An 88,405-nucleotide genomic window follows, 5' to 3' on the forward strand; every position below is an offset into this window, starting at 1 on the left:
GTTTACGCACCGCGACAAAACCCAAAGGGTTTTGCGCTTAACGCGGGGTGGAGCAGCCCGGTAGCTCGTCAGGCTCATAACCTGAAGGCCGCAGGTTCAAATCCTGCCCCCGCAACCAAATTCCCCAAACTCCCGAAGCAATCGCTCCGGGAGTTTTTTTGTTGTCGAGGGATATTGTACCGTTCCCAACCAGCCCTCGTCCTCCACGAGTGACCTTGCCCCCAAGTTTTATCCAGTTTTGAGTTCGCTCCAGCGGTTTTTGGTTGCTGTATTCGGGGCGGTAGCGGCGGGTTGCGGTGCAGAGCCATTCCGGCTGCGCAGCACCGCATCACGTCGCGGGCTAATTGTCTGAGCGAACTCGGCAGGTGTCATCCAGCCGAGTCCAGAGTGTGGTCGATGATCGTTGTAATCGCTGCGCCAGTTTGAAAGCGCTGATCGAGCATGGGTCAGTGACGAGAAGAGAGTTTCATTCAGGAACTCATCTCGCAGCCGCCCATTGAAGCTTTCGATGAAGGCATTCTGAATCGGTTTGCCCGGTGCGATGTGGTCCGATCCGTCCATTGCAGGATCGCGTTGCTGGTGAACTCGCTGCCATTGTCGCTGACGATCATCTTCGGCTTGCCGCGTTCTTCGATGATCCGATCCAGCTCACGGGCAACCCGCAGCCCGGAAAGGGACGTATCGGAGACGAGGCCCAGGCATTCCCTGGTGCAATCATCAACGACCCTCAGCACCCGGAACCTGCGACCATCGGTGAGTTGATCCGACACGAAGTCCAGTGACCAGCGATCATTGGTGTTAAGCGGGATCAGCATCGGTGCTCGTGTGCCTATCGCTCGCTTGCGACCGCCGCGCTTGCGCACCGTCAGCTTCTCTTCCCGATAGAGCCGGAAGAGCCACTTGTGGTTCACAACGTGACCCTCGCGCCTGAGCAGAACATGAATGCGTCGATAGCCGAAGCGGCGGCGTTCATGCGCCAACGCCTTCATCCGCTCGCGAAGATCGTGGTCATCGCTGCGCCTGGCTTCGTAACGGATCGTCATCCGGCAAAAGCCGATGGCTTTACACGCCCGCCGTTCGCTCATCTGGTGGCGATCCATCAGATGAGCGACAGCTTTCCGCCTTGCTGCGGGCGTCACCACTTCTTTCCCAAAAGGTCTTTCAAGGCGGCATTGTCGAGCATCGCATCTGCCAGGAGCCGTTTCAGCTTCGTGTTCTCGTCTTCCAGCGCCTTCAGACGCTTGGCTTCGGATACGTCCATGCCGCCGAATTTGGCCTTCCATTTATAGATGCTGGCATCGTTGACGCCGTGCTTGCGGCAAAGCTCCGAGACCGACGTGCCAGTCTCGTGCTCCTTCAGAATGCCGATGATCTGTTCGTCTGTGAAACGGTTGCGCTTCATTCCCTGGTCCTCTCAATGGGCCAGAGTTTACTTCAAAATGGATTATTTCAACGGGGCAAGGTCACCCTCGACCTCTTCCCGCCGCCCCTTCCGATATCGATATTGGGTATGAATCTATTCTGGCATCCCAGGATTCGAATGGATCCGGCACACTATCTGCAGGGTGCGACACCGGCGGCGCATAGCGTGGCCGAGAACCGCAGGCACGGGAAACTTGAAAAATCCTACGCCTGGTTAATTCACATAAGCATGATTTTAAGGCACTTGCTCAATCAGCAACCACCTAAGCGCATGAAAAAGCGTGCATCTTTCGAAAAACTCCCTATAAAAATATCAGTTGACATATTACAGAAGATACCGGAGGCTCGTTGTGATTATCGAGATAGGGTTCTGATGAAAATTCTTGTCCTCAATCCGAATAGTTCGGCGAAGGTGACCGAGGCAATCGCGGCGAGCATCGCGCCGTTGCAGGCGGTGACGAAGCACACGATCGTATGCGATCGCCTACCCGATGCGCCGATCGGCATCGAGACCGATGAGGATGTGGCGCTTGTCGCGCCTATGGTCGTCGACGCGATCGCTGCAAGCGATGCGGATGCCTTCGTCGTAGCCTGCTTTTCCGATCCCGGTGTTGCTGCGTCGCGATCGGCGACGAACCGACCGGTGGTTGGCATCGCAGAGGCTGCATATTATGCCGCGCTGCAGCTTGCGCCGCGCTTCGGTGTCGTCTCGCTCGGGGCTTCTTCGGTTGCTCGCCATGCGGCCCATATCGAACGGCTGGGCCTGACGGCCCGTCTCGCAGCGGACAGGGCTGTCAACATGTCCGTGGCGGAAGCGAACGACCTGAACCTGGCCGGCACATCGGTCGCGCGCACCGCCAAGGTCATGGCGGAAACGGACGGCGCCGGTGTCGTGATCCTCGGCTGTGCCGGCATGGGCGGTCATCGTCCCGTGCTGCAGCAGGAGTTGGGCGTGCCGGTCGTCGATCCCGTTCAGGCGGCCGTTGCGGCCGCGATCAACGCGCTCGATCTCCAATATTTTGCTAAGGGTTGATCCGATGGAGCTTGTCGTCAAGGGTCGCGTTGTGGTGCCGGATGGCACCCTGGAAAACGGTTGGGTAGCAATCTCCGGCGGTCGCATAGCCGCTGTCGGCACGGGCGAAGCGCCTGCAGCCGCGCGCGTCGACGACCGTGGGAATGCGCTCATCCTCCCCGGTGCGGTGGATGGCCAAACCCATGCGACAAGCTACAAGGGCCTCCCCGGCATCGCCGACACGACGCGGTCGGCGATCGCAGGAGGGGTCACCACGCTGGTCGACATGCCTTATGACAACCCGGAGCCGCTTGATCGGCCGGAGCGTCTGGATGCCAAGGTCGCAGCGATCGCAGCGCATTCTCATGCCGACATGGCGCTTTATGGAACGGCGACCCGTGAGACGGGCACGGCCAACCTGGCGGCGCTGATAGAAGGCGGCGTGGTCGCCTTCAAAATCTCGTCGTTCGAGAGCAATCCCGTGCGGTTCCCGCGGATCGCCGAGGACCTCACGCTCGACCTGATGGAGTCGCTGGCTTCGACGCACATTCCGCTCGGGCTGCACAATGAGGATCAGGAGATTGTCATGGCCCGCATCGCACAGGCGAAGGCGGCTGGCCGCAACGGGATCGTCGCGCATGCGCAAGCACGGCCGGAGGCGGCCGAGCTGGCGGCGACCGGCCAGTTCCTGGCTCTCGGCCTTGCAAGCGGCGCGCATGTCCATCCGGTCCATCTGACGACGGAAGCGGGCTTTCGCCTGACCGGAGCGGTCGCCGGACTTGGTGCGGCGGCGACAGGCGAGCTTTGCGTCCATTATCTCTGGCTGGATGCCGCGCGCGACGGCGATCGGCTCGGAGCGCGGATGAAGGTGAACCCGCCCATCCGTTCGGCTGCGATCGATGGCCTGTGGCAGTCGATTTCCGACGACCTCGTGGCATTCGTTTCCTCCGATCATTCGAGCTGGCCGATCGACAACAAGCTGACCGGCTCGATCTTCGATGCAGGTGCAGGCGTTCCTGGCCTCGAGACGCTCTTCCCGGCGTTCTTCACGGCTGCCGAAGCGCGTGGCTTCGACGCTGCGCGCCTCAGTGCCGAATATCTGGCTGAGCGTCCCGCCCGCTTCTTCGGCATCGACGACCGCAAGGGCGCGATCGTCGTCGGCCGCGATGCCGACCTGGTCGCACTCGAACAGGGTTCGTTCGTCTGGGACGAGACGGCCTCTCATGACGGCCTGAACTGGAGCCCCTTCCACGGCGACACCTTCACGGTCCGCGTGGCGGCAAGCTGGCTGCGCGGGCAGCTCGTCTGGGACGGCAAGGGCATTCTCAACAGCCCCGGCAGCGGACAATTCGTACCGCGCGCCACCGCCGGCTGGTATGCGACCGAAAAGGACTGACGATGGCACGTCTTGACGAAAAGGTGCGCGGCGTCTTCGTGATCTCGGTCACGCCGTTCCAGGATGACGGATCGCTCGATCTGGATAGCCTCGACCGCGTGACGGACTTCTATCTGGAGGCAGGTGCCGATGGTCTGACCGTTCTCGGGATGATGGGCGAGGCGCCAAAGCTGACGGGCATCGAGTCCCGACAAGTCATCCAGCGCGTCATCGCACGGGCGCAGGGCAAGCCGGTCGTGGTCGGCGTCTCGTCGCCCGGTCTTGCGGCTCTCGCCGAAGTCAGCCACGAGGCGATGGCACAAGGTGCTGCCGGCGTGATGATCGCGCCCCCGATGAGCCTGCGCACGGACGCGCAGATCCTGAATTACTACCGCCAGGCCTGTGGCTTCCTGGGCAGGGACGTGCCGGTCGTGCTTCAGGACTTCCCGCTGGCGACGACAGTGCAGATCAGCGACGAACTGCTCGGGCGCCTGATCGACGACCTTCCGCAGATCGTCATGCTCAAGCACGAGGACTGGCCGGGCCTGTCGAAAATCTCCAAGCTTCGCGATGCAGAAAAGAAGGGTCGTCGGCGCATTTCCGTGCTTTGCGGCAATGGTGGCGTTTTCCTCCCCGAAGAGGTCGCGCGCGGCGCCGATGGCGCCATGACCGGCTTCGGTTTCCCGGAAATGCTGGTGCAGGTTACTGATCTGGCGGGCCGCGGCGAGATGGATCGTGCCCAGGATCTCTTCGATGCCTACCTGCCGCTCGTCCGTTACGAGCAGCAGCCCGGCGTCGGGCTTGCGGTTCGCAAATACGTGCTGGCCAAGCGTGGCGCCATAGCCTCGGCCGCGCAACGCCAGCCCGGCGCGCAGCTGGATGCGCTGGCGCAGGCCGAAGTGGAGCGGCTGCTTCGCCGCCAGGAGAAACGCCTCGCAGAGCTGGCCTGATGGATTACGGATTTACCGGACGCAAGCCGCCGGTTCCTGGTGCAAGCTGCGGCTTTGGTGCGGCGCGTAATACGTGGAAATAAATCAGTAAGTAAAATCGAACCAACAAAAAGGGGAATGACATGATGAAAAAAACACTGTGCCTTGCTTTCCTTGCCATGACGGCGACCTCCGCGCTGGCGGAACCGACCCTCACCAAGGGAAAGATCTCGTTTGCCGCAGATTTCGCCGCGGCTCCGAACCAGTTCATCCGTACCGATGGCCAGAAGGACGGCCTCAACGTGGATATGTGCGGTGAGATCGGAAAACGCCTCGGGCAGGAAGTCGAATGGACCAACCTTGCGTTTCCCGGCCTGGTCCCCGGCCTCCAGGCAAAGCGCTTTGACAGCCTCTGCACCGCGATCTTCATCAACCCGGACCGCCTGAAGATCATGAACATGATTGCCTACGTCCAGTGGGGTGAAGGCATGATGGTGCCGAAGGGTAATCCGGGCGGTATTTCGTGCGAAGGCAAGATCGGCATGCCGGCCAGCTACAATGCCTGCTTTGATGGCCTGGCCGGCAAGGTCGTCTCGGTCGCAGCCGGCGGTACGACCAACAAGAACCTGCAGGCGCAGAGCGACCGCATGGTCGCCGCCGGAAAGAAGGCGATCGACATCCGCGCCTTCGATTCCAACTCGGAAGCCATTCAGGCGGCCGTGACCAAGCAGGTCGATGCGGCCTACCTGAACGACCCGCAGGCAGCCTATTACATCTCCACCAGCAAGGCGCCGTTCGAAATGGCGTTCACCGGCAACGCGGCCAACCGCCTTGCGATCACGACGCTGAAGGACAATACCGATCTGGCGAACATGATCGTCAAGGCGCTCGAAGCGATGCGCGCGGACGGCACCTATAACAAGATCGTCGAGAAGTGGGGCGTGGCTCCGGTCGATGCCTTCGTCCTCAACCCGCAGTGATCTGATAGAGGTTGACGATGCAGTTCTCGGTCGAGACATTCCTGCATTATCTGGCCCAGCCACGGTTCGCCACCGTGGCTGGCGTCACCCTGCTGGTCGCGATCGCAGCGCAGGCGATCGGAACCGTCATCGGGTTGATCCTGGCGTTGTGCGCCCTGTCGCGGCACAGGGCCTTGCGGATACTCTCCGGGACCTGGGTCTGGCTTTGGCGCGGCACGCCGCCGCTGGTCCAGCTTTTCCTTCTCTATTTCGGCTTACCCCAGCTCGGCATTCGGCTCGGGGTGCTGGAGGCGGGGCTGATCGGCCTCGGCTGCTACTCCGGCGCCTACATGTCCGAGATCATACGCGGCGCATTGCAGAGCGTGCCGCCCGACCAGATGCAGGCCGCCCGGGCAATGGGCATGAGCTGGCTCGGCGCCATGCTGCACGTGATCCTGCCGCAATCGGTGCGGTTGATCCTGCCGCCGTTCGGCAACGAATTTTCCTCGATGATGCGCACCACATCGCTTCTTTCGGTCATTTCCTTCAGCGAGCTTCTGCGCGTTACGCGAACCGCCATCAACGAAACCTACGCTGTCATCGAACTCTATGCGGTCGCGGCCTTCTGGTACCTGCTGATGTATTCCGCCTGGATCATCGTGCAGAGCCAGCTCGAACGCTACGCCGCAGCAGGCAGCGTCAAACGAAACATGACCAACGTCGCGACCCCGGTGGCGAAAGGTTGAGACACTCGTATTCCGGAGAAACTGAATGAAGACCGCTGTTCTGTTCGGCGTCGGCGCCATGGGCGGGCGACTGCTGCGCGTACTCGAAGCCGACTACCCTTCCGTCGACATCGTCGCGGCCGTGGATACCGATGCCGCGAAGATCGGCCGCACGCTGGCCGACGTCACGGGCTACCAGCGTTTCGGCAGCGTAAAGATTGTCGGCGATCTCGCTTCGGCGCTCGCCGGAATTTCAGGGAAGCCGGACGTGCTGGTGCATATGACGGAGTCCAAGCCTCACCTTATCAAGGAGCAACTGCTTGACGCCCTGAATGCAGGCCTCAATGTGGTGTCGGCTGCCGAATCCATGTTCTATCCCGGCCTTCGCTATGGCGAGTTTGCTGAAGCGCTGGACAGCGCGGCGCGGGCCAACGGCGTGTCGATCACCGGCACCGGCATCAATCCCGGGTTTTCCTACGATGTGCTTCCGCTGGTTCTGGCGCGCGGCACCAGCGCTGTGAAGCGCCTGACCATCCATCGCTGCATCGACGTCACCGGCACGGGGCCGGGGGATATCGAGCATGTCGGATACGGCCTGACGCCCGAGGAGTTCAACCGCCGCATCGCCAATGGCCGCGTCGAGGGTCACATGGGTGCGCCGGAATCGCTGATCCGCATCGCAGATGCCCTCAATCTGGAGATCGACGAGATCACCGAGGCATGGGATCTGGAAACGGCTGATTTCGAGGTCGACAGCGGCGATCCGACACTCGGCATCCTGCCGCCCGGCCGCGTCATCGGCATCACCCAGCGTGCCCGGGCGCTACATCAGGGCAGGGAGGTGCTCAGCACCTCGCTTGCCATGTACTACCAGCCGGAAAAGTTCAACCTCGTCGAGGAAGACCGGATCGAGATCGATGGCGCTATGCCTGTCAAAATGTCGATCAAGCCTGCCATGCAGTCGCTATTCGGCGCGGCCAACATCATGGCCAACACGATCGTGCCGCTGGCCGATGCCGAACCGGGTTTGGTGTCTCCGCTGGATCTGCCTACGGGCGGCACCGTGCGCGGCGTTTCGCGCTACGCGGTGGATCCGTCGCGCCAGACCAGGCCCGGTTACCTGCCGGTTGTGAGAAGGGTCTGATTTCGTGGGTTTCGACGCCGGCATATTCCTGGATATCCTTCAGTCGCCTCTGTTGCTGAAGGCGGCCTGGGTGACGATCTGGGTTGCCGTCGTCGCTCAGACGATTGGCACGGGCCTTGGCTTCGTTCTGGCAGGCATGCTGGCGGCGCCCAGGCTGCTGCGCTGGCCGGCACTCGGCTTCCTTTGGCTGTTCAAGGGCACACCGCTGCTCGCGCAGATCCTGTTCTTTTATTCCGCGCTGCCGCAGATGGGCGTTCCCTTGAGCCTGATCGCCACCGGCCTGCTGTCACTGGGCCTGAACGAAGGGGCTCGCATGGCCGATATCGTGCGCGGCGGCCTGATGTCCGTCTCGCGCGATCAGCGCGAGGCAGGCCTGGCGCTGGGGCTTCATCATTGGCAGATTTTCCTTAAGGTGGTGTTCCCGCAGGCGATACGGGCAATCATACCACCGCTCGGCAACAATTTCAGTTACATGATCAAGGCCACGTCGCTGCTTGCTGCCATCTCTTTCGCCGAGCTCCTGCGCGTCTCCCAGCAACTCGCCCAATCGACCACCCGCGCGCTGGAAGTCTATCTGGCCGTCGCGCTCTGGTATCTCGTCATCCTGACGATCTGGACGCTCATACAGCACCGGATCGAAAAGGCCGTCGCGCTGAAGACCTCCAGTCACGTATCCGCACCGCCGCCGATCGTTGAGCGCACCGTAGTGCGAGGCGAGCTGGGACCGGATGCGCCTTCTCGTTGCGACCCGGTGCTCGAGGCGCGCAACCTCACCCGCAGCTTCGGGCCGATCAAGGGACTGGACGATGTCTCGCTTTCCGTCGGCAGGGGCGAAGTCGTGGTGGTCCTCGGTCCATCGGGGTCGGGCAAAAGTACGTTGCTGCGCGCGCTGAACTGGATCGAGCCTGCGGATAGCGGCGATGTCCTGCTTGCGGGCGAAAGCCTGCCCTGGGCCGATGCGGCCCGTCGTATCGCCCGCCCGGAGCATATGCTGGACAAGCGTCGCCGTCGCCTCGGCATGGTGTTCCAGAGTTTTGCGCTGTTTCCCACAATGACGGCTCGGCAGAACGTGGTTTTAGGCCCTCGCAGGCTGCTCGGCATTCCGAAGACGGAGGCGCTTGCTGCCGCGGACAGACTGCTCGACAAGGTCGGGCTCAAGGACAAGCTGCACTCCTATCCCGTGGAACTGTCTGGTGGACAGCGCCAGCGCGTTGCCATTGCGCGGGCGTTGTCGATGAAGCCCGATGCCGTGCTCTTCGATGAACCGACATCCGCTCTGGACCCGGAATCCGTCGGGGGCGTCCTGGGCGTGATGGCGGATTTGGCCGGACAAGGTTTGACGATGGTGATCGTGACACACGAGATTGGATTTGCCCGGCGAATCGCCGACCGCATCGCCTATATGGAGCGCGGCCGCCTGTTGATGGATTTGCCGCGCGATCAGGCTTTTGGCGATGATGCGCCGGATTACTTCCGCGCTTTTCTGTCTCGTGAAGGATAATCAGGGATAAGCCATGTGGAATTGGCCATCGGGTAAAAACGCCGCCTTTCGATTGTGTTTTGTACATGCATATCTGCCTGAGCGATCGTCGGATTGCGGGCTGAAAGGCCGACTTACAGATAGGAGAGCCCATGGCTGAGGTAACAGCAATCAGGAAGAAGCGTCGGGTGGTGCAGCCGGCAAAGCCGGCATCGCTGATGGAACAGGTTCACGATGCGCTGCGAACCCAGATTCTGACATGCGCAATCCGTCCGGGTCAGGAACTGAACGAAGCTGAAATCGCGGAGCGCTTCAATATATCCAAGACGCCGGCCCGCGAAGCATTGGCCGCCTTGCGGCAGGAGGGACTGGTCAGATCTTTTCCGCGCCGCGGCTACCAGGTCACGCCGATCACGTTTGCCGACATGGACGAACTGTTCGACGTGCGAACCATTCTGGAAGCAGGCGCTGCCGAACTCGCCTGCACCCGGCTGACGGGGGAGCAGATAGATCGTCTGAACTCCCTTGCAGATGCCACCTATAATCAAGGCGAGCAGCTCAGCCTCGCTACGTTCATAAGGTCCAACCGTGAATTCCATCTGGCGATTGCGGAAGCGACCGGCAATGGAAGGCTCGTCCAGCTGCTGACCCATCAGATCGATGCGCTTGAACGTTTCTTCTATCTCGGCGCCCAGCTGCGAGACGTGAACAACGAGACCAGCGTCTCGCACCACCAGATCGTCGAAACCCTGGCCCGTCGTGACCAGGCGGCTGCACGGGAAATCATGATCCGTCACAACGAGCAGACCCGCCAGGGACTGTTCCAGGCGCTTGCGACAGGGCGGGGATACGATCTGATTAACCTCTAGCGCTGGGCCAAGGTCCCGCATGAACAGGAATGATGATGGAAATCGGGTCATTGTGGGAGGCGATCACGCCAGCCGCACCCAGATGCGCAAAGCTGGCGGACGCGATCACCGCTGATGTGGTGGTGGTGGGTGCGGGCTTCCTCGGCCTTTCATCCGCCCTGCATGCCGCCGAGGCGGGGCTCGAGGTGGTTCTGCTCGAGAGCCATCAACCTGGCTTCGGTGCATCCGGGCGCAATACCGGTTTCGTGGTTCCGAGCCTCAAAACATCGCTGGGGCCTGCCGAGGTCGTGGCGGCACTCGGCGCCGATCATGCGGGACGCCTGCTGAAACTCGTCGCCGAATCTGGCAAGGCGGTGTTCGACCTGATCGAGCGCCACGAGATCGACTGCGACGCCGTGCAGAACGGCTGGCTGCAGCCGGCGCATTCGCGTGCGGCGGAAGGGGTGCTTCATGGCCGTATGCCGCGGCTGCTGGACGCCGGCGTCGACGCCGAATGGCTCGATCGCGAAGCCATGCTGAAGCGGACCGGGCTGCCGTCGCTGCATGGCGGAATCCGCGTGGCTTCCGGTGGGCAGATCACGCCGCTGGCCTATGCGTACGGGCTCGCGCGTGCCGCCATATCAGCGGGAGTGCGACTGTTCGGCGATAGTCCCGTAAAGAGCATCGAACCCGATGGGCAGGGTTGGCGCGTGCGGACTGCGGCTGGCGAGGTTCGCGCCCGCCGCGTGCTCATGGCCACCAACGCGCTGATCGGCAACTTGTTGCCGGAGTTGCGTGCGTCGATCATTCCCGCTCGTGTGTTCCAGATCGCTACCCAGCCGCTGCCGCGGCCTCTTCGCGAGACACTGTTGCCTGACATGGCCCCGGTTGCCGATACACGCCGTCATACGTTCGCATTGCGCTGGTCTCCGGACGGCCGACTGGTGACCGGGGGCATGGTGCCACCGCTGCCCGGACGAATGGCATTGGCCCGTAGGCTTTTTGCAAATCGTCTTCGCCGCATGGTTCCGGATCTCCCGGAAATCAGAGTGGAACATTCATGGACCGGGATGATTGCCGGTACACCGGATTTCCTGCCGCGGATGATGCGCATCAAGCCGGGCATCGATGCGGTGATCGGCTGCAACGGCCGCGGCGTAGCGCTGACGACGGCTCTCGGACGAGAAATTGGTCCCTGGCTTGCCGGCCGGACGGCGGACGCGGACCTGACCTTGCCGCTGACCGCGCCGCGACCGATTCCCTTCAGCCGCATATCCGGACTAGGACCGCATCTCATCCTGCCGGTCTGGGAGGTCCGGGATGCTTTCGAAGCGCGGTTCCGATAGAGCCGCCACACGTCTGGAAATTCAATTTTCTGCGAACCAAGGAGTCATGACATGAGCGAAGAAGCGGTTGGCGGCAAGATCAAGTGGTCGCGCCAGGAACAGGTCGCGCTGACCTGGGTGCATCCGGGCCAGGAGTTCAGCCACCGGCTGGTCACAAAGAAGCTGCACGGCTCGTCGATTTCCTTCCACATCACCACTTACATGCCGCACTTCGACACCATGGTCGAGGGTGATGGCGTGCATGAGGTGATCCTCTATTGCCTGCATGGCTGGTCCAAGCAGATCGTTGAGGAGACCGGCGAGGAGCACATCTTCAAGCCTGGCGATGCGATGTACCTGCCCGTCAATTACCGCTACCGCCACATCATCGGCGAGGCCGGCCTCGTGATCGCCGTCTGCGCCAACCCTTCGAAAGAAGCGGGCGACATGTAATTTCCGTGCGGGCGGGGATAAACAGCCGCCCGCTACTCCAGCCGCGAGGGTTCCGGACATGACAGGCATTGCACCCAGGCATTTTGCGCCGTCTTCATTCATATGGGCCGAATTGACGCGTGCGGAGCTGGCGGCGAAGCGGGATGCCGGTGCTTTGGTCGTCGTGCCGACGGGTGCGATCGAGCAGCACGGCGACTTCCTTCCCGTGGAGACCGATACGCTGCTTTCGGCCGCGGTTGCCGAACTCGCGGCAAGCCGCGTAACCAGGGTGGAAATTGTCGTGGCGCCCGCTGTTTCCGTTGGCTTCTCGCCGCATCACCTCAGCCATCCGGGCACGATCAGCCTACGGCTGGAAACCTATCTGGCGGTTCTTTCCGATACCGCGCGATCGATCCTGGATTCTGGATTTCCGCGCGTCGTCTTCGTCAACGGTCACGGGGGCAACTCGGCGCCGTTGCGCTCGCTCTGCGCCCAGATGGTCACCGACGGATATGCGGTTGGCATGGTCGATTATTTCGCACCGGGCGAGAGGGACTGGTTGCCGCTTCTGAAAGGCGCACTGCCGCGCACCGGCCATGCCTGCGAACAGGAGGCGGCGTTGACGATGGCATTGACCTCTCCGGAAGCGAGCGAACGGGTCCGATCGGCAATCAAGGGGCTTCCGGCGCGCCTGGTGCAGCCCTGGATCGCGCCGGGCCACGCGGACGATCCGATCACCGCGTTCGGGGCAGGCTGGCCGCCGATCTTCCAGGCGGACGACTGCGGTTATTTCGGCGATCCGGCAAAGGCTACCATGGAAAACGGCGCCTTGATCCTCGAAGCGACGGTTGCGGGTCTGGCGGCATTTTTGGAAGCATTCGCCCGTACACCGTTGCGGCTGGGAATCGCTCGTGACGCCGCCTCGCCGAGGCTGGCGAGAGAAATTCGAGAGCGGACGTAAGCAAGAATGACCGTGTCAATATCGCGGCCAGACGTGGTAGTCGCTTGACAGTCGTCGCGCACGCGGTCACCATCTCATAATGGGGTTGCGATCACCCCACGAGGCGTCAGCCGAAGAATCGCGTCCATTCAACCCAAAACCAGGGAGGACGCGTTATGCCGTCATTTCTCGAAATTTCTCCTGAAAAACTCAACCGCCTTGTCGGTACGCCCGGCGCACCGCTCATCATCGATGTCCGCACGGACGAAGACTTCGCGCTCGATCCGCGGCTGGTACCGGGATCCGTCCGCCGCAAGCACGAGAATGTCACAGAATGGAGCGGAGCCGTCGACGCTGAATCTGTCGTTGTCGTCTGCCAGAGGGGTGGCAAGCTTAGCCACGGCGTCGCCGCCTATCTCAGGCACGAAGGGGTGGTGGCCGAAAGCCTGGAAGGCGGCTTCGAGGCCTGGGCCGCCGGAGGGATGGCGGTTCCGGAGGACAAGCTGCCTCCCCGCGACGACCACGGTCGAACCGTCTGGGTGACGCGCGCCCGGCCGAAGATCGACCGTATCGCCTGTCCTTGGTTGATCCGGCGTTTCATCGATCCGGACGCAGTGTTTCTTTATGTGCCGGCATCCGACGTTTCGATGGTGGGCAGCCGCTTCGGGGCGACGCCCTTCGATATCGAGGATGTATTCTGGAGCCACCGGGGCGAGCTCTGCACGTTCGACGTCATGGTCGAGGAGTTCGGGCTAACCTGTGACGCATTGCTGCGTCTTGCAACCATCGTCAGGGCGGCCGACACCGCGCGACCCGATCTTGCCCCAGAGGCGCCAGGGTTGCTGGCGGCGTCGCTCGGTCTGTCGCGGATGTATAACGATGACCTTGAGCAGCTTGAGGCTGGCATGCTTCTCTACGACGCCTTCTATCGCTGGTGCCGCGATGCTACCGAGGAGACCCATAACTGGCCTTCGGTGAAGAAGGGAGCTTAAAATGACCGAGGTCATCAGAGATGCGTCCGCGGATCGCGAGAAAAGCGAATATATCCATGGAGTCTCCTTCGGCGAGGCCTTCAAGGTTTGGGTCCGTATCGCCGCTCTCAGTTTCGGTGGACCGGCTGGACAAATCGCCGTCATGCATCGGATCATTGTCGACGAGAAGCGGTGGATCGGCGAAAGCCGCTTCCTTCATGCCCTCAACTACTGCATGCTTCTGCCCGGACCGGAAGCCCAGCAGCTCGCGATCTATATCGGCTGGCTGATGCATCGGACCGCGGGCGGACTGGTTGCAGGCATCCTGTTTGTGCTCCCCGGATTTCTGGCCATCCTTGGCCTGAGCTACATCTACGCGGCCTTCGGAAGCGTAGGCGTTGTCGCCGGACTGTTCTTTGGTCTGAAGGCGGCCGTTCTCGCGGTCGTTGTCCAAGCCGTCTTCCGGATCGGCAGCCGGGCCCTCAAGAACAATGCCATGGTGGCGATCGCTGCTGCCGCCTTCGTCTCGATCTTCTTCCTGCATGTCCCGTTTCCGTTGATCGTTCTGACTGCGGGCATCGTCGGTTATTGCGGCAGCAGGTTCGGTCTTGCGTCCTTCAAGGTCGGGGGCGGCCACAAGACGGCCGGTGGCCCCACACTTTCAGACGCCGACTCACTCCTCGGAGAGGGGACGCCGGCTCACGCGCGCTCCAACCTCTCATGGTCGCTTCGCATCTCGGCGATCCTTCTCGCACTCTGGATCATACCCATCGGCTTATTGTGGTGGGCCCTGGGTTCGAATGACGTCTTCACCCAAATCGGGTTTTTCTTCAGCCAGATGGCAGTCGTCACCTTTGGCGGGGCCTATGCGGTTCTCGCTTATGTGGCGCAAGAGGCCGTCCAGCACTATGGCTGGCTGAAGCCTGGGGAGATGCTCGATGGCCTTGGCATGGCAGAGACGACACCCGGACCGCTGATCATGGTGGTGCAGTTTGTCGGCTTCATGGGCGCCTTTCGCGATCCCGGAGCGCTCAACCCGATGATCGCGGCGACCCTCGGCGCCATCCTGACCACATGGGTCACCTTCGTTCCATGCTTCCTCTGGATATTCCTCGGCGCGCCGTTCATCGAAAAGCTGCGTGGCAACATCGCGCTTGCCGGAGCGATGTCGGCGATCACCGCGGCGGTGGTCGGGGTGATCCTCAACCTCGCCATCTGGTTTTCGTTGCATACGCTGTTCGAAGAAGTCCACGTGGTCCGTCTGGGAGCGTTTTGGCTCGACATACCGGTCCTCGGTTCGATCGTCCTTCCGGCCGCTGTCCTTTCGACCGCGGCCGCAGTTGCGATCTTTCGGTTCAGAGTCTCGGTGATTACCACGCTGCTCGCCTGCGCACTCGCTGGCATGGCGTGGACGCTCGCGACATGAGCGGAAATATCGGAGCCGTGGCATCCGAGGTCGAGTTTTTAGTTGCTTAGAGATGCGCGGCGCTTAAAGCATATGCGTATCAGACGCCGCGAAATTGGACCGCAAAACAGACCCATGACCAACAGAGATTATTATTCGAAACTCGGTGGCCTGCCGCCGCAGACCGAACTGCTTTCCAGCAAGGCTGTTTTCACGACATCCTACGCCGTTATCCCCCGAAGCGTCATGTCCGATATCGTGGCCAGCCTGCTTCCCCATTGGCAGGGAACCCGGGCATGGATCATCTCCCGCCCGATGACGGGGTTTTCGGAGACGTTCTCGCAATACATCGTGGAGGTTCAGCCCGGAGGCGGAAGCGACCGGCCGGAACCCGATACCCGCGCCGAGGCGGCGATCTTCGTCGTCGAGGGCGAGATGTCGATCGAGTTCGCCGGAAGCGATCATGCGCTGAGGGCCGGTTCCTTTGCATATATCCCGGCCGGATCGCCATGGAAGCTGCGCAATCGGGCCACGGCGCCCGTCAAGTTCCATTGGGTCCGCAAGGCCTTCCAGGCGGTCGAGGGGCTGGATGCTCCGCCGGCGGTCTTCACCCATGAAGACGAGCATCCGATTTCCTGGATGCCGGACACGGGCGACCGCTGGGGAACCACCCGTTTCCTCGATACGTCCGACGTCCGTTACGACATGYATCTCAACATCGTCACGTTGGAGCCGGGCGCGACCATCCCCTTCATGGAGACCCATGTCATGGAGCACGGCCTCTACGTGCTCGAAGGCAAGGCGGTCTATCGGCTCAATCAGGATTGGGTCGAAGTGGAGGCCGGCGACTACATGTGGCTGCGCGCCTTCTGCCCGCAGGCCTGTTATGCGGGTGGTCCGGGACGTTTCCGTTATCTGCTCTACAAGGATGTCAACCGGCACACCCAGCTCTGGTAGTCGCTGGTTTTCGTGAACGCGAGCGGCGTCCGGGCGTTGGGACGCCGCCTCAGCCGAGTTCGAGAGTGGTAATTCCGAACACGCCCGGCATACGCACCGCCGGCGCCGTACCGCGATACATCCGCGCGGTCGTGAAGCCTTTCACGAAACGATGCGCCTCCAGATAGGTGGAAAATTCCGTCTGCGAGGCGGGTACGTCGACGTGCAGCATTTCGTCGCCGATCTCCGCGGCGCAGGCGTTCAGCAGCGTTTGCGCGTCGTCAGCGGTCTGCGCAAACAATGGGCCGATCTTATAACCGTCATGGCATTTGCGGCAGACTGCATAGCCGGAGATATTGCCGTCACGGATGATGACCTTGGCAGCCCGCGGCGGCTTCAGCCAGGCGGTCAGGAAAGCATCGCGCTGTGCAGGGAAGAAAGCTTGGTCATAGCCAAGAATGGCAGGCACAAGATCATCGGTGATCGCGGCCACATCGGCATTGCGGCTCCCGGCGAGGCTGCCGCTCCAGCGAAACGTCTCGTAGGCCGGCTCGAAGCCCATGCTGCGATAGTTTGCCTGCTGTTCCGGCACGCCGTCGAGGCCGATCGTCCGACCGTCGAGATGCGCCATGCCGGCATCCCAGACCTTTCTGCCCAGACCCCTGCCGCGAAAATTCGGGTGGGCGATATAGAGGCCGATGAAGCCGAAATCGGAACCGTAGCGGACCGCGGATATGCCGGCCACCATTTCCCCATTCACAAAGCAACCGATGAAACCTTGAGGATCGGCGGCATGAAGAGCCGGCGCATCGCGGAGGCCAGGATTCCAGCCTTCGATCCGCGCCCAGTCGACGAGCTGTTCGGCCTCGGAGAAGGTGAGTACGCGAATGGTCGAGTGCGTTTTCATTTGGCGGCGAGTTTCCCGGGCTCGAAATCTTCGAGCAGGCCTTTATAGGGTTTGCGGACCGGCGAAGCATAAGCGCCTCGCTTGGCCGTCGACAAGCCCAATGTCACCAGCGCCTCGGCCTGTTTCACCGCTGCCGCGACGCCGTCGACCACAGGCACGCCGAATTCGCGGCGCAGTTCGGCCGTGAGATCGGCCATGCCGGCACAGCCGAGCACGATCGCCTCCGCCTTGTCGTCGCGCAGCGCCGTCGCGATCTCGCTGCGCAGCCGGTCGCGGGCGTTGGAATTCGGGTCCTCCAGCGAGAGGACGGGAATATCGGCGGCCCTCACCTTGCATCGGCCGGACATGCCGTAGCGATGAACAAGATGTTCGAGCGGCAGGCGCGAGCGTTCCATGGTGGTGACGATTGTAAAACGCTGGGCGATGAAGGCGGTCGTAGCAAGAGCCGCTTCGCAGATGCCGACAACAGGAATATTGGCCAGTGCCCGCGCGGCGTCGAGGCCGGTATCGTCGAAACAGGCGATGATCGCCGCATCTGCACCGGCTTTCTCAGCCTTGGCGATCTCGATCAGCAGGCCGGGCACCGCGAAGACCTCGTCATAATAGCCCTCGATCGAGACCGGGCCCATCGAAGAGGTGACGGCAAGGATTTCAGTGCCGGCATTGGCGACGCGGGTCGCGGAATCGGCGATCGTCGCCGTCATGCTGGCGGTGGTATTCGGGTTTACGACAAGGATGCGCATTCTGTTCACGACTGCAGGCGGCGGCGATTGAGGTGGATGATCAGGCCGAGCGTGCCGGCGATGACGAGGAAGGAGAACACCGTCGTGACGGTGCCAAGCGCGTAGAGCACCGGCGTCGTGACATTGGTCGTCATGCCGTAGATTTCGAGCGGCAGCGTGTTGAACGAGCCTGCCGTCATCAGCGTGCGGGCGAATTCGTCGTAGGACAGCGTGAAGCCGAACAGGCCGACGCCGATGAGGCTCGGCGCGATCATCGGCAGCACGACATGGCGGAAGGTCTGCCAGGGCGAAGCGCCGAGATCGCGCGCGGCTTCCTCGTAGGCCGGCGAAAAGCGGTTGAAGACGGCAAACATGATCAGGACGCCGAAGGGCAGCGTCCAGGTGAGATGGGCGCCGAAAGCCGAGGTATACCAGGAGGGCTGGAAACCGAGCTGCTGGAAGACCACGCCGATGCCGAGCGAGATGATGATCGACGGCACGACGAGGCTGGCGACCGCGAGATAGAACAGCGCGGTGGAGCCGATGAAGCGGCGTCGGAAGGCCAGGCCCGCCAGCAGCGAGACGACGACGGTGACGATCATCACCATGATGCCGAGCATGGCAGAGCGCCGGAACGATCCGCCGAAATCGCCGACCGCCTGCGTCTCGAACAGGTTGGCGAACCAGCGCAGCGAAACGCCGTTCAGCGGGAAGGTGAGGCCGCCGTTCGGCCCCTGGAAGGAGAGGATCAGGATCGCCGAAAGCGGGCCGTAGAGGAACAGCACGAAAATGGCGAAGAAGATGGCGAGGATGTAGAATTCGCGGCCGCGCTTGTCGCTGTGCATCTCGGAGCTCCCCTTTTCCCTAAAGTTCTTTGCGTATGTCGACGATGCGGAGAATGCCCGCGACCATCAGGAGAACGAGGACAAGCAGTACGACCGCGTTGGCGGCTGCTGCCGGGTATTGAAGCAGCGACATCTGGTTTTTCATCATCAGCGCCACCGAAGCGCTCTGGCCGCCGGACATCACCTGCACTGTCGAAAAATCAGCCATGACAAGCGTCACGACGAAGATGGTGCCGATCGCCATGCCGGGCTTGGCAAGCGGAATGATGACGTTGGTAAGGATCTGCGTGCTCGTGGCACCGGCATCGCGTGCGGCTTCGACCAGTGATTTGTCAATGCGCATCAGCGTGTTGAAGATCGGCGTCACCATGAACAGCGTGTAGAGATGCACCATGGCGAGCACCACCGCAAAATCCGAATAGAGCAGCCATTCGACCGGCTCTGGGACGATGCCCGCATTGATCAGCGTCGTGTTGACGAGGCCGTTGCGCCCGAGCACCGGGATCCACGAGATCATGCGGATGATGTTCGACGTCAGGAACGGCACGGTGCAGACGAGGAAGAGCACCATCTGCATGGCGGTGGTGCGGATGTGGAAAGCTAGGAAATAGGCGACCCAGAAACCGACGAACAGCGTGATCGCCCAGACCAGCAAGGCAAATTTCAGCGTGTTCAGATAGGTCTTCCAGGTCACCCAAGAGCCGAGCGTCTCGGCATAGTTCATCGACAGGAAATCCGGATACATCTGGGCGAAATCGTAGTCCCAGAAGCTGACGACTGTAATCATCAGGATCGGCAGCAGCAGGAAGGCGCCGAGGATCAGCGCCAACGGCGTCGCCTGGAGATAGGAGATCAGCGCCGGCGACAGACGAAAGCTCCGGGGCTTTGTGTCCTCGGCCTTGGCCGTTTCCGGCTCGGATGATGCAATCGTCGCCATGTCTTGATGTCTCCCTGGGTTTGCCCCTCATCCGCCCTGCCGGGCACCTTCTCCCCGTCGGGACGGGGAGAAGGAGACTAGTGGTAAGCCGCTCGGTCCTCTTTAGTGCCTGCTCGGGGCACGTCCCCTCTCCCCGCGAGCGGGGAGAGGGCTAGGGTGAGGGGCAACTTTGTTTACGCCGCGATGAATTCGTTCCAGCGGCGGACCATGTAGCGGTCCTCGTCCATCACCGAGTTCCAGCAGGCCACGTGGCCCATGCGTTCTTCGAAGGAGCCGCCATCGCGCACGGCGCCGGCCTTTTCCATGATCTTGCCGTCCGGAGCGACGATATCGCCCTTGGCCGGCTTGCCTTCGATCCAGTAGCCCCATTCGTCAGCGGACATGTGTGCCTTGGCGGTTTCCATCGCGGCCGAGTAGTAGCCCTGACGGTTGAGATAGGCGCCGACCCAGCCGGAGGTGTACCAGTTGATATATTCATAGGCAGCGTCGAGCTTGGCGCCCGAGAGATGGGCGGCAAGGCCCAGACCGCCGCCCCACGAGCGGTAACCTTCCTTGAGCGGCTGATATTTGCAGGCGATGCCCTTGGAACGGACGGCGGCGACAGCCGGCGACCACATGGACTGGATGACGACTTCGCCAGACGCCATCAGGTTGACGCTCTCGTCGAACGACTTCCAGAAGGCGCGGAACTGGCCGGCCTGCTTGGCCTTGATCAGGAAATCGATCGTCTTGTCGATTTCCGCCTTGGTCATGTTGCCCTTGTCGACATACTTGATGTTGCCCATGGCTTCCATGATCATCGCGGCATCCATGATGCCGATCGACGGGATGTTGAGGATCGATGCCTTGCCCTTGAACTTCGGGTCCATGATGTCGGCCCAGGTCGAGATCTCGCGGCCGACCAGGTCCGGGCGGATGCCGAGCGTGTCGGCGTTGTAGATGGTCGGAACCATCGTGAACCACTTGGTTTCTTCCTTGGCAAAGGTCTTGTCGCCGGGCTTTGCGACGTAACCCACCGTGTGCGGCGCGGTCCCTTGCGCGATCACGCTGTCCGGCTTCAGTTTGCCGTTTTTGAACAGCGGCACGATCTTGTCGTAATATTTGAGCTTGGTCGTATCCATCGGCTGGATGACGCCGGCCGGATAGACCTTCTTCAAGATCCAGTACTCGATATCGGCGATGTCGTAGGAGTTCGGCTGGGTGACGGCGCGCTGGGCGGCCGCGTCAGAGTCCGTCGCGGTCATTTCGAGCGTGATGCCGAGGTCGGCCTTGCACTTCTCGGCGATCGCATTGAGGTTCGAAACGCCGGTGCCGAACTGGCGCAGCGTGATCGGGTTCTGGGCCCAGATGGTCGGGAAGCCGGTGATGGCGCCGGAGCCGGCGGCAAGACCGGCCGCAGCGGACGCCGTCTTCAGAAGCGTGCGGCGCGAAATGCCCTTGGTTGGTTTCTTGGTCTCAGTCATTGCCTTGTTCTCCTCTGGTTGAGTTTTTTGGTGGCATCAGTTCTTGAGGCGGCCGAGGACGATGGCGTCCTCGCGGCCCCAGGAAAGCGGGATCGCTTCTCCGACCTTGACCGGATTGGCGAAAAATTCGGCGTCGGTCAGGATCGCGGTGAAATCCTCGATCCCTGCGCCGTTGACCGAGAGCTTGACCGAAGAACCGCGGTATTCGACGTTGGAGACCGAGCCGATGAAGCCGAGACCTTTTTCAGAAGGCTGGCCGATGCGGACATGGTCGGTGCGGATGGCGATGTCGGCCACGTCGGTCAGACCGGCGGCTCCATCGTCGGTGGCAAGGAAATCGCCGCCTGCAGACACCGACAGCATCAGCTTGTCGCCGGAGCTCTGCGTCACCCGGCCCGAGATGACGTTGTGGTCGCCCATGAACTTGGCGACGAATGCGGTTGCCGGTTTTTCGAACACCACGCGCGGATGGGCGGCCTGTTCGATGCGGCCGTCGTTCATCACGACGATCAGGTCGGCGAGCGCCATCGCCTCTTCCTGGCTGTGAGTCACATGCACGAAAGTGATGCCCAGCGAGGTTTGCAGCTTCTTCAGTTCCGCGCGCATGCGGATCTTCAGGAACGGGTCGAGCGCCGAAAGCGGCTCGTCGAGAAGCAGCGCTTCCGGATCGGTGATCAGCGCGCGGGCAAGCGCCACGCGCTGCTGCTGGCCGCCGGAAAGCTGGGCCGGGCGGCGGGTCGCATAGGCTTCGAGCTGCATCAGCCGCAACATGTCCATCGCCTTGGCGCGCCGCTCGTCCTTGTCGATGCCCTTCATTTTGAGGCTGAAGGCGACATTGTCGACGAGGTCGAGATGCGGAAAGAGGGCGTAGGACTGGAACATCATCGCCGTGCCGCGTTTCGCCGGCGGCAGGTCGGTGACGACGGTATTGCCGAGGCGGACGTCGCCTGAGGAGATGCTCTCGTGCCCGGCGATCATCCGGAGCGTCGAGGTCTTGCCGCAGCCGGAAGGGCCGAGCAGGCAGCAATAGGTTCCGGCGGGAATCTTCAGGCTGATCGCATGAACGGCAGTGGTTGTTCCGTAGATCTTAGAGACTGAAGCGATGTCGATTTCGGCGGCTTTGCTCATCAGGCGCTCCCTTGCGTCTGATATTGTTATGCATCAGCCATGCCAACTGGATTAAACCTCTAGAAAGACTTGCGTTTACCTGAAAGGGTCAGCGGCGGGGTTTTGCCGGTGCGCAAAAATCAGGCGATCGTTTTCGATCCCTTGGGCAAATCGTATGCAATCTTGGCATTGGATCAAAAACAAGTCGCTTGGCATCCTGTAGACACTCGGGTTACAAAGGCCATACATTGGACCGCAGCAATGAATATCAGCGAAAAGATCAATCTTACCGGTACGACGCCCGAGGATCGCTCCCCGGAAGATCGCTCCATGGCGATCCGGGAGACTTTACGCAACGCTATTATCGATCGGCGTCTTGCGCCCGGCACCAAGCTGTCGGAAAGCGAAGTCGGCTCTCTTTTCGACGTCAGCCGCACGGTTGCCCGCGCCGCGCTGCAGATGCTTGCGTTCGAAGGCCTGGTGAAGACCGAGCGTAATCGCGGCGCCTTTGTTTCCAATCCGTCTCCGGAAGAAGCGCGTCAGATTTTTGCCTCCCGCCGGTTGATCGAACCCGGCATCGTCGCAGCCGCGGTCGAGCGCATCACGCCCGAGGATATCGCGGAGTTCCGCCGTCAGCTCGACGAGGAAGAGCGGTATCTGAACGAACGTGGTCCGGCTGCGCGGCGCGCCGAGATCAAGGCCTCCGGCGATTTCCACCTGATGCTGGCTTCCGTTGCCGGCAATGTCATCCTGCAGCGTTTCATGGATGAGCTGGTTGCGCGTTCGTCGCTGGTGATCGCACTTTACGGCCGTTCCGGCGTGTCGAGCTGTGGACATGCCGAGCATAGCGCCGTTCTCGACGCCCTGGAAAAGGGCGACGGTGAACGCGCCGCCAAGCTCATGATCCACCACATCGACCATATCGAAGCCGATCTCGATCTTCAGCTGAAGCAGGGCCTCGGCCTTAAGGACGCCCTGTCGCTCGCCTAACCGCGCAAGTGTCGCAAGGCCTCGGTATAGGCGGCCAGATCCCGTTCCGGGTCGGCCGGCAGTGCGGCGGCGCGAATGACCCGGCCGCCACCTTCCTCGATGCCGACATCGATCATCAGATTGTCAGCCTTGCCATGGTTCTCGATCGACAGCCCGTCCGGGCCGCGAGGACGACCGCTGCTCTCGTCGATATCGAGCCCGGAATACCAGATCGACCGCACCCGCGTGCCATAGTCGTCGGGATGGTTGGTATAGGCCCAGACCCGTTTGCCGAGCGCGATCATGAAGCCGATTTCATAGACGGTGCCGGGGTCGGCACTGATGCCGCGAAACGGCGTGATATTGGCAAGGCAGACATCCGCGCGCCGCATCGCGCCGTCGTTGCGCTGGTAGATCGCGGCTGCCGTCAGCTGGCCTACCGGCGCCTGGTTCTCATCGCTGCCAGGACCGGTTGGCTCAAAACCGAAGCTGCGGGCAAGCCGGCGTTTTTCGCCCATCACGGTCTGGGCATCGGGCAAAAATACTTCGGGGCCGGCGAGATAGATGGTGGGCATGAAAATCCTTTGATGAATCGGTCAGCACCAATGTTCCATAACGTCCTGTCCGGCGCATTGCGAGCATGAATGCGCCGATCGACTGGCTTGAACCGCCGAAGAGGCCTGAACCCCTTCAGGAGGTAAACAGGTTCCTGAGTTGCGACGGTTGGCAGCGGAGATATTGCGGTGCGGGCTTCACCTGGGCGCCGAGTTCCGCCGCGGCATGCCAGGGCCAGCGCGGATCGTAGAGCACCGCACGGGCGATCGCGACGATATCCGCGTCGCCGGTCGAAACGATCGCTTCCGCCTGGGTCGGTTCGGTGATCAGCCCGACCGCCACAACCGGCATCTTCACGGCAGCCTTGACGGCGCGCGCCAAGGGCACCTGATAGTTCGGGCCGAGCGGGATTTTCTGTTCGATATGCAGCCCGCCGCTCGACACGTGGATCGCGTCGCAGCCCTTCTCGTCGAGCATCTGGGCAAACGCGATGGTCTGGTCGACGTCGAGGCCGCCCTCGACCCAGTCGGTCGCCGAAACGCGCACCGTCACCGCCTTGTCGGACGGGAAGGCCTGGCGAACGGCATCGAAAACTTCGAGCGGAAAACGCGCCCGGTTCTCCAGCGAGCCGCCGTATTCGTCGGTGCGCTGGTTGGAGAGCGGCGACAGGAACTGGTGCAGCAGATAGCCATGCGCCGCATGGATCTGGATCGCATCGAGCCCGATCCTCGCAGCCCGCACGGCGGAAGCCGCAAACGCATCGCGCACGCGCTTCAGCCCATCCTTGTCGAGTGCGACGGGGGGCACGTATTTCGGATTGAACGGGATCGCCGAGGCCGACTCGGTCTGCCAGCCGTTCGGGTGGTCAGGCGCGATCTGGCTGCCGCCGAACCAGGGCTTGTCGGTCGAGGCCTTGCGGCCGGCATGCGCCAGCTGCACCGAGATCGGCATGTCCGACCATTTGCGGATGCTGTCGATCGTGTGGCCCATCGCCTTCTCGGTCGCGTCGTCATAGAGCCCGACATCCGCATAGGTGATGCGGCCTTCCGGCGTGACCCCGGTCGCCTCGATCGTCAGAAGTGCTGCGCCGGAGAGCGCGAGCTGGCCGAGATGGATAAGGTGCCAGTCGGTCATGCAGCCGTCCTCGGCCGAATATTGGCACATGGGCGCGATGACGATGCGGTTCGAGAGTTCGAGATTGCGGACGCGGATCGGAGTGAAGAGAGCAGGCTGGGCCATGATTAGGTTCCTTGCGCAAGCGACGCCGGGCGGGAGGATCGGTGGCGCCGAAAAATCAATCCCGGCGTTTTGGCAAATCAACCGAACCTCATCAAGTCACGCTGACGAGAGCGGCCTACTACCAGACAACTGGATGGGTTTCGCCGGTGAGCACGTTGACGAACCCCTCCGGCGCCCGTTCCGATGGCGCCACCAGCACCCAGCGCCATGGCGAGCAGGTCAGCGTCGCAAACGACAGCCTCTCCGGAAAGCCCGGCCACCAGCGCGGCGAGAAGGTCGGCTCGTACATCCAGTCGATCGTCTCGCCGGCTTTGTAGAGAGCCTGCATTTCCGCATCCAGTTCCTCCGCCGAGCGCGCCGTCATCAGCCCGCCGACTTCGTAATGCACACGGGCGATCACCTTGCCGCCGGACACCAGCACCCAGCCGCCCTGCTGTTCGGCGAGCGCATTGGCGACCATCGCCATCGCCTCGTCGGAGGAGCCGACCACCCAGATATTGTGCTTGTCATGCCCGAGCGTCGAACCGAGCGCCGTATCCGGCGTGCGTGGCCCGGTGCCGAGCCAGAACATTTTTGACACTTTCGCCTCGCCGGAGAACCGGTCGACGATCGAGAATTTCGTGACGTTGCGGTCGTGGTCGCGCTGGACTGCGCCATTCTTGACCGGCAGTTCCATGGTGATGAATTCGTCCGACCAGTGGAAGGGCCGCAGCAGGGCGGCATTCGCCGTGGCGCGACCGGCCGGCGCCTCGATGCGGAAATCGGCAGCGGCCACCTGTCGGTCGATTTTCACCGTCTTGGTCGCCCATTCCGGCCAATCGATCTTCGGCCGCGCGCCGGTAAATATCATGCCTCCCGAAACCGGCGTGCCATCCGCCCAGACCTTGGCGATCGACAGCTTCTGCACATCGTCCAGCAGCACGATATCCGCGAAACGGCCGGGCGCGATCGACCCGACCCAGGGCGTCAGCCGCATATGCCGCGCCGGGTTGAGCGTCACGCACTGGATGGCGATTTCCGGCGAAAGGCCGTTCTCGATTGCAAGGCGGACATTGTAGTCCGTCGCGCCCATCTTCAGCGTATCGGAGGCGCTGCGGTCGTCGGTAACGAAAGCCACCTGCGACCAGTCGGCGAGGTTCTTCTCGATGAGGCCCATGATCACCTCCGGCAGCGAATGCGGCCGAAGCTCGATGAACAGCCCATGCTGCAGCTTCTGCCAGATTTCGTCCAGGAACCATCCTTCGTGATCGGAGGCAAGGCCCGCGGCGGCAAACGCGTTGATCGAGGCCAGGTCGCGCAGACCCGCGCCATGGCCCTCGACCACGCCGCGTTGCTCGAAGGTAGCGCCGATCATGCCCCAGAGCCGGTCGTAGGAGGGGTTTGAGGGATCGGAGATCGACGGCCAGTCCATGACCTCGTCGAGGCCGGCGACCATCAGGCTTTCGCTCATGAACTGTTTCTGCTCGTCGTAGCCGAAATACCCGCCGCCCCACTCATAGGCCGTCGGCGGCACGGCCGAGCCCGGCAGCGGAAAGATCTTCATCGGCGAGCCGCGGCGGCGGGCTTCCAGCCAGAATTCCAGGTTGCGGGCACCGTTGACGTTCGAGAATTCGTGGCTCGCCTCGCACGTCCAGGTGACCCCGTGCGGCATGACGAGCGCCGCTTCCCATTCCGGCGTCAGATGCGAGCTCTCGATATGCTTGTGCGCCTCGCCGAAACCGGGAACAGCAGAGAGATCAGGCTCGTGGCTATGTTCCACCACCTCGCCCGCAAAACTGCCCGCCGGTCCCACATAGGCGATCCGCCGTCCCTTGATGACGATCTCCTGGTCCTCGAGCCAGGTCCTGCTGTGGACATCGAGCAATCTGCCAACCCTCAGCAGCCGGTCGGCCGGCCGTTTGCCGAGCGCGGTCAGCACCAGGTCCTGGCGGATGCGGACCTCGTCGGCCGCGGTGATCAGCAGGTCGTCGGGGAGGGGAGCGGAAACTGTCATCGGAGGAATGCCTGTCGGTTCTGGTCGCCGGACCCTAAAGACGATGCCCGGATGTGTAAACCATCGCAAACCGTGCATCGGCGACCAATTGAGGCCCGAAATCAACCTCCAGTATGAGATGGTTCAAGCCTAAAGAAATTTGGTTCTTGACGGCCTATGCCTAATAATTGGGCTTGCGGCCGGGCCGTTCAAAAAATAGTATCCCCCCCAATTCCCGGGGGTGTCCCAGGGGAGCATCAACGCCGCTTTCGCAAAAGGACCCCGCCTCATGAAGGCCACTCGTTTCACCCAATTGGCAACCCTTGCTCTCCTGGCGACGCTCGGCGGCACAGCAACGGCAAGCGCCCAGTCGAAGACTCTCACCATTTCCTGGTGGGGCTACAACGGCGAGAAGATGACCGCCAACATCATCGACCCGTTCAAGAAGATCTGCGGCTGCGACATCGTTTTCGAAACCGGCAACAATGCCGACCGCCTCAACAAGCTGAAGCTGCGTGACGGCAAGGGCGTCGATGTCATCTACCTGACCGACAGCTTTTCGCAGCTCGGCATCGAGCAGGGCCTGTTCCAGCCGGTCGATCCGGCAAAGATCCCGAACCTCTCCGAAATCTACGAACTCGGCCGCGCGCCGCAGGGCAAATACGGCCCGGCCTATACGATCGGCCGCATCGGCCTCGTCTACGACTCGGCCAAGGTGAACCCTCCGGTCACCTCCTGGAACGATCTGTGGCGCCCGGACCTGAAGAGCTCGGTCTCGCTTCCGGGCATCACCACCACGGCCGGCCCGATGGTCGTAGTGCAGGCCGGCAAACATGCCAGTGTCGATCCTTATGCCAGCACCGACAAGGCGTTCGAAGCCGTCGAGGCCCTGAAGCCGAACGTCGTCAAGAACTACAATACCGGTTCCGAACTGGTGAATTTGATCTCGACCGGCGAAGTGCGCGTCGCAATCGGCCAGGACTTCACGCTCGCCTCCATGCAGGCGGCGGTGAAGACCATGACCTGGGCGAAGCTCAAGGAGGGCGATATCGCCACGCTGAACACCGTCAACATCCCGAAGGGTTCGACAAATGTCGAACTGGCCCACCAGTTCATCAACTTCATCCTCTCGAAGGACGTCCAGCAGAAGGAAGCCGAACAGGGCGTCGATGCGCCGATCTCCACCAAGGTCGAGCTCACCCCGGACCAGGCGAAGATCTGGACCTACGGTGCCGATCAGGTTTCCAGCCTGAGCCGTGTCGACTACGCCAAGATGAACGCCGCCAAGACCGATTGGATCGACCGCTGGAACGAGGTTTTCGGCAAGTAATCCCGGATGTCGCCTGACCGGCCACATGGTTGAAATGCAAACGGAGCGCCGCTACCAACGCGGCGCTCCTGCCTTTGAAAGAGACTGTCGATGAACAAGTTTGCCAGATGGAGTTTGACGTTGCCGGCGACGATCGCCGTCGTCCTGCTTCTGGTCATCCCCGTCGTGCTGACGATCGCCACCACGTTCGGCGAGGCGGGCGGGCCGTTCTCCACCTATGCGGCCTTCTTCAAGAGCGGTTTCCGCATGGCGGTCCTTTACCGCACCCTTCAGATCGCCCTGATCACCACGGCGATCGCGCTCGTGGTCGGTTTCATCACAGCTTACGTCATCGCCCAGATGCCGGGACGCCTGAAGAGCATCATGATCGTCGCCGCAGTCTTTCCGCTGCTGACCGGCGTCGTCGTCCGCTCTTTCGCCTGGCTGATCATCCTCGGCAAGAACGGCATCATCAACAATGTCCTGATGTCGGTCGGACTGATCAGCGAGCCCCTGTCGATGCTCTACACGCAAGGCTCGGTCATCGTCGCGATGGTCTATCTGTTCGTGCCGCTGATGATCCTGACACTGGTCGGTGTGCTCGAGGGAATTCCGCGCGACCTCATCGAGGCGGCCACCTCGCTCGGCGCCCGACCGATCCCGACCTTCCTCCAGGTCATCCTGCCGCTCGCAGCCCCCGGCCTCATCGTCGGCGCGGTGCTGGTCTTTACCGGCAGCTTCACCTCCTATGCGACACCGCAGCTTCTCGGCGGCGAAAAGCAGATGATGATGGGCACATTCCTCTACCAGCGCGCCATGGTGACCTTCGACTGGGTCGGCGCCTCGACGATCGCCGCCATCATGGTGGTCATAACTATCGGCGTCGTGCTCATGATGAGCCGCATGGCGCGCCGGCTCAACCCGATGGCGGTCTGATGGCGATGCGTATTCATCCCCTGCTCGGCGCTTTCGCCATTCTCGTCTTTTTCTTCCTGCTCGCGCCGCTGGTGATCATCGTCGGCGCGGCCCTCAGCGACACGACATTCCTCACTTTCCCGCCACAGGGACTGACGTTGCGCTGGTTCGCCAACATCTTCCAGATCGAGGCTTTTCGGCGCACGGCGATTACCAGCCTGCAAGTCGCCATCCTCGGCACCGGCCTATCGCTGCTGATCGGCATTCCGGCGGCCTATGCGCTGAACCGTTATAGGGTCGAGCTGCCGCGCTGGCTTTCGACGCTGTTCGTGCTGCCGATCCTGGTGCCGGAAATCGTCTTCGGCTTCGCGCTCCTGAAGTCGATCACGATAGGTCTCGGCCTGCCGGTGTTCGTCAGCCTCGTCGTCGGCCATGCGTTGCTGATCCTGCCCTATTCGGTGCGGGTCGTCGGCGCCAGCCTCGCCTCCTTCGATTTCTCGATCGAGGAGGCCGCGAGAAGCCTCGGCTGCCCGCCGCTCAAAACCTTCATGACCGTGGTGCTGCCGAACATCCGCGCCGGCGTCATCGCCGCCTTCATCCTGGCCTTCATCACCTCCATCAACGACGTCTCGGTCTCGGTCTTCCTGACCGGACCCGGCATTTCGACGCTGCCGATCCAGATTCTCGCGCATATGGAGCAGTTCTTCGACCCGACGATCGCTTCCGTTTCCGTGCTTCTGATGCTGGTGACCGTCGGCGTCATGGCGATCGTCGAAGCGACGCTCGGCCTCACATTCCTCACCAAGTAGGTTCCCGTGACCGTATCTCTGACCATCGAAAACCTCTCCGCCCACTACGGAACCACCCAGGTTCTGAAAGACCTGTCGATTTCCGTTGCCGCCGGTGAACTGGTGTCGCTGCTCGGCTCCAGCGGCTGCGGCAAGACGACGACGCTGCGTCTGGTAGCGGGTTTCCTGCAGCCGACCAGCGGCCGGATCAGGCTCGGCGACCGCGATCTGACGACGTTGCCGGCCCATGCCCGCGATATTGGCCTCGTGTTCCAGAACTATGCGCTTTTCCCGCACCTGACCGTGCTCGACAACGTCGCCTTCGGCCTGAAGCAGCGTGGCCTTTCCAAACCGGACCGGGCCAAGCGGGCGATGGCGATGCTGGAGCGCGTCGGTCTCGCGCCGCTCGCGGACCGCCTGCCTGCAGCGCTGTCCGGCGGCCAGAAACAGCGCGTCGCGCTCGCCCGGGCTCTCGTCATCGAGCCGCCGCTTTTGATGTTCGACGAGCCGCTCTCCAACCTCGATGCCAAGCTCAGGATCGACATGCGCGTCGAGATCCGCCAGCTCCAGCGCGCCAACGGCACCACCTCGCTCTACGTCACCCACGACCAGGAAGAAGCGTTTTCGATCTCCGACCGCGTCGCGATCATGAATGCCGGCCGTATCCTGCAGCTCGATACGCCAGAAGTGCTCTACCAGAAGCCGGCCAGCGCCTTCGTCGCCCGCTTCGTGGGCTTCGAGAACCTGATCCGCATGAAGGTCGTCGATCGCCAAGCGGCGACTGTCACGGCGGAAGCCGCCGGCGGTACGCGGCTTCATCTTTCCCAGGACCTGTTCGGCCCGATCAAGGACGATTTCATCCTGGCCTGCCGCGCCGATGGGCTTGCTGTCCGCCGCGAGGGCGAAGGCATTCCGGCGGTGCTCGGGACGCGCACCTATCTCGGTCGTGCCTATCAATACAAATGCGAAACCGCTGCCGGCGAAATCACCGCCAATGGGCCGCTTTCCGACCCGTTGGATGCCGGCGCAAGGGCGGTCCTCGCGCCGCTGCCGGAACAGTGCTGCATTCTCGATCCAGAAGACTGAGCCGTTAATAACATAAGCATGGAGCCGTTTGGGCGGGGGCGTTGACGCAGGTCAAACCTCCGGCGCCGTCCGTATGTCAGCACATCATGGTCACAATCCTTCAACCGGCAGCGCATTTGCGCTGTGAGGCCAAAGACCATGAATTACGTCTCAGAAACACTCTGGCTGGCAATCGGCACCTTCCTGGCGTTGCTCGCCGCCGCTTATACCCATGACAGCCTGTTTGCAGCCCATATGTGGGTCCTGTTCTTCGTGCTGTTGATCAGCACGGTCGTTTTGACGCGCAGGATTTCCTTCGCGCCGCGGGCGTCTGCGATAAGCCTGCCGTCAAAATCCGAATATTTCGACGAGGTGGTGAAATACGGCACCATCGCCACGGTTTTCTGGGGTGTCGTTGGTTTTCTGGTCGGCGTCGTCATCGCCCTCCAGCTTGCCTTTCCGGACCTGAACATCGAACCCTGGTTCAATTTCGGCCGCCTGCGGCCGCTGCACACATCCGGTGTCGTCTTCGCCTTCGGCGGCAATGCGCTGATCGCCACGTCCCTCTTCGTGGTCCAGCGCACCTGTCGGGCCCGCCTTTTCGGCGGCAATCTCGCCTGGTACGTATTCTGGGGTTACCAGCTCTTCATCGTCATGGCGGCGACCGGTTATCTGCTCGGCATCACGCAGGGTCGAGAGTATGCCGAACCGGAATGGTATGTGGACCTCTTCCTGACCGTCGTCTGGGTCGCTTATCTCGTCGTTTTCCTCGGCACGATCCTGAAGCGCAAGGAGCCGCATATCTATGTGGCCAACTGGTTCTATCTCGCCTTCATCGTGACGATCGCCATGCTGCATGTGGTGAATAATCTCGCCGTGCCGGTCTCCTTCCTCGGCGTGAAGAGCTATTCGGCCTTTTCGGGCGTGCAGGATGCGCTGACCCAGTGGTGGTACGGGCATAACGCTGTCGGGTTCTTCCTGACCGCAGGTTTCCTCGGCATGATGTATTATTTCGTGCCGAAGCAGGTCAATCGCCCGGTCTATTCCTACCGGCTGTCGATCATCCACTTCTGGGCGCTGATCTTCCTCTATATCTGGGCCGGCCCGCATCACCTGCATTACACCGCGCTGCCCGACTGGGCGCAGACGCTTGGCATGGTCTTCTCGATCATGCTCTGGATGCCCTCCTGGGGCGGCATGATCAACGGCCTGATGACGCTCTCGGGCGCCTGGGACAAGATCCGCACCGACCCGATCGTCCGCATGATGATCATCGCCATCGCCTTCTATGGCATGTCGACCTTCGAGGGTCCGATGATGTCGATCAAGGCCGTCAATTCGCTCAGCCATTATACGGACTGGACGATTGGCCACGTGCATTCCGGCGCACTCGGCTGGGTCGGCATGATCACCTTCGGCGCCGTTTATTATATGACGCCCAAGCTCTGGAACCGCGAGCGTCTCTATAGCCTCGACCTCGTCAACTGGCACTTCTGGCTCGCCACCCTCGGCATCGTCGTCTACGCCGCCGTCATGTGGGTCGCGGGCGTGCAGCAGGGCCTGATGTGGCGCGAATACGACAGCCAGGGTTTCCTCGTCTATTCCTTCGCGGAAACCGTTGCGGCGATGTTCCCCTACTACCTGCTGCGTGCGGTCGGCGGCGCCATGTATCTCGCTGGCGGGCTCATCATGGCCTTCAACGTCACCATGACCATCCTCGGTTACCAGCGGCAGGAGCGGGTTCGGGGCGGCGTCTCCCCCGCCGCTCTCCAGCCGGCCGAATAAGGAGGGATACCCATGTCCATTCTCGACAAACATCACTTCATCGAACGCAATGCGACCCTGCTCCTGGTCGGCTCGCTGCTCGTCGTTTCGATCGGCGGCATCGTGGAAATCGCACCGCTCTTCTATCTCGAAAACACCATCGAGAAGGTGGAAGGCATGCGGCCCTATTCGCCGCTCGAGCTGGCCGGGCGCGACATCTACATCCGCGAAGGCTGTTATGTCTGCCACAGCCAGATGATCCGCCCCTTCCGCGACGAGGTGGAGCGTTACGGTCACTACAGTCTGGCGGCCGAATCCATGTACGACCACCCGTTCCAGTGGGGATCGAAACGCACAGGGCCTGACCTTGCCCGCGTCGGCGACCGTTATTCGAACGAATGGCACGTGCAGCATCTGACCGAACCGCGCGACGTCGTTCCAGAATCGGTGATGCCGAGCTATTCCTTCCTCAAGACGACGCCGCTCAAGATCGTCGACGTTTCCATGGATCTGAAGGCGAACCGCGCCGTCGGCGTCCCCTATTCGGATGAGATGATCGCGAGCGCCAAGGCGGATCTGTCCGCCCAGGCGGATCCGAATGCCGACACGTCCGGTCTGCTTGCCCGCTATCCCAAGGCCAAGGTCGGCGATTTCGACGGCAACGCCCAGAGCCTCACCGAAATGGACGCGCTGGTCGCCTATCTGCAGATGCTCGGCACGCTGGTCGATTTCTCGACCTATGACGATGCCGCCGGCTACCGCTGAAGGGACAGGATGATGGAATTCTACACGGCCATGCGCCATTTCGCCGATAGCTGGGGCCTGCTCGCCATGACCCTGTTCTTCCTCGGCGTTCTCGTCTTCACCTTGCGCCCCGGCGGAAAAGCCTCTGCAGACGAGGCCGCGCGGATCCCTCTGAAGGAGGATTGAATATGCCAGAAAGACATACGGCGGAAAAACATATCGACGAATTGAGCGGCATCGAGACCACCGGCCACGAGTGGGACGGCATCCGCGAGCTCAACAACCCGCTGCCGCGTTGGTGGCTCTGGACCTTCTACGCCTGTATCCTGTGGGCGATCGGTTATGCGATCGCCTATCCGTCCATTCCTCTCCTCACCAATGCGACAAAAGGCCTGCTCGGATATTCGAGCCGCGCCGAGTTTGCCGCCGATCTCGATGGTGCGAAGATCGCCCAGGGCGGCATCCTGGAGAAGATCTCGACCTCTTCGCTGGAAGACATCGTCGCCGATCCGCAGCTCAACCAGTTCGCAACGGCCGGCGGCGCCGCGGCTTTCCGCGTCAACTGCACCCCGTGTCACGGCACGGGTGCGACCGGCGGACGGGGTTATCCCAACCTCAACGATGACGACTGGCTTTGGGGCGGTGATATCAACGCCCTTTACCAGACGATCGCCCATGGCATCCGTGATCCTGCCGACGGGGAGACCCGCATCTCCGAAATGCCGGCCTTTACCGACATGCTGAAGCAGGACGAGGTGCGCCAGGTCGCCGCCTACGTGGTGAGCCTTACCGGAACCCCGCGCGATCCATCGATGGTCGAGCCCGGAAAACAGCTCTTTGCCGACAATTGTGTCGCGTGCCACGGCGAAAAGGCCGAGGGCAAACGGGACCTCGGCGCGCCAAGCCTTGCCGACGCCATCTGGCTGAAGGTTCGCGGCGAAGCGGAGATTGCCAGACAGATCCAGGCCCCGAAACACGGCGTCATGCCAGCCTGGCAAGGCCGCCTCGGCGACGTGGCCGTCAAGCAGCTCACGGTCTACATTCACTCGCTCGGCGGCGGGGAATAAGAATAACCGTTGCTCCATTCGATCTGACGAACGGCCGCCTGTCTGTCATCAGCGGGCGGCCGTTTTGTCACATCGGCGCGGTTGACTTGCGTCAAGGAGTGGGCGTCGCCGAGATGAGAAAACATGGACCAAAGGAACTGGTCCCATGAATCTCTATACGTCTCCCGCGCTTGGCCCCAGCGACGCCTCCGTTGAGCGCATCGATGTCCAGCCCGTGCATTCGCCGGGCGCATCGAACAACCCGCTTTACGAGAAGCGCAAGAAGATATTTCCAAAACGCGCCGAAGGGCGCTTCCGCCGCTTCAAATGGCTGGTGATGCTGATAACCCTCGGCATTTATTACCTCACTCCCTGGATCCGCTGGGACCGCGGTCCCTTCGCACCCGATCAGGCGGTACTCGTCGATCTTGCGAGCCGCCGTTTCTATTTCTTCTTCATCGAGATTTGGCCGCAGGAATTCTTCTTCGTCGCGGGACTTCTGGTCATGGCCGGTTTCGGCCTTTTCCTGGTGACGTCGGCTGTCGGTCGCGCCTGGTGCGGTTATACCTGTCCGCAGACGGTCTGGGTCGACCTTTTCCTGGTCGTCGAGCGGTTCTTCGAGGGCGACCGCAATGCCCGCATCAAGCTCGACGCCGCGCCGTGGAGCCTCGACAAGCTCTGGAAGCGCGTCGCCAAACACGCCACATGGCTGGCGATCGCAGTGGCGACCGGCGGCGCCTGGATTTTCTATTTTGCCGATGCGCCCTCGCTCGCCTTCGATTTCGTCACTGGTCAGGCGGCGCTGGTCGCCTATTCGACCGTGGCCACCCTCACGGCCACGACCTACGTGCTCGGCGGGCTGTTGCGCGAACAGGTCTGCATCTACATGTGCCCCTGGCCGCGTATCCAGGCCGCCATGCTGGACGAGAGCTCGCTGGTCGTCACCTATAACGACTGGCGCGGCGAGCCGCGCAGCCGGCATACCAAGAAGGCGGCGGCAGCCGCGCAGCCGGTCGGCGATTGCGTCGATTGCAATGCCTGCGTGGCGGTCTGTCCCATGGGTATCGACATCCGCGAGGGGCAGCAGCTGGCCTGCATCACCTGCGCGCTCTGCATCGATGCTTGCGACGGCGTGATGGACAAGATCGGCAAGCCGCGCGGCCTGATCGCATATGCGACACTCGACGAATACGACGCCAACATGGCGCTTGCGACAAACGGCAGCACGACGGCGATCGACCCGGTACGGGTGCGCAATCCGGACGGTTCCTTCATCGACAAGATCCGCCACTTCGACTGGAGGGTGATCTTCAGGCTCCGCACGCTGATCTATTTCGGCGTCTGGTCGGCCGTCGGTCTCGGCCTCGTTTTCGCGCTGCTGTCGCGCGACCGGCTGGAGGTCAACGTGCTGCATGATCGCAACCCGCAATTCGTGCTGGAATCGGACGGTTCCATCCGCAACGGCTACACGATCCGGCTGCTCAACATGATCCCGGAGCCGCGCACGATCCTGGTTTCGATGGAAGGCTTGCCCGAAGCGACGATGAAAATTTCCGGCATCACGGATGTTCCGGGCCGTCTCTTCGCGGTGCAGGTGGAGCCCGACAAGACGCTCGCCCTGAAAGTCTTCGTGACCCTGCCCAAGGGTGCAGTTTCCGCCGAGGCCGCCGATTTCCACTTCATCGCCGAAGATCGGTCGAGCCACGAAAAGGACAGCTATTCAGCGGTCTTCAACACGCCGGGAGCCAGAAAATGAGCACGACGAAAATGGATACGATCCCAGCAAAACCTTTCGTCTTCACCGGCTGGCATATGCTCGGTGTGCTGGTGCTCTTTTTCGGCACCATCATCTCGGTCAATTTCTACATGGCCTACAACGCGGTTACGAGCTGGAGCGGGCTGGTGGCGGAAAATACCTATGTCGCCAGCCAGCAGTTCAATGGCAAGGCAGCCGAGGCGCGGACGCTGACGGCGACCGGCGTCACCGGCCGCATCACCATCGACGGCTCCGACGTCCGTTACGAGGTCTTCCACCCGAAGAACGGGCCAGTCGCGGCCGATACGCTGACGCTCAAGTTCAAGCGGCCGGTCGGCGAACACCAGGATTTTGAACTCGACCTCGTTCCCGTCGCCCAAGGGGTTTTCACGGCCACACACGAAATCCTGCCCGGCCATTGGATCGTCGATGCGAGCGCCATCAGGAACGGCAAGCGCATCCTGCATCAGGCCGAGCGGATCGCGGTTTTGAGGAGAGCGGAATGAGCTGCTGCGCGCCCGGAGCCGAAGGATATTCGGGTCATTCGCTTCCGTCCTCCGAGGAATTGACGCTGTCCAGCCGGATGATCGGCCCCGGCCTGCGCCAGACCGATCTCAGCGTTCCACAGGTCCATTGCGGCACCTGCATCGCGACCATCGAAAAGGCGCTCAATGCCTTGCCGTCGGTGGAGCGGGCACGGGTCAATCTTTCCACCAAGCGCGTTTCGATCGTCTGGCGGGAGAAGGCCGGAGACGACGCCACGGATCCGGTTGAACTGGTCAGGGCCATCGTCGATGCCACCGGCTATGATGCACATCTTTTCTCGAATGCCGAGGAGGTCGGCGAAAAACTGCAGCGCGATCTGATTCGCGCCGTCGCCCTTTGCGGCTTCGCGGCAGCGAACATCATGCTGCTCTCGGTCTCCGTATGGTCGGGCGCCGATGCCTCGACCCGCGACATGTTCCATTGGATATCGGCGTTTATTGCCGCGCCGGCGCTGATCTATGGCGGCCGTTTCTTCTATCAGTCGGCCTGGAATGCGCTGCGGCGCGGCCGCACCAATATGGACGTGCCGATCGCGCTCGCCATCACGCTCTCTTATGCGGTGTCGCTCTGGGAAACCATGCATCACGGCGAACAGGCCTGGTTCGATGCCACCGTCTCACTCTTGTTCTTCCTGCTGATCGGCCGCACGCTCGACCATGTCATGCGCGACCGTGCCCGCGCCGCGATCAGCGGTCTTGCGCGCCTGTCGCCTCGCGGCGCCACGATCATCGGTCTGGACGGCTGGCGTGAGTATCGCCCCGTGGACGAAATCCGGCCGGGCGACCGGGTGGCGATTGCTGCCGGTGAGCGGGTGCCGGTGGATGGGTTCGTGGAGAGTGGCGCAAGCGACATCGACGTCTCGATCGTTAACGGCGAAAGCGCTCCAAGGCCGGTCCGTGTCGGAGATATGATACAGGCAGGAACGCTCAGCCTCACCGGCTCGCTGGTGCTGAAGGCGACGGCTGCCGCGAAGGATTCCTTCCTGTCCGAAGTCATTTCGCTGATGGAGGCGGCCGAGGGTGGACGGGCGCGCTACCGTCGGATCGCAGATCGGGCGGCGCAATATTACTCTCCGGCCGTCCATCTTCTGGCGCTCACCGCCTTTCTCGCCTGGGGCTTCATCGGCGGCGACTGGAAGCACGCCATGCTGGTCGCCATCGCCGTGCTGATCATCACCTGTCCCTGCGCGCTCGGCCTTGCGGTGCCGGTGGTGCAGGTGGTTGCGGCTGGCCGGCTGTTCCGGAACGGCATCATGGTCAAGGACGGTTCGGCCATGGAACGGCTTGCCGAAATCGACACGGTGCTCTTCGACAAGACCGGCACGCTGACCCTCGGCCGGCCGCGGTTGCTGGATGTCGAGCGGTTCGACAGGAAGCAGCTGGCATTGGCAGCCGGCCTCGCCGCCCATTCGCGTCACCCTCTCTCCCAGACGCTCGCGATGGCGGTATCCGGCCCGGTTGAGGTTTTCGAAACGGTCACCGAAATTCCCGGCCGGGGCCTGGAAGCGGCGACGCCGGCAGGCGTCTACCGCCTCGGCAACCGCCGCTTCGCCCTGTCGGTGCCGGATGACGGAAGCCCAGGCAATAGCGTGACCGAAACGGTTCTCTCGCTCGACGCCAGGGAGATCGCCACCTTCCGTTTTGACGATTCGCTCCGTCCCGGCGCCCTGGCCGCTACGGCATCCCTTGCGGCCAGCGGTTTCGAAACGGGCATTCTGTCGGGCGACCGGCGCCGAGTGGTTGCCGATCTCGCCATCCGCCTCGGCCTCGAACATTGGCAGGCGGAGCTTTCGCCGAAACAGAAGGCGGAGTTCTGCACCTCGCTCGCGGCGAGCGGCCGCAAGGTGCTGATGGTCGGCGACGGCATCAACGACGCGCCGGCGCTTGCCGCAGCCCACGTCTCGATCGCACCGGCGACGGCGGCGGACGTCGGCCGTCAGGCCGCCGACTTCGTATTCATGCACGACAGCCTCGAAGCAGTGCCTCTGGCGATCGATATTTCGCGGCGCGCCGGTCGGCTGATCCGCGAGAATTTCGCGCTCGCCATCGGCTACAATGCCATCGCCGTGCCGATCGCGCTGGCCGGTTATGCGACGCCTCTGATTGCCGCCGTTGCCATGTCCACATCCTCGATCATCGTCGTCGCCAATGCCCTGCGGCTCAGTGGATCGCGAAGCGCCGCCGAGGCCGATGCGGCGGAGAGCAACAATGAAGCAAAAATTCCTCCCGGTAAGGCCCGCGTCGCATGAACATGCTGATCTATCTCATCCCGATTGCGCTTTTCCTCGGCGGTCTTGGCCTCTTCGCCTTTCTCTGGTCGCTGAAGAGCGGCCAATATGACGACCTCGAAGGCGCCTCCTGGCGTGTGCTGCAGGACGATCCGCCGGAATGAATCAGGAGTATTGGACAAACGCAGGCTTCGACGTGGGTGCCGTCAGCCACTCAGGCATTTCTCGAGCGATTGTAAAAGGCTGCAGACGCAGCCTTTTGAAGTCTACTCAGTCCAGCAGTTCCCGAAGCCGCACCGCGAGCTCCCTGGCGGTATACGGCTTCCTTAGCCAGCTACCGGATTGGGCGAGCTCGCGCCCGGCGATCGCCGGCTCGGCGTAGCCGGAGGTGAACAGCACTTTCATGCCGGGCCGTCTTGCGCGCACTTCAGCCGCCAGCTCGTCGCCTGTCATGCCGCCTGGCATCACGATATCGGTGAAAAGAAGGTGGATGCCGTCGTGCAGGCCGAGTTGGTCCAGCGCTTCCTGGCCGTTCGAGGCCTCGATGACGCCGTAACCGAGCTGCGTCAGCCGGGACACGGCGATGCGCCGGACCCGCGGGTCGTCCTCGACGACGAGGATCTTTTCGGTGCCGCCGGGAATGGAGGCTTGCTTCGAGCCAGCCTCGACGGCAAGCGCACCCGCCGCCTCCGCCTTGTGCGCCACCGGCAGGAAAATTCTGACGCTCGTGCCCTGTCCCGGCTCGCTGTAGAGCTGGATGTGCCCGCCGGATTGCTTGGCGAAGCCATAAACCATGCTGAGGCCGAGGCCTGTTCCGGCGCCCAGGCCTTTTGTGGTGAAGAATGGCTCGAAAGCCTTGTCCTTGACGTCGGGAGGCATGCCGATGCCCGTGTCGGTAACGGAAATCAGCACGAAATCGCCGGTGCGGACATCGGGATACATCTGCGCATAGTCGACATCCAGCCTGACGCGGGAGATCTCGATCGACAGCTTGCCGCCACGCGGCATCGCGTCTCGGGCATTGAGCGTCAGGTTGAGAAGCGCGTTCTGGAGCTGCGATGCATCGACCAGCGCTTCGTTGGAAACGCCGGTCACAGTGGTGCGAAGCTCGATCGTTTCGCCGAGCGTTCGCCTGAGAAGTTCCGAGAAGCCGGACACGAGGTTGCCGACATCCGCAAGCTTTGGGTTGAGTGGCTGGCGCCGTCCGAAGGCGAGAAGCTGGCCCGTCAATTTGGCACCGTCTTCCGCGGCCCCCTGGGCCTCATGCAGCAGTTCGAGCAGTCCCGCATCCGCGAGCTTGTTCTCCATCATTTCGAGATTGCCGCTGATGACGGTGAGAAGATTGTTGAAATCGTGCGCCAGGCCGCCGGTCAGCTGGCCGATCGCTTCCATCTTCTGGGCCTGGCGCAGCTCTTCTTCAATCTTGTGGCGGCTGGTGAGGTCGCGGACGAAGCCGGTAAAAATGCGTTTTCCATTGGTGACGGCCTCGCCGACCGAAAGCTCCATCGGAAATGTGCTTTTGTCCTTGCGCTGCCCGGTCACGACGCGGCCGTAACCGATGATCCGGCGTTCGCCGGTGTGGAGGTAGCGCGAGATATACCCGTCATGGGCTTCGCGGTCGGGGGATGGCATCAGCATCTTGACATTCTGCCCGCAGACTTCGTCGGAAGAGTAGCCGAACAGCTGCTCGGCTGCGGTGCTGAAGGAGGAAATGCAGCCGACTTCGTCGATGACGATCATCGATTCCGGCACGGTGTCCAGAATGGAGCGCAGATGCGCTTCGCGTCCGGCAAGATCGTTCTGCACCCTTTTCATCTCGGTGATATCGTTGTTCGTTTGAATGATGATCGAAGGCCCGTCGCTCGACGGATTGACGGCCACCCAGCGGCTCGCCACGACGACCGTGTGACCATTCCGATGCCGATGAACGACTTCCCCTTGCCAGGCATGATAGGTCTGGACATGACGACGGATCTCGTCGAGCGGCTCTGGAAACTGCGTCGCCAGAAGATCGTGGACGACCTTTCCGAGAGCTTCCTCCCGGCGCCAGCCGTAAAGCTGCTCGCAACCGTTCGTCCAGCGGCTGATGATGCCGTCCACGCCATGGACGATGAGATTGGCATCGTCGAGAAGAAGAGTGACGGCATCGAGCTGGCTTTCCGTCGTGGCTTCGGATCCTGTATTGCCGATCATGTCTATTCCGTCTAATGGCGCCGTCGCTCGCCGAGAGCGATCAGGTCGCGCCGCATGTCTCCACAGTCATCGTCGTCTCCGGCAAGTTGCGCAAGCATTCCCGGCCGTTCGATTCTTATGGAATGACGGGCGGCCGGGTCCAGAACATTCAGCACGCCCTTGCCGATGAGCCTGGTGATCGTACGCGAAACGGTCTCGATCGTCAGGCCGAGATAGTCGGCCATGTCCTGTCGGCTCATGGAGAGTTCGACGATCGGTTGCGCATTGCCTTCGGCCAGCGCACGTTTCAGGTATTTCAGCAGGAACGTGCAGATCCGTTCCTCCGCGCTCTTGCTCGACAAGAGCACCATCTGGTCCTGGGCTGCGGCCATTTCGTCGCAGACCCGAGCAAAGACTTTGGGTCTCAGGCTCTCGGAATTGATGATCGCCGCTTCGAACTGTCGGCGCGACAGCCGACGGACTTTCGCCGTCGTGATGGCCTCTGCGGTGTAGATATAATTGTCCCGGAGCGAAACGCCGATCATATCGCCGGCGTGCAGAAATCCGGTAATCACCCGCCGTCCTTCCGAAATGATCCGGAAAACCCGCAAATTCCCTTCGATGACTTCGAAAATATGCCTGGCCTCGTCACCTTCGAAAAAGAGGGGCTGGCCGGCCGCGAGATATTCGACAGGCTGCTTTGCAAACAGCGAATGCAGGCAGTCCGGCTCGTCTAGCGGTCTTGCTGCTGCCGAGTTGAAGGTCTTCGCATTATCCGTGACAAACATGAAACTGCCCCTATCCGTTTGGTTGAGGCAGTTGACCGAATCCCGGTAACGCGCGAATGCTAGTCGTGTGAAAGACGGTTCTAATTGGTAACAATCTGTAACACGCCGGTTCCCTGTTGATGTCATCCCCCGCCAGTTCCGCAAATATCCTCGTCGTCGACGACGACCCTCGAATCCGTCAGATGCTGACGCGATATTTCGAGGGCGAGGGGTATGCCGTCAGCGCGGTGTCCGACGGGCAGGAAATGCGCGTTCAGCTGAAAAGGCAGGAGATCGACATCATCCTTCTCGACCTCTCGCTTCCCGGTGGCCAGGACGGCTTCGATCTTGCGCGGGAAATCCGGATGCAATCGGACATTCCGATCATGATGCTGACCGGCCGCGACGACGTGGTCGACCGGATCATCGGCATCGAGATCGGTGCTGATGATTACATCGCAAAACCGTTTCACCTGCGCGAAGTGCATGCGCGGCTGAAATCGATCCTCAGGCGGCGCCAGCCGGCTCAGCCGAAGCTGGAGGAGAACGAGGAGAAGATCGTCCGTTTCGAAGGATGGACGCTCAATCTTTCCAGACGCCAGCTGCTGTCTGCAGGAGATGGCGAAGTCGAACTGACAACCGGCGAATTCGACATGCTGGCGGCTTTCGTCCAGCACGCTGGCCGCGTGCTGACGCGCGATTTCCTGATGGATGCGACAAGGGGACGGCAGCTCGACGCCTTCGACCGCACGATCGACGCCCAGATCGTCCGGTTGCGCCGCAAGATCGAGGCGGATGCCAAGCACCCCCAGCTGATCAAGGCCGTCCGCGGCGTCGGTTACATTTTCACCGGCAAGCTTGGTTGATCAGACGACGCGTTGCCGGTCTGCAGCCGGAAGCCCGGCGAGCGCTCTTTCCCTGATCTCGTCCGCATCGGAACCCTGCAGCGGAACCGGGCCTGGAGGCAGACCTTGGTCCACCGGCCTGCCGACGGAAATCGGCAGCAGTTCAAGTCTCTCGCACGTACCGTCATCGGCAAGCGTCAGCCGGATTGCGGCGCTGCGCCAGACATCGACACCTTTTTCGTCATAGGTCGCCGGCCGCCGCGTATGGAAAACGAAGTTGCCGAGACCGGCGATGATCGCTCGCCCGCGATGAAAGGTGATCGGCTGCATGACCGGTGCGCCGGTGCCGAGAACCAGGTCCGCGCCGCTGTCGATCAGGCCGCGGCACAGATCGAGCAGCCACTCGGGCGTCGTTTTCCAGTTCGCATCCCAATGATGGCCGTGGATCGCAACCGCGACCAGGTCGCCGATCGCCTTCGCCGCATCGACGCCGTCGACGAGCCGCTGCATGTCCTTTTCGTCGGCAGTCCAGCGGGCGCCGATCGCATCGCCGGCAACGACGGGCGTACCGAAGACGTCCAGCTCCGGGCGTTCGCCGAGGTCATAACCGACCGCAGCACGCGCCGCGCCGCGCTTGTCGTCACCGAGCGTCCCGACGATCCGTTTGAGCGTCTCGAATTCCGCAGGCGGCGCGGTTACCGTCCGCCTCATCCGCAAGGGTGTTATGCCGCTGCGATCGACCGAGGCGTAGTTGATGTCCGGCTGAGGTCCGAGATCGACGGAGAAGATAGCGAGCGATTTATGAGGTCCCGGGACGATCGCCGGCGCTGCGGCTTGCTCGATATCCGACCCGCTGCCGGCAAGCTTCAGCCCGGCCGCTTCCACGGCGGCGCGCGTCGATACGATGCCCGGCGGGCCGAGGTCGAAGGCGTGGTTGTTGGCATGTGTCACCGCATGAAAGCCGAGTTCCCGCACCGAGACGAGAGCATCCGCCGAGGCCAGATGCAGCGTTTTCGTCTTGGTCGGCCATGCCCCTGCCGTCTCCACCGTCGCTTCGAGATTGCCGAAGGCCACATCCGCCTCGAGGAAATCCCGAACCTCGGCCTGCCCCTCGCCACAGAGGTCGAGGGGGCCGTGGATCAGGATTTGGCCGGTAACGGCGACGGTCAGCATGGCCTAGTTCATTTCGCGATGGGCTTCAGCCCCACCATTGCCGCTCCACCGACGATCGGCAGGCGGATGGCAGATGCACGCGTACCATCGCAGAAAACTGTGTTGCGGGCCACTTGGCTTGTGCGCCCCCGGCCCTCCGGCGCATAGCTATTTGGATTTATATCGTACTTCGGGAAGTTGGATGATGAGATATCAACCCTGATGCGGTGGCCCTTGGCGAACAGGTTGGCGGTCGCGAACGGCTCGATCGTGACCTTGAACACCTCGCACTTGACGATCGGTTCAGGCTTTTCGAAGGAATTGCGGTAGCGGCAGCGGATAATCCCGTCGGTGATGTTGAGCGCATACCCGGTCGGGTAATCCTTGCTCGGCGGATAGACATCGACGAGTTTCGCGGTGAAATCCGTGTCCGGCGCATCGGACGAGACGTAGAGCTCGACCGTGATCGGCCCGACTACGGCGACATCTTCGGCGAGCGGCTCTGTCTCGAAGGAGAGCACGTCGGCACGCGCCGAAAGTGGCAGGCCCGGATGTTTCGAGCCGTAGAATTTCTCTCCCTCGCGCTGGTCGAAACCGCCGCCTTCGAAAATCGGCTGGCCGCTTGTCAGCGATCCGCCGATGGTCGGAACCGGGTTCTTGGGGTCGAAATCGTAGGTGAAGGGCGCGGCACTCGTTTTCGGCTTCTCGGTCGAAAGCGAGCCGTTCTCATGGATGTAATAGTTGCGGAATTCCGTTCCCGGCAGCGGCCAGTCGCTTGCTTCGATCCAGCGTCCGCCGTGATCCAGGCGCCCGTCCGGATTGCGCATGCCGGACCCGCCGCCCATTACGAAGGCGCGCACCACCGGTTCCTGAGCAACCGTATTGTCCTTGGCCTTCAGCCAATGGTCAAACCAGTTGCGGCGGAAGCATAGCCAGCTTTCCACGACGTTCCCGCCGAGCGGCGCAGTCGGCCCGAAAGATGTATCGCCGGCGAGCGTCGTGTTGCGGTTGCCGTGCAGCCACGGTCCCATGATCAGCTGTAGCGGTCGGCTGTTCTTGCCGGAAAGGCCGCGATAATTGTCGAGCGTCGACTTCACATAGGCGTCGTACCAGCTCGACATCAGCACGATAGGCACTTCCGGAAAAGTCTCGTAGAAACCCTCCATATAAAGGCCGACACGACGCCAGCTTTCGTCGAACGTGCCGTTGCGCCACTGGTCGAGCAGGTAGCTTTCGTATTCCGGCATCCAGCGCACCGGAGAATTGCCTTCGCTCCAGGGCATGACGTTGAACCATGCGTGTAGATCCTCCGCCTCGATCGCTGCACGGGCGAACTCATTGCCCTCGCCGATCGCCTGGTTGTAGGCCCAGGTCGCCTGCTTCAGCTCGAATGCGCCGCCCTGGCGGATGCCGCATTGATAGGCGTTGGAAAAACCGCCCGAATCCATCACCATGCAGGCGAGCCCCGGAGGGTTGAGGCACGCGAGTGCGGCCTGCGTATGCGCAGCATAGGAAAGGCCCATCGTGCCGAACTGGCCGTTCGACCAGGCCTGTTCCACCAGCCAGCGGGCGGTATCGTAGCCGTCCGCAGCTTCTGAAATGTATTTGCTGAACTCGCCCTCGGAATTGTAGCGGCCGCGGCAATCCTGGTAGATCACGGCATATCCGGCCCGGACGAAATAGCTCGCCACCTCATGGCGCTTCATCGGCTCCGCCATGCCCACTTCGATCTCGGAACGCGAACGTTCCGCCTTGCCGTAGGGCGTGCGTTCCATGATCGCCGGAAGCCGGCCTTTGATCGCCTTGCCGCCCTTGGCCGGCCGGTAGACGTCGGTCGCGAGCTTTATGCCGTCGCGCATCGTCACCATCACATCGCGTTCGACGATCACGTCGTCAGCAATCACCTCGAAGCGCGATGGCGTCAGGGTATCCATGTCCATATCCTCAAAATTGGCAAATCAATACCCGGGCCGGCCCCACCACACGTCAGGCCGGCCCAGGATGTTGCGGCTCCGGAAAGAGGGGCCGCAGCAAAGACCAGGCCTACTTGGCGATGCCGGCAAGCGTCGCGCTGGTGTCTTCCGTCATGTTGGCGACATAGGAGACATTCGCCTTGCCGGCCCAGTGAACCTTCTGCCAGTAGAGCGGGATGACCGGCACGTCGGCGAACACCATCTTGGTTGCCTTCTGCAGCAGCTCCACGCGCTTCTTGACGTCGAATTCGGCGGTGGCGGTACGCATCGCATCGTCAAAGGCCGGGTTCGAATATTTCGTCCGGTTGAACGAGCCGGTACCGGCATCTTTGTTGGCCGTCATCAGCAGGTTGCGAAGACCGGTTGCCGAGGTCGGAGTAGAGTTGCCGAGCGAGAAGATGAAGGCGGAGAATTCGCCGGCTCCGGCGCCCTTGGTGTAGACGTTATAGGGCTGGGCGACGACGCCGTTCACCTTCAGGCCGCCGCGCGCAAACATCTGGCCGAGGGCCTGCGCCACTTCCGAGTCGCCCGGGAAACGGTCGTTGGAGGTGTGGATGGTGATGCCGAACCCGTCCTTGTAGCCGGCTTCCGCCAGCAGTTTCTTGGCGTCCTCGGCGTTCATGGCGGGGGCCTTGATCGACGGATCGTTGCCGGCGACGCCGTTTGGCACCAACTGGCCAGCGGCTTCGGCCGAGCCGTCGAGAATGCGGTCGATGATCAGCTGGCGGTTGACCAGTTCCGAGAGCGCCTGGCGGACCTTGACGTCCTTCAGCGGGTTCTTGTCGAGCGGCTTGCCCTCTTTGTCGGTGATGAAGGGGCTCTTGTCGCGGGCGCTGTCGAGCGCGAGGTAGATCATGCGGGCCGAGGCGATCGAGAAGACCTTGAGGCCGGAGATTCCCTGGAGGGTCTTCACATCGCCCGGCGGCACGGCGTCGATCAGGTCGACTGCGCCGGAGCGAAGCGCGGCTACGCGCGATGCATCGTTGGAGATGAATTTGATCGTGACGTTTTCGAAATCCTGTTTCTTGCCCCAGAAGGCATCGTTGCGGATGAGCTGCAGGTTGTCGCCCGGCGTCCAGGACTTGAACTTGTAGGCACCGGTGCCGATCGCCGCCTTGCCGCTGTTGAAGTCCTCGATCGAGGCGCCTTCCGCGACCTTCTTCTCGACGATGTAGACGAAACCCACCTGTTCGATGAAATCGGGCGTCGGCTTCTTGGTCTTGAATTCGACAGTCAGGTTGTCAATCGCCTTCATGCTGTCGATTGCCCCGACATTGCCGGAAAACGGCGCCGGGCTGTTCGGGATGTCCTTGGCACGGGTGAGCGAAAAGATCACGTCCTCCGATGTCAGCGGGTTGCCGTCATGGAACTTGACGCCGTCGCGCAGTTTGATCTGCCAGGTCAGCGGATCGACATTTGTCCAGGAGACGGCAAGCGCCGGCTCGACATTGATTGCCGGGTCGGTCTGCACCAGGCGGTCGAAGACCTGCATGGCAATGTTCTGGTTGTTGCCGGTGCGCGAAAACTGCGGATCGATCGCCGAGGGCTCGGTGGCGCTGCCGAGTATCAGGTTCGCGGCCTGAGCCGAGCTCAGCGCGAGGACCGAGGCCGCAACCCCGGCCAGGAAAAATTTCATCGGTTTCATTATGTTCGTTCCCTTCCTTTTTAGATGACCGGTTCGGCCGTCGCATGTGTTGCCTGATGGGCGGCAAGATCGTTCAGGTGGCAGGCGCTGACATGGCCTGCGGCGTTTTCCTTCAAGACCGGCCGTTCAACGCGGCAGCGGTCGAAAGCCATTGGACAGCGGGGGTGGAAATGACATCCAGGTGGCGGATGGAGCGGCGAGGGGATCTCGCCTTTGATCGGCGTGAATACCCGGCGGCGGTCGGTGACCGACGGCAGTTCGCGGATCAGTGCCTGGGTATAGGGATGTTTCGGATTATCGAAGAGCTCGTCCGGCGTGGCGCTTTCCACCACGCGGCCGAGATACATGACGACCACCCGATCGCAGATGTGTTTCACGACGCCGAGGTCGTGGCTGATGAACAGGTAGGTCAGCCCGAATTCCCGTTTCAGGTCCATGAACAGGTTGAGGATCTGCGCCTGGATCGACACGTCGAGCGCGGCGACCGATTCGTCGCAGACGAGCAGTTTGGGCTTTACCGCCAGCGCCCGGGCAATGCCGATGCGCTGCCGCTGGCCGCCGGAAAACTGGTGCGGGAAACGGTCGAGATAGGACGGATCGAGGCCGACCCGCTCCGCGAGCGTGGCGACGTAGTCGCGCATCTCCCGGCCCTTGACGATGCCGTGCACTTTCGGCGCCTCGCCGATCAGGTCGATCACCCGCTTGCGCGGATTGAGCGTCGACATCGGATCCTGGAAGATCATCTGGGCGGAAAGCCGCATGGCGCGTTTGTCATCGCCCTGCAGCGATGTCAGCGGTCGGCCCTTCCACCGCACCTCGCCGCCGCTCGCCGGCATGATGCCGGCCATCACCCGCCCGAGCGTCGACTTCCCGCAACCGGACTCACCGACGAGGCCGACCACCTCGCCCGGATAAACGGCGAGATTGACCTCGTCGACCGCATGTACGGTCTTTTCCTCGAGACCCGCTCCGAACAGGTTGGCGATCTTCTCCGCATAATCGAGCTTGCGGGAAAAACGCCGGCTGACGTCCACGGCTTCTATGAGCGGTACGGTTTCCACGAGCGGGTTTGTCATGCGGCGCTCCAGAGATGGGGGTGGAAACAGCGGAACTCGCGATCGGCGGCGATTTCCAGCATAGGCTCAGTGGCGCAGACATCGGTGGCCCGGGCGCAGCGGTCGCGGAAGGCGCAGCCGGAAGGGCGCGACAGCGGCGAGGGCGCGAAACCGGGGATCGGCCGAAGCGGTTCCCCGCGCGGCACCGCCGCAGGCACGGCGCTGAGCAGGCCGGACGTGTAGGGATGGCGTGGCGCGGTGAGCACCCCATCGACCTGTCCCGCCTCGACGATGCGGCCCGCATACATGACCATGATCCGGTCCGCGAGCGCCGCGACGACGCCGAGATCGTGGCTGATCCAGATCAGCGCCATGCCGAACTCGCCGGCCAGCCGTTTGATCTCGAACAGGATCTGCGACTGGATCGTCACGTCGAGCGCCGTCGTCGGTTCGTCGGCGATGATCAGGTCCGGCCGGTGCAGCAGCGCAATCGCAATTGCCACGCGCTGGCGCATGCCCCCGGAAAATTGGTGCGGATAGGAATCCAGCCGCTCCTCCGGAGAGGGAATGYCGACGAGGCCGAGCGCATCGCGAGACCGGGCACGGGCTTCTGCGCGTGAAACCCGGTCATGCGCCTGCACGGTCTCGATCATCTGGGTGGCCACCGAGAGAACCGGGTTCAGCGTCATCATCGGATCCTGGAAGATCATCGCGATGCGTTTGCCACGGATGGCCCGCATCGCTGTCGGCGATTTCGTCAGCAGGTCTTCGCCGTTGAACAGGATCTGGCCGCTCACCACCCGGCCGGGCGGATCGACGAGGCCGAGGATCGAGAAGCCGGTGATCGACTTGCCGGAACCGGATTCCCCCACCAGGCCGACGATCTCGCGTTGGCCGACCGTGAAGCTCACGTCGTCGACGGCCTTCAGCACGCCGCGGCGGGTCATGAAATGGGTGGAAAGGTTCTTGACTTCGAGGACGGGTGTCATCGCGCTCACCTTTCACCAAGTCGGGGATTTAGGACTTCGCGCAGCCGATCGCCAACGATATTGATCGAGAACACCAGCACGAGCAGCAGCACGCCCGGATAGACGCTGATCCAGTATTCGCCGGACATCAGAAGCTGATAGCCGTTGGCGATCAAAAGCCCGAGCGACGGCTCGGTGATCGGCAGGCCGATACCAAGGAAGGAAAGTGTCGCTTCCGCCGAGATGGCGTTCGCCACCTGCAGCATGCCGATGACGATCAACGGCGGCAGGCAGTTGGGGAGGATATGGCCGATCAGGATACGCGGCGTGCCGATGCCGAGCGTCACCGCGGCCTCGACATAGTCCTTGTTCTTTTCGACAAGGGCGGCGCTCCTGACGGCGCGGGCAAATGTCGCCCACTGCACGAGGATCAGCGCGAAGATGACCTTCCAGAGCCCCTGGCCGAGAAGCGCCAGCAGCATCAGGGCCACGAGAATGGTCGGAAAGCCGAGCATCAGATCGACGATACGCATGATCAACGTGTCGATGCGCCCGCCGAAATAAGCGGCGATCAGGCCAAGCACGGTGCCGACGATCAAGGCCACGAGACCGGAAAACACACCGACGCCGAGGCTGGTGCGCAGGCCGTAGATCATCGCCGAAAACATGTCGCGGCCCTGGCCGTCGGTGCCGAGCCAGTAGTTCATGCCGTCCATGCTCTGCGAGCCGGGCGGCAGCTTGGAATCGAGGATGTCCAGGACCGCGAGATCGAACGGGTTCTGGGGTGTCAGATAGGGCCCGATGACTGCGGCAAACAGCAGGATGATGCAGACGACGGCGGCAACGACCGCCTTCGGGCTGCGGCCGATGCCGGTAAACAGTCTGCCGAGCAGCATGTCTTCAGCAAAAAGGGCTCGAACGGTCATTGAGCGCCTCCCAGCCGGACGCGGGGATCGACGAGCGAATAGAGCACGTCGACGACGAAATTGATGAAGATGAACAGGCTGACGATGACCAGCAGGTAGGCGACCACGACAGGCCGGTCGAGCCGCATGATGCTGTCGATCAAAAGCTTGCCGATCCCCGGCCAGGCGAAGATCGTCTCCGTCACCACCGCAAAGGCGAGCATGCTGCCGAGTTCCAGGCCGATCACGGTGATCAGCGGGATCAGGATGTTCTTGAACACATGCACGAAGACGATGCGCCGTTCGGAAATGCCCTTGGCGCGCGCGAACTTGACGAAATCGAGCGGCATGGTCTCGCGCACCCCGGTGCGGGTGAGGCGGATGACCAGAGAGAGCTTGAACAGCGACAGGTTGATTGCCGGCAGGATGAGATGCGTCAGGCCGTCCAGCGTGAAGAGGCTTGAATGGAGCCCAAGAAATTCGCCCATCTGGCCGCGTCCGGTGGAGGGCAGCCAGCCGAGCCAGACGGAGAAGATCATGATCAGCATCATGCCCTGCCAGAAGCTCGGCAACGAGAAGCCGAAGATAGAGCCGGTCATGATCACTTCGTCGGTGGCGCTGTTCGGCTTCAGGCCGGACAGCAGGCCGAGCGGAATGCCGAGCAGCAGCGCGAAGACGAGGCCGGTCAGCGTCAGCTCCAGCGTCGCCGGCAGGCGTTCGAAGATCAGGCTGATGGACGGACGGTTGAAGACGAAGGAACGGCCGAGGTCCCCATGCAGCGCATTCCAGGCGAAGGTGAAGAACTGTTCCCAGAGCGGCTTGTCGAGGCCGAGCGAGGCGACCACCTGGGCGCGTTCCGCAGGGCTCGCATCCGGAGCGATCAGCATTTCGGCCGGGTCGCCGATCGCGTAGATGCCGATGAAGACGATGACCGCGGTCACGATGAGGACGGCGATGCTCTGCAGGAAGCGGCGGATGACGAAAACCGTCATAGCATGCGCTCCCGCTTATCCTTCGTCCCGCAGGGACAGAGAATTTCCATGAAAGACGTTCCCTTTTTCTCTTTGTTGACGCAGACGATAGCGGTCCGGGAAGGATGCGCAATATTATGCGCGGAACGCATGGTCCTATGCGTTTTGCGCGTGGAAACCTTGTTCGATGTCTTTGCTTGTGTTCGCCGCCGCCTTCCGTAGGATCGCGACATGAATTTCAAGCAGCTCGAAATCTTCAAGACGATCATGGATACCGGCTCGACGATGGCAGCCGCCGCCCAGCTCGGCCTGTCGCAGTCGGCGATCAGCCGCCAGCTCGCGTCGCTGGAAGAGGAGATCGGGCGCGAACTTTTCCTGCGCGACAAGGGCCGTCTGATCCCGCGGCCGGAAGCGCATCTCCTGGTCGACGAGGTGGATGATGTCGCCGAGAGCGTCGCCCGGCTGCGCGTCAAGGTCGGCGACGTGCGCTCCGGCGCCTTCGGCGAGGCACTGATCCGGGTCGCCTTCCCGCACAGCCTCGCGACCACCATGCTGCCGCCGATCCTCGCCCGCTTCAAGGCCGATCATCCGCGCGTCACGGTGGAAATCCTGAGCGGCCCCTATGATGCGATCGAGCGGATGGTGCGCGGCCGCGTCGCCGATCTCGGCTTCGTTCGACTGCCGCCGGAGGAACATTCCTTCGACGCCCGCCCGCTCTTTGCCAGCGGCACGACCTGCGTGATGCCGGCCGGCCATCCGCTGGCCGCCAAGCAGGCGATTGATGTCAACGATCTCGCCCGCAACGACCTGATCCTGCTCGGTCGACAGCGCGTCAACCGCAACGAACTGGAACACGAACTGCGCCGTATGGTGCCGACCTACCGCTGCAGCCTCGAAGTCCATTCGGTCGAAACGGCCTGCGCCTGTGCAGCCCAGGGCCTCGGCATCGCCATCGTGCCGTCGCTGATCGCCGAATTCTTTCGCAGCGATGCGCTCGCCATGCGGCCCTTCGTGCCGGACAAGATCGCCGATTACGGGATCATCACCATGCCCGGCGCGCCGCTGTCCTGGACGGCCGAGGCCTTCATCAACATCATCAAGACGAATTCGGGCGAAACCGCGCTCTAATTGCCGTCGTATGTTTTCCGGCGTTTTGCATTTTCCGGTTCACGCTCTTATCAATTCGTATAGATGCGCGTTCCGCGGTTTCCCGTCGGGGCGCAAGACGCTAAGTAATGCCTAATGGAATACCGGGAGCAGACATGCGGGCAGTTCTGGGTGAAGTCGAAAAACGCCGTGCGGAGGCAAGGCTTGGCGGTGGGAGCAAGCGTATCGAGGCGCAGCATGCCAAGGGCAAGCTGACGGCGCGTGAACGCATCGAGGTCCTGCTCGACGAGGGCTCGTTCGAGGAGTTCGACATGTACGTGACCCACCGTGCGGTGGATTTCGGCATGGATAGCCAAAAGGTCGCGGGCGACGGCGTCGTCACCGGCTGGGGGACGATCAACGGCCGCCAGGTCTATGTCTTCTCCCAGGACTTTACCGTTCTCGGCGGCTCGCTCTCCGAGACCCATGCGCAAAAAATCTGCAAGATCATGGATATGGCGGTGCGTGTCGGCGCCCCGGTGATCGGCCTGAACGACAGTGGCGGCGCCCGTATTCAGGAAGGCGTTTCCTCGCTTGCCGGCTATGCCGAAGTTTTTCGCCGTAATGCCGAGGCGTCAGGCGTCGTGCCGCAGATTTCCGTCATCATGGGCCCCTGCGCTGGCGGCGCGGTCTATTCGCCGGCCATGACCGACTTCATTTTTATGGTGCGCGATTCATCCTACATGTTCGTCACAGGTCCGGACGTGGTGAAGACCGTCACCAACGAGATCGTCACCGCCGAAGAACTCGGCGGCGCGGGCACCCACACGAAAAAATCCTCGGTCGCCGATGCCGCCTTCGAGAATGACATCGAGGCGCTCGAAGCCGTCCGCCAGCTCTTCGATTTCCTGCCCCTGAACAATCGCGAAAAGCCCCCGGTCCGGCCCTTCCACGACGATCCTGCCCGCGTCGAGAGCCGCCTCGACAGCCTGATCCCGGATAGCGCAGCAAAACCCTACGACATGAAGGAACTGATCTATGCGATCGCCGACGAGGGCGATTTCTTCGAGATTCAGGAAGCCTATGCGCGAAACATCATCACCGGCTTCATCCGCCTCGAAGGTCAGACGGTCGGCGTCGTCGCCAACCAGCCGATGGTGCTGGCCGGGTGCCTGGACATCGACAGTTCCCGCAAGGCGGCACGCTTCGTGCGCTTCTGCGACGCTTTCTCGATCCCGATCCTGACGCTCGTCGATGTTCCGGGCTTTCTCCCCGGCGTTGCCCAGGAATATGGCGGCGTCATCAAGCATGGTGCCAAGCTTCTCTTTGCCTATTCCGAAGCGACCGTCCCGATGGTCACGCTGATCACCCGAAAAGCCTATGGCGGCGCCTATGATGTCATGGCTTCGAAGCATATCGGCGCCGACTTCAACTATGCTTGGCCGACAGCCGAAATCGCTGTGATGGGCGCCAAGGGCGCAACCGAGATCCTCTATCGCTCCGAACTCGGCGACGCGGACAAGATCGCGGCACGGACGAAGGAATATGAGGAGCGTTTCGCCAACCCGTTCGTGGCGGCCGAGCGAGGCTTCATCGACGAGGTGATCATGCCCCATTCGTCCCGCCGCCGCATCGCCCGGGCGTTTGCCTCGCTGCGCAACAAGCAGGTAACGACGCATTGGAAAAAACACGACACGATCCCGTTGTAATGCCCGCTGTTACAAGAGCGGCCGCAGCCATGAAATACCGCAGGAGACCATGATGCCCAAAATCCCCGAAATGACCAAACATCGTGGCTTTCCGTCGGGTTTAACTGGAACGCAGTGGCAGTTCACCATTCGCCGGGCGAATCCCAAGGTGACGGTGCTGGGACAATGGCCGCGCCATCCCAGCCGGGATCAGACGGTCGCCCTGGCCGATACCGCCTTCATGCATTCCCTTTGGCATTATTTCGGAGCGGAACCCTTTGAGCGCGGCAATCTCGATGGCGAACGCTTGTCGCGTTTGCTGGGGCGGGAAGTGATCCCGGCCGAACGCGCGTTCGACCCCGCCTCCTACCAGGCGATGTTGCGTATCAACGAGAGCCTGGCGCGGAAAAACTTTCCCCAGGCTTTCGAAGACGTTCTGGAGGTTTGATGGCGGCGTTTAAGAAAATCCTCATCGCCAACCGTGGCGAGATCGCCTGCCGGGTCATCAAGACCGCAAAAAAGATGGGCATTGCGACGGTCGCCGTCTATTCGGACGCGGATGCCGAGGCGCTGCATGTACGGATGGCCGACGAGGCGGTGCATATAGGCCCGGCGCCGTCCAGCCAATCCTATATCGCCATCGACAGGATACTCGAGGCAATCAGGAAGACCGGTGCCGATGCCGTGCACCCCGGTTATGGGTTCCTGTCGGAAAACGCTGCGTTTGCGCAGGCGCTGGAAAAGGCAGGCGTCGCCTTCATCGGCCCCCCGGTCAAAGCCATCCAGGCGATGGGCGACAAGATCACCTCGAAGAAGATCGCTGCCGAAGCCGGCGTCTCCACCGTTCCCGGCCATATGGGCCTGATCGAGGATGCCGAAGAGGCGGTAAAAATCTCCGCCTCGATCGGTTATCCTGTGATGATCAAGGCTTCTGCCGGCGGCGGTGGCAAGGGCATGCGCATCGCCTGGAACGATGCTGAAGCGCGCGAGGGTTTCCAGTCCTCCCGCAACGAGGCGAAGAACTCGTTCGGCGACGACCGCATCTTCATCGAAAAGTTCGTCGACCAACCGCGCCATATCGAAATCCAGGTGCTCGGCGATCAACACGGCACCACGCTCTATCTCGGCGAGCGTGAATGCTCGATACAGCGCCGCAACCAGAAGGTCATCGAGGAGGCACCGTCGCCCTTCCTCGACGCGGCAACGCGCAAGGCCATGGGCGAACAGGCGGTGGCACTCGCGAAAGCCGTCGGTTATTTCTCGGCCGGCACGGTGGAGTTCATCGTCGACGGCGCCAGAAATTTCTATTTCCTCGAGATGAACACCCGCCTGCAGGTCGAGCATCCGGTGACCGAACTCGTCACCGGCATCGATCTCGTCGAACAGATGATCCGCGTTGCGTCAGGCGAGAAACTGTCGCTCAGTCAGGACGACGTCAAGCTGAATGGCTGGGCGATCGAAAGCCGGCTATACGCTGAGGATCCCTACCGCAATTTCCTGCCCTCGATCGGCCGGCTGACCCGCTACCGCCCGCCCGCCGAGGGCCGGCAGGACGACGATACCGTGGTGCGCAACGATACCGGCGTCTTCGAAGGCGGCGAGATCTCCATGTATTACGACCCGATGATCGCAAAACTCTGCACCTGGGCGCCTGATCGTCTGACGGCGATCGACGCAATGGGCAAGGCGCTCGACGATTTCGAGGTGGATGGCATCGGCCATAACCTGCCTTTCCTGTCGGCCGTCATGGGGCATGGCCGATTCCGCTCCGGAAACATCACCACCGCCTTCATCGCCGAAGAGTTCCCGGAAGGCTTTTCCGGTGTGCATCCGGACGAGGTGGCGGCAAAGAAGCTCGCCGCCATCGCCGTCCTGGTCAATCAGGCCCTGCAGGAGCGCGCGGTGCAGATTTCCGGCACGATCGGCAATCATCGCCGGGTGATCGGCAAGGACTGGGTGGTGACGCTCGCCGGCTTCGAGGAGGATGTCGCGCTCGAAACCGGGCCTGACGGCGCCAGCGTCCGCTTTGCCGACGGAACGCAGCTTTCCGTCGCCGGCGGCTGGCTTCCGGGCCTGCAACACGCCCGCTTCCAGGTCGGCGGCGAGACCATGGGCGTCAAGGTCAATCTCCTCGGCTCGGCCATCCGGCTGCGCTGGCGGGGCATGGATGTAACCGCCCGCGTCCGTTCGCCCCGCGTTGCCGAACTCGCCCGCCTGATGCCGAAAAAACTGCCGCCGGACACTTCGAGAATGCTGCTCTGCCCCATGCCCGGCGTCATCACCTCCGTCTCGGTGAAAGCCGGCGACGCCGTCGAAGCCGGCCAGACGCTGGCCACCGTCGAGGCGATGAAGATGGAAAACGTGCTGAAGGCGGAGAGGAAGGGCATCGTCAAGCACGTTGCCGCGAGCCAGGGCCAAAGCCTGGCGGTCGACGAGTTGATCATGGAGTTTGAGTAGGTGCAAATGGCTGATGCACGCTTAAGACATTCCCAAGCGCGTCAGCATATGGCGTTGGTGGTCTTGGCGGCCGTAAAAGACTGCGAGGATCCGGATGTTGAGATCGGCCTCATCAATTTCAAAATAGAAGACTGCCTGGTTTTTCGTAACGTGGCGCAAGCTCGGTCTGAGTTCGCCACGCAGCGTTCCTTGATAAGGCGCAAGCGACAAGGCTTCCATGTCGGTCTCGACCGCTGCAATGCGCTTGATTGCCCTGTCGAACGCATCCCGCAAAGGATCGCCGAAGGCCAGGTAGGATTCGACAAGATGGTCAAAAATCAGCTCAAGATCGTGGTCGGCCTCTTCCGAGCGGATGACCTTATAGGCCATAGGTTTTTCTCTTCGCCGCGATCATCGCTTCAACGCGTCTATGGCTCTCCTCCATTGTCACAAACTTGCCTTCGGCGCGGCGATCCAGCAGTATCTTCAGTACCGCAAGCTCGGCATCCTTCAATTCGGTCTCTTCGCGCACAAGCTCCAGGCCGCGCTGAACGACAGCGCTCAGGCTTGCATACCGACCCTCCTCGACAAGTTTGCGGGCGAAATTATCTTGTTGATTGGAGATGGAAACGGAAGCTTTGACAGACATTGGCGATCTCCCTTTTCCATCAATGTACTACTGGGTAGTACCTAAGTCAATTCTAGTATCTTTTGGAAGAGTGTGATGTCGGACAAAACCGTCAAGGATTGGGAGGCGCTTGCCGAGAAGGAGCTGAAGGCTTCGCCGGAGACGCTCGTCTGGCATACGCCCGAAGGCATCGACATCAAGCCGCTTTATACGGCCGAGGATCTGGACGGCATCGAGCATCTCGATTCGCTGCCAGGTATGAAGCCCTTCGTACGCGGCCCGCGCGCCACCATGTATGCCGGCCGGCCGTGGACGATCCGCCAATATGCCGGTTTCTCGACCGCCGAAGCGTCGAACGCCTTCTACCGCCGCAATCTCGCCGGCGGCCAGAAAGGCCTCTCCATCGCCTTCGACCTCGCCACCCATCGCGGTTACGATAGCGACCATCCGCGGGTCGAGGGCGATGTCGGCAAGGCGGGCGTTGCGATCGATTCGGTCGAAGACATGAAGATCCTGTTCGACGGCATTCCCTTGAAGGACATGTCGGTGTCGATGACCATGAACGGCGCGGTCATCCCGATCCTCGCCTCCTTCATCGTCGCCGGCGAGGAACAGGGCTGTTCGCGGGCCGAACTGTCCGGAACGATCCAGAACGACATTTTGAAGGAGTTCATGGTCCGCAACACCTATATCTATCCGCCCGAGCCCTCGATGCGGATCGTCGCCGACATCATCGAATATACGGCAAAAGAAATGCCGAAGTTCAATTCGATTTCGATATCCGGCTATCATATGCAGGAAGCGGGCGCGACGCTGGTCCAGGAACTCGCCTTCACGCTGGCCGACGGCCGCGAATATGTCCGTGCCGCACTTGCCAAGGGTCTCAGCGTCGACGAGTTCGCTGGCCGGCTGTCGTTTTTCTTCGCGATCGGCATGAACTTCTTCATGGAGGCCGCTAAGCTGCGCGCCGCCCGCCTGCTCTGGTCGCGGATCATGGAGGAGTTCAAGCCGCAGAAGGCGTCCTCGCTGATGCTGCGCACCCATTGCCAGACGTCTGGCGTTTCGCTGCAGGAACAGGACCCCTATAACAACGTCATCCGCACGGCCTATGAGGCCCTGTCGGCGGTGCTCGGCGGCACCCAATCGCTGCACACCAATGCGCTTGACGAGGCGATGGCGCTGCCGACGGATTTTTCCGCCCGCATCGCCCGCAATACCCAGCTCATCCTGAGCCACGAAACCGGCGTGACGAAGGTCGTCGATCCGCTGGCCGGCTCCTATTATGTCGAGAGCCTGACCAACGAGCTTGCCGAAAAGGCATGGGCGTTGATCGAGGAGGTCGAGGCCATGGGCGGCATGACCAAGGCGGTCGCCGACGGCCTGCCGAAACGGTTGATCGAGGAGGCCGCCACCCGCCGCCAGGCCGCCGTCGACCGCGGCGAAGAAATCATCGTCGGCGTCAATAAATACCGGCTGGAAAACGAGGACGAGATCGACATTCTCGCCATCGACAATACCGCCGTCCGCAAAGGCCAGATCAAGCGGCTGAAGGAGGTTCGCCGGCAGCGGGATCCGAAGCGGGTGGCGGCGGCGCTCGCCGTCCTGGAGGAAGCCGCCGAAAGCGGCGAGGGAAACCTGCTGGAGGTGGCGATCGAAGCGGCCCGCGCCCGCGCCACCGTCGGCGAAATCTCCGACGCGATGCGGCAAGCCTTCGGCGATCATTCCGCCGTGCCGGAAGTGGTCAGCGATATCTATGGACCCGCCTATGAGGACGATCCGGAATACAAGATGATCGTCTCGCGGCTTGGCAGCTATGCTCAAGCGCTTGGCACCAAGCCGAAGATCATGGTCGCCAAACTCGGCCAGGACGGCCATGACCGCGGCGCCAAGGTGATCGCATCGGCCTTCGGCGATATCGGCTTCGAGGTTCTTGCCGGCCCGCTGTTCCAGACGCCGGAGGAGGCGGCCGACCTCGCAGTCAGGCAAAACGTCCAGGTGGTCGGCATGTCATCGCTCGCGGCCGGTCACAGGACCCTTGCGCCCCAACTCGTCGAAGCGTTGAAGGCGAAAGGTGCCGAAAACGTCATCGTCGTGGTCGGCGGCGTCGTTCCTCGGCAGGATTACGACTACCTGATGGAGCACGGCGTTGCCGCCGTCTTCGGCCCTGGCACCAATGTGCTTGATGCCGCAAACTCGATCATCGACCTCTTGGAGGGCAAGCGCCGCAATATCTGACGGTTATTTCGCCGCCAGCATCGCCTTGGCGCTGTCGGCATCGGTGATCAGCACGTTGATCAGCCCGTTCTGCGCCACCGCCTGCAGGATCTTGTGCTTGTGCGGCCCGCCCGAGGCGACGACGCGGCAGCCGATGCGGCGAAAATCCTCCATCTCGGGGGCCAGCACCTGGCGGTTCAACGGATGATCGATCTCCTTGCCGGAGGCGTCGAGATAACGGCCCATTAGGTCGCCGACCGCCCCGGCTTGTCTGAGGATCTGTTCGGTCATGCCTTCCGGCAGGCCATAGCGCACCTGCAGCGACTGCTGCGATACGTCACCGACGCTGAGGTAAGCGACATCCACCTCGCAGATCTGCTTGAACGTCCGCTGGAACACTGCCTGGGAGATGATCGCATCGCGCGATTCCGGGCTCTCGGCATAGATCGGCGCCACGAAATAGCGGCACTGAGCGTTCAGTACTTGCGCGAAGCCGCGCACGATCTCGAACGTGTTGATTTCGGAGCCCTGCGTCAGTCCGCCCATCATCGACCGCACCTTGATCTGCGGTTCGTTGAGCGTGGGGATGTGCTGGATCGTCTCGCGCAGCGTCGAGCCCCAGCCGACGCCGATCGATGCAGGTTTCTGCGTCTGGATCAACCGGCCGAGAAAGCCGGCGGCCCCGCGTCCGAGCACCGAATGCAGAAGCGCCGGATCCGTCGGCGTCGGCACCACGACTGCATCCTGCAGGCCGAACCGCTTGCGCAATTTCGCCTCCAGCTCGACGCTTTCGGCCAGCACGGAATCGAAGCTGATCCTGACGACGCCGGCTTCCAGCGCCTCCGAGAGGATCTCGTTGACACGCCGCCGCGTGATGTTCATCCGTTCGGCGATCTGCTGCTGGGTAAGGCTTTCCACGTGATAGAGCCACGCGGCCCGCACCATCAGCTCACGATATTCCATTGTCCCCACCTTTGAAGTATCATATGTCACATGTGTGTAACATGTGTAACCTAACCCATCCAAGTCATGGCTAACCCAGACTGATGGAGATGGCCAGAACCGAAACAGGGCGGGTCACGTGAAAGACCCGATTATGGAGGGATCCGAAACATGGCTTCAACATATGTGAAATCGATAACCGGCCTTCTTGCCGCCGGCGCGCTGCTGGTGGGCGCGACGGGTGCGACTGCCGCCGACCGAGTCAAGATCGAATGGTGGTATGCGATCTCCGGCAAGCTCGGCGATACCGTCCAGCAGCTGATCTCCGACTTCAACAAGTCGCAGGACAAGTACGAGCTCGTCGGCACGTTCAAGGGCAATTACGAAGAGACCATGGCCGCCATGGTCGCCGCATACCGCGTCAATCAGCAGCCGGCTATCCTCCAGTCTGCCGAGCGCGGGTTCATGACCATGCTGAATTCCGGCGCCGTCATCCCGGTCGATCAACTGATGGCCAAGCAAGGCTACAAGATCGACTGGAACGATTTCGTCAAGCCGGTCGCAGGCTTCTACATCGTCAACGGCAAGCCGGCAGCACTTCCCTTCAACTCGTCGACGCCGATCCTCTGGTACAATGCCGATGCCTTCAAGGCCGCCGGCTTCGACGCGCCGTCCGACACCTGGCAGGGCCTCGAAAAGCAGCTTTATGCACTGAAGGAAAAGAAGATCACCGATTGCTCGATGGCGCTGCCGGGTGATTTCCAGTGGAGCCTGATCGAGAACTATTCGGCGATCAACAACTATCCCTTCGCCACCAGGGCCAATGGGTATGCCGGCCTCGACACCGAATTTGTCTACAACAAGACCGGTGTTGTCGGCCAGGTTGCCCGTCTCAAGAAGTGGGTTGATGACGGCGTGCTGAAAATCGCCGGCCAGGGCGTCGCCCCGATCAGCCTCTTCACCTCCGGCACCTGCGCGACGATCATCAATTCCACCGCCAGCCATTCCGGCGTGGAAGCCGATGCCAAGTTCAAGTGGAGCGCCGCGGTCATGCCGCATGAGGAGGGCGCCGATGTCAGGAACGGCACGATCGGCGGCGCATCGCTCTGGGCGGTCAAGGGCAAGTCGGAAGAGGTTCAGGCCGGCGTCGCCGCCTTCTTCAACTTCGTTGCCCAGCCTGATACCCAGGAATGGTGGAGCAAGGCGACCGGCTACGTTCCGGTCACCAATGCGGCCTATCAGAAGATGAAGGCCGAGGGCTATTTCAAGGATCATCCGACCCGCGAAATTGCCATCGAGCAGCTGTCGCGCGGCGAGCCGACCGACAATTCCCGCGGCTTCCGCTTCGGCAACCACAACCAGTCGACCGCCATCCTGATCGAGGAAATCCAGGCCGTCTGGACCGGCAAGAAGACCCCGCAGGAAGCGCTCGACAGTTCCGTCAAGCGCGGCAACGAAATCCTGCGCCAGTACGAGAAACTCCATGCCGGCAAGTGATGCCATCATGATGGAGAACGAGGGCGTGGCGACAAGCCCCCGTTTGCCCTTGCGGCGGAGCCTCAGCTCCCTGGTCGGGACGTCGGAAGCGGGGCTGAAGGCCTCGCATTTCCGGCGGCCCTGGCTGGCCGCCGGCCTGCTCGCGCCGCAATTGCTGATCCTGCTCTTTTTCTTTTTTATCCCTACCTGGAAGGCTCTGTCGCTCGCCTTCGTGCAGGTGGATCCGTTCGGTGGCACGATGATCTTCGTCGGGCTGGAAAATTTCACCACCCTGTTTTCGAGCCCCGAATACCGCGACAGCGCCATCCTCACGCTGTGGTTTACGGTGGTGCAATGCATCGCCACGCTCGTCATCGCCGGGCTGCTCGCCTTTGCCACCGACAACGTCATGCGCGGTCGGGCGATCTACAAGGGCGTCATCCTTCTGCCTTATGCGATCGCGCCGGCCATATCCGGCGTGCTCTGGGCTTTCCTGTTCAACCCGACCGTCGGCCCGCTCGCCCAGATGCTGCATCAGTTGGGCTTCGCATGGGACCCGAACCGCCGGCCGTTCGACGCGCTGCTGCTGGTCTCGGTCGCGGCGGTCTGGAAACATGTCTGCTACGACTACATCTTCCTCGTCGCCGCGTTTCTGGCCGTGCCCGCCTCGGTGATGGAGGCGGCCGCGATCGACGGCGCCCGTCCGGTCCGCCGCTTCCTGACCGTGACGCTGCCGATGGCGGCGCCCACCATTTTCTTCCTGATCGTCATGAACTTCGTCTACGGCCTGTTCGAGACCTTCGGCATTATCGACACGGTGACGCGCGGCGGACCCGCCGGCAGCACCAACACCCTGGTCTACAAGGTTTATCAGGACGGCTTCCGCCAGCTCGACCTCGGCTCGTCCGCCGCCCAGTCAGTGATCCTGATGGCGATTGCCGTGCTCTTCACCATCCTGCAGTTCCGCGCCGTCGAGCGCAAAGTCAATTATCAGGTGTGACCATGGTCGAACGTCACGCGGGCCTGTCGATCTTCTGCCATGTCGTTCTGCTGATCGGCGCAGCCGTCGTCTGCATGCCGCTCTATTTCGCTTTCGTCGCCGGTTCGCTGACGGTCGGCGAGGTGCAGCAGGTGCCGTTTCCGCTGGTTCCGGGCCGGCATTTCGTCGAGAACACGATCCTTGCCTGGAACGAAGGCCAGTTCAGCCGGCTCTACGTCAATTCCTTCATCGTCACCGTCGGCATTGTCGTCGGCAAGCTGACGGTCTCGCTGATAGCCGGTTTCGCAGTCACCTATTTCCGCTTTCCCTTCCGCATGACCGCCTTCTGGCTGATCTTCATCTCGCTGATGCTGCCGGTCGAAGTCCGCATCATCCCGACCTACGAAGCGGTGGCCGACGCCGGCGGCCCGCTGCGGGCGCTGTTCGAGGCGATCGGCCTGACGGGCTTCATTGCCGACAGGACCGGCTATCAGCTCGACGCGGCGCTGCAATGGAACATGATCAACAGTTACGGCGGCCTCATCCTGCCGCTGATCGCCTCGGCGTCCGCGACCTTCCTGTTCCGGCAGTTCTTCCTGACCGTACCGGACGAACTCTGCGAGGCGGCCAAGCTCGATGGCGCCGGGCCGTTGAAATTCTTCTGGGACGTGCTGTTGCCACTGTCGCGCGCCAATATCGCGGCGCTGTCGATCATCCTCTTCCTCTACGGTTGGAACCAGTATCTCTGGCCGCTCCTCTTCACCACCGAGAAGTCGATGGCGACGGCGATGATCGGATTGAAGGACCTGATCCCGGTTGCCGACGCCCAACCAGCCTGGAACATCGCCATGGCCGCCTCTTTTTTTGTGATGGCGCCGCCCGCGCTCGTCATCCTTCTGATGCAACGCTGGTTCACCAAAGGTCTGGTAGACTCCAGCAAATAGAAATGAGGTATTTCCAATGACCAGTCCCATCATCGTCGGCCATCGCGGCGCCCGCAATCTCTGGGCGGAGAACAGCCTGACCGGCTTTCGCAACCTTCTCGACCTCGAAGTCGAATCGGTCGAATTCGACGTGCACCTGAGCGCCACCGGCGAACTCCTCGTCATCCATGACGCGACGCTCGACCGCACTACCGAACGCTCCGGCCGGGTAAGCGAACTTGCCGCCGGCGAATACCGCTCGGTGATCCTCAAGGGCACCGATGAGCACATTCCGACGCTCGAAGACGTGCTCGAAATCTACGCGCCGACCGGCCTCGAACTGCATGTGGAACTGAAGGCCGACGCCGACGGCACGCCCTATGAAGGCCTCGAAGCCAGGGCTGCCGCGATGCTCGATCGTTTCGGCGTTGCGGAGAATTCCTTCCTGACCAGCTTCAGCGGCGACGTCCTGAAGACGATCGGCGAAGTCGCGCCGCATATCCGCCGGCTTTCCTCGCTTAATCACAAATCCGCCCAGGCTCTCGGCCTGCGCCAATCCGTCGAAGCCATGCTGCGGGTTTCCGACGTGCTGGCGATCGAAAAGGCGTTGCTGCTGGAGGAATGGGAATTGCTCTCCGCGCTCGTCCCGGCCGAAAAGCTCGGCGTCTGGGTTCCGAACGAGCTGGAAGACCTATCCTTCTGGCTGAAGCGCCCGCTCCGCCAGATTACCACTGACCGCCCGGACCTTGCGGTCAAGGCTCGCGAAGGACTGTTCGATGCCGCTCATTGATCGTCGAGGCTTACTGGTGGGCGGATTGGCGGCGGCTGCCATCTGGCGACCGCTCGGCTCCGCCCGTGCGGCAAGCTTCAGCACCGATCCCTTCGCTCTCGGTGTCGCCTCCGGCGCGCCGAGGGCCGACAGCGTCGTCCTTTGGACGCGGCTGGTCCTGGAGAACGCATCGCCCGCCGCCTCCGCCGATCCCTTCGCACCAGCGCCGAAGCAGAACCCCGATCCGATCGACGTGGAGTGGGTGGTTGCCGAGGACGAGGCTTTTTCAAAGCCGGTCCAGTCCGGCCTATACCGTGCCCTTCCGGAATTTGCCCATTCGGTGCATGTGGAGGTCACGGGCCTTTTGCCCGGTCGCTGGTATTTCTACCGTTTCCGCTCTGGCAATGCGACAAGCCCGGTCGGCCGCACCCGAACAGCACCGGCCGATAGCGTCAACACGCTTCGCCTCGCCTTCGCCTCCTGCCAGCAATACGAGCAGGGGTTCTACAGCGCCTATGCCGACATGGCCGGCCGCGACCTCGATCTGGTCGTCCATCTCGGAGATTACATCTATGAGCGGAGTTATGGTGCGCAGCTCGTGCGCAAGCACCAGACCGGCATACCATCGATGCTTTACGAATTCCGCGATCGCTACGCGCTCTACAAATCCGACCCGCAACTGCGGGCAGCCCACGCCGCCTTTCCCTGGCTCGCCGTCTGGGACGACCACGAGGTTACCAACAATTACGCCAACGACCGCGCCCCCGACGCGCCGAATCCGGCGGAGTTTCTCACCCGCCGCCGCGCCGCATATCAGGCCTGGTTCGAGCACATGCCTGTGCATCCGAGCCTTGCTGCCGGGTTCGATGCGCTCCGCATCTACGATCATTATCGGTTCGGCAATCTGGCTGGCGTGTCGCTTCTCGACACGCGGCAATATCGCTCGCCGGAACTCGAGGGTTCCGCCGGCGACGATCGGCCGGAGCGGACCATGCTCGGCCCGGCGCAGGAAGAATGGCTGGGCAAGACGTTTAGTGCCAGCCACGCGAAATGGAACATCATCGCCCAGCAGACCCTGCTTGCCGAACGCGACACCAAGGCCGGGCCCGCTACGGCATACAATCTCGACGGCTGGGACGGCTATCGCGCCGCCCGCGGCCGCCTGCTGGAGGCGGTGCAGACCTCGGCGGTCGAGAACGCCCTAATCATCGGCGGCGATCTGCACGCCTTCTATGCGGCCGACGTAAAGCGCGACTTCGCCGACGAGAAAGCCAGGGCAATCGCCAGCGAATTCGTCTGCGGCTCGATCACCTCGGACGCGCCGTCTGCCGCAAGCCTTGCGACTGCACTTGCCGAAAACCCGCATCTCAAGTTTGCCTCGGACAAGCATGGTTATGCGATCATGCGCTTGAGCGAGCGGTCGGCCGAGGTGGATTTCATCGGTGTCGCCGACCGCAAGCAGCAGAACTCCCCCGCCTCCGTTTTCCAGAGCTTTGCCGTCGCCGACGGTGCGGCCGGCGTCAATCGGCTTTGACGCTTCACCCAAGTTGGACTTTCATGCAGATAGATCTCCTGATTTTCGATTGTGACGGCGTCCTGATCAACAGCGAGCCGATCGCCAGCCGCACGCTTGCCAAGGCCCTGCAGGATGCCGGCGCCGCGATCACCACCGAAGAGGTGCTGGTCCGCTTCACCGGCAATTCGGCGAGCGTCATCCGCCGCATCTGCACCGAAGAGCTTGGCATTGCCGATCTGGATACGGTCCTCGAGGCCTGGCATCTCGATATCTATCCGGAATTCGCCCGCTCGCTGGAACCGATGCCCGGTATCGAAAGCCTCGTTCGCTCGTTACCGCATCGCAAATGCGTCGCCTCTAACAGCTCGACGGACCGGCTGTCGAAAAGCCTTGGTCTTTTGCCCCTCTGGAACGCTTTTGCGCCGTCGATCTTCAGCGCCGACATGGTGGCGCGGCCGAAACCGGCGCCGGATCTCTTTCATCTCTGCGCCGAAACGCTCGCCGCCGATCCGGCCCGTTGCGTGGTGATCGACGACAGCGCCCACGGGATCACCGGGGCGATTGCGGCGGGCATGACGGCGGTTGGCTTTGTCGATCCCGCAGACCCGCGACCCGGCCGTGCGAAAATCCTGGCGGAGGTCGGAGCCGTTTTCGTGGCGACCGGAGCCGAGGAGCTTGCAGAAGCGCTCGCCCGGCTCGAAGCCCCGCTCTCCGTAGACGCCTGAGCGGCCACCCTACGAGCATCCGGCAATAAAAAATTTGCGGTGTCATCCGCCTGTAAAATTCCGGCCCTAAGAAACGCCCAGCAAGATTGCACGGCTGTGCAAAAGGGGGTTCGATGGAACGGGACGGTTTTCTGGAATTGCGCGGTGTCGCCAGCCGTTATGGCGCCACGCAGGTTCTGACCGATATCGATCTGTCGATTGCCAAGGGCGAATTCGTGGCGCTGCTCGGTTCGTCCGGCTGCGGCAAGACCACGCTTCTGCGTCTGCTGGCCGGCTTCATCAGCCCGTCGGCTGGCGAAGTGAAGGTGCGCCATCGCGACGTGACTTACCTTCCGCCCGACAAACGCGGCATGGCGCTGGTTTTCCAATCCTATGCGCTTTGGCCGCATATGACGGTGGCGCAGAACATCGGTTATGGACTGAAGCTGAAGGGCATTTCTCGAACCGAGATCGCCACCCGCGTCGCCGCCATGCAGTCGCTGCTCGGCCTCGACGGGCTGGAAGCGCGCAAGCCGCAAGCGTTGTCGGGCGGCCAGCGCCAGCGCGTCGCGCTCGGTCGGGCGCTCGCCATCGATCCGGAAATCCTGCTGCTCGACGAGCCGCTGTCGAACCTCGACGCACGCATCCGCCTGACCGTGCGCCACGAGTTGCGGGCGCTGCAGAAGCGGCTTGGGATCACCGCGATCCATGTTACCCACGACCGCGAGGAGGCTATGGTGATGGCCGACCGGATCGTCATCCTGAATGCCGGCAGGATCGCCCAACAGGGCACGCCGGAGGAAGTCTATAACCGTCCGGCCTCAACTTTCGTCGCCGCCTTCATGGGTGCCGAAAATGTGCTTTTCCTGAACGGTGCGCCACAGGCTGACCAGTTCGCGATCGCCGCCGGCCCGGCCAATACGGCCTGTTCCGTGCCGCTGCTCGGCCGTCCGCTGGCCGCCGGTCCGGTCGAGGCCCGCTTCCGCCCGGAGGCCGCGCGCCTTTTTTCGACCGATGATATCGCCGTGATCGGCCCCGGCATCACCTTCGGGGGCGAGGTCGCCGCCGTCAGTTATCCCGGCGGCCATTGGCGTCATGTCGTCAAACTCGGCGATCACGAGATCATGGCCGATGCCGAACGCGCCTTCGAGCCGGGCGCCCGCGTCGCCGTGTTCGTGCCGGCTGAGGCGCTCTTTCTGTTTGGTTCGCCGGAGGCTGCTTCGGCCTCCCCTATTTCCCGGGCGCCATCCGGGAAAGTCCACGCCTGACCTTTCGATACCTCTGCCTTTTCAACTCACGGAGAAGCACTGATGAACAAGATGTCCTACGCAGCCTTCGCCGTCGCTTTCGCAGCCCTTCCGGTTCATGCCGAAGAGCTGACGGTTGCGACCGCCGGCGACCAGAACATGGTCGACTACATCAACCAGTATCTCGGACCGCTTTTCGAGAAGACCTATCCGGGCAACACGGTTCGCGCCGTCGGCACCGGTCCTGGCGACGCAGGTTCGCAGAAGATCCTCGAGCGTTTCGACGCCCAGTCTGCCGCCAAGTCCGATAAGTGGGATGTCGACGTTGCCGTCGTCCACGAAAAATTCGTCGGCCCGATGGTGACCAAGAGCTATCTCGACAAGTATCGCGGCGATATCGACACCGGCAAGCTCGTTTCGCGCGACAACGCCAAGATGGCGCTCGGCACCAATGTCGACGGTTATGTCATGCCGATGTTCAACAGCCAGACCGCGATCGCCTACAACCCTGCGCTCGTTCCGAACCCGCCGAAGTCCTATGCAGAACTCGCAGACTGGGCCAAAGCCCATCCGAAGCAGTTCGGTTATAACGGCATCAAGGGCGGCGCTTCCGGCGTTTCGTTCGTTATGGGCTGGATTTATGCCTTCGGTGGCGGCGATGCCAACACCCTGATGAACGGCCCGTTCAAGGAAGAAGAAACCAAGAAGTGGGATGCGGCCTTCAAGAGCCTCGCCGACTTCACCACCAACGCAACGTTGACGCCCGGCAATGCCGGCACGCTCGACCTCCTGTCGCGCGGCGAAATCGCCATGGGCCCGGTCTGGGTCGACATGTTCTACTCCTGGCAGGCCAACGGCCAGCTGCCGCCGACCATGAAGCTGGTTCTGCCGGCCCCCGGCATGCCGGGCCAGCCGATGCACTACGTCCTGCCGGAAAAGGCGGCTCACAAGGCGCTGGCGGAGAAGTTCATTGCGCTTGCCACCAGCCCCAAGGTCCAGGCCGAAGGCATCGTCAAGCGTTTCAACTGGTATCCGGGCATCGACGCAGACAAGGTGAAGGTCGAACTCGACGACGCCACCTGGAACAAGCTATTCGTCGATATCTCGCCGGCCGACCTTGCTGCCAAGGGCAAGCCCTTCCCGATCGCGCCCTACAACACCGCGATCCTCGAAGCCTATGAGAAGTCCGTGAAGTAAGACCATCCCATCTTCTCCCCTCGGGGAGAAGATGTCCGACAGGACAGATGAGGGGGAGGAGCGTAGCGACGCCTTGAGCGAAAAGCGAAAGGCAGAACCTGCGGCAAGGCCCCCTCATCCGGCCCTCCGGGCCACCTTCTCCCCAAGGGGAGAAGAAAAGATCATCCCGCCCGCCCATCGAGCCTGAACCATGCCAAAACGCCTTCTCGGTCTCCTCCTCGTGCTGCCGGCACTCGCGGTGATCGCCTTTCTCTTCATCCTGCCGCTGATCATGTCGGCGGTCGGCGCCTTTCAGGTGGAGGGGGCATTCGGCTGGGGTAATTTCACCAAGACCTTCGACCTCTATACCAAGGACATCATTTTCACAGTCGTGATCGTCAGCCTGTCGACGGTGCTGATCGGCATCGCCTCGATCGCGATCGGCGGGTATCTGACGCTCGGCGAACATCAGGTCGCGGTGGCGATCCTGCGCTGGCTCTATCGCTGGCCGATGTTCATTCCCTTCATCGTCGTCGGCCAGATTCTACGCACGTTCCTGTCCAAGAACGGCATGATGAACAACACTTTCATCAACCTTGGACTTCTGACGCCGCTCGACGCCATGAGTTTCCTCGACTGGCGCGGCATCGTCATCGCCTTCGTCTGGAAACAGACGCCGTTCGTGGCGCTGCTCCTCGCCGGCGCCATGGCCTCCATCAACCGCGATACGATCGAGGCGGCCCGCAATCTCGGCGCCTCGCGGCTGCGCCTGCTCTTGGAGATCGTCGTGCCGCAGGTAGCGATGACGTTGACGGTCGGCCTCATCCTCTCCTTCGTCACCATGATGTCGGTTCTCTCGGTGCCGCTGATGATCAACGCCCAGTCGCCGACCATGCTGACCGCCGATATCGCCTTCCGGGTCAATTCCTACGGGGATTACGGCGTCGCCAATGCACTTGGCCTGATCTCGCTCGTGCTCGCCGCCTCCGTCGCGTGGATCTACCTGCGCGCCAGCCTCAAGGAGCGCGCATGACAGCCGCCCATAATCCCGCCGCCCGCAATCGTCTCGCCGCCCTCTGGTGGGTGCCGCGCAGCATCATCTTCGGGCTGATGGCCTTCTTCATCTTCGGGCCGCTCTTCAACCTGGTGATCTGGACGGTGGCTGAGAAGTGGTATTTCCCCCACAGCCTACCGCTGGAATACGGCTTCAGTTCCTGGGCGCGGGTGTTTGCACCGCGCGGCGGGGCGATGGAATCGCTCACCAATTCGCTGATGGTGGCGCTGCTCACCGTCGTCGTCTCGCTCTTGCTGGCGATCCCTGCCGGCTACGCGCTGGCCCGGTTGAAATTGCCGTTCCGCGGCCTCATCCTGCTCGCCTTCCTCATTCCGCAGGCCTTTCCGAACCTAACGGTCTACGTCAACGTCGCCCGCATCTTCTACGAGATCAGGCTCAACGGCACGATTCCCGGCGTCGTGCTGGTGCATGTCTCGCACGGCCTCGTTTATGCGGTGTGGATCGCGACGGCCGCCTTTTCGGCGATCGACGCGGAGCTCGAACAGGCGGCGCGCAATATCGGCGCCGGAGCCTTCCGGGCTTTCCTCGACGTGACCCTGCCGCTCGCAGCACCCGGCCTGATGGCGAGCGCCATCTTCGTGTTCCTGGAATCGCTTGACGAGTTCACCGGCAGCTATTTCGTCGGCGCGCCCGACGTGAACATGCTGCCGCTATTGCTCTATACGACCGCCGCCGGCGGAAATTATCAGATAGCATCGATCACGGCCCTCTTGCTGCTCGTTCCCTCTCTGGTGTTCATGTTGATCGTCGAGCGATTCCTGAAGGCGGACGTCCTTTCGCGCGTGGGGCATTGAGGAAAGCATGAAGGACGAAAAACGGATGCGCTTCGTCAGCGCCGAACAGGTGGCGCAACTTGCCGGCGTCTCCCGCTCGGCGGTCTCCCGCACGTTTACGCCCGGCGCCAGCGTTGCGCCGGCGACGCGCGAAAAGGTGCTGCGGGCGGCGGAAGAGCTCGGCTATCATGTCAACGACCTCGCCCGCGGCGTGCTTGCCAACCAGAGCCGGCTTGTCGGCATCGTCGCCACCAAACCTGAACTCGGCTTTCGCGCCCACCTGACCGCGGCTTTGGCCAAGGCGCTGATCCAGCGCGGCAGCATCCCGATCCTCATCAATACCGGACAGGCGGAAGAGGAATTGCTGGCCGCCCAGAAAATGCTGATCGGCCACCGCGCCGAGGCGACGATCATCCTTTCCGGCTCGCCGCCCGCGAGCTTTTTCGAACTCGCCCAGCGCAACGGCCAGCCGCTGGTGGTGATCGGCCGTTCGGAACCGGATGCCGATCATGTCCGCGCCGGCAATTCCGAGGCTTCCCGCAAGGCCGCCAATGCCTTTTTCGATACCGGCCGTCGGCGCCTCGCCGTTGTCGGTTCGCAATCGGGGACGCCGAGCATCGTCGAACGCGAAAATGCCTTCACGTCGGCGGCGCTGGCGCTCGGCGCCGAGATCCGGTCCGCCGGCGGGCCGGATTCCGACTATGACAGCGGCATTGCCGCCGCCCGCGAGCTGTTCGCCGGTGGCGAATGCCCGGATGCGGTGTTCTGCGCCAACGACCAGATCGCCTTCGGCCTTATGGATTTCATCCGCATCGAGAAGAAGTTGCGCATCCCGGAGGATGTCGCGGTGATCGGCTTCGACGACGTGCCGGAAGCGGCGTGGTTGAGCTATGGCCTCACCACCTTCCGCCAGGACCCCATCACCATGGCGCTTCGGGCCGTCGAGCTTCTGGAACGGCGCCTCGAAAACCCGGACGCTTCGCCGGGTTACGAGCGGGTCATCCCCGAACTGGTCATGCGGAAAAGTTTCGTCCCGGTTTAAAGCTTCAGCAGCTTGCGGGCGTTTTCCTTGAGGATCAGCGGCCGCACCTCGTCCTTGATCGAGATTGCGGCAAAATCCGCCATCCAGCGGTCCGGGGTGATCGCCGGCCAGTCCGAGCCGAACAGCATTTTGTGCTTCAGGATCGAGTTGGCGTATTGCACCAGGATGGCCGGAAAGTATTTCGGCGACCAGCCGGACATGTCGATATAGACGTTCGGCTTGTGGGTCGCGACCGAAAGCGCCTCTTCCTGCCAGGGGAAGGAGGGGTGCGCGAGAATAATCGGCATGTCGGGAAAATCCGCCGCCACGTCGTCCAGATAGATCGGGTTGGAATATTTGAGCCGCATGTTCATGCCGCCGCGCATGCCGGCGCCGACGCCGGTCTGGCCTGTATGGAACAGCGTGATCGCACCCTCTTCGGCAATCGCCTCGTAGAGCGGATAGGCCATCCGATCGTTCGGATAGAAGGCCTGCATGGTCGGGTGGAACTTGAAACCCTTGACGCCGAATTCCCGCACCAGCCGGCGCGCCTCGCGGGCGCCCATCTTACCCTTGGCGGGGTCGATCGACGCGAACGGGATCATGATGTCGCTGTTTTCGGCGGCGATCATCGCCACTTCTTCGTTGTTGTAACGCCGGAAACCGGTCTCGCGCTCGGCATCGACCGGAAAGATCACGCAGCCGATCTTGCGTTCGCGATAATAGACGGCGGTCTCGTTCACCGTCGGTAGCATGCCCTTGTGGCCGGCCGGGTTCTTGAAATATTTGGCCATGCCGGCCTGGAATTGGTCGTAGCCGTCGTCGCGCGGGCCGCAGCAGGGCTCTTCCGCATGGGTGTGGACGTCGATGGCGATCAGCTCGTCGATGTTCAAGGTTCGTTCCTCCCGATCCTTAAATTCAGCCCAAGCCTACGAATTTCCGCAGCAGGGCCGTCAGTTGTTGGCGCTCGTCACCGGTAAGGTTGGCGCCGACCGACTCTTCGTAGGTGAAGAACCATTGGCTCGCCTGCTTCACCCTGGTCACCGCTTCCGGGGTCAGCGTGATCTCCACGGCGCGGCGATCGCCATCCGGCACCTTCCGCGAAACGAGGTTCTGGTCCTCCAGCGCCCGGATCAGCTTGGTCATATGAGCCCGCTTGATCATTAGCCGTTGGCCGAGCACGCTTTGGCGGATACCGGGATTGTGGAGAATGACCCAAAGTACGGAGAATTCCCCCGGCTTCAGATTATGTTCGCCGACCTCTTCGAAAAACCGCTCGTAGATCTTGAGCTGCGCCAGCCGCATCAGGAAACCGAGCGCCGAATTGAGCCGGTCGAGTTCGACCTCGTCAGCGGTGCGGATCGGCATGTCCATGGGCGTTTCCCCTTATGCCGAGCCCGGCGCCTTCAGCCGCGCGGCGCGTTTTTCCAGGAAGGCGCGCAGACGCTCTTCGGCCTCCGGGCTGGTGGCGGTGAAGGAGGCGATGAAGGATTCGACGAAAAGCCCGTCTTCCTTGGCCATGTCCTGGATCCGCGGCAATGCGTTGAGCACCGCATAGTTGGAAATTTCGGCGTTGCTGGCGGCTGCTTCCGCAAGCTCGTGCGCCTTCTGCCGGGCCATGCCCTTTTCGACGACGTATTGCGCCAGGTTCCAGCGCTCCGCCTCTTCCGCCGAAGCGACGCGGCCGGTCAGCATCATATCGGTCATGCGGGCGACGCCCATCAGCCGTGCGGCCCGCACCGAGCCGCCGCCGCCGACGAAGATGCCACGCTGGCCTTCCGGCAGGGCGAAAAAGGCGGACTTGTCCGCAACCCGGATATGCGTGGCGGACGCCAGTTCGAGGCCACCGCCGACCACCGCCCCATGCAGGGCTGAAATCCACGGGATCGTGCCATGTTCGATGCCGGCAAACACCGCATGCCAGCGGCGCGAACCGCGCACGCCTTCGATCGGCGTCTTTTTGACGTGTTCGGCAAGGTCGAGCCCGGCGCAGAAGTGATCGCCATGACCGAACAGCACGACGGCTTTCGCCTCGCTTTCGGCGCGTGCCACGGTCTCGGCGATCGTTTCGACGAAACGGTCGCTGATCGCATTGCGCTTTTCCGGACGATTGAGACCTATATGGGCAACATTGCCCTTGAGCTCATAGGTCACGAAGCTGGTTGCCGTATGATCGGCCATTTTATGCATTCTCCTCCAGCAACGGACGCTCCCCAGCCCGTCATCAGTTTTTGATCGTTTACAGGGAGATTGTTTCTTTGTAAACAAATTTTGGGAGCCCGATAGGGAGCACTGACGTCTGGGAGGAGAAGTCATGAGCGAAAAACCTGTGCGTGACGTGAAGCTGTGGTCGCCTGTGGTCGGCTGGGAAGAGCGGCCGAATGGCGAGTTCGTGGTCTGGCGTGAGGATCCGCTCGGCCCTTATCCCGACAAGCTCAACGAGCGGCTGGTCCACTGGGCGAAAACCGTGCCCGATCGCACCTGGATGGCCGATCGTGAAGGGACGGCCGAGTGGCGCAGGGTGAGTTTTGCCGAGGCGCTGGATCACGTGCGGCGCATCGGTCAGTTCCTGCTGGACATGAAGCTCTCGGCCGAAAACCCGCTCGTCATCCTTTCGGAAAATTCGATCGAACATGCGCTGATGGCGCTCGGCGCCCAGCATGTAGGCATCCCGTCGGCAGCGATTGCGCCCGCCTACGCGACCATCTCCTCGGACTTTTCAAAGCTGCACGACATCGCCAGGCAGATCACCCCCGGCCTGATCTTCGCCGACGACGCGGCTGCTTTCCGCAACGCGGTCGATACGGCTTTCGGAGCGGATATTCCGTTTGCCGGGATGCGTAACCTGCCCGAGGGCCGGTCCTGCACTTATCTCCTCGACGACATCCTCAAGACCGAGCCGACAGTGGCCGTGGACAAGGCTTTTGACGCAGTCGGGCCTGATACGGTCGCGAAATTCCTGTTCACCTCGGGCACCACCGGTTCGCCCAAGGCGGTCATCCAGACGCAGCGCATGCTTTGCTCCAACCAGGAGATGGTGACCGACTGCTATTCCTATTTCCGCGACGAGCCGCCGGTCCTGGTCGACTGGGCGCCCTGGAACCACACCGCCAGCGGCAACAAGGTGTTCAACATCGCCATCTATAGCGGCGGCACCTATTACATCGACCGCGGCAAGCCGAGCCCGGCGCTGATGGCCCAGACGATCGCCAACCTGAAGGAAATCTCGCCAACCTGGTATTTCAACGTTCCCGCCGGCTACGAGATGCTGATCCAGGCGATGCGCGAGGACGAGGGGCTTCGCAAGACCTTCTTCAAGGACCTGAAGCTCTTGATGTATGCCGGCGCCGGCATGGCGCAGCATACCTGGGATGCGCTGATCGAGCTTTCCGAAATGACGATCGGCGAACAGGTGCCGCTCGGCACCGGCATCGGTTCCACCGAGACCGCGCCGTTCGCGATTTTCTGCACCGAGCCGCAGGAAAAGCCCGGCAATATCGGCGTCCCCGGCCAGGGGGTCACCATGAAACTGGTGCCGATCGACGACAAATACGAACTGCGCCTCAAGGGTCCGAACGTCACCCCCGGCTACTGGCGCAACGAGAAGCTGACCAAAGAGGCCTTCGACGAGGAAGGTTTTTACCGGATCGGCGATGCGGTAAAATTCGCCGTGCCCGGCGATCCGCGCCAGGGGTTCTATTTCGACGGCCGCACGGCCGAAAACTTCAAGCTGCAGACCGGCACCTGGGTGGCGGTCGGCGTGTTGCGGGCACAGCTCGTCAATCAGTTTGGCGGGCTGATCCGCGATGCAGTCATCACCGGCGAGAACCGGGCCGAGCTCGGCGCGCTGGCGGTGCCCTTCATGCCGGCACTGCGCAAACTGATCGGCGGCGACGCTGCCCTTCCCGACGAGGCGGTCGTTGCCCATCCGAAGGTAAGGGCGGCGATCATCGAGCGGCTGAAGGAACATCAGCGCCAGTCCAGCGGTTCGGCGACGCGCGTCATGCGCATGATGCTGATGACCCAGCCGTTGCGTTTCGAAAAGGGCGAGGTGACCGACAAGGGCTCGATCAATCAGYGCGCCGTGCTCGCCCACCGCGGCGATCTCGTCGAGGAATTGTACGCGGATGCGCCGGGCGTCATCCGGGTCGGCAAGGAGCTTGCGGCATGAGGATCGAAGGAACAAGCGCCGTCGTCACCGGCGGCGGATCAGGGCTCGGCGAGGCGACGGCACGGTTGCTCGCGAAACTCGGGGCCGTGGTGCATGTCTTCGACCGCAACCAGGCTGCAGCCGAAAAGGTCGCGACCGAGATCGGCGGCGTGGCGCTTTCGGGCGACGTGACCAGCGAGGACGATGCGGCCAGGGCGCTCGACGTTGCGGCGAAGGCCGGTGACGGCTTGCGCATCCTCGTCAACTGCGCCGGCATCGGCACGGCGGGGCGCATCGTCGGCAAAAATGGCCCGATGCCGCTTGCCGATTTCGAGCGGGTCATCCGCGTCAACCTGATCGGTACGTTCAACATGATGCGGCTTGCCGCCGAGCGCATGTCGGGCCTGCCCGAGCGCGACGACAAGGCGCGCGGCGTGATCGTCAACACGGCGTCGGTCGCCGCTTTCGAGGGACAGATCGGTCAGGCGGCCTATGCGGCCTCCAAGGGCGGCATCGTTTCGCTGGCGCTGCCGGCGGCGCGCGAATTCTCCCGTTTCGGCGTGCGGGTCAACACTGTAGCACCCGGCATCTTCCTGACGCCGCTGCTCTACGAATTGCCACAGGAAGCCCAGGACAGCCTTGCCAGCGCGATCCCCTATCCGTCCCGGCTAGGCGATCCCGGCGAGTTTGCCGACGCGGTGCGGTTCGTGATCGAGAACCAGTATGTCAACGGCGAAGTGATCCGGCTCGACGGCGCACTGCGCATGCAGCCGCGGTGACCGGCGATGTCGTTTGCGGATCAGGCCGACCGAACGCTGGACATCCTGGCCCTGACGCCGGGCTGGCACCGGCTCAAGGAACTCCGTGAAGATTGCGACGACGAGACGGTTGCCGCGATTATCGGGGAGGCGGCGAGTTTCGCCGAGGGCGTGCTGGCGCCGCTGAATGCGGTGGGCGACCGGATCGGTGCGAGGATGGTCGACGGCCGGGTGAGGACGCCGGATGGCTTTTCCGACGCCTTCCGGCAATATGCCGAGGCCGGCTGGCTGGGCATGGACGTGGCCGAGAAATTCGGCGGCCAGGCCGTTCCCCTGACCTTGCATGCCGCCTGCGCGCCGCTGTTCGAGCGCGGCTGCGTGGCGCTGATGATGGCGGCCGGTTCGACCCGTGCGGCGGCCCATCTTCTGGCGGAAGCCGCCGACGAAGCGACCGCAAACGAATGGGTGCCAAAACTTAGCACCGGCGAATGGGCGGCGACGATCTGCATTTCCGAACCGGACGCGGGTTCCGACGTCGGCCGGCTGCGCACGAAGGCCGAACTCAGCGATGGCCAATGGCGGATCACCGGCCAGAAGATCTGGATCTCCTTCGGCGACCACGACATGGCGGACCGTATCGGTCATTGCCTGCTCGCCCGTACCAACGACCAGCCCGGCACGCGCGGCATCAGCCTCTTTCTCGTGCCGAACCTCATCGACGGCCAGCCGAACGGCGTTTCGGTCGATCGGATCGAGGAGAAGATGGGCCTGCACGGCTCTCCCACCTGCGCCATGCGCTTCGACCATGCCCGGGGCATCATACTCGGCCGCGAAGGTCGCGGCCTGCCGCAGCTTTTCACCATGATCGAGCTGATGCGGCTGCTCACCGGCTGCCAGGGGCTGGGCATCGCGTCCGCCGCAGCCGACATTGCCGAAAACTATGCGAAGGAGCGCCGCCAGGGTGGACGGCCGGACCAGCCGCCGGTGCCGATATCGAGCCATCCCGATGTGCAGCGCCAGCTGCATGAGATCCGCAGCTCCACGGAAATCCTGCGCGCCGCCATTCTCGAACTTGCCACGACCATGGATATCGCCCGGCTGGAGCCCGAATCCGGCTTGGAGGATTTTACCGGCTGGATGTTGCCGCTGATCAAGAACTTTGGCGCTGCGGCGGGGTTCGAGACGGCGAATGCGGCGATCCAGGTGCTCGGCGGCGTCGGCTACACCTGGGATTGGCCGCTCGAACAATATCTTCGCGATGCCCGCATCATGACCATTTATGAGGGCACGACGGGCATGCAGGCGCTGGATTTCCTGACCCGCCGCCTCTGGCGGGACGAGGGGCGGGGGCTCGCGCTTTTCCTCGAGAAGGCACGCGACGAAATTGACGCCTACATCGCCGAACATCCGACGGAATCGGAACAGGCTCTCGCGGCCCTCGATGGGTTCGAGCGCTTGAGCGCGCGCATGATGGCGCTTCAGAGCGATCCGGATGCCGCCCTCTACCGCGCCGACAGCTATATGCGGGCCGCCTGGTCGGCGGTGTCCATATGGATGGCATTGCGCATCTCGGAAACCGGTGCGGTCGGGAAACTCGCGGCGGAGTTCGATTTCCATAGCGCACGTTGCGGCTGATATGGAACGCGGCCGGAGTTGCGGAACCCCGGAAAATATGCGCGTGATACCGGCTCGGATTTTTTCTCGAAACGAGAAAGACAGTGAACATACTTCTCGATATCGGCGCATTCCTGGCAACCGCCCGCGCCGGCAGTTTTTCCGCCGCCGGCCGTGACTTGGGCGTCGCGACCTCGGTCATCACCAAGCGAGTGAAGCGGCTCGAAGACCATCTGAACACCCAGCTTTTCGTGCGCACCACAAGACGGCTGGCCCTGACGCTCGACGGCGAGCGGCTGAGACCCCGTCTGCAGCTCCTGGTGGGCGAGATCGAGGAGACGCTGGCGACGCCGAATACCCACGAACTGGGACTGACCGGTTCGCTGCGCATCAAGGCGCCGACGACGCTGACCTCGATGTTCTTCGGCGATATCTGCGCCGCGTTCCAGGCCGCCAATCCGCGGGTGAAGATGGAGATCGTGCTGATCGACCGTTCGGTCAATCCGCTGGAGGAAGGCTTCGACGTGGCGATCGGCGCCCTGCCGCAATCCTACGCCTATGTGATCGATCATCCGCTTTGTCCCTATCCGCGTGTCCTCTGCGCATCGCGGGACTATCTCGCCAGCCGCAAGCGGCCGAAGACGCCCACCGAACTCGTCGGCCACGAATGCATCACCTTCCACACGATCGGCACGACCTGGACCTTCCAGATGGAGACGAGCACGATCAACGTGGAGATCACCTCGAATTTCACGGCCAATGACAGCCGGGTCCTGCTTGCCGCTGCCCGTCAGGGGCTGGGACTGGCGATCCTGCCGAGGTTCCTCGCTCGATCGGATCTCGATAGCGGCGCGCTCGAAGAGGTGATGCCGGAATTTCCGGTCGAGCCGCTTTGGGTCAAGGCGTCGGTGCCCAGAATCAAGATGAACAAGGTCGTGGTGTCGGAGTTCATATCCTACGTGCAGAAGCGGTTTTCGGAAGGGGTGCCGGATCAGGTCATTCCGATGTTCTGAGAAGAAATCCGGACCTGCCTCAAGCTCGCCGTTTCGCTGACGCCAAAACCGCTGAAATCCGGCGGGACCTTTCTCGAAACAAGAAAGCTGATCGCATCACTTGCCGGGTTCAAGGCGAGGCGGCTTGGGTTACGATCATCTCCAAAGCGCCAGGAGGGCGCAGGCTGTACGGGAGGGTTCGATGGCGGAGACGCTGAGCAGGGAAACGCGGATTGTCCGGCGCGAGAAGTCGGCGCCGTTCCGCAAGCTCAAGGCGGATATCTGCGTCGTTGGCGCGGGGATCGCCGGCATTTCCGCAGCACTCGAAGCCGCGAGACTGGGCCGCAAGGTAGTCATCGTCGATGGCCAGGCGGCGCTCGGCGGACAAGCGGTCAATTCGATCATCGCCACGTTCTGCGGCCTGTTTTCGAACGGCACGCATGGCTACCAGTTTACCTATGGGGTCGCCGACAGGCTGCTCGCCCATCTTGAAAGCCAGGACCGGTCGATCTATTACCGCCACGGGCCGAACACCACGGTCGTCTATTACGACGAAGTGGTCCTCGGCCGCTGGATGGAGAGTAGCATTCTGGACGCCGGCATCGAGGTCGTGCTCGGTGCGCAGATCCTCGACGCGCATGTCGAAGGCCGGCGCGTCGTCCAGACCGATTTCATGACCCGTTATGGCGGCGTCTCGATCGAGGCCACCGGTTGGGTGGAGGCGAGCGGCGACGCGGCGCTCGTCTGGCAGGCCGGTTTTGCCTGCCGCCAGCCGGAAAAGGGCGGCGTCTTCGGCACCCAGATGGTGGTGCTGGAAAACATCGACGAAGCCAGGCAACCGACCCGCTACGAGATCGGCGACCGGATGAAGGAAAAGGCCGCAAACTACGGCCTGCTGCGCCGCGAAGGCCTCGGCTTCACCATTCCCGGCCGCGGCATTGCCGCCATGAACATGACCCATGTGGAAACCCCGCTCGATCCGGTCGAGGCTTCCAGGAAGGCGCTGGAAGGCAAGGACCAGGCGGCCCGCGCAGTGGAGTTCCTGAAGGCGGAATTCCCGGAATGTTTCGGCAATGCCCGCATCCGCTCCTTCGGCCTGCCGGGCATCCGCCAGACCCGCTGGATCGCCGGCAGCCATCACCTGACCGTCGACGAGATCAAGGCCGGCACCAAATTCGATGACGCGGTTGCCCGCACCGCTTGGCCGATCGAACTGCATGACCATGGCGACGGCCATCACTGGATCACCTTCGACGAGGAGCACGCGCATTACATCCCGCTCGGCAGCCTGACGCCGGGCGAGTGCGACAATATCGCTGCCGCCGGGCGCTGTGTCGATGCGGATTCGGCTGCCCTTTCGAGCATCCGCGTCATGGGACCCTGCATCGCCATGGGCATGGCGGCGGCCAACGCGCTCGACCTTGCCGGAACCGGCAGCGTACACCAGATCGATCGCGATGCATTGCGCGAGCGGGTTTCCGACAACGTCGAAAAGAAGCATTATCGGTGGACCGACGCGAAAATGCGCGCCGCATCGTGAGGAGGATGCGATGAACCTGACGGATCACGAAAAGGCCATGTATGACGGCGAGCACGGCCGCGCCAAGGCGCGCGCCATGGACCTGCTGGTTCGTTACGGCGAAGCGCTAGGTGCCGAACGGCTGGTCGAGACCAACAATGTCGCCGGCGCCTTCAACGCCTCGACCCCCTCGGTGCAGGCGATTGCCGAAAAGGGCATGGAGCACGTCTATTCCGAGCTCAACCTCGATAGCGACGAAGTCGTCGAGGTGCCGCATATGGTGGCGCATACCTGTCAGTTGATCACCGGCATCGACAACGACAATTGGGAACTGCAGGGCGTCGACAAGGCGCTGGTGGACATGCAGCGCGCCAATGAGAAGTATCTGGGGCGGCGCGGCGTCAACATGTTCGCCACCTGCACGCCCTATCAGGTGGGCAACGTGCCGGTGAAGGGCGAACACTGCGCCTGGATGGAATCGTCCGCCGTCATCTACTGCAACTCGGTTCTCGGCGCCCGCACCAATGTCGAGGGCAAGGAAAGTACCGGGGCTGCAGCGCTCACCGGCCGCATTCCCTATTGGGGTTTCCACATCACCGAAAACCGTCGCGGCACCCATCTGGTCGAGCTCGATATCGAGGTCGACGACATGATGGATTGGGGCCTGCTCGGTTATTACATCGGCGAAGTGATCGGCGAGGAAATCCCGGTCCTGAAGCGCACCGGCCGCCAACCCGACCTCATCAAGCTCAAGCATTTCGGCGCAGCCGCCGCGTCGTCCGGTGGGGTCGAGATGTACCATATTCCGGGCATCACGCCGGAAGCGGATTCGATCGAGGAAGCCTTTGGCGGCCGCAAGGTCAAGGGCACGTTCCGCTACGGTGCCAAGGAACGCCGCGAGACCTATGAGAAGCTGCAGAGCTCGACCGAAAAAAAGGTGGATTTCATCATGCTCGGCTGTCCGCACAATTCCATCGACCAGATGGCGCTGATCGCCCACATGCTGGAGAATAAGAAGATCCATTCGGACGTGCAGCTCTGGGTGCACACACCGCGTGCGATCAAGCAGGTCGCCGAGCGCAACGGCTATATCGACGTTATCCGCGAAGCCGGCGGGGTCGTCATGAGCGATACCTGTCCCGCCATTTCCCGCCGATTGCCGGCGGGGACCAAGGTCATCGCCACCGATTCGGCCAAGCAGGCGCACTACCTGCCGGCGATCACCGGCGTGCAGGGCTGGTTCGGCTCGGTCAGCGATTGCGTCGATGCCGCCTTGACGGGCGAGTGGAACGGGAGGGTCTGATGGATATCTCGACGGAAACCAAACCGGAAATCATCGAACTCAACGGCCGCAAGGTGGTGGCCGGCCGCGCCGAAGGCGAGGCGCTTGTTACAACCGAGACGATCTCTGGCTGGGGCGGCATCAACGAGCGCACCGGCACGGTCATCGAGCGCCGGCATGAAATGCGCGGCGTCTCCTTCGCCGGCAAGATTCTGGTTTTCCCCGGTGCCAAGGGCTCGTCCGGTTGGTCGGCCTATTTCCATATGACCCGATTGAACGGCGTGCAGCCAGCGGCGATGATCTTTACGCGGATGACCACCAAAATCGCCCTCGGCGCCGTCGTCACCCGCGTTCCGGCGATCACCGAGCTCGACCAGGACCCGCTTTCGGTGATCGAGACCGGCGACTGGGTAGTGGTCGATGCCGATGCCGGCACGGTGACCGTAACCAAGAAATCCTGAAAGCGATGTTCGCTCTCGCAGGCCTGCCCACTCGACGGCCATACCCATCGCCGACTATAAGATGCGGCGAAACGGACAAGGAGGAGTGGACATGTCGAAAGTAGCGATCGTAACCGGCGCCGGCTCGGGCGTTGGCAGGGCCGTCGCCATCGGGCTTCTGAACGCAGGTTATAGGACCGTGCTTGCCGGCCGGCGCGAGAGCGAGTTGCGGGGTACGGCGGAACTGGCTGGCGGTGAGTCGCTGGTGGTGCCGACCGACGTCACCGATCCGGCAGCCGTCGACGCCTTGTTTGCGGCGACGCAAGAAGCCTATGGTCGTCTCGATCTTCTGTTCAACAATGCCGGCCGCGGCACGCCGGCCGTTCCGATCGACGAATTGCCGCTGGAAACCTGGCGGGCCGTCATCGACCTCAACCTCAATGGCGCCTTCTATTGCGCCCGGGCGGCCTTTGGGATGATGCGGCGGCAAAACCCCGGCGGCGGGCGGATCATCAATAACGGTTCGATCTCGGCGCATGTGCCGCGTCCTTTCCAGGCCGCCTACACCGCCACCAAACACGCCATTACCGGCCTGACGCGTCAGATCGCGCTCGATGGGCGGCCGCTGAACATCGTCTGCGGCCAGGTGGATATCGGCAATGCCGACACGCCGATGACGGTGCGGATGAAGGAAGGGGCGCTGCAGGCCGATCTGACGACTGCCGTGGAGCCGGTCATGGACCCGAAACACGTGGCCGATGCGGTGCTCTATATGGACGGATTGCCTTTGGAGGCCAATGTCCTGTTCATGACGGTGATGGCAAACGGCATGCCCTACGCCGGCCGCGGCTGAGATCGGCCGCCGGCCGCCTTGATCTTGCCCGGAAGCTCGACCAGCGTCAGAAAATAATCGGAAGGAAACATTCCATGCAGCAGGCACTGGTGCTCGAGAAAAAAGGCGTCCTCTCGTTGAGGGAAATCGATCTTCCGATCGAGGTCGGGCCGGGCGACGTGAAGATCGCCATCGATACGGTCGGCGTCTGCGGCAGCGACGTTCATTATTACACCCACGGCGCGATCGGGCCCTTTGTTCTGCGCGAGCCGATGGTGCTCGGCCATGAGGCGGCCGGCATCGTCGTCGAGGTCGGCAGCGAGGTGAAAACCTTGAAGGTTGGTGACCGCGTCTGCATGGAGCCCGGCGTGCCGAACCTTTCGTCCCGCGCTTCCAAGCTCGGTCTCTACAACGTCGATCCAGATGTCCGTTTCTGGGCGACGCCGCCGATCCACGGGGTGCTGACGCCGGAAGTCATCCACCCGGCAGCCTTCACCTACAAGCTGCCGGACAATGTCTCCTTTGCCGAAGGCGCCATGGTGGAGCCGTTTGCGATCGGCATGCAGGCCGCCAGCCGCGCCCGCATCCAACCCGGCGATGTCGGTGCGGTGATCGGTGCCGGCCCGATCGGCATCATGGTGGCGCTGGCGGCACTCGCGGGCGGTTGCGCCCGCGTGTTCATTTCGGATCTGAGCCCCGACAAGCTGAAGATCGCCGGCCAGTATCCGGGCATCATCCCCGTCAACATTACCGAACGGCCGTTCGCGGAAGTCATCGCCGAGCAGACCGGCGGCTGGGGCGCGGATGTGGTGTTCGAGGCGAGCGGCAGCCCGAGGGCCTATTCCGGTATGTTGGACCTGGTACGGCCCGGTGGCGCCTTCGTGCTGGTCGGCCTGCCGGTCGAGCCGGTGCCGTTGGACGTATCGAGCGCCATCTCCAAGGAGGTTCGCTTTGAGACCGTGTTCCGTTACGCCAACATCTTCGACCGGGCGCTGGAACTGATCGCCTCGGGCAAGGTGGACCTGAAGCCGCTGATCACCGGCGTCTTCGATTTCAAGGATTCGATCAAGGCCTTCGAGCGAGCCGCCGCCGGACATCCATCGGACGTCAAGCTGCAGATCGTGCTGAACAGCAAGGCCTGATCAGGCGGCGCGGGTAAAGCGCTTCGAAAGCGATGCCGGCTTGTGAAGCGGCACGCGGCGGAGCATTTCGAGCGCGAACAGGCGGGCGTTCTGCCGGGCCTTGTCGAGATTGCTGATGCGGTTTTCGTCCATCGTGTAGAGCGTGCCGCCGAGATCGAAGATGTCGCGGAAAGCGGCGCGTTCGATGATCGGCGTGTCCAGCACTTCGACCTTGCGCTCGGCAAGCAGCATCTTCACCGCCAGCAGAGCACGGGTGGTGACCATCGAGTTGACGCGGGTCAGAACGACCGAGTGCGGCACGTGAAGATTGGCTTTTTCTTCGAGATAGCGCAGCAGTTCGAGCACGTTTGCACCGCCCTGGGCATCCATGGCGCAGCCCTGGATCGGGATCAGCACGTGGTCGGAGAGGCCGATCGCCTTGGCGAGCAGCGGGCTCTGCGCGCCGGGAAGGTCGAGCACGAAATAATCGGTCTTGTGGCGGTTTTCAGAAATATGCCGGTCGATCGAGGCCTGCGTCACGTAGGAAATGACGTTGAGCTTGTCGTTATGCGGCGAGAGCATGTGCCAGCGGGTGATCCAGTATTGCGGATCGGCATCCAGGATCGTAACGCGGTAGCCCTGCTCAACGAGTTCTGTTGCAAGAAGGAGTACAGCGGTGGTTTTGCCTGCTCCGCCCTTGGTGTTGGCAAAGGTAATGACTGGCATCTTGGGTCCCTGTCCGGCTACGAGCGTAAGATTGCTCTCTCACCGCACCCTCATGATGCGTTGCCCCATTCTTGCCAAACATGGTTAACGAGACGTGAAAATCCGTTGCCAGATCTTACCGGCGACGATCGGCGGCGAGAATTTCCCGGGCGATCTGTTCGAGCGACACGACCTTGTCGACGCCGCCATGGGCGATGGCTTCCTTGGGCATGCCGAAGACCACCGACGACGCCTCGTCCTGGGCCACCGTATAGGCTCCCGCCTGATGCATCTCGTTCATGCCGCGGGCGCCGTCGTCGCCCATGCCGGTCATGATCACGCCCATCGCGTTCGCGCCAGCCGAGCGGGCGGCGGACCGGAACAGCACGTCGACGGAAGGGCGATGGCGGCTGACGAGCGGACCCGAGCGGACCGAGACTTCATAACGCGCGCCGCGCCGTTCTAGCAGCATATGTTTGTCGCCGGGGGCGATGAGCACATGGCCGCGCAGTACCGGATCGCCTTCGGCTGCTTCCTTGACCTCGACTTCGCAAAGGCTGTTGAGACGCTTGGCGAAGGCGGCGGTGAACTTTTCCGGCATATGCTGGACGATGACCAAGCCCGGAGAATTGGCCGGCAGGGCTTCGAGAAGCTCGCGCAGAGCTTCGGTTCCGCCAGTCGAGGCGCCGACGCAGACGACCATTTCGGTGGTCTTCGCCATGGCTCCGAGCTTGGGAGGCGGAAGCATCGCATCGGCCGTAAGCTTGGCGGTCGTGCCGCCTTCGGAAATGCGTGACGGACGCAGCCGGCCGACGCGGGCGCGTGCGGCTCCCTTGACCGCGGTGCGGATCCTTTCGCCGGACTCGGCGAGGTGGTCGGCCGCGCCGATCTTCGGTTTCAGGATAACGTCGACGGCGCCCGCTTCAAGCGCCTGCATCAGCGTTTCCGAGCCGCTTTCGGTCAGCGACGAACACATCACCACCGGGATGGGATGCTGCGCCATCAGCTTGCGGAGAAAAGTGATGCCGTCCATCTGCGGCATTTCCACATCGAGCGTGATGACGTCGGGAATTTCCTCGCGCAGCTTGCGCGCCGCCATGAAGGGATCGCTGGCTGCGCCGATGACTTCGATATCCGGATCCGCCGACAGGACGGCCGTCAGGGTCTGGCGGACGCTGGCTGAGTCATCGATGATCAGAACTCGAATTTTGCCGGTCATGGTTCATACCCGCTTGAACACAGTATTTGCCACCTGCCGGATCGGCAGATCGAAGCCGGTCACGGTTTCCGAGTGACCGATGAACAGATAGCCTCCCGGAAGCAGGGCTTCGCAAAGGCGCGACAGCACGTGCTGCTGAGTCGGTTTGTCGAAATAGATCAGCACATTGCGGCAGAAGATCATGTGCATCGGATCGCCGATGGGATAGGCCTCGTCCATCAGGTTCAGCCGGGCGAAACCGACGCGGGAGCGCAGTTTCGGCGAAATTCGCATCTCCTGCCGCCGCTTGTCGGATGGCCGCATGACATATTTGTTCATCATGTCTGCCGGAACGGGTGCCAGGAGATCGCTCTGGTAGATGCCGCGCTGGGCCTTCTGCAGCACGTCGGTCGAAAGATCGGTAGCAAGCACGAAATAGTCGCGTTCCGGCGTCGACGAACTCAGAAATTCAGAAAGCACCATGGCCATCGTATAGGGTTCGGCGCCCGTCGAGCAGGCGGAACTCCAGGTGCGGATGCGCCGTTCGGCATAGGTCTTCAGGATGTCCGGCAGCGCCGTCTGTACCATGTAGTCGAAATGCTTCGGCTCGCGGAAGAAATCGGTCTTGTTGGTGGTCACGGCATCGATGAGGAAGATCGACTCCGCTTCAATGCCGCCGTGCTTGAACAGATAGTCGCAATAACTGTCGAAGGTCGGCATGGCCGTGACCCGCAGGCGCCGGCGAAGCCGCCCCTCCAGCATCGTCATCTTGCTGTGCGGCATCTTGATGCCGCTATAGTCGTAGATGTACTTCGAAAGCAGATCGAAGTTGCGCTTGCTCAGCCGATCATCGAGCGGCTGGCTTCTCATTGCTGCATTCACGCACATGCCCCCGTACAAGAACCTATTCGGTTATGCCAATTCCGTCATGCGACCTGAGACTGCGGCCCCACATCGGCGAGAGCCGATCCGGAATCCGAAAATAGCCGTGCAAGATCGACGACGACGACGAAACCGCTCTCCCGCCGCACCACGCCGGCGATATAATCGGAGCGCCAGCGCACGCCGATATCCGGTGCCGTCTCGATCTGTTCCTTGCGAAACGGCACGACCTCGAAGACCCGGTCTGCGACGAGGCCGAGCACCAGGACGCGATCGGCGACCGGCACGTCGAGCACCAGGATGCGCGTATGTGGCGTCTTAACCGTCCTCGTCATGCCAAGGCGAAGACGAAGGTCGATCACAGGCACGCCCTGTCCGCGCACATCGCGCAGGCCGAGCAGGTATTCCGGGCCGTGTGGGATCTTGAAGGGTTCCTCGTGGTCGAGAATCTCGCGGACCACCTCGACGGGGACCGCAAAAATCTCGTCGCCGAGGCTGAAGGTCACGAATTGGGATTCGGAGGATATGACTGCCATTACGCGCTCTCCCTGAAATCGTCATCGTCCGCATCCGGGCCGCCCATCGACAGGTCGAGGGCAAACCCTTTCACGCGGGCCTGTTGTGCGGTCACCGAGTGGCCGGCCGAATAAGCCTTGGCCGGCGGCTGGGTCTTGGCCTTCGCCGGTGCGGGCTTGGCGGTCGGGGCCGGCTGGTTTCGCTGCTTGGACCCGGCCCGTTCGACCTTGAAGAAGGCGATCGAGGCCTGCAGTTCTTCCGCCTGAGCGGCGAGTTCTTCTGACGGCGCCGACATCTGTTCGGACGCGCCCGCGTTCTGCTGGGTCACCGTGTAGAGCTGCTGGATCGCTTCGTTGCTCTGCGAAGCACCGATGTCCAGTTCACGGCAGGCGGCGGAGATTACCGACACGAGTTCCGCGGTCTTGTGGATGACCGGCACCAGCTTATTGAGCAACTCGCCGGCTTCCGTGGCGACCTGTACCGTCTCGCCCGAAAGCGCGCTGATTTCGGC

81 protein-coding genes, 1 tRNA gene and 2 pseudogenes are annotated in these 88,405 nt (G+C 62.3%); 54 read left to right on the plus strand and 30 right to left on the minus strand.

Annotation, left to right across the window (positions count from 1 at the left end; translation table 11 throughout):
* Positions 1-41: 41 nt before the first annotated feature.
* Positions 42-118: transfer RNA gene (locus tag AC1D3C_RS26140), tRNA-Met, on the plus strand.
* Between the two features lie 110 nt (positions 119-228).
* On the opposite strand, the pseudogene AC1D3C_RS26145 reads toward AC1D3C_RS26140, so the two are convergent.
* Positions 229-1,402, minus strand: a pseudogene (locus AC1D3C_RS26145) (IS3 family transposase).
* 393 nt (positions 1,403-1,795) lie between these two features.
* On the opposite strand from AC1D3C_RS26145, the gene AC1D3C_RS26150 reads away from it, so the two are divergent.
* The 14 genes from AC1D3C_RS26150 (at position 1,796) to AC1D3C_RS26215 (ending at position 15,924) form a co-directional block, all read left to right on the plus strand.
* The gene (locus tag AC1D3C_RS26150; RefSeq protein ID WP_247031756.1) at positions 1,796-2,455 is read left to right on the plus strand and encodes an aspartate/glutamate racemase family protein; all 660 of its coding nucleotides are present in this window, start codon (positions 1,796-1,798) and stop codon (positions 2,453-2,455) included.
* Positions 2,456-2,459: 4 nt separating this feature from the next.
* Positions 2,460-3,830: a dihydroorotase gene (locus AC1D3C_RS26155; protein WP_477484923.1), complete on the plus strand. Its 1,371-nt coding sequence runs from the start codon at positions 2,460-2,462 to the stop codon at positions 3,828-3,830.
* A gap of 2 nt (positions 3,831-3,832) precedes the next feature.
* Positions 3,833-4,759, plus strand: coding sequence for a dihydrodipicolinate synthase family protein (locus AC1D3C_RS26160; RefSeq protein ID WP_477484924.1), 927 nt, complete (start codon positions 3,833-3,835; stop codon positions 4,757-4,759).
* 122 nt (positions 4,760-4,881) lie between these two features.
* The gene (locus AC1D3C_RS26165) at positions 4,882-5,718 is read left to right on the plus strand and encodes an ABC transporter substrate-binding protein (RefSeq protein WP_038547508.1); all 837 of its coding nucleotides are present in this window, start codon (positions 4,882-4,884) and stop codon (positions 5,716-5,718) included.
* 17 nt (positions 5,719-5,735) lie between these two features.
* Positions 5,736-6,443 (plus strand): amino acid ABC transporter permease, encoded by a 708-nt coding sequence (locus AC1D3C_RS26170; protein ID WP_247031943.1) that lies wholly within the window; start codon positions 5,736-5,738, stop codon positions 6,441-6,443.
* Between the two features lie 25 nt (positions 6,444-6,468).
* On the plus strand, positions 6,469-7,566 hold the full coding sequence (locus AC1D3C_RS26175; protein WP_477484925.1) for an NAD(P)H-dependent amine dehydrogenase family protein: 1,098 nt from the start codon (positions 6,469-6,471) through the stop codon (positions 7,564-7,566).
* A gap of 4 nt (positions 7,567-7,570) precedes the next feature.
* Complete coding sequence (locus AC1D3C_RS26180) at positions 7,571-9,067, plus strand: amino acid ABC transporter permease/ATP-binding protein (protein WP_477484926.1); 1,497 nt, start codon at positions 7,571-7,573, stop codon at positions 9,065-9,067.
* A gap of 131 nt (positions 9,068-9,198) precedes the next feature.
* Positions 9,199-9,915, plus strand: a complete 717-nt coding sequence (locus AC1D3C_RS26185) for a GntR family transcriptional regulator (protein WP_247136972.1) — start codon at positions 9,199-9,201, stop codon at positions 9,913-9,915.
* Positions 9,916-9,944: 29 nt separating this feature from the next.
* A complete protein-coding gene (locus AC1D3C_RS26190) occupies positions 9,945-11,240 on the plus strand; it encodes an NAD(P)/FAD-dependent oxidoreductase (protein ID WP_477484927.1) in 1,296 nt (431 codons plus the stop codon).
* Positions 11,241-11,291: 51 nt separating this feature from the next.
* Entirely contained in the window at positions 11,292-11,672 is a 381-nt protein-coding gene (locus AC1D3C_RS26195) for a cupin domain-containing protein (protein WP_038547517.1), read from the plus strand.
* Positions 11,673-11,730: 58 nt separating this feature from the next.
* Positions 11,731-12,612: a creatininase family protein gene (locus AC1D3C_RS26200; protein ID WP_477484928.1), complete on the plus strand. Its 882-nt coding sequence runs from the start codon at positions 11,731-11,733 to the stop codon at positions 12,610-12,612.
* A 155-nt stretch (positions 12,613-12,767) separates the two neighbouring features.
* On the plus strand, positions 12,768-13,583 hold the full coding sequence (locus AC1D3C_RS26205; RefSeq protein ID WP_477484929.1) for a chromate resistance protein ChrB domain-containing protein: 816 nt from the start codon (positions 12,768-12,770) through the stop codon (positions 13,581-13,583).
* Between the two features lies 1 nt (position 13,584).
* Entirely contained in the window at positions 13,585-14,988 is a 1,404-nt protein-coding gene (gene chrA, locus AC1D3C_RS26210) for a chromate efflux transporter (RefSeq protein ID WP_477484930.1), read from the plus strand.
* A 114-nt stretch (positions 14,989-15,102) separates the two neighbouring features.
* The gene (locus tag AC1D3C_RS26215) at positions 15,103-15,924 is read left to right on the plus strand and encodes a bifunctional allantoicase/(S)-ureidoglycine aminohydrolase (RefSeq protein ID WP_477484931.1); all 822 of its coding nucleotides are present in this window, start codon (positions 15,103-15,105) and stop codon (positions 15,922-15,924) included.
* A gap of 49 nt (positions 15,925-15,973) precedes the next feature.
* Here AC1D3C_RS26215 and AC1D3C_RS26220 read toward each other — a convergent pair whose 3' ends face one another.
* The 6 genes from AC1D3C_RS26220 to AC1D3C_RS26245 all read right to left on the minus strand — a co-directional run bounded on the left by AC1D3C_RS26220 (position 15,974) and on the right by AC1D3C_RS26245 (position 21,905).
* Complete coding sequence (locus tag AC1D3C_RS26220; protein WP_477484932.1) at positions 15,974-16,810, minus strand: GNAT family N-acetyltransferase; 837 nt, start codon at positions 16,808-16,810, stop codon at positions 15,974-15,976.
* Positions 16,807-17,553 (minus strand): aspartate/glutamate racemase family protein, encoded by a 747-nt coding sequence (locus tag AC1D3C_RS26225; protein WP_477484933.1) that lies wholly within the window; start codon positions 17,551-17,553, stop codon positions 16,807-16,809. Before AC1D3C_RS26225 ends, AC1D3C_RS26220 begins: the two co-directional genes overlap by 4 nt.
* A 5-nt stretch (positions 17,554-17,558) precedes the next feature.
* Positions 17,559-18,377 (minus strand): ABC transporter permease, encoded by an 819-nt coding sequence (locus tag AC1D3C_RS26230; protein ID WP_247136964.1) that lies wholly within the window; start codon positions 18,375-18,377, stop codon positions 17,559-17,561.
* Positions 18,378-18,396: 19 nt separating this feature from the next.
* A complete protein-coding gene (locus AC1D3C_RS26235) occupies positions 18,397-19,314 on the minus strand; it encodes an ABC transporter permease (protein WP_477484934.1) in 918 nt (305 codons plus the stop codon).
* 173 nt (positions 19,315-19,487) lie between these two features.
* A complete protein-coding gene (locus tag AC1D3C_RS26240; RefSeq protein WP_038547544.1) occupies positions 19,488-20,777 on the minus strand; it encodes an ABC transporter substrate-binding protein in 1,290 nt (429 codons plus the stop codon).
* A 36-nt stretch (positions 20,778-20,813) separates the two neighbouring features.
* Positions 20,814-21,905 carry an ABC transporter ATP-binding protein gene (locus tag AC1D3C_RS26245; RefSeq protein ID WP_477484935.1) on the minus strand — a complete coding sequence of 364 codons (1,092 nt, stop codon included), beginning with the start codon at positions 21,903-21,905 and terminating at the stop codon, positions 20,814-20,816.
* Between the two features lie 240 nt (positions 21,906-22,145).
* Here AC1D3C_RS26245 and AC1D3C_RS26250 point away from each other — a divergent pair, with 240 nt between their 5' ends.
* The gene (locus AC1D3C_RS26250) at positions 22,146-22,874 is read left to right on the plus strand and encodes a GntR family transcriptional regulator (protein WP_477484936.1); all 729 of its coding nucleotides are present in this window, start codon (positions 22,146-22,148) and stop codon (positions 22,872-22,874) included.
* Here the strand turns inward: AC1D3C_RS26250 and AC1D3C_RS26255 are convergent.
* The 3 genes from AC1D3C_RS26255 to AC1D3C_RS26265 all read right to left on the minus strand — a co-directional run bounded on the left by AC1D3C_RS26255 (position 22,871) and on the right by AC1D3C_RS26265 (position 26,640).
* Positions 22,871-23,428 carry a nucleoside 2-deoxyribosyltransferase gene (locus tag AC1D3C_RS26255; protein ID WP_038547550.1) on the minus strand — a complete coding sequence of 186 codons (558 nt, stop codon included), beginning with the start codon at positions 23,426-23,428 and terminating at the stop codon, positions 22,871-22,873. The two genes, AC1D3C_RS26250 and AC1D3C_RS26255, sit on opposite strands and share 4 nt — an antisense overlap.
* Before the next feature lie 115 nt (positions 23,429-23,543).
* On the minus strand, positions 23,544-24,647 hold the full coding sequence (locus AC1D3C_RS26260; protein WP_477484937.1) for an NADH:flavin oxidoreductase/NADH oxidase: 1,104 nt from the start codon (positions 24,645-24,647) through the stop codon (positions 23,544-23,546).
* A gap of 118 nt (positions 24,648-24,765) precedes the next feature.
* Complete coding sequence (locus AC1D3C_RS26265) at positions 24,766-26,640, minus strand: adenine deaminase (protein WP_477484938.1); 1,875 nt, start codon at positions 26,638-26,640, stop codon at positions 24,766-24,768.
* A gap of 268 nt (positions 26,641-26,908) precedes the next feature.
* On the opposite strand from AC1D3C_RS26265, the gene AC1D3C_RS26270 reads away from it, so the two are divergent.
* The 12 genes from AC1D3C_RS26270 (at position 26,909) to ccoS (ending at position 38,943) form a co-directional block, all read left to right on the plus strand.
* Positions 26,909-27,949, plus strand: coding sequence for an ABC transporter substrate-binding protein (locus AC1D3C_RS26270; protein WP_477484939.1), 1,041 nt, complete (start codon positions 26,909-26,911; stop codon positions 27,947-27,949).
* A gap of 90 nt (positions 27,950-28,039) precedes the next feature.
* Positions 28,040-28,864, plus strand: a complete 825-nt coding sequence (locus tag AC1D3C_RS26275; RefSeq protein WP_477484940.1) for an ABC transporter permease — start codon at positions 28,040-28,042, stop codon at positions 28,862-28,864.
* Positions 28,861-29,652, plus strand: a complete 792-nt coding sequence (locus AC1D3C_RS26280) for an ABC transporter permease (RefSeq protein ID WP_477484979.1) — start codon at positions 28,861-28,863, stop codon at positions 29,650-29,652. The genes AC1D3C_RS26275 and AC1D3C_RS26280 overlap by 4 nt, the downstream gene beginning before the upstream one ends.
* A 6-nt stretch (positions 29,653-29,658) precedes the next feature.
* Complete coding sequence (locus AC1D3C_RS26285; protein WP_477484941.1) at positions 29,659-30,717, plus strand: ABC transporter ATP-binding protein; 1,059 nt, start codon at positions 29,659-29,661, stop codon at positions 30,715-30,717.
* 138 nt (positions 30,718-30,855) lie between these two features.
* On the plus strand, positions 30,856-32,481 hold the full coding sequence (gene ccoN / locus AC1D3C_RS26290) for a cytochrome-c oxidase, cbb3-type subunit I (protein ID WP_247137839.1): 1,626 nt from the start codon (positions 30,856-30,858) through the stop codon (positions 32,479-32,481).
* A gap of 12 nt (positions 32,482-32,493) precedes the next feature.
* Positions 32,494-33,225 carry a cytochrome-c oxidase, cbb3-type subunit II gene (ccoO, locus tag AC1D3C_RS26295; protein ID WP_477484942.1) on the plus strand — a complete coding sequence of 244 codons (732 nt, stop codon included), beginning with the start codon at positions 32,494-32,496 and terminating at the stop codon, positions 33,223-33,225.
* A gap of 12 nt (positions 33,226-33,237) precedes the next feature.
* Positions 33,238-33,390: a CcoQ/FixQ family Cbb3-type cytochrome c oxidase assembly chaperone gene (locus AC1D3C_RS26300; protein ID WP_038549889.1), complete on the plus strand. Its 153-nt coding sequence runs from the start codon at positions 33,238-33,240 to the stop codon at positions 33,388-33,390.
* Between the two features lie 2 nt (positions 33,391-33,392).
* Positions 33,393-34,271 carry a cytochrome-c oxidase, cbb3-type subunit III gene (gene ccoP / locus AC1D3C_RS26305; protein ID WP_477484943.1) on the plus strand — a complete coding sequence of 293 codons (879 nt, stop codon included), beginning with the start codon at positions 33,393-33,395 and terminating at the stop codon, positions 34,269-34,271.
* A gap of 145 nt (positions 34,272-34,416) precedes the next feature.
* Positions 34,417-36,006 carry a cytochrome c oxidase accessory protein CcoG gene (gene ccoG, locus AC1D3C_RS26310; protein WP_477484944.1) on the plus strand — a complete coding sequence of 530 codons (1,590 nt, stop codon included), beginning with the start codon at positions 34,417-34,419 and terminating at the stop codon, positions 36,004-36,006.
* Entirely contained in the window at positions 36,003-36,512 is a 510-nt protein-coding gene (locus AC1D3C_RS26315) for a FixH family protein (protein ID WP_477484945.1), read from the plus strand. Before ccoG ends, AC1D3C_RS26315 begins: the two co-directional genes overlap by 4 nt.
* Positions 36,509-38,800 (plus strand): cation-translocating P-type ATPase, encoded by a 2,292-nt coding sequence (locus AC1D3C_RS26320; RefSeq protein ID WP_477484946.1) that lies wholly within the window; start codon positions 36,509-36,511, stop codon positions 38,798-38,800. The genes AC1D3C_RS26315 and AC1D3C_RS26320 overlap by 4 nt, the downstream gene beginning before the upstream one ends.
* Entirely contained in the window at positions 38,797-38,943 is a 147-nt protein-coding gene (gene ccoS / locus AC1D3C_RS26325; protein WP_007757373.1) for a cbb3-type cytochrome oxidase assembly protein CcoS, read from the plus strand. The genes AC1D3C_RS26320 and ccoS overlap by 4 nt, the downstream gene beginning before the upstream one ends.
* Positions 38,944-39,049: 106 nt before the next feature.
* Here the strand turns inward: ccoS and AC1D3C_RS26330 are convergent, their stop codons facing one another.
* On the minus strand, positions 39,050-40,972 hold the full coding sequence (locus AC1D3C_RS26330) for a hybrid sensor histidine kinase/response regulator (RefSeq protein WP_477484947.1): 1,923 nt from the start codon (positions 40,970-40,972) through the stop codon (positions 39,050-39,052).
* A gap of 11 nt (positions 40,973-40,983) precedes the next feature.
* Positions 40,984-41,739 (minus strand): cyclic nucleotide-binding domain-containing protein, encoded by a 756-nt coding sequence (locus tag AC1D3C_RS26335; protein ID WP_038547582.1) that lies wholly within the window; start codon positions 41,737-41,739, stop codon positions 40,984-40,986.
* Between the two features lie 119 nt (positions 41,740-41,858).
* Here AC1D3C_RS26335 and AC1D3C_RS26340 point away from each other — a divergent pair, with 119 nt between their 5' ends.
* Positions 41,859-42,584 carry a response regulator gene (locus AC1D3C_RS26340; RefSeq protein WP_477484948.1) on the plus strand — a complete coding sequence of 242 codons (726 nt, stop codon included), beginning with the start codon at positions 41,859-41,861 and terminating at the stop codon, positions 42,582-42,584.
* Here the strand turns inward: AC1D3C_RS26340 and AC1D3C_RS26345 are convergent, their stop codons facing one another.
* The 7 genes from AC1D3C_RS26345 to AC1D3C_RS26375 all read right to left on the minus strand — a co-directional run bounded on the left by AC1D3C_RS26345 (position 42,585) and on the right by AC1D3C_RS26375 (position 51,253).
* Positions 42,585-43,736 (minus strand): CapA family protein, encoded by a 1,152-nt coding sequence (locus AC1D3C_RS26345; RefSeq protein ID WP_477484949.1) that lies wholly within the window; start codon positions 43,734-43,736, stop codon positions 42,585-42,587.
* 8 nt (positions 43,737-43,744) lie between these two features.
* Positions 43,745-45,649 carry a CocE/NonD family hydrolase gene (locus AC1D3C_RS26350; RefSeq protein WP_477484950.1) on the minus strand — a complete coding sequence of 635 codons (1,905 nt, stop codon included), beginning with the start codon at positions 45,647-45,649 and terminating at the stop codon, positions 43,745-43,747.
* Between the two features lie 109 nt (positions 45,650-45,758).
* Positions 45,759-47,333 (minus strand): ABC transporter substrate-binding protein, encoded by a 1,575-nt coding sequence (locus AC1D3C_RS26355; protein WP_477484951.1) that lies wholly within the window; start codon positions 47,331-47,333, stop codon positions 45,759-45,761.
* Positions 47,334-47,353: 20 nt separating this feature from the next.
* Positions 47,354-48,409: an ABC transporter ATP-binding protein gene (locus tag AC1D3C_RS26360; RefSeq protein WP_477484952.1), complete on the minus strand. Its 1,056-nt coding sequence runs from the start codon at positions 48,407-48,409 to the stop codon at positions 47,354-47,356.
* Positions 48,406-49,377 carry an ABC transporter ATP-binding protein gene (locus AC1D3C_RS26365; RefSeq protein ID WP_477484953.1) on the minus strand — a complete coding sequence of 324 codons (972 nt, stop codon included), beginning with the start codon at positions 49,375-49,377 and terminating at the stop codon, positions 48,406-48,408. The genes AC1D3C_RS26360 and AC1D3C_RS26365 overlap by 4 nt, the downstream gene beginning before the upstream one ends.
* Before the next feature lie 5 nt (positions 49,378-49,382).
* Complete coding sequence (locus tag AC1D3C_RS26370; RefSeq protein WP_477484954.1) at positions 49,383-50,282, minus strand: ABC transporter permease; 900 nt, start codon at positions 50,280-50,282, stop codon at positions 49,383-49,385.
* The gene (locus AC1D3C_RS26375; protein ID WP_038591829.1) at positions 50,279-51,253 is read right to left on the minus strand and encodes an ABC transporter permease; all 975 of its coding nucleotides are present in this window, start codon (positions 51,251-51,253) and stop codon (positions 50,279-50,281) included. The genes AC1D3C_RS26370 and AC1D3C_RS26375 overlap by 4 nt, the downstream gene beginning before the upstream one ends.
* A gap of 210 nt (positions 51,254-51,463) precedes the next feature.
* On the opposite strand from AC1D3C_RS26375, the gene AC1D3C_RS26380 reads away from it, so the two are divergent.
* The 4 genes from AC1D3C_RS26380 to AC1D3C_RS26395 all read left to right on the plus strand — a co-directional run bounded on the left by AC1D3C_RS26380 (position 51,464) and on the right by AC1D3C_RS26395 (position 56,463).
* A complete protein-coding gene (locus tag AC1D3C_RS26380) occupies positions 51,464-52,360 on the plus strand; it encodes a LysR family transcriptional regulator (RefSeq protein WP_038591833.1) in 897 nt (298 codons plus the stop codon).
* A gap of 134 nt (positions 52,361-52,494) precedes the next feature.
* On the plus strand, positions 52,495-54,027 hold the full coding sequence (locus tag AC1D3C_RS26385; RefSeq protein WP_477484955.1) for an acyl-CoA carboxylase subunit beta: 1,533 nt from the start codon (positions 52,495-52,497) through the stop codon (positions 54,025-54,027).
* A gap of 52 nt (positions 54,028-54,079) precedes the next feature.
* On the plus strand, positions 54,080-54,454 hold the full coding sequence (locus AC1D3C_RS26390) for a hypothetical protein (protein WP_477484980.1): 375 nt from the start codon (positions 54,080-54,082) through the stop codon (positions 54,452-54,454).
* Positions 54,454-56,463 carry an acetyl-CoA carboxylase biotin carboxylase subunit gene (locus tag AC1D3C_RS26395; RefSeq protein WP_477484956.1) on the plus strand — a complete coding sequence of 670 codons (2,010 nt, stop codon included), beginning with the start codon at positions 54,454-54,456 and terminating at the stop codon, positions 56,461-56,463. Before AC1D3C_RS26390 ends, AC1D3C_RS26395 begins: the two co-directional genes overlap by 1 nt.
* Before the next feature lie 21 nt (positions 56,464-56,484).
* On the opposite strand, the gene AC1D3C_RS26400 is transcribed toward AC1D3C_RS26395, so the two are convergent.
* Together AC1D3C_RS26400 and AC1D3C_RS26405 are read right to left on the minus strand one after the other, a co-directional pair.
* Entirely contained in the window at positions 56,485-56,832 is a 348-nt protein-coding gene (locus AC1D3C_RS26400; protein WP_477484957.1) for a type II toxin-antitoxin system RelE/ParE family toxin, read from the minus strand.
* On the minus strand, positions 56,822-57,091 hold the full coding sequence (locus AC1D3C_RS26405) for a ribbon-helix-helix domain-containing protein (RefSeq protein WP_477484958.1): 270 nt from the start codon (positions 57,089-57,091) through the stop codon (positions 56,822-56,824). The genes AC1D3C_RS26400 and AC1D3C_RS26405 overlap by 11 nt, the downstream gene beginning before the upstream one ends.
* A 75-nt stretch (positions 57,092-57,166) precedes the next feature.
* Here AC1D3C_RS26405 and scpA point away from each other — a divergent pair, with 75 nt between their 5' ends.
* Complete coding sequence (scpA, locus tag AC1D3C_RS26410) at positions 57,167-59,305, plus strand: methylmalonyl-CoA mutase (protein ID WP_477484959.1); 2,139 nt, start codon at positions 57,167-57,169, stop codon at positions 59,303-59,305.
* Between the two features lie 3 nt (positions 59,306-59,308).
* On the opposite strand, the gene AC1D3C_RS26415 is transcribed toward scpA, so the two are convergent.
* Positions 59,309-60,247 (minus strand): sugar-binding transcriptional regulator, encoded by a 939-nt coding sequence (locus tag AC1D3C_RS26415; RefSeq protein ID WP_477484960.1) that lies wholly within the window; start codon positions 60,245-60,247, stop codon positions 59,309-59,311.
* A 150-nt stretch (positions 60,248-60,397) separates the two neighbouring features.
* Here AC1D3C_RS26415 and AC1D3C_RS26420 point away from each other — a divergent pair, with 150 nt between their 5' ends.
* The 11 genes from AC1D3C_RS26420 to AC1D3C_RS26470 all read left to right on the plus strand — a co-directional run bounded on the left by AC1D3C_RS26420 (position 60,398) and on the right by AC1D3C_RS26470 (position 71,906).
* Positions 60,398-61,723: an extracellular solute-binding protein gene (locus AC1D3C_RS26420; protein WP_247137816.1), complete on the plus strand. Its 1,326-nt coding sequence runs from the start codon at positions 60,398-60,400 to the stop codon at positions 61,721-61,723.
* Positions 61,710-62,702, plus strand: a complete 993-nt coding sequence (locus tag AC1D3C_RS26425; RefSeq protein ID WP_477484961.1) for an ABC transporter permease subunit — start codon at positions 61,710-61,712, stop codon at positions 62,700-62,702. The genes AC1D3C_RS26420 and AC1D3C_RS26425 overlap by 14 nt, the downstream gene beginning before the upstream one ends.
* 2 nt (positions 62,703-62,704) lie before the next feature.
* Positions 62,705-63,625 carry an ABC transporter permease subunit gene (locus AC1D3C_RS26430; RefSeq protein ID WP_477484962.1) on the plus strand — a complete coding sequence of 307 codons (921 nt, stop codon included), beginning with the start codon at positions 62,705-62,707 and terminating at the stop codon, positions 63,623-63,625.
* Positions 63,626-63,641: 16 nt separating this feature from the next.
* On the plus strand, positions 63,642-64,394 hold the full coding sequence (locus AC1D3C_RS26435) for a glycerophosphodiester phosphodiesterase family protein (protein WP_477484963.1): 753 nt from the start codon (positions 63,642-63,644) through the stop codon (positions 64,392-64,394).
* Positions 64,381-65,907 carry an alkaline phosphatase D family protein gene (locus tag AC1D3C_RS26440; RefSeq protein ID WP_477484964.1) on the plus strand — a complete coding sequence of 509 codons (1,527 nt, stop codon included), beginning with the start codon at positions 64,381-64,383 and terminating at the stop codon, positions 65,905-65,907. The genes AC1D3C_RS26435 and AC1D3C_RS26440 overlap by 14 nt, the downstream gene beginning before the upstream one ends.
* 23 nt (positions 65,908-65,930) lie before the next feature.
* A complete protein-coding gene (locus tag AC1D3C_RS26445) occupies positions 65,931-66,614 on the plus strand; it encodes an HAD family hydrolase (RefSeq protein WP_477484965.1) in 684 nt (227 codons plus the stop codon).
* 113 nt (positions 66,615-66,727) lie between these two features.
* Complete coding sequence (locus tag AC1D3C_RS26450) at positions 66,728-67,861, plus strand: ABC transporter ATP-binding protein (RefSeq protein WP_477484966.1); 1,134 nt, start codon at positions 66,728-66,730, stop codon at positions 67,859-67,861.
* 42 nt (positions 67,862-67,903) lie between these two features.
* A complete protein-coding gene (locus AC1D3C_RS26455) occupies positions 67,904-69,037 on the plus strand; it encodes an ABC transporter substrate-binding protein (protein ID WP_038547630.1) in 1,134 nt (377 codons plus the stop codon).
* Positions 69,038-69,227: 190 nt separating this feature from the next.
* Positions 69,228-70,049, plus strand: a complete 822-nt coding sequence (locus AC1D3C_RS26460) for an ABC transporter permease (protein WP_477484967.1) — start codon at positions 69,228-69,230, stop codon at positions 70,047-70,049.
* Complete coding sequence (locus AC1D3C_RS26465) at positions 70,046-70,885, plus strand: ABC transporter permease (protein WP_477484968.1); 840 nt, start codon at positions 70,046-70,048, stop codon at positions 70,883-70,885. Before AC1D3C_RS26460 ends, AC1D3C_RS26465 begins: the two co-directional genes overlap by 4 nt.
* A 7-nt stretch (positions 70,886-70,892) precedes the next feature.
* Positions 70,893-71,906 (plus strand): LacI family DNA-binding transcriptional regulator, encoded by a 1,014-nt coding sequence (locus AC1D3C_RS26470; protein ID WP_477484969.1) that lies wholly within the window; start codon positions 70,893-70,895, stop codon positions 71,904-71,906.
* Here the strand turns inward: AC1D3C_RS26470 and AC1D3C_RS26475 are convergent.
* The 3 genes from AC1D3C_RS26475 to AC1D3C_RS26485 are packed head-to-tail and all read right to left on the minus strand — an operon-like array spanning position 71,903 to position 74,066.
* Complete coding sequence (locus tag AC1D3C_RS26475; RefSeq protein ID WP_038547636.1) at positions 71,903-72,778, minus strand: amidohydrolase family protein; 876 nt, start codon at positions 72,776-72,778, stop codon at positions 71,903-71,905. The genes AC1D3C_RS26470 and AC1D3C_RS26475 overlap by 4 nt on opposite strands.
* Positions 72,779-72,803: 25 nt before the next feature.
* Complete coding sequence (locus tag AC1D3C_RS26480) at positions 72,804-73,259, minus strand: MarR family winged helix-turn-helix transcriptional regulator (protein WP_046637929.1); 456 nt, start codon at positions 73,257-73,259, stop codon at positions 72,804-72,806.
* Between the two features lie 12 nt (positions 73,260-73,271).
* Positions 73,272-74,066: a crotonase/enoyl-CoA hydratase family protein gene (locus AC1D3C_RS26485; RefSeq protein WP_038547642.1), complete on the minus strand. Its 795-nt coding sequence runs from the start codon at positions 74,064-74,066 to the stop codon at positions 73,272-73,274.
* Between the two features lie 133 nt (positions 74,067-74,199).
* Between AC1D3C_RS26485 and AC1D3C_RS26490 the strand changes: the two genes are divergently transcribed.
* The 9 genes from AC1D3C_RS26490 (at position 74,200) to AC1D3C_RS26530 (ending at position 84,614) form a co-directional block, all read left to right on the plus strand.
* Entirely contained in the window at positions 74,200-76,056 is a 1,857-nt protein-coding gene (locus tag AC1D3C_RS26490) for a feruloyl-CoA synthase (protein WP_477484970.1), read from the plus strand.
* The gene (locus AC1D3C_RS26495; protein WP_477484971.1) at positions 76,053-76,814 is read left to right on the plus strand and encodes an SDR family NAD(P)-dependent oxidoreductase; all 762 of its coding nucleotides are present in this window, start codon (positions 76,053-76,055) and stop codon (positions 76,812-76,814) included. The genes AC1D3C_RS26490 and AC1D3C_RS26495 overlap by 4 nt, the downstream gene beginning before the upstream one ends.
* A gap of 6 nt (positions 76,815-76,820) precedes the next feature.
* The gene (locus tag AC1D3C_RS26500) at positions 76,821-78,428 is read left to right on the plus strand and encodes an acyl-CoA dehydrogenase family protein (RefSeq protein WP_477484972.1); all 1,608 of its coding nucleotides are present in this window, start codon (positions 76,821-76,823) and stop codon (positions 78,426-78,428) included.
* Between the two features lie 83 nt (positions 78,429-78,511).
* Positions 78,512-79,420 carry a LysR family transcriptional regulator gene (locus AC1D3C_RS26505; protein WP_477484973.1) on the plus strand — a complete coding sequence of 303 codons (909 nt, stop codon included), beginning with the start codon at positions 78,512-78,514 and terminating at the stop codon, positions 79,418-79,420.
* Between the two features lie 181 nt (positions 79,421-79,601).
* Positions 79,602-80,939, plus strand: coding sequence for an FAD-dependent oxidoreductase (locus AC1D3C_RS26510; RefSeq protein ID WP_477484974.1), 1,338 nt, complete (start codon positions 79,602-79,604; stop codon positions 80,937-80,939).
* A gap of 10 nt (positions 80,940-80,949) precedes the next feature.
* A complete protein-coding gene (locus tag AC1D3C_RS26515) occupies positions 80,950-82,221 on the plus strand; it encodes an aconitase X (protein WP_477484975.1) in 1,272 nt (423 codons plus the stop codon).
* Complete coding sequence (locus AC1D3C_RS26520; RefSeq protein ID WP_038591887.1) at positions 82,221-82,661, plus strand: aconitase X swivel domain-containing protein; 441 nt, start codon at positions 82,221-82,223, stop codon at positions 82,659-82,661. The genes AC1D3C_RS26515 and AC1D3C_RS26520 overlap by 1 nt, the downstream gene beginning before the upstream one ends.
* Positions 82,662-82,752: 91 nt before the next feature.
* Positions 82,753-83,493, plus strand: coding sequence for an SDR family oxidoreductase (locus AC1D3C_RS26525; protein ID WP_477484976.1), 741 nt, complete (start codon positions 82,753-82,755; stop codon positions 83,491-83,493).
* Between the two features lie 74 nt (positions 83,494-83,567).
* Entirely contained in the window at positions 83,568-84,614 is a 1,047-nt protein-coding gene (locus tag AC1D3C_RS26530; RefSeq protein ID WP_477484977.1) for an NAD(P)-dependent alcohol dehydrogenase, read from the plus strand.
* Here the strand turns inward: AC1D3C_RS26530 and AC1D3C_RS26535 are convergent, their stop codons facing one another.
* The 5 genes and pseudogenes from AC1D3C_RS26535 to AC1D3C_RS26555 all read right to left on the minus strand — a co-directional run.
* Complete coding sequence (locus AC1D3C_RS26535; protein ID WP_038547666.1) at positions 84,615-85,319, minus strand: ParA family protein; 705 nt, start codon at positions 85,317-85,319, stop codon at positions 84,615-84,617.
* 115 nt (positions 85,320-85,434) lie between these two features.
* Entirely contained in the window at positions 85,435-86,517 is a 1,083-nt protein-coding gene (locus tag AC1D3C_RS26540) for a protein-glutamate methylesterase/protein-glutamine glutaminase (RefSeq protein ID WP_038547669.1), read from the minus strand.
* Positions 86,518-86,520: 3 nt separating this feature from the next.
* On the minus strand, positions 86,521-87,384 hold the full coding sequence (locus AC1D3C_RS26545) for a CheR family methyltransferase (protein ID WP_477484978.1): 864 nt from the start codon (positions 87,382-87,384) through the stop codon (positions 86,521-86,523).
* A gap of 38 nt (positions 87,385-87,422) precedes the next feature.
* Positions 87,423-87,914, minus strand: coding sequence for a chemotaxis protein CheW (locus AC1D3C_RS26550; RefSeq protein ID WP_038547675.1), 492 nt, complete (start codon positions 87,912-87,914; stop codon positions 87,423-87,425).
* A pseudogene (locus AC1D3C_RS26555) lies at positions 87,914-88,405 on the minus strand (methyl-accepting chemotaxis protein); the annotation flags it as partial. The gene AC1D3C_RS26550 and the pseudogene AC1D3C_RS26555, both read right to left, overlap by 1 nt.

It is taken from the genome of Neorhizobium sp. P1_A6, assembly GCF_056406795.1.

Excerpts from the sequence above, each read along its gene's own strand:
- AC1D3C_RS26150 (WP_247031756.1), top strand. The coding sequence starts at position 1,796 with ATGAAAATTCTTGTCCTCAATCCGAATAGTTCGGCGAAGGTGACCGAG.
- AC1D3C_RS26155 (WP_477484923.1), top strand. The coding sequence starts at position 2,460 with ATGGAGCTTGTCGTCAAGGGTCGCGTTGTGGTGCCGGATGGCACCCTG.
- AC1D3C_RS26160 (WP_477484924.1), top strand. The coding sequence starts at position 3,833 with ATGGCACGTCTTGACGAAAAGGTGCGCGGCGTCTTCGTGATCTCGGTC.
- AC1D3C_RS26165 (WP_038547508.1), top strand. The coding sequence starts at position 4,882 with ATGATGAAAAAAACACTGTGCCTTGCTTTCCTTGCCATGACGGCGACC.
- AC1D3C_RS26170 (WP_247031943.1), top strand. The coding sequence starts at position 5,736 with ATGCAGTTCTCGGTCGAGACATTCCTGCATTATCTGGCCCAGCCACGG.
- AC1D3C_RS26175 (WP_477484925.1), top strand. The coding sequence starts at position 6,469 with ATGAAGACCGCTGTTCTGTTCGGCGTCGGCGCCATGGGCGGGCGACTG.
- AC1D3C_RS26185 (WP_247136972.1), top strand. The coding sequence starts at position 9,199 with ATGGCTGAGGTAACAGCAATCAGGAAGAAGCGTCGGGTGGTGCAGCCG.
- AC1D3C_RS26190 (WP_477484927.1), top strand. The coding sequence starts at position 9,945 with ATGATGATGGAAATCGGGTCATTGTGGGAGGCGATCACGCCAGCCGCA.
- AC1D3C_RS26195 (WP_038547517.1), top strand. The coding sequence starts at position 11,292 with ATGAGCGAAGAAGCGGTTGGCGGCAAGATCAAGTGGTCGCGCCAGGAA.
- AC1D3C_RS26200 (WP_477484928.1), top strand. The coding sequence starts at position 11,731 with ATGACAGGCATTGCACCCAGGCATTTTGCGCCGTCTTCATTCATATGG.
- AC1D3C_RS26205 (WP_477484929.1), top strand. The coding sequence starts at position 12,768 with ATGCCGTCATTTCTCGAAATTTCTCCTGAAAAACTCAACCGCCTTGTC.
- chrA (WP_477484930.1), top strand. The coding sequence starts at position 13,585 with ATGACCGAGGTCATCAGAGATGCGTCCGCGGATCGCGAGAAAAGCGAA.
- AC1D3C_RS26220 (WP_477484932.1), bottom strand. The coding sequence starts at position 16,810 with ATGAAAACGCACTCGACCATTCGCGTACTCACCTTCTCCGAGGCCGAA.
- AC1D3C_RS26225 (WP_477484933.1), bottom strand. The coding sequence starts at position 17,553 with ATGCGCATCCTTGTCGTAAACCCGAATACCACCGCCAGCATGACGGCG.
- AC1D3C_RS26230 (WP_247136964.1), bottom strand. The coding sequence starts at position 18,377 with ATGCACAGCGACAAGCGCGGCCGCGAATTCTACATCCTCGCCATCTTC.
- AC1D3C_RS26235 (WP_477484934.1), bottom strand. The coding sequence starts at position 19,314 with ATGGCGACGATTGCATCATCCGAGCCGGAAACGGCCAAGGCCGAGGAC.
- AC1D3C_RS26240 (WP_038547544.1), bottom strand. The coding sequence starts at position 20,777 with ATGACTGAGACCAAGAAACCAACCAAGGGCATTTCGCGCCGCACGCTT.
- AC1D3C_RS26245 (WP_477484935.1), bottom strand. The coding sequence starts at position 21,905 with ATGAGCAAAGCCGCCGAAATCGACATCGCTTCAGTCTCTAAGATCTAC.
- AC1D3C_RS26250 (WP_477484936.1), top strand. The coding sequence starts at position 22,146 with ATGAATATCAGCGAAAAGATCAATCTTACCGGTACGACGCCCGAGGAT.
- AC1D3C_RS26255 (WP_038547550.1), bottom strand. The coding sequence starts at position 23,428 with ATGCCCACCATCTATCTCGCCGGCCCCGAAGTATTTTTGCCCGATGCC.
- AC1D3C_RS26260 (WP_477484937.1), bottom strand. The coding sequence starts at position 24,647 with ATGGCCCAGCCTGCTCTCTTCACTCCGATCCGCGTCCGCAATCTCGAA.
- AC1D3C_RS26265 (WP_477484938.1), bottom strand. The coding sequence starts at position 26,640 with ATGACAGTTTCCGCTCCCCTCCCCGACGACCTGCTGATCACCGCGGCC.
- AC1D3C_RS26270 (WP_477484939.1), top strand. The coding sequence starts at position 26,909 with ATGAAGGCCACTCGTTTCACCCAATTGGCAACCCTTGCTCTCCTGGCG.
- AC1D3C_RS26275 (WP_477484940.1), top strand. The coding sequence starts at position 28,040 with ATGAACAAGTTTGCCAGATGGAGTTTGACGTTGCCGGCGACGATCGCC.
- ccoN (WP_247137839.1), top strand. The coding sequence starts at position 30,856 with ATGAATTACGTCTCAGAAACACTCTGGCTGGCAATCGGCACCTTCCTG.
- ccoO (WP_477484942.1), top strand. The coding sequence starts at position 32,494 with ATGTCCATTCTCGACAAACATCACTTCATCGAACGCAATGCGACCCTG.
- AC1D3C_RS26300 (WP_038549889.1), top strand. The coding sequence starts at position 33,238 with ATGGAATTCTACACGGCCATGCGCCATTTCGCCGATAGCTGGGGCCTG.
- ccoP (WP_477484943.1), top strand. The coding sequence starts at position 33,393 with ATGCCAGAAAGACATACGGCGGAAAAACATATCGACGAATTGAGCGGC.
- ccoG (WP_477484944.1), top strand. The coding sequence starts at position 34,417 with ATGAATCTCTATACGTCTCCCGCGCTTGGCCCCAGCGACGCCTCCGTT.
- AC1D3C_RS26315 (WP_477484945.1), top strand. The coding sequence starts at position 36,003 with ATGAGCACGACGAAAATGGATACGATCCCAGCAAAACCTTTCGTCTTC.
- AC1D3C_RS26320 (WP_477484946.1), top strand. The coding sequence starts at position 36,509 with ATGAGCTGCTGCGCGCCCGGAGCCGAAGGATATTCGGGTCATTCGCTT.
- ccoS (WP_007757373.1), top strand. The coding sequence starts at position 38,797 with ATGAACATGCTGATCTATCTCATCCCGATTGCGCTTTTCCTCGGCGGT.
- AC1D3C_RS26330 (WP_477484947.1), bottom strand. The coding sequence starts at position 40,972 with ATGATCGGCAATACAGGATCCGAAGCCACGACGGAAAGCCAGCTCGAT.
- AC1D3C_RS26335 (WP_038547582.1), bottom strand. The coding sequence starts at position 41,739 with ATGTTTGTCACGGATAATGCGAAGACCTTCAACTCGGCAGCAGCAAGA.
- AC1D3C_RS26340 (WP_477484948.1), top strand. The coding sequence starts at position 41,859 with ATGTCATCCCCCGCCAGTTCCGCAAATATCCTCGTCGTCGACGACGAC.
- AC1D3C_RS26345 (WP_477484949.1), bottom strand. The coding sequence starts at position 43,736 with ATGCTGACCGTCGCCGTTACCGGCCAAATCCTGATCCACGGCCCCCTC.
- AC1D3C_RS26350 (WP_477484950.1), bottom strand. The coding sequence starts at position 45,649 with ATGGATACCCTGACGCCATCGCGCTTCGAGGTGATTGCTGACGACGTG.
- AC1D3C_RS26355 (WP_477484951.1), bottom strand. The coding sequence starts at position 47,333 with ATGAAACCGATGAAATTTTTCCTGGCCGGGGTTGCGGCCTCGGTCCTC.
- AC1D3C_RS26360 (WP_477484952.1), bottom strand. The coding sequence starts at position 48,409 with ATGACAAACCCGCTCGTGGAAACCGTACCGCTCATAGAAGCCGTGGAC.
- AC1D3C_RS26370 (WP_477484954.1), bottom strand. The coding sequence starts at position 50,282 with ATGACCGTTCGAGCCCTTTTTGCTGAAGACATGCTGCTCGGCAGACTG.
- AC1D3C_RS26375 (WP_038591829.1), bottom strand. The coding sequence starts at position 51,253 with ATGACGGTTTTCGTCATCCGCCGCTTCCTGCAGAGCATCGCCGTCCTC.
- AC1D3C_RS26380 (WP_038591833.1), top strand. The coding sequence starts at position 51,464 with ATGAATTTCAAGCAGCTCGAAATCTTCAAGACGATCATGGATACCGGC.
- AC1D3C_RS26385 (WP_477484955.1), top strand. The coding sequence starts at position 52,495 with ATGCGGGCAGTTCTGGGTGAAGTCGAAAAACGCCGTGCGGAGGCAAGG.
- AC1D3C_RS26390 (WP_477484980.1), top strand. The coding sequence starts at position 54,080 with ATGCCCAAAATCCCCGAAATGACCAAACATCGTGGCTTTCCGTCGGGT.
- AC1D3C_RS26395 (WP_477484956.1), top strand. The coding sequence starts at position 54,454 with ATGGCGGCGTTTAAGAAAATCCTCATCGCCAACCGTGGCGAGATCGCC.
- AC1D3C_RS26400 (WP_477484957.1), bottom strand. The coding sequence starts at position 56,832 with ATGGCCTATAAGGTCATCCGCTCGGAAGAGGCCGACCACGATCTTGAG.
- AC1D3C_RS26405 (WP_477484958.1), bottom strand. The coding sequence starts at position 57,091 with ATGTCTGTCAAAGCTTCCGTTTCCATCTCCAATCAACAAGATAATTTC.
- scpA (WP_477484959.1), top strand. The coding sequence starts at position 57,167 with ATGTCGGACAAAACCGTCAAGGATTGGGAGGCGCTTGCCGAGAAGGAG.
- AC1D3C_RS26415 (WP_477484960.1), bottom strand. The coding sequence starts at position 60,247 with ATGGAATATCGTGAGCTGATGGTGCGGGCCGCGTGGCTCTATCACGTG.
- AC1D3C_RS26420 (WP_247137816.1), top strand. The coding sequence starts at position 60,398 with ATGGCTTCAACATATGTGAAATCGATAACCGGCCTTCTTGCCGCCGGC.
- AC1D3C_RS26425 (WP_477484961.1), top strand. The coding sequence starts at position 61,710 with ATGCCGGCAAGTGATGCCATCATGATGGAGAACGAGGGCGTGGCGACA.
- AC1D3C_RS26430 (WP_477484962.1), top strand. The coding sequence starts at position 62,705 with ATGGTCGAACGTCACGCGGGCCTGTCGATCTTCTGCCATGTCGTTCTG.
- AC1D3C_RS26435 (WP_477484963.1), top strand. The coding sequence starts at position 63,642 with ATGACCAGTCCCATCATCGTCGGCCATCGCGGCGCCCGCAATCTCTGG.
- AC1D3C_RS26440 (WP_477484964.1), top strand. The coding sequence starts at position 64,381 with ATGCCGCTCATTGATCGTCGAGGCTTACTGGTGGGCGGATTGGCGGCG.
- AC1D3C_RS26445 (WP_477484965.1), top strand. The coding sequence starts at position 65,931 with ATGCAGATAGATCTCCTGATTTTCGATTGTGACGGCGTCCTGATCAAC.
- AC1D3C_RS26450 (WP_477484966.1), top strand. The coding sequence starts at position 66,728 with ATGGAACGGGACGGTTTTCTGGAATTGCGCGGTGTCGCCAGCCGTTAT.
- AC1D3C_RS26455 (WP_038547630.1), top strand. The coding sequence starts at position 67,904 with ATGAACAAGATGTCCTACGCAGCCTTCGCCGTCGCTTTCGCAGCCCTT.
- AC1D3C_RS26460 (WP_477484967.1), top strand. The coding sequence starts at position 69,228 with ATGCCAAAACGCCTTCTCGGTCTCCTCCTCGTGCTGCCGGCACTCGCG.
- AC1D3C_RS26465 (WP_477484968.1), top strand. The coding sequence starts at position 70,046 with ATGACAGCCGCCCATAATCCCGCCGCCCGCAATCGTCTCGCCGCCCTC.
- AC1D3C_RS26470 (WP_477484969.1), top strand. The coding sequence starts at position 70,893 with ATGAAGGACGAAAAACGGATGCGCTTCGTCAGCGCCGAACAGGTGGCG.
- AC1D3C_RS26480 (WP_046637929.1), bottom strand. The coding sequence starts at position 73,259 with ATGGACATGCCGATCCGCACCGCTGACGAGGTCGAACTCGACCGGCTC.
- AC1D3C_RS26485 (WP_038547642.1), bottom strand. The coding sequence starts at position 74,066 with ATGGCCGATCATACGGCAACCAGCTTCGTGACCTATGAGCTCAAGGGC.
- AC1D3C_RS26495 (WP_477484971.1), top strand. The coding sequence starts at position 76,053 with ATGAGGATCGAAGGAACAAGCGCCGTCGTCACCGGCGGCGGATCAGGG.
- AC1D3C_RS26500 (WP_477484972.1), top strand. The coding sequence starts at position 76,821 with ATGTCGTTTGCGGATCAGGCCGACCGAACGCTGGACATCCTGGCCCTG.
- AC1D3C_RS26510 (WP_477484974.1), top strand. The coding sequence starts at position 79,602 with ATGGCGGAGACGCTGAGCAGGGAAACGCGGATTGTCCGGCGCGAGAAG.
- AC1D3C_RS26515 (WP_477484975.1), top strand. The coding sequence starts at position 80,950 with ATGAACCTGACGGATCACGAAAAGGCCATGTATGACGGCGAGCACGGC.
- AC1D3C_RS26520 (WP_038591887.1), top strand. The coding sequence starts at position 82,221 with ATGGATATCTCGACGGAAACCAAACCGGAAATCATCGAACTCAACGGC.
- AC1D3C_RS26525 (WP_477484976.1), top strand. The coding sequence starts at position 82,753 with ATGTCGAAAGTAGCGATCGTAACCGGCGCCGGCTCGGGCGTTGGCAGG.
- AC1D3C_RS26530 (WP_477484977.1), top strand. The coding sequence starts at position 83,568 with ATGCAGCAGGCACTGGTGCTCGAGAAAAAAGGCGTCCTCTCGTTGAGG.
- AC1D3C_RS26535 (WP_038547666.1), bottom strand. The coding sequence starts at position 85,319 with ATGCCAGTCATTACCTTTGCCAACACCAAGGGCGGAGCAGGCAAAACC.
- AC1D3C_RS26540 (WP_038547669.1), bottom strand. The coding sequence starts at position 86,517 with ATGACCGGCAAAATTCGAGTTCTGATCATCGATGACTCAGCCAGCGTC.
- AC1D3C_RS26545 (WP_477484978.1), bottom strand. The coding sequence starts at position 87,384 with ATGTGCGTGAATGCAGCAATGAGAAGCCAGCCGCTCGATGATCGGCTG.
- AC1D3C_RS26550 (WP_038547675.1), bottom strand. The coding sequence starts at position 87,914 with ATGGCAGTCATATCCTCCGAATCCCAATTCGTGACCTTCAGCCTCGGC.